The sequence below is a fragment of the Pseudomonas sp. S9 genome, assembly GCF_000222125.1.
Taxonomy (GTDB): domain Bacteria; phylum Pseudomonadota; class Gammaproteobacteria; order Pseudomonadales; family Pseudomonadaceae; genus Aquipseudomonas; species Aquipseudomonas segetis.
Genome location: NZ_AFFX01000006.1, coordinates 57,672 through 173,014, shown reverse-complemented (window position 1 = coordinate 173,014; position 115,343 = coordinate 57,672). Strand labels below are relative to the sequence as shown.

The following is a 115,343-nucleotide window of genomic DNA, read 5'->3' as shown; positions in this document are numbered from 1 at the left end:
AGGCTTGGGTCATGCGCCGCCGCAGCCAGGCGGAAATGGACCAACTGGTGGCTGCTGCAGGGTTTCGCAAAGTCAGCCAGCGTATCGATGAGTGGGGCATTTTTACCGTATCCATCGCTCAGCGTATTGACTGATGGGCGCCGCGCCAGCAAAGCAGGGTGGCATACTCTGGAAGCGCGGGGTGATGTGGCTACTGCTTTTGGCACCGCCGTTTTTTATCAGCTACAACTTCGCCAATAACTACACTGCGCAGCGTGACGACATCGGCACCATGGTCTTTGCCTGGGAGAAACATATCCCGCTCTGGCCTTGGAGCATTGTGCCCTACTGGTCGATCGACCTGCTGTATGGCTTATCGTTTCTGTTGCCCCGTGACCGTGCAGAGATGGATCGGCATGGCCTGCGCCTGCTCAGCGCGCAGTTCATTTGTATCCTTGGCTTTCTGGTCTGGCCGTTGCAATTCACCGTCACCCGCCCCGAGTTGTCTGGTGCTTTCGGCACCCTGTTCGACATACTGATGGGCTTCGACAAACCCTACAACCAGGCTCCATCCCTGCACATCACCTTGCTGATCGTGCTCTGGGTATGCTTCGCCAGGCATACGACTGGCGCTTGGCGCTGGTTGCTGCATGGCTGGTTTGCATTGATCGGCTTATCGGTTTTGACCACTTGGCAACATCACTTTATCGACCTGCCTACTGGCGTCCTGGCGGGTTGGCTGTGTGTCTGCTTGTGGCCTGAAAACGGGCCTGGCCCCTTGCGGCTATAGCGCCTTACAACAGAGCCCAAGCGCTGGAACCTGGCACTCAAATACTTGCTCGCCAGCCTTATGCTGCTGGCGCTTGCAACCAAGCTCGATGGCGCCTGGTTGTGGCTACTCTGGCCGGCATTATCACTGGCATTGGTCGCACTCAACTATGCGGCTTTCGGCGCGCAGGGTTTTCAAAAGCAGGCTAACGGGCAACTGAGCTGGGCAGTATCCTGGCTGTACGGGCCTTATCTGTTGGGCGCCTGGCTAAACTCGCGGGCCTGGACCCGCAAGCACCCACAAGCCGATGAGGTGATTGACGGGGTTTACCTCGGGCGAATCCCAAGCCAGCAACAGCAGGCTGGCTTCAGCGCAATTGTTGATTTATGTGCCGAGCTGCCCATAAGCGTCAAGACACCAGGGTATCGTGCGCTACCGGTACTGGATTTAACCGCTCCCGATGCCAGCACTTGTCTGCAAGCGGCCAAAGCAATCGAGTCACTGCGAAAGACTTACCCAGATAAGGTTCTGGTTTGCTGCGCATTGGGTTATTCACGCAGTGCCACAGCACTAGCGGCTTGGTTGCTCTACAGCAAGCGCTGCAGCAGCACAGATGCGGCATTGGCCATGATCCGCCAGGCACGCCCTCAAGTTGTGCTGCAACAACCGCAATTGCTTGCCATTGAAATGATGCTGCAACTGCCTGAAACAGCCGGCAACCGAGGTCTCGACAATGCCTACTAGCGGCTCTCTTTACCTGTGCGCAGTACTGTTGCGCCGAGGCCGCCTGCTTGACCGCTTATCCACAGCATTGAGCCTGGTTGCATTGCTGCTGGGCCTGGCGCCTCTACTCGGATTTCCAACCAGTGTTGCTCAAGCGATGCTCTGTGCCGCGCTCATTACGCTGGGACTGCTTGAAAAATACTGTGCTGCGCGAGTCGAAGTCGACGCCGAACTGTTTAGCCACATGAGCCAACAGATTGGGCAGTTAACCGAACGCACTGCTGAGCTAGATCAAGCACTTGAAGAGTTGGGCTTGCAACAATCCACCACTATTCCACGCACTTGGACGGACCGCAGCAAAGGTGCGTTGCGGCTGTTACGCAACCAGGGGCTTTGCCTAATCGGGCAATGCGCACTAGCGTTACTGACTATCGTCAGCTTGCCCTGGCTGCTCACGCATTGATCATCTCGGCTGAAAAGGACTTCTAATGCTTGCCCGCGCACTCGCCTTTTGCATCACCTCCGCAGCCCGAATTCTCACCGGGGCACGTGCCCTATGGCTGGGTACAACAGCCCAGCCTGTGCAGCGCCTGTACTTTGCCAACCACAGCAGCCACGGTGACTTTGTATTGTTGTGGGCATCCCTGCCAGCGCACCTGCGCAAGCGCACGCGACCGGTTGCAGGCGCCGACTATTGGCTCAGCAGCAAAGTGCGTCGCTATGTAATTAAAAATATATTCAATGGAGTATTGGTGGATCGGCAAGCGGGCCGAAAGGACGACCCACTACAGGCCATCGACCAGGCCTTGGCGCAAGGTGACTCGCTAATCTTCTTTCCAGAAGGTACACGCAACCTGGAAGAGGGCCTGCTGCCTTTCAAAAGCGGCCTGTTTCATCTGCACAAAGCCCATCCAGAGATCGAGTTGGTTCCGGTCTGGATTAGCAATCTCAACCGGGTGATGCCCAAAGGCAGGGTATTGCCACTACCACTGCTCTGTACCTTGAGTTTTGGCGCACCACTCGAAGTCATGGAGGCTGAGACGAAACAACATTTCCTGCAACGCTCAAGTGATGCCTTGCTCGCCCTCGCGCCAAAGGAGGCTTGAGATGGATAACAACACCTATTTGGTCTTTGCAGGTATCGGCATTGTTCTACTGGTTGCCAGTTGCATAGGCTGGTTGCTCAAGTGGCGCTTTGGCAACCAGCCGAGCCCTGTAATCGACAACCTAAATGCACGTATCAATGCCTGGTGGGTAATGGTCGTGGTGATAGGTATTGCCTTTATGTTTGGCAATATCGGGGTCATCGTTCTGTTCTATTTGGTCTCATTCTGCGCCTTGCGGGAGTTCATCACCCTCACGCCAACCCGGCGGAGTGACTACCCGGCATTGGTGGCAGCCTTCTATTTCGCACTGCCCATGCAATACCTGTTGATCGCGATTGGCTGGTACGAGCTGTTCAGTATTTTCATCCCGGTTTACCTATTTTTGCTGCTGCCCATCCTGTCGTCCCTGGGCGGCGATAGCACTCGCTTTCTCGAACGCACAACCAAGGTGCAATGGGGCCTGACCCTGGCGGTTTATTGCATCTCCAGCGTACCCGCGCTACTGACCCTGGACATTCCCGGGTACGCAGGACGCAACTTGTTGCTTATCGCCTGGCTGGTCATCGTGGTGCAAATGTCGGATGTTCTGCAGTACGTTTGCGGCAAGTTGTTTGGTAAACACAAGATCGCGCCAAACCTGTCACCATCGAAAACAATCGAAGGCTTTGTTGGCGGCGTGGCGTTGGCAACGCTTGTCGGTACTTGCTTGAGCTGGATCACGCCGTTTCTCTACTGGCAGGCTGCCTTGATGGCGTTACTTGTCTGCCTGCTCGGCTTTGCTGGTGGCGTGGTGATGTCCGCGATCAAGCGAGATCGCGGGATAAAAGACTGGGGCCACATGATCGAGGGGCACGGCGGCATGCTGCACCGGCTTGACTCGGTCTTGTGTTCCGCTCCGGTATTCTTTCACTTTGTACGTTATTGGTGGGCATGAAGCTGGCCTTCTCATGGCAGAAGCACGCCCTTCGATTTAAAGCCCTTCCCTGAGTATGCAAGTGTTGTGGTCTATTTTCCCGGACACCTCGATAGGAGGAAATGCATCTATCGAGGTGTCCGTAATTAGTTGACCACTACACTTTGGCCAAATCGCTTAACGTTAAGCGAAAGGGAAATAACTTTCCCACCTACAACAGGGTGGGTAGTAGGCACATCGGCATGCACTATGTTTTAAAAAAGCCGCAAGCGAGTCCAATCGTCCTGCGATGGACGATGCTATCTTGATCGGTGTGAATTGCATTGCTCTGTCCAACTCTCAGAATCCCCCAGATCCAGACACAGCCTAAACGAGATTATTTCGGCTTTCGTCTGTAGCTTCACTACATACCAACCCTGTATTGGGCTTCTTCCGCTAGCTAATAGCCTGATATACAAAGAAAAACCCCGGCACTAGGCCGGGGTTTTTATTAGATAACGACTAATCGCTCCCTTGCGTCAACCATCAAACGTCCAGGTTAGACACCGCCAAAGCGTTTGTTTCGATGAAGTCACGGCGCGGTTCTACTTCGTCACCCATCAGGGTGTTGAAGATCTGATCGGCGGCGATGGCGTCTTCGATACGCACTTTAAGCATGCGGCGTACTTCAGGGTCCATGGTGGTTTCCCAGAGTTGGTCCGGGTTCATTTCACCGAGACCTTTGTAGCGCTGGACGCTATGGCGCTTGGTGCTTTCGGTCATCAACCAGTTAAGCGCTTCCTTGAAAGTCGCTACCGGTTTCTTACGCTCACCACGCTGTACGTAGGCACCTTCTTCCAGCAGGCTGTTGAGTTGATCGCCCAGGCTGGTAACGGTCTTGTAATCGTTACTGCCGAAGAAGTCGCGGTTGAAGATGATATAGCTCGAATTACCGTGCGAGATCAATTCAACTTCTGGCACCCACAAATGACGCTCGGTGTCTTCGTGCAAGCGTGTTTTGTAGACCAGGCCGGATTTTTCGGTGACCTTCAAACGCGCCTCGAACAGGGCCAGCCAGTTTTCCATCAAGGCTTTGTTTGCCAGCTGCTCAAGGCTGACGCCCGGCAGGTAGACAAAGTGCTCAGTCAGCTCCTGAGGGTACAGGCGCGACAAACGCTTCAGGGTCTTCATCACCAGGCGGTAATCGTTGACCAAGCGCTCCAGCGACTCTCCAGAGAGGCCTGGGGCGTTCTCGTTAACGTGCAGACTGGCGTCTTCAAGGGCCGACTGGGTCATGTACTCTTCCATGGCCTCGTCGTCCTTGATGTACTGCTCTTGCTTGCCTTTCTTGACCTTGTACAGCGGCGGCTGGGCAATGTAGATGTAGCCGCGTTCGACCAGTTCCGGCAGTTGGCGGAAGAAGAAGGTCAGGAGCAGGGTGCGGATGTGCGAACCGTCGACGTCAGCATCGGTCATGATGATGATGTTGTGGTAGCGCAGCTTGTCGATGTTGTATTCCTCACGACCAATACCACAGCCGAGGGCGGTGATCAGCGTGCCGACTTCCTGGGAGGAAATCATCTTGTCGAAACGTGCTTTTTCGACGTTGAGGATCTTACCTTTGAGCGGCAGGATCGCCTGGGTCTTGCGGTTACGGCCCTGCTTAGCAGAACCGCCCGCGGAGTCCCCTTCCACTATGTACAGTTCGGAAAGTGCTGGATCTTTCTCTTGGCAGTCGGCCAGTTTTTCAGGCAAGCCTGCAATGTCCAGGGCACCTTTGCGACGCGTCATTTCACGGGCTTTGCGTGCGGCTTCACGGGCACGTGCGGCATCGATCATCTTGCCGACTACAGCCTTGGCTTCATTCGGGTTTTCCAGCAGGAAGTCAGAGAAGTATTTACCCATCTCTTGCTCAACTGCGGTCTTGACCTCAGAAGAAACCAATTTGTCTTTGGTCTGCGAACTGAATTTAGGATCAGGCACCTTGACCGAAATAATCGCCGTCAGGCCTTCACGGGCATCATCGCCAGTGGTTGAGATCTTGTGCTTCTTGGCCAGGCCTTCCTGCTCAATATAGGCATTGAGGTTGCGGGTCAGGGCAGAGCGGAAGCCCGCGAGGTGAGTACCACCGTCGCGCTGTGGAATATTGTTGGTGAAGCACAGCAGGTTCTCGTTGAAGCTATCGTTCCACTGCAGGGCAACTTCAACGCCTACACCGTCATCACGCTGTACGGTGAAGTGGAACACCTGGTTGACCGCAGTTTTATTGTGGTTCAGGTATTCAACGAAGGCACGCAAGCCACCTTCATACTTGAACAGTTCTTCCTTGGCGGGGCGTTTGTCCTTGAGCATGATGCCCACGCCCGAGTTCAGAAATGACAGCTCACGAAGACGCTTGGCCAGGATGTCCCAGCTAAAGTGAATATTGGCAAAGGTCTCTTCAGAGGGCTTGAAGTGAATCTGGGTACCGCTTGTATCGGTATCACCTACAGCCGCAATCGGGGCCTGCGGCACACCATGAACATAGGTTTGTTCCCATACCTTGCCCGCACGGCGAATGGTCATGACCAATTCTTTGGACAACGCGTTCACAACCGAAACACCTACACCGTGCAGACCACCGGAAACCTTGTAGCTGTTGTCGTCGAACTTACCACCGGCGTGCAACACGGTCATGATGACTTCAGCAGCCGAAACACCTTCTTCCTTGTGAATATCGACCGGGATACCACGGCCGTTGTCACGCACGGTGATGGATTCATCAGGGTGAATAATGATGGTGATTTCGCTGCAATGACCTGCCAATGCTTCGTCGATCGATTTATCGACCACTTCGAACACCTTGTGGTGAAAGCCGCTGCCATCGTCGGTATCACCGATGTACATACCAGGTCGTTTGCGCACGGCATCCAGGCCTTTCAAGACCTTGATGTTATTGGAGTCGTACGTTTGGTTTTCGCTCATGCCTTCACTCCTGGTGGTCGTGGGTCTGGGTGATACTGCCATGTTCCACGTGGAACATGGCAACTGGCGTATCCGTGCGCCAGCCTTCCCGCAACAATTCATGGTCTACACAGGTAATAAACACCTGGCAGTTCAAATCATCTAATAACTTACAAAGTGCACGTCGGTGATGCTCATCCAGTTCTGACGGTAAGTCATCCACCAGATAGATACACTGACCACGCTTTGCTTGATCAACCAAATGGCCCTGCGCAATACGCAAAGCACAAACAACTAGTTTCTGCTGCCCCCGTGAAAGAATATCGGCAGCATTGTGTCCATTTAATCGCAAGCGCAAATCAGCACGTTGCGGCCCTGCTTGTGTGTGACCGATTTGTTGATCACGGAGCAGGGTAGATGCCAGTACATCTACCAGCGGCCGGTCTTTATCCCATCCGCGGTAATAACTGAGCGCTAAACCTTCAAGCTCAACCAATTCACTCAGTGTCTGTTCAAACACAGGTTTGAGCGCCTGTATGTAGGCACGTCTGTAGCCATCAATTTCATCACTCGCCAGGCACAGTTCACGGTCCCAGGCCGCTTGTGACGCGGCGTCAAGTGTACCATGTCGCAGCCATGAGTTCCGCTGCCTTAACGCCTTCTGCAGGCGCTGCCAAGCAGGCAGAAAACGAGGTTCCACGTGGAACACTCCCCAATCCAGAAACTGCCGGCGTATTTTTGGAGCACCTTCAAGCAAACGAAAACTATCTGGATTAATCAACTGCAAGGGCAGTGCATCTGCAAGTTGAGCGGCGCTGCGCGCATTCTCTCCATCGATACGAATCTTGAAGTCACCCTGGCGCTGACGTGAAACCCCCAGGTTTGTCTGGCGGCCATCGGCCAACTGAACCTGTCCGAAAACAGTGCAGGTGGGTTGATCGTATTGAATGACAGGAAGTAAACGTGTGCTACGAAAAGATCGAGCCAGGCCCAGCAGATGAATAGCTTCGAGCAGGCTGGTTTTACCGCTGCCATTGGCGCCGTGGAGAATATTGATACGCGGGGAGGGGGAAAGTGTCACCGGGTGCAGATTGCGCACCGCGGTGACATTGACGCGGCTTAGGGACATTAATGAATTACAAGCGCATCGGCATAACGACGTAGGCAGAGTCGTCGTTGTCGGCCTCTTGGACCAGTGCGCTGCTGTTGGAATCAGACAGGATCAGGCGTACCTGATCAGTTGTCATCACGCCCAACACATCGAGCAGGTAACTGACGTTAAAGCCAATTTCCAATGCACTGCCGTCGTAATCAACTGCGGTTTCTTCTTCAGCTTCTTCCTGCTCAGGGTTGTTTGCCTGGATTTTCAGCAAACCAGCAGCCAGTTGCAGGCGAATGCCACGGTACTTCTCATTGGACAAAATAGCGGTGCGGCTGAAGGCTTCGCGCAGACCCTGACGATCAGCAACAACAACCTTGTCGCCCCCACGAGGCAATACGCGCTCGTAGTCAGGGAACTTGCCGTCAACCAGCTTCGAGGTAAAGGTGAACTCACCAGTGGTCGCACGAATATGGTGTTGACCCAGAACGATGGCAACAGTGCCGTCCTGCTCAGTCAGTAGTCGTGCCAGCTCGAGAATACCTTTGCGCGGAACAATCACCTGGTGACGTTCAACGTTGTCGATTTGAGCCTGCATCGAGCACATGGCCAGACGGTGACCATCAGTTGCGACAGCGCGCAAAATGCCGGTTTGCACCTCAAGCAACATGCCATTGAGGTAGTAACGAACGTCCTGCTGCGCCATGGCAAAGCTGGTGCGCTCGATCAGGCGGCGCAGCTTGCTTTGAACCAGGTCGAAAGTAAGGGAGCCTGGACCTTCTTCGACGGTAGGGAAATCGTTTGCTGGCAATGTAGACAGGCTGAAACGGCTGCGCCCGGCCTTGACCAGAAGCTTTTGCTCATCAACACGAATGTCGATCAAGGCATCGCTCGGTAAGCTTTTGCAAATATCCATCAACTTACGCGCTGGCACGGTGATTTCACCGGGCTCGGCAGCATCTTCAAGTGTTACCCGGCCAACCAGCTCAACTTCGAGATCAGTACCGGTCAGCGACAGCTGTTGGCCTTCAACTACTAACAGCACGTTCGACAGAACCGGCAAGGTCTGGCGTCGTTCCACGACGCCTGCGACCAGTTGCAGAGGTTTCAACAGGGCTTCGCGTTGAATTGTGAAATGCATGGTCTAGTCCCTTGCCTTGTGGAGTTGCGTATTAAGTTGTCAGTGTGCGCAACAGGTTTTTGTAGTCCTCGCGGATATCCGCGTCGGATTCCCTAAGTTCAGCAATCTTACGGCATGCGTGCAACACCGTGGTGTGATCGCGACCGCCAAAGGCGTCACCGATTTCCGGCAGGCTGTGGTTGGTCAGCTCCTTCGACAAAGCCATGGCCACTTGCCTTGGTCGCGCAATCGAGCGTGAACGACGCTTGGACAACAGATCAGAAATTTTGATCTTGTAGTACTCGGCAGCCGTACGCTGAATATTATCAATACTGACCAGCTTGTCTTGCAGGGCAAGCAGGTCTTTCAAAGACTCACGAATAAGCTCAATCGTAATGTCACGGCCCATAAAGTGCGAGTGGGCTATGACACGCTTGAGCGCACCCTCAAGCTCGCGCACGTTGGAGCGAATACGCTGGGCAATAAAGAAGGCCGCATCGTGGGGCAAATCTACTTTGGCCTGATCGGCCTTTTTCATCAAGATCGCAACACGGGTTTCCAGCTCCGGCGGCTCGACAGCCACAGTCAGGCCCCAGCCGAAGCGTGATTTCAAACGCTCTTCCAGACCCTCGATTTCTTTCGGATAGCGGTCACTGGTTAGGATGACCTGCTGGCCACCTTCCAGTAAGGCATTGAAAGTATGGAAGAATTCTTCTTGAGAGCGTTCTTTCTTGGCAAAAAACTGAATGTCGTCGATCAACAACGCATCAACCGAACGGTAGAAACGCTTGAATTCGTTGATTGCATTGAGCTGCAGGGCCTTGACCATGTCAGCGACAAAACGCTCGGAATGCAGGTACACAACCTTGGCATTGGGATTCTTTTGCAACAGGTGGTTACCCACAGCATGCATAAGGTGGGTTTTACCCAGGCCAACCCCGCCATAAAAAAACAGCGGGTTATAGCCATGCTTGGGGTTATCGGCCACTTGCCAAGCGGCAGCGCGCGCAAGCTGGTTGGATTTACCTTCAACGAAATTATCGAAGGTGAATGTGCGGTTCAGGTAACTGGTGTGCTTGAGCGCGCCCTCGACCTGTACAGCACGCTCGGTGCGGGGCGGTTGTGCGGCCGGCGCTGTATTGGCTGAACCATCGAAACGCGAGCGCTCAGGATTAACCTGCGGCGCCGGCTGCGGTTCTTCCACCACCTGGACAGGAGTCTCGGCCGCCACCGGAGCCACGGAGGCAGGCGAAGGTGGGCACGGTGACCGCCCGCGGCTTGGAGCTGCGCTTGCTGCCTATTAATAAGGAAAGCGCAGGCACCAGCCCCTCGGAACGCTCAGAAAGCAATTCAAGCAGGCGAGTCACGTATTTGTCGTTGACCCAGTCGAGTACAAAACGGTTAGGCGCGTACACACGAAGTTCGTCGCCTTCGGCTTCGACCTGCAATGGACGAATCCAGGTGTTGAATTGCTGAGCAGGCAGTTCATCACGTAGAAGTTCTACGCACTGCTGCCAAAGTTCCACAGACACTGACATCCCCTAAGATCGAAAGGCGGTGAGGCAAAATCAGCCGCTATTGTAGCCTTGAGGCGCTGAGTTATCCACACGTAAAAATGCCAGTGGCTATATAAAATCAATGCCTTAATGAAAAAAATGGGCTTCAGACGAGAAAGGAAAAACCCTGTGGATAACCTAGATCCAGCTCTTGGGATAAGCCTGGGCAGAAACTATCGATAACCCGTCCTGTGGATAAAACCCGCTTTCATCCTCAGCTTATTCGCGGCATCCACACAGTTGCAGCACGGCTTGTGGACAAAGTTGTGATCCGCTGAAAGAATCGCCAGCAAAGGCCCCCAGCCACTTATACACAGCGATTAGGGGACATAGTTGTTACAAACACATCTAAAGATCTTTAAATAATCTCTTCTCTCTATTTATATTCAGGCAAATAGATGTGAAAGACATGCTGGTTGGAAATTGACCTATCCCTCGGGTTTCTCTACAATCGCCGGTCTCTTAAAACGGGGGCCATTCCGGCCCGTTGTCGATCAACCAGGTAACACACCATGAAACGCACTTTCCAACCAAGCACCATCAAACGCGCTCGCACCCATGGCTTCCGTGCTCGCATGGCTACCAAGAACGGCCGTGCTGTCCTGTCGCGTCGCCGCGCCAAGGGCCGTGCTCGTCTCGCCGTTTAATTTTTCTGTCTTGTGGTGAGTCGAGGCTTCAACCGGGATAAGCGTTTGCTAACCCCCCGGCAATTCAAGGCAGTCTTCGACTCCCCTAGCGGTAAAGTTCCGGGTAGAAATGTCCTGCTGCTTGCGCGCAACAACGACCTAGATCATCCCCGCTTGGGCCTGGTGATCGGCAAAAAGAGCGTAAAGCTCTCAGTTGAACGCAATCGCCTTAAACGCCAGATTCGCGAAACCTTCCGCCAGAGTCAGGACAACCTGACCGGTTGGGATATCGTGATTGTGGCGCGTAAAGGCCTGGGCGATTTAGAGAATGTTGAACTTGCCCAGCAATTCAACAAACTCTGGAAACGTCTTGCCCGCAGCAAAACCAGCCCTGAAGTAGCCGTCCCTTCTGGGGTGAGTGACAAACCGAATGCGTAAGCTGGCTCTAGCTCCAATCCAGTTTTACCGTTACGCCATCAGCCCACTGATGGCGAGTCATTGTCGCTTTTATCCAAGCTGCTCTTGCTACGCGTATGAAGCCATTGAAAGTCATGGCGTCATACGTGGCGGCTGGCTGACCCTGCGTCGGTTAGGTCGCTGCCACCCATGGAATCCCGGCGGCTACGATCCGGTTCCCCCTGCGAATAAATCCCGTACCTCTTCGATGGCCGAATAATCATGGATATCAAACGCTCGATCCTGATCGTCGCCCTGGCAGTCGTGTCCTATATGATGGTTCTTCAGTGGAACCAGGACTACGGCCAAGCTGACTACCCGACTCAGAATACGACAGTAACTTCCAACAGCTCCGCCGACCTGCCCGATACGCCAGCTGCTGAAAACAGCAGCGCCGGTGATATCCCGGCTGTCGCCAATACCGAGCAACTCAAGCCTGACACCACTCAGATTGCCAAGAGCAATGATCTGATTCGGGTCAAGACTGATGTGCTTAATCTGGCGATCGATCCTCGTGGCGGTGATGTTGTGCAACTGACCTTGCCTCAGTATCCACGTCGCCAGGATCGTCCAGACGTGCCTTTCCAGCTGTTCGACAATGGCAATGAGCGTACTTATCTTGCGCAAAGTGGCCTGATTGGCAGCAACGCCCCGGATAAATCCAGCGGTCGTGCATTGTGGAGCAGTGCGCAGAAGAGCTACGAACTGGCCGATGGCCAGGACCAGTTGGTGGTTGACCTGACCCTCAGCGAGGGCGGAGTCAATTACATCAAGCGCTACACCTTCAAGCGTGGCTTGAACCCTGAGTGTTCAGCCAAGGAGCAAATGCTCAAGAAGCCAGGTTGTATCGATCCGTCGTCCTATAAGGTCGATGTCAAATACCTGATCGACAACCAGAGCGGTGCAGCCTGGAGCGGCAACATGTTTGCCCAGCTCAAGCGCGACAACAGCGACGACCCATCGAAGACCACTGCGACCAGCACTGCCACCTATCTGGGTGCGGCAATGTCCACGCCTGATTCGACTTATCAGAAAGTGTCGATGAAGGACATCGACAAGAAGCCCGTCAAGGAAACCGTCAACGGTGGCTGGATTGCCTGGCTGCAGCACTATTTCGTAACTGCATGGGTGCCTGATCAGAACGAAAACAACGTTATTCAGACGCGCAAGGACAGCCAAGGCAACTACATCATCGGTTACACCAGCCCAGCTGTTAGCGTTGCTGCCGGCAGCACAGGTGAAATCGGTGCCACCCTGTATGCGGGTCCGAAAATCCAGAAGTACCTCGGCAGCCTCTCGCCAGGTCTGGAACTGACTGTCGACTACGGCATTCTGTGGTTTATCGCTCAACCCATCTTCTGGTTGCTGCAACATATCCACAGCATCCTGGGCAACTGGGGCTGGTCGATTATTGTCCTGACCTGCATCATCAAGCTGATTTTCTTCCCTCTGTCGGCTGCCAGCTACAAGTCGATGGCACGCATGCGTGCAGTGGCACCGAAAATGGCCGCTCTGAAAGAACAGTTTGGTGACGATCGCCAGAAAATGTCTCAGGGCATGATGGAGCTGTACAAGAAAGAGAAGATCAACCCCTTGGGTGGTTGCTTGCCTATTCTGGTACAGATGCCGGTGTTCCTGGCGCTCTACTGGGTGCTTCTGGAAAGCGTGGAAATGCGCCAGGCCCCTTGGATGTTCTGGATCACTGACCTGTCGATTAAAGACCCGTTCTTTATTCTGCCGATCATCATGGGCGCTTCGATGTTCATCCAGCAGCAGCTGAACCCGACACCGCCAGACCCGATGCAAGCCAAGGTAATGAAAATGATGCCAATCATCTTCACCTTCTTCTTCTTGTGGTTCCCTGCTGGTCTGGTCATGTACTGGGTTGTGAACAACTGCTTGTCGATCGCACAGCAGTGGTACATTACACGCAAGATTGAAGCCGCAACCAAAGCAGCTGAAGCCAAATAGCCACGCGCAATTGGCTAAGCTGTAAACAAAACGCCCCTCTTTAGGGGCGTTTTGCTATGTCGCCTGTGGATAAGATTTCGGAGAGAAGCATGCAAGTAGCGGGTGAAACCATCGCAGCAGTCGCCACCGCCCAGGGTCGCGGCGGCGTCGGCATTGTTCGGGTGTCCGGCCCCCTGGCAAGAGCGATGGCGCATGCATTTTGCCAGCGTGAATTGAAACCCCGATACGCGCACTACGGGCCTTTCTACAGCGAAGCCGATACCGTGCTCGATGAAGGCCTGGCCTTGTATTTCCCCGGGCCCAATTCCTTCACCGGGGAAGATGTGCTGGAACTACAAGGGCATGGCGGTCCGGTGGTTCTCGATCTGTTGCTGCGTCGCTGTGTACAACTTGGGGCGCGCCTGGCGCGACCGGGTGAGTTCAGCGAGCGTGCGTTCCTCAATGACAAACTCGACCTGGCCCAGGCCGAAGCCATCGCCGACTTGATTGAAGCCAGTTCCGAACAAGCTGCGCGCAATGCATTGCGCTCGCTGCAGGGCGAGTTCTCACGGCGCGTACACGGTTTGACCGAACGCCTGATCAGCCTGCGTATCTACGTTGAAGCAGCTATCGACTTTCCGGAAGAGGAAATCGATTTCCTTGCCGACGGCCATGTATTGAGCCTGCTTGAGGAGGTGCGCGCAGAATTACTCAACGTGCTGCGTGAAGCGGGTCAGGGCGCACTGCTGCGCGATGGCATGACGGTTGTGATTGCCGGACGGCCCAATGCGGGCAAATCCAGTTTGCTCAATGCCCTGGCCGGGCGTGAGGCGGCAATTGTCACCGAGATTGCCGGCACCACGCGTGACGTGCTGCGTGAACATATCCACATCGACGGCATGCCACTGCACGTGGTGGATACCGCCGGCCTGCGTGATACCGAAGACCATGTGGAAAAGATCGGCGTTGAACGAGCGTTAAAAGCTATTTCTGAAGCCGACCGCATATTGCTGGTGGTTGATTCGACTGGGCCAGAAGCCGCAGATCCCTTCATGCTGTGGCCGGAGTTTCTCGATCTGCGTCCGGATCCCGCAAAAGTGACCCTGATTCGTAACAAGGCGGACCTCAGCAAGGATTCGGTATCCCTTGAGGTCAGTGACGACGGCCATGTGACGATAAGCTTTTCGGCAAAATCCACAGAGGGTCTGGATTTACTGCGCGAGCACCTGAAAGCCTGCATGGGTTATCAACAGACCTCCGAAAGCAGCTTCAGCGCCCGGCGCAGGCACCTGGACGCTCTTCATCAGGCCCAGGTCCATCTCGATCATGGTTATGCACAACTGACGCTCGCAGGTGCAGGTGAGCTGCTTGCAGAAGATTTGCGCCATGCCCAACAGGCCCTGGGGGAAATTACCGGAGCGTTTAGTTCCGATGACCTGCTCGGGCGGATCTTTTCAAGCTTTTGCATCGGTAAGTGACCTTTGCAGATTAGTTATCCACAGCAAGCGGGGCTTTCTGCAGATGAGCGATAAATGCCTGGGCCAAGGCATTGCTCTCATGCAGTGGTTGGGTGATCAATGAGAAGCGCCGACGCAGTTCTAGCGGGGTTTGCAGGATAACCAAGTCGCCGGCCGCCACTTGCTCGGCAATCGACAAACCCGACAAACAGCCAATACCCAGCCCGGCCTTGACCGATTGCTTGATCGCCTCCTGACGATTCAACGCCAGGGCCAGCTTTACCTGGCCGGAGACCTGCTGGACCGCAGCATCGAATACCGCGCGGGTGCCTGAACCCGGCTCGCGTAACACCCAGCGTTGCTCGCAAATCTGTTCCGCCGTCAACTTACCCACAGCCGCCAATGGGTGGTCCGGACGGCAAAACACCTGCAATTGGTCTTCGCACCATGGTGTTATACACAGCTGGCTGTGCAGTGCCGGACCTTCGATCAAGCCCAAATGTACCTGGCCTTTTTCAACAGCGCTTATCACCTCCTCGGTATTACTGATGCGTACATCAGGATCAACCTGCTCGTGCTTGTGGATAAAGCTGCTGAGCAGCTTGGGCAGCAGATAACTGGCGATGGTCAGGCTGGCGGCGATACGCAAGGTGCCACTGACTGCATCGCCAGGGCTGTGAATAAGATTATCCAGGGTCTGCAATATCAAGCCGACTTTAGGCAATGCCGCACGACCGGCATCGGTTATCAACAGTTCACGGCCCACGCGGTGAAACAGCGGGTAACCAAGCCCGGACTCAAGCTCGCGCAGGGCTTGGCTGGCAGCCGACTGGCTAATGGCTTGATCATCGGCGGCAGCCGTCAATCGCCCCAGGCGGGCAGTGGCTTCAAAGATCTTAAGTTGTCTCAGGCTGACGCTCATTGTTCGGTTTTACTTATGCACAGGATAAGAATAATGCGTTTTTATTAACATTACCCATGCCTGAGTATGTCGTCCATAGCAATTGTTATGGATAAATGTGAATCCCATGCGCACTCTGATCGCACTGCCAGTTATCGCAATAAGCGCACTGCTGCTCGCGCAAATCCCCGCAATCAGCCAATTGGGCTTGAGCGCATTGCCGCTGGCGATCGTGCTCGGCGCCATTTATGGGCATTTCAACCTGGCTGAACCGAGCGCGCGTGAAAAGTTATTCACAAGGTTCTGCCAACAACGTTTGCTGCGCACTGGCATCATCCTGTTTGGCTTCAGCCTGAGTTTTCAACAGATAGTGCAGGTTGGCTGGCAAGCAGTGGTACTGGATATCACCGTTACCAGCAGCATCTTGATCCTCGGTACCTGGTTGGGGATAAGGCTTTTTGGCTTGCCCCGGGACCTGGCTGTGCTGATTTCGGCAGGCAGTGCCATATGTGGCGCCGCAGCCGTGCTGGCCAGTGAGCCGGTACTCAAGGCCAAACAGCAATACGTGACCATTGCAGTGGCGACCGTGGTGCTGTTCGGCACCCTGGCCATGTTTATTTATCCACTGGTCTTTCATATCAGCGGCATGACCGAGCACAACTTCGGTATCTACATCGGCAGCACCATACATGAAGTCGCTCAAGCCGTTGCAGCAGGGGATTCTGTGGGCGGTGAGGCGTTGCAATCGGCGGTTGTGGTCAAGCTGATCAGGGTGATGCTGCTGGCTCCTTTCATTCTGATCCTGAGCACATTGGTATTTAGGGATGAGGCAAATCCCGGCCAGAGCAAAGCAAAAATTACCGTCCCCTGGTTTGTCCTGGGTTTTATCGCTGCAGCCTGCATCAATAGCTGGGCGGCATTACCCGTCCAAGTTATTCACAGCTTGCAACTGCTTAGCCAGTTGACCCTGGCAATGGCGATGGCAGCGCTGGGTAGTCAAACCCAGTGGCGCGTCATCAAGCAAGCAGGGTTCAAGCCCATGTTGTTGGCAGCCTGCTTGTTTGTGTTGTTGATCTGCGGCGGTTTTTACCTCAACAGTTGGCTTATTCCGCAGTAGAAATCTTGCCTGGCGCGGCTTTCGGGCTTCGATCCACAGAAAAATACGCTGTGCATAAACCCTGTGGAAAACCCCGCCTGAGCCCAGTCCATAACCCGGTGATAAAAGTGAGGATAAACCAGACTGTGGATAACCACCTGTTTAATCCACAGCTTGATGACGGCTATCTGACAGTTTCAGTGCAGGCTCCACACAGAACCATACATCGCTGTACAGTAGGTATTTATTGGGCTGTATCAATCTATCCACAGAAAGCAGCGTGCTACTTTATAAACATAAAAATAAAGATCTTTAAAAATTCTTTCTTTTTAATTTTTATTGACCGCTCGACTTGTACAGCCCTGGACTTCACGCAAAAGCACTGACCAATTGGCTGTTTTTTGTGCAAAAGGCTTCTTTAGCCACAGCTAACTGCCTATACTTATCGGCTAGCAGCCACAGCTAACTGCCTATACTTATCGGCTAAATAGCTTTTCTGTGCCTGACGCAGTGTCAGTGCTCGTATCAAAAGCCCCCCATTTCAGAACAAACACGAGGTGCGTGGTGGATTTCCCTTCCCGTTTTCAGGTGATCGTTATCGGCGGCGGTCATGCCGGAACCGAAGCTGCGTTGGCAGCTGCACGCATGGGTGTCAAAACCCTGCTGCTGACCCATAACGTGGAAACCCTCGGTCAAATGAGCTGCAACCCAGCAATTGGTGGGATTGGTAAAAGCCATTTGGTCAAGGAAATCGACGCACTCGGCGGCGCCATGGCGACCGCCACTGACAAGGCAGGTATCCAGTTTCGTGTTCTGAACAGCCGTAAAGGCCCTGCAGTACGCGCCACCCGTGCAAAAGCCGATCGCGTGCTGTACAAGGCAGCTATACGCGAAACCCTGGAAAACCAGGACAATCTATGGATATTCCAGCAAGCTGCGGATGACCTGATCGTCGAGAATGATGAAGTCAAAGGGGTTGTTACCCAGATGGGTTTGCGCTTTCTCGCAGACTCGGTGGTACTGACCACCGGAACCTTCCTGGGCGGACTTATCCACATAGGTCTGCAAAATTACTCGGGTGGCCGTGCCGGTGATCCACCTTCGATTGCCCTGGCTCATCGTCTGCGTGAGTTACCTTTGCGCGTGGGACGCTTGAAAACTGGCACACCGCCACGAATTGACGGTCGCTCGGTAGATTTTTCGATGATGACCGAGCAACCGGGCGATACACCGATTCCAGTGATGTCGTTCCTCGGTTCAAAAGAGCAGCATCCGCAGCAAGTGAGCTGCTGGATTACCCATACCAATGCTCGAACTCACGAAATCATTGCCGCCAACCTTGATCGCTCGCCGATGTATTCCGGGGTGATCGAAGGGGTTGGTCCGCGCTATTGCCCGTCTATCGAAGACAAGATTCACCGCTTTGCCGACAAGCAAAGCCACCAGGTGTTTATCGAGCCCGAAGGCCTGAACACCCATGAGCTCTATCCCAACGGTATATCCACCTCTTTGCCGTTCGACGTGCAAATCCAGATCGTTCGCTCGATTGTCGGCATGGAAAACGCGCACATCGTGCGTCCTGGCTATGCCATCGAGTACGATTATTTCGACCCGCGTGATTTGAAGTACAGCCTGGAAACCAAGGTGATTGGTGGTTTGTTCTTTGCCGGCCAGATCAATGGCACCACCGGTTATGAAGAAGCCGGCGCCCAGGGCCTGCTCGCCGGTGCCAATGCTGCGCTGCGTGCCCAGGGCAAAGACGCCTGGTGTCCGCGTCGTGATGAAGCCTATATCGGCGTATTGGGCGATGGCCTGATCCCCCTTGGTCCCCAAGAGCCTTACCGCATTTTCACTTCAGGGGCAGAGTACCGCCTGATCCTGCGTGAAGACAACGCCGACCTGCGCCTGACTGAAAAAGGCCGCGAACTGGGGCTGGTCGATGACCAGCGCTTGGCGGCATTTTAAACCAAGCGCGAGGCCATCGCCCAGGAAGAACAGCGCTTGAAAAGCACCTGGGTTCGACCAAACACTGCTGATGGCGATGCCATTTCCCAGCGTTTCGGCACGCCGCTGGCCCATGAATACAACCTGCTCAACCTGTTATCGCGGCCTGAAATCGATTACCTCGGGTTGATCGAGGCCACGGGCGGCGCTGTGCTGGACCCACAAGTAGCGGAGCAGGTCGAAATCAAGACCAAGTACGCCGGCTACATCGACCGCCAGCAAGATGAAATCGCCCGCCTGCGTGCCAGCGAAGACGTCAAGCTGCCTGTGGATATCGACTATTCGACCATTTCGGGCCTGTCAAAAGAGATTCAGCACAAGCTGGGCGACTCGCGGCCTGAAACCCTTGGCCAGGCGTCGCGCATTCCTGGGGTTACGCCAGCTGCGATTTCGCTGTTGATGATTCATCTCAAAAAACGTGGAGCGGGTAAGCAGTTGGAGCAGAGCGCTTGATGGGAACCTCCTTGGTGACTGAAAGTCACGCCGCAGAGTTGGCTCAAGGTGCCATTGAGCTAGGTGTAGAGATATCCCCCGAGCAGCAAGCGCAGCTCATGGCGTACATGGCGTTGCTGGTAAAGTGGAATAAAGCCTACAACCTGACCGCTGTGCGCAATCCTGATGAAATGGTTTCGCGCCACCTGCTTGATAGCCTGAGCGTTGCGCCCTACGTCAACGATGCTGGGGATAACTGGCTGGATGTTGGCAGTGGCGGCGGCATGCCCGGTATACCACTGGCTATCCTGTTTCCCGGCAAGCAATTTACCCTGCTGGACTCCAACGGCAAGAAAACCCGCTTTTTGACCCAGGTAAAGCTGGAGCTCAAGCTGGCCAACCTGCAAGTTATCCACAGTCGGGTAGAAGGGTTTACCTCCGATCAACCGTTCAGTGGAATCAGTTCGCGGGCATTTAGCTCGCTCAAGGACTTTTCCAACTGGACCCGTCACCTCGGCGATGGCGACACCCAATGGCTGGCCATGAAAGGCGTGCATCCAGATGATGAGCTGCAGGAATTGCCGGACGATTTTACGCTGGTCAAAACGCAGGTTCTCAAGGTTCCCGGTTGCCAAGGCCAGCGACATCTGTTGATACTGCGTCGCTCGGTCTAAGGGGAACGCAGCATGGCAAAAGTATTCGCAATAGCTAACCAGAAAGGCGGCGTGGGCAAGACCACCACCTGCGTCAACCTGGCTGCCTCACTGGTCGCAACCAAGCGCCGTGTGCTGTTGATCGACCTGGACCCGCAGGGCAACGCAACCATGGGTAGCGGCGTCGACAAGCATGCGCTGGAACACTCGATCTACGATGTATTGATCGGCGAAAGCGATCTGGGCCAGGCCATGCAGTTCTCGGAGCATGGCGGTTATCAACTGCTGCCGGCCAACCGTGACCTGACGGCGGCTGAAGTTGGCTTGCTGGAAATGCAAATGAAGGAAAGTCGCCTGCTCAACGCATTGGCGCCGATCCGCGAAAATTACGATTACATCCTGATTGATTGCCCGCCGTCGCTGTCGATGCTTACGGTCAACGCTTTGGTCGCCTCCGATGGCGTGATCATTCCGATGCAGTGCGAGTACTATGCGCTCGAGGGCCTGAGTGATCTGGTTAACAGCATTCAGCGCATCGCCAAGCTACTCAACCCTTCACTGAAAATAGAAGGCCTGCTGCGCACCATGTATGACCCGCGCATCAGCCTGACCAACGATGTTTCCGCGCAACTCAAGGAACATTTTGGCGACCTGCTTTACCAAACTGTAATCCCGCGCAATGTGCGTTTAGCCGAAGCACCTAGCTACGGCATGCCTGCGTTGGTCTATGACAAGCAATCGCGGGGTGCCATCGCTTATTTGGCACTGGCGGGTGAATTGGTTCGCCGCCAGCGCTCACGCGCCCGAACTGTTACTGCATAAGGAATTTCTGCATGGCCGCCAAGAAACGAGGGCTAGGACGAGGCTTGGATGCGTTGCTGGGTGGCACCAGCGTCGACGCATTGCAGGAAGAAGCAGCAAAGGTTGATAGCAGCGAACTGCAATACCTGCCGCTTGACCTGGTCCAGCGTGGCAAATACCAGCCACGGCGCGATATGGATCCTGCGGCCCTTGAAGAACTTGCTCAATCGATCAAGTCGCACGGGGTCATGCAACCTATCGTGGTGCGTCCGGTCGACCAGGGGCGTTTTGAAATCGTTGCAGGTGAGCGTCGCTGGCGGGCCAGCCAGCAAGCAGGTCTCGATACCATTCCGGCAATGGTCCGTGAACTGGCCGATGAAGCTGCCATCGCCATGGCGTTGATCGAGAACATCCAGCGTGAAGACCTCAATCCGATTGAGGAGGCCATGGCCCTGCAGCGCTTGCAGCAAGAGTTTCAGCTGACCCAGCAACAAGTGGCCGAGGCTGTGGGTAAATCACGGGTGACCATTACCAACTTGCTGCGCTTGATTGCCTTGCCTGAAGAGATCAAGACATTGCTTTCCCATGGCGACCTGGAGATGGGCCATGCCCGTGCATTGCTGGGTTTACCGGCCGAGCAACAGGTTGAAGGGGCGCGACATGTTGTCGCACGTGGCCTGACCGTACGTCAGACCGAAGCCCTGGTTCGCCAGTGGTTAAGCCACAAAGAAGAGCCTAAAGCGGTAGCCAAGGTTGATCCCGATATCAGTCGCCTTGAACAGCGCCTCGCTGAGCGTCTAGGCTCTCCGGTGCAAATCAAGCATGGCCAGAAGGGCAAAGGCCAATTGGTGATCCGTTACAGCTCGCTCGATGAGCTGCAAGGTGTGCTCGCTCACATTCGCTGAAACAATTGAACATGTAGCACTAGTCGGAAATCACTACCTGACAGTTGAATGGGGGCGCATGCGCCCCTATACTCTGCGCGCATTTCGACGGCACAAACTATGCCAAGTTCTATTGGATTGGCGGTTGACGAAAAACGTCAGATTTCAGGAAAGCAATGATGGAAGTTCGCACGCCGAATCGCCTGCCATTCCATCGCCTACCGGTATTCCCGGTGCTTGTAGTCCAACTGATCGTTGTATTGATCGCGGCTGCGGTTCTTTGGCAGTGGCGGGGTAGCGTCTCCGGGTATTCCGGATTGTGCGGCGGCCTGATTGCATGGCTGCCGAATGTGTATTTTGCCCATAAGGCGTTCCGGTTTTCCGGTGCCAGGTCTGCTAAAGCCATAGTCCGGTCTTTTTATGCCGGTGAAGCGGGCAAATTAATTCTAACGGCAGTGCTGTTTGCACTGACGTTTGCAGGTGTGAAGCCATTGGATGCGCTGGCGGTCTTCGGCGTTTTCCTTCTGACCCAACTGGTCAACTGGTTTGCACCCCTGCTTACGAGAACAAGATTTTTGAGACCTTAGGGCGTTTGAGGCAAACATGGCAGAACAAACCGCTTCGGGCTATATCCAGCACCACTTGCAGAACCTGACTTTCGGGAAACTGCCTTCTGGTGACTGGGGTTTCGCTCACACAGCAGAACAAGCTAAAGAAATGGGCTTCTGGGCATTCCACGTGGATACCCTGGGTTGGTCCGTGGTTCTTGGTCTGGTTTTCATTCTAATTTTCCGCATGGCAGCAAAGCGTGCTACCAGCGGCCAGCCTAGCGGCTTGCAGAACTTCGTTGAAGTACTGATCGAGTTCGTCGACAGCAGTGTCAAAGACACCTTCCATGGCCGCAACATGCTGATCGCACCTTTGGCCTTGACCATCTTCGTCTGGATCTTCCTGATGAACCTGATGGACTTGGTTCCTGTGGATTTCCTGCCTGTTCTGGCGCAGAAAATCGCGGGTGACGAGCACATGTTCTTCCGTGTGGTACCTACCACCGATCCAAACGCGACACTGGGCATGGCCCTGTCGGTGTTTGCATTGATCATTTTCTACAGCATCAAGGTCAAGGGTATCGGCGGCTTCATTGGCGAACTGACCTTGCACCCATTCGGCAGCAAGAACATCCTGGTTCAGGCGCTGTTGATTCCGGTGAACTTCCTGCTTGAGTTCGTGACCCTTGTCGCAAAGCCAATCTCTCTGGCACTGCGTCTGTTCGGTAACATGTATGCCGGCGAACTGATCTTTATCCTGATTGCCGTGATGTTCGGCAGTGGCATGTTCTTGCTTAGCACCCTGGGCGTTGCCCTGAGCTGGGCGTGGGCCGTGTTCCACATTCTGATCATCACGTTGCAAGCGTTCATCTTCATGATGCTGACCATCGTCTACCTGTCGATGGCTCACGAAGACAACCACTAATAGCTATGCGCTCCGTATGAAAGCGGGGCGCAACGCTGTCGGTGGACGCCCGTGAGGGCATGCTGGACAAACGATTTAGCTTTACCGCTTAACCTTAGAAACACTTAACCAATACGACATAAAAGTCGGGAGGAAAAATGGAAACTGTAGTTGGTTTAACTGCGATCGCTGTTGCTCTGCTAATCGGCCTGGGCGCCCTTGGTACTGCCATTGGTTTCGGCCTGCTGGGCGGCAAGTTCCTGGAAGGCGCTGCGCGTCAACCAGAAATGGTTCCTATGCTGCAAGTGAAAATGTTCATCGTCGCCGGTCTTCTCGACGCCGTGACCATGATCGGTGTTGGTATCGCACTGTTCTTCACCTTCGCGAACCCTTTCGTTGGTCAAATCGCAGGCTAATCACTCGTTTATTCGAGTGATACGGTGTGATAGACAACGAACGAGCGAGGTGTTGGCGTGAACATTAATGCAACCCTGATTGGCCAGGCCGTTGCCTTCTTCATCTTCGTGATGTTCTGCATGAAGTACGTATGGCCTCCGGTCATCACTGCTCTGCAAGAACGTCAAAAGAAGATCGCAGAAGGTCTGGACGCTGCCAACCGTGCAGCTCGTGATTTGGAGTTGGCCCAAGAAAAAGCGGGTCAGCAACTGCGCGAAGCTAAAACACAGGCAGCAGAAATTATTGAGCAAGCCAAGAAACGCGGTACCCAGATTGTCGACGAGGCCCGTGAACAGGCTCGCGTTGAAGCTGACCGTGTGAAGGCTCAGGCTCAGGCTGAGATCGAACAAGAAATCAACAGTGTCAAAGACGCGCTGCGTGCCCAAGTGGGTGCTCTGGCTGTCGGCGGTGCCGAGAAGATCTTGGGCGTTTCAATCGACCAAAACGCGCACGCGGAGCTGGTTTCTAAACTGGCAGCGGAAATTTAAGCGAGGGCGCGATCATGGCAGAATTGACCACGTTGGCCCGACCTTACGCTAAGGCTGCCTTCGAGTACGCCCAGGCTCATCAGCAACTGGCCAATTGGTCAGCCATGCTCGGCCTGGCTGCTGCGGTATCTGAAGACGATACCATCCAGCGCGTGCTCAAGGCCCCGCGTTTGACGAGTAAAGACAAGGCCACCACTTTTATTGAAGTGTGTGGTGACAAGTTTGACGCCCAAGTAGGCAATTTCATCCACGTATTGGCTGAAAACGATCGCCTGGCTTTGTTGCCGGAAATCGTTGCCCTGTTCGAGCTGTATAAAGCAGAGCAGGAAAAGTCGATTGACGTTGATGTCACCAGTGCTTTTGCGTTGAACGATGAACAGCAAGACAAACTCGCCAAGGTTCTCAGTGCACGGCTCGGTCGAGAAGTGCGTCTGCACGCCGCGGAGGATGCCAACCTTATAGGTGGTGTCATCATTCGCGCCGGCGACCTGGTTATCGATGGCTCAGTTCGCGGCAAAATCGCGAAGCTGGCCGAAGCATTGAAATCTTGAGTTTGAAGGGGCAGCAGAGCTATGCAGCAACTCAATCCTTCCGAAATAAGTGAAATCATCAAGGGACGTATCGAGAAACTCGACGTCTCTTCCCAAGCCCGTAACGAAGGCACTATCGTCAGCGTATCCGACGGTATCGTGCGTATTCACGGTCTCGCCGATGCTATGTACGGCGAAATGATCGAGTTCCCGGGTGGCGTCTACGGTATGGCACTGAACCTGGAGCAAGACTCCGTAGGTGCAGTCGTACTGGGTGCATACACCACGCTCGCAGAAGGCATGAGCGCGAAGTGCACCGGCCGTATCCTCGAAGTTCCGGTTGGTCCGGAGCTGCTGGGTCGTGTTGTTGACGCATTGGGTAATCCAATCGACGGTAAAGGCCCGCTGAACAACGTCGCTACCGACGCTGTTGAAAAGGTTGCACCGGGCGTGATCTGGCGTAAGTCGGTTTATCAGCCGGTACAGACTGGCTACAAGTCAGTCGATGCCATGATCCCGGTAGGCCGTGGCCAGCGTGAGCTGATCATTGGTGACCGTCAGATCGGTAAGACTGCTTTGGCAGTCGACGCCATCATCAACCAGAAAGACAGCGGCATTAAGTGTGTATACGTGGCAATCGGTCAGAAGCAATCGACCATCGCCAACGTGGTGCGCAAGCTGGAAGAAAACGGCGCCCTGGCCAACACCATCGTGGTGGCGGCTTCGGCTTCTGAATCCCCAGCGCTGCAGTACATTTCTGCCTACTCCGGTTGCACCATGGGTGAATACTTCCGTGACCGTGGTGAAGACGCGCTGATCGTTTATGACGATCTGTCCAAGCAAGCAGTGGCTTATCGTCAGATTTCCCTGTTGCTGCGCCGTCCACCAGGCCGTGAAGCATACCCGGGCGAGGTGTTCTATCTCCACAGCCGTCTGCTGGAGCGTGCATCGCGCGTATCTGAAGAGTACGTCGAGAAGTTCACCAATGGTGCTGTGACTGGCAAAACCGGTTCCTTGACCGCGCTGCCAATCATTGAAACCCAGGCTGGCGACGTTTCTGCGTTCGTACCAACCAACGTGATTTCGATCACTGACGGTCAGATCTTCCTTGAGACCTCGATGTTCAACTCCGGTATCCGTCCAGCGGTCAACGCTGGTATCTCGGTATCCCGTGTAGGTGGCGCGGCTCAAACCAAGATCATCAAGAAGCTTTCCGGTGGTATCCGTACCGCTCTGGCTCAGTACCGTGAGTTGGCGGCATTCGCCCAGTTCGCATCTGACCTGGACGAGGCTACTCGTAAGCAACTCGAGCATGGTGAACGCGTTACTGAGCTGATGAAGCAGAAGCAATATGCACCAATGTCTATCGCAGACATGGCGCTGTCGCTGTACGCAGCTGAGCGTGGTTTCCTGCGGGATGTCGAAGTGGCCAAGATTGGCGCATTCGAGCAAGCCCTGATTGCTTACTTCAACCGTGATCACGCTGACTTGTTGGCGAAGATTAACGTGAAGGGTGACTTCAACGACGAAATCGACGCTGGCTTCAAAGCCGGTATCGAGAAGTTCAAAGCCACCCAAACCTGGTAAGCCGCAGCGAGGGCTTTACGGCCCTCGCTTGCTAACCTGATAGGTGTCAAATGGCAGGCGCAAAAGAGATTCGCAGCAAGATTGCGAGCATCAAAAGCACGCAGAAGATCACCAGCGCCATGGAGAAGGTGGCGGTAAGCAAAATGCGCAGAGCACAAATGCGCATGGCGTCTAGCCGTCCCTACGCGGAGCGTATCCGCCAGGTAATTGGTCATCTGGCCAACGCCAACCCGGAATACCGCCACCCGTTCATGATCGAGCGCGAAACAAAGCGTGTAGGTTATGTAGTGGTAAGCAGTGACCGTGGTCTGTGTGGTGGTCTGAACACCAACCTGTTCAAGGCTCTGGTCAAAGACATGGCGAGCAATCGCGAGCAAGGCGTAGAGATTGATCTTTGCGTCATTGGTAGCAAAGGTGCGGCGTTTTTCCGTAACTTTGGTGGCAATGTTGTTGCTGCGATCAGCCACCTGGGCGAAGAACCATCGATCAATGATCTGATTGGTAGCGTCAAGGTAATGCTCGATGCGTACCTCGAAGGTCGTATCGATCGTTTGTCCGTGGTCTCGAACAAGTTCATCAACACCATGACGCAACAGCCGACAGTGGAGCAGTTGATTCCATTGGTGGCGACTCCGGATCAAGAGCTCAAGCATCACTGGGACTACCTGTACGAACCCGACGCCAAAGAGCTTCTCGAAGGCTTGATGGTGCGTTACGTGGAGTCGCAGGTGTACCAGGCAGTGGTTGAGAACAACGCGGCTGAACAAGCTGCACGGATGATTGCAATGAAGAACGCCACCGACAACGCCGGTGATTTGATTGGCGATCTACAGCTGATCTATAACAAGGCGCGTCAGGCAGCAATTACCCAAGAGATTTCGGAAATCGTCGGCGGCGCTGCCGCGGTTTAAGAAAGGTTCAAATATTTAGAGGAAACAAAGATGAGTAGCGGACGTATCCTTCAAATCATCGGCGCCGTTATCGACGTGGAATTCCCGCGTGATCATGTGCCGAGTGTTTATGAAGCGTTGAAAGTAGTCGGCGCTGAAACCACCCTCGAAGTTCAGCAGCAGCTGGGCGACGGCGTGGTTCGTACAATTGCAATGGGTTCGACCGAAGGCCTGAAACGTGGCCTGGACGTCGACAGCACAGGCACCAACATCCAGGTACCGGTTGGGGTTAAGACCCTTGGCCGTATCATGGACGTATTGGGCAACCCAATCGACGAAGCTGGCCCGATTGGCGAAGAAGAGCGTTGGGGCATTCACCGTCCTGCGCCAACTTACGCTGAACAAGCGGGCAGCAACGAACTGCTGGAAACAGGCATCAAGGTTATCGACCTGATCTGCCCGTTTGCCAAAGGCGGTAAGGTTGGTCTGTTCGGTGGTGCCGGTGTAGGTAAAACCGTAAACATGATGGAACTGATCCGTAACATCGCCATCGAGCACAGCGGTTATTCCGTGTTCGCCGGTGTGGGTGAGCGTACTCGTGAGGGTAACGACTTCTACCACGAGATGAAGGATTCCAACGTTCTCGACAAGGTAGCCCTGGTCTACGGTCAGATGAACGAGCCACCAGGCAACCGTCTGCGCGTAGCGTTGACCGGTCTGACCATGGCTGAGAAGTTCCGTGATGAAGGCCGCGATGTTCTGTTCTTCGTGGACAACATCTACCGTTACACCCTGGCCGGTACTGAAGTATCCGCACTGCTCGGCCGTATGCCGTCGGCAGTAGGTTATCAGCCGACCCTGGCCGAAGAGATGGGCGTTCTGCAAGAGCGTATTACTTCGACCAAGACCGGTTCGATTACTTCGATCCAGGCCGTATACGTACCTGCGGATGACTTGACTGACCCGTCCCCGGCGACCACCTTCGCCCACTTGGACGCAACCGTCGTATTGTCCCGTGACATCGCTTCCCTGGGTATCTACCCAGCTGTGGATCCGTTGGACTCCACCTCTCGCCAGCTCGATCCGCAGGTGATTGGTCAGGAGCACTACGACACCGCGCGTGGCGTTCAGTACGTACTGCAGCGTTACAAAGAGCTGAAGGACATTATTGCCATTCTGGGTATGGACGAATTGTCCGAAGCCGATAAGCAGTTGGTATCCCGTGCTCGTAAGATTCAGCGTTTCCTGTCTCAGCCATTCTTCGTGGCCGAGGTCTTCACCGGTTCTCCAGGCAAATACGTTTCCCTGAAAGACACCATTGCAGGCTTTGGCGGCATCCTCAAGGGCGACTACGATCACTTGCCAGAGCAAGCGTTCTACATGGTCGGCAGCATTGAAGAAGCGGTCGAGAAAGCGAAGAAACTGTAATCACCCTATGCGCCTGGCAACAGGCGCATCAGGTTGTGGATAATACTTATCCACAGCTTGTGATCTGAGGCAAGGTTATGGCTATGACAGTCCATTGCGATATCGTCAGCGCAGAAGCGGAGATGTTTTCCGGACTGGTCGAGATGGTAATTGCGCACGGTAACTTGGGTGATATCGGTATCACTCCAGGCCACGCGCCTTTGCTGACTGACCTGAAGCCGGGTCCAATCCGTTTGATCAAGCAAGGCGGCGAAACCGAGGTGTTCTACATCTCTGGTGGCTTCCTTGAAGTGCAGCCAAACATGGTGAAGGTCCTGGCCGACACCGTGCAACGTGCTGCCGATCTTGACGAAGCGTCTGCTCAGGAAGCCGTCAAGGCTGCTGAGAAAGCGTTGAACGAGCAAGGCGCCGAGTTCGATTACGGCTCTGCTGCTGCTCGACTGGCCGAGGCTGCAGCTCAGCTGCGTACCGTCCAGCAATTGCGTAAGAAGTTCGGCGGCTAATCACGGCAGTCAGACTTTTTTGCAGCTAAGTAAAAGGGTAGCCTAGGCTACCCTTTTTCTTTGCTGCGCCAAAAAACTGCGCAATGCAGTGTATGGAAAGGAATTCCGTCTTTAACCAATGGTAGCTTTCGTTATGTCACTTGATATCGTCATTCTTGCAGCAGGTCAGGGCACACGCATGCGTTCCGCCTTGCCCAAGGTGCTGCACCCGGTTGCCGGCAAGTCGATGCTCGGTCATGTCATCGACATCGCTCGCGAACTCAAGCCACAAGGCATCCATGGGGTGATTGGTCATGGTGCCGATGCCGTGCGCGAACGCCTGGCTGCCGATGATCTGAATTTCGTGATGCAAGCCGAGCAACTGGGCACAGGTCACGCAGTTGCCCAGGCATTGCCTGCGCTGACCAGCGATCGGGTGTTGATTCTATATGGCGATGTCCCGCTGATCGAAAAAAGCACACTTGAACGCCTGCTGCAAAAGGTTAACGACCAGCAGCTCGGTTTGCTGACTGTCACCCTGGATGACCCGACCGGCTATGGCCGTATCGTGCGTAACGCCGCAGGCCAGGTCGAAGCCATAGTCGAGCATAAGGATGCCAGCGAAGCGCAGCGCCTGATCAACGAAGGCAACACCGGCATTCTTGCGGTGCCAGCGACCAAGCTCGGTGACTGGCTGGGGCGCCTGTCGAACAGCAACGCGCAGGGCGAATATTACCTGACTGACGTGATAGCCATGGCTGTAGCGGACGGTCTGGTGGTTGCGACCGAGCAGCCGTTGGATGCCATGGAAGTGCAGGGCGCCAATGACCGCCGACAGCTTGCCGAACTTGAGCGTCACTACCAACTGCGTGCGGCGCGTGCGTTGATGGCGCAAGGCGTGACCCTGCGTGACCCGGCCCGCTTTGACCAGCGCGGTGAAGTCACTGTTGGTCGTGATGTGATGATCGACATCAACGTCATACTCGAAGGCAAAGTGCTGATTGAAGACAATGTCGAGATTGGTGCCAATTGCATCATCAAGAACAGCACGCTGCGCAAAGGCGCAATAGTCAAAGCCAACAGCCATCTTGAAGGCGCTGAAGTGGGTGAGGGCGCCGATTGCGGACCGTTCGCACGTTTGCGTCCAGGTGCTGTACTGGGCGCCAAGGCGCATGTGGGTAACTTTGTAGAGCTGAAGAATGCTGTGCTCGGCGAAGGCGCCAAGGCCGGCCATTTGAGCTACCTGGGCGACGCTGAAATCGGTGCGCGGACTAACATTGGTGCTGGCACCATCACTTGCAACTATGACGGCGTGAACAAACATCGCACTGTCATGGGTGAAGATGTATTTGTCGGCTCGAACACCTCACGGGTTGCGCCACTGACCCGGGGCGACCGGGTTACCACAGGAGCCGGCTCGGTTGTCACTAGCGACGTGCCTGTGGATAACCTGGCTGTGGGACGTGGTAAACAGCGCAACATCGAAGGCTGGAAGCGTCCGACCAAGAAATAGTGCTGTTAACGGCTTATCTTTCGTTTGAGCTGTTGATAACTTTGAAAAGGCTGCCATTTGGCGGCCTTTTTACTGTTTTACTTGACCTTAAAGCTTCGTTAGGTTTTGATTTGCGCAATTAACTTTCGAATCGAAACTTAAAGCATGTCGAAACGCAACACCCCCCAACGTCGCCATTCAATACTTGCCTTGCTTACCGAGCAGGGCGAAGTCAGTGTGGACGAGCTGGCGAAGCGCTTTTCGACCTCTGAAGTCACCATCCGCAAGGACCTGGCCGCGCTTGAGAAAAACGGCCTGCTGCTGCGGCGCTATGGCGGAGCGGTGCAATTGCCGCAAGAGCTGATGGTCGACGTCAGCCAACCCATATCGAGCTATAAGCTGGCCATTGCTCGTGCTGGGGTCAGCTGCATTCGCGAGCATGCGCGGATCATCATCGACAGCGGCACCACAACTGCGGCGATGATCCCTGAACTGGGGCGCAAGCCCGGCCTGGTGGTCATGACCAATTCACTCAACGTTGCCAATGCCCTGCGCGAGTTGGAAGACGAACCTGTGCTGTTGATGACGGGCGGCACCTGGGACCCGCATTCGGAGTCTTTCCAGGGCCAGGTTGCCGAACAGGTGCTGCGTTCATACGATTTCGACCAGCTGTTTATTGGCGCGGACGGTATCGATTTGGCGCGAGGCACGACAACATTCAATGAATTGCTGGGCTTGAGCCAAGTCATGGCCGAAGTTGCCCGTGAAGTGATTGTGATGGTTGAGAGCGACAAGATCGGTCGCAAGATCCCCAATCTCGAATTGCCTTGGGCACGTGTACATACCCTGATAACCGATGAGCGCCTGGACCAAGACGCTCGAACCCAATTGCAGTCGTGCGGTGTCAAGTTGATCTGCGCAAGCATAGAGTCTTAAGGAGCCAATTATGTGTGGAATCGTCGGAGCGGTAGCTGAACGCAATATCACCGCTGTACTGGTCGAGGGCCTCAAGCGCCTTGAATATCGCGGGTACGACAGCGCCGGTGTCGCCCTGCTCAACGAGGCGGGCGAGCTGGATCGCCGTCGCCGGGTTGGCAAGGTCAGCGAACTCGAAGCCGCGCTCAAGGCCGAGCCGCTTCCAGGACGGGTGGGTATCGCTCACACGCGCTGGGCAACCCATGGTGCACCGAGTGAGCGCAATGCGCACCCTCACTTCTCCGGGCATCAACTGGCGGTTGTGCACAACGGCATCATTGAAAACCACGATGCGCTGCGTGATCAGCTCAAGGGTTTGGGCTACAGCTTCAGCTCCGACACCGATACAGAAGTGATAGTCCACCTGCTCGACCACACCCTGAAGAGTGAACCTGACGGAAGAGTGACCCTGCCCCCCCCGCCGCGCTGAAAGTGGCGGTCAAGCAACTGCACGGTGCTTATGGCCTGGCGGTCATCAGCGCCAAGCAGCCTGACCGTATTGTCGCGGCCCGTAGTGGCAGCCCGCTGGTGATTGGCCTGGGACTTGGCGAGAACTTCCTGGCATCCGACCAACTGGCCCTGCGTCAGGTGACTGACCGTTTCATGTACCTGGAAGAAGGTGATATTGCGCAGATTTGCCGTGATGAAGTGCAGATCTGGGATATTGACGGCAAGGCGGTGAAGCGCGAACAGGGGCAATACCACGAAGGTGCGGAAGCGGCTGACAAAGGCGAATACCGCCACTTTATGCTCAAGGAAATCCACGAACAGCCATCCGTGGTTCAACGCACCCTGGAAGGCCGCTTGGCCGATGATCACGTCCTGGTGCAGGCGTTTGGCCCACAAGCAGCGGATATTTTCGCCAAGGTTAAAAATATCCAGATTGTTGCCTGTGGCACCAGCTATCACGCGGGTATGGTTGCACGTTACTGGCTCGAAGAACTGGCCGGCATTCCGTGCCAGATCGAAGTGGCCAGCGAGTTCCGCTACCGCAAGGTTGTGGTCCAGCCAGACACCTTGTTTGTCAGTATTTCGCAGTCTGGTGAAACCGCCGACACCCTGGCGGCGCTGCGCAATGCCAAGGATCTCACTCCGGAGCAAGGCGGCTACCTGGCCAGCCTGGCGATTTGTAACGTCGGTATCAGCTCGCTGGTTCGTGAGTCCGACCTGACCTTGTTGACCCTGGCCGGCCCGGAAATTGGCGTGGCTTCAACCAAGGCCTTCACCACGCAGTTGGTCGCGCTGATGCTACTGACCCTGGCCATGGGCCGTGTGCGAGGCACGCTTGATCCACAGCTCGAGGCAGAATTGGTTGCCGAGCTGCGTCGCCTGCCAACCCGCCTGGGTGAGGCATTGGCAATGGACGCCGTGGTTGAAAAGGTTTCCGAGCACTTTTCCGAGAAGCACCACACCTTGTTCCTGGGCCGCGGCGCCCAGTATCCGGTCGCGATGGAAGGCGCCTTGAAACTCAAGGAGATTTCATACATCCACGCCGAAGCCTACCCTGCAGGCGAGCTCAAGCACGGTCCATTGGCCTTGGTTGACGCGGATATGCCTGTGGTCACGGTCGCACCGAATAACGAGCTGTTGGAAAAGCTAAAGTCCAACCTGCAGGAAGTGCGCGCGCGCGGTGGCGAGTTGATTGTATTTGCCGATGAAAAAGCCGGTATGAGCAATGGCGAAGGCACCCACGTGGTCAACATGCCGCATATCCACGACGCACTTGCGCCGATTCTCTACACCATCCCGCTGCAACTGCTGTCGTACTACGTCGCCGTGCTCAAGGGCACAGATGTAGACCAGCCCCGCAACCTGGCCAAGTCCGTCACTGTCGAGTGACGGCTGTGGTTGGAAAAGATTGAAGCTCTAAGAGCTTTTCCATCTTAACTAGGGATTTGGATAACTTGAGTTGTCCACAATCCCTGGCTTGTTCGCTCCAGGGCTTAGCCAATAGATAAACTCGCCTTCATGTGTTGCCAATTGCTGCGCTGTGCCATGGCCAGCTGTTGTTTGTGGGCTACGCTGGCTAAATATCTCGTTTTTGTTGATAGGCAGGCCAAATGATGCCTTTCATCAGGCCATGGCGCTCTGGTACGCGCTCCACCGCACTTATTCGTGGCGTGGGGCGAGGTTTTGAGTACTGAATCCTTGTGAAGTGACTGGAGATTGCAATGCCTCTCAGTGAAACGGCAGCAATTGATCCTCAAGCATTTGTTCATGTACGCATAGTGGTCGGCGTTGTCACGGGGTTGAGCGTCACCCGTTTGTTAAGCGGGTTGTCTCGTTTCGTCCAACATCCTGAGCTCAATAAAATTTATCTGCCTCACCTTGTGTGGACAGCTTTTCTTCTACTGTTCGTCATTCATTTCTGGTGGTTCGAGTTCGCGCTGTTTCGGGTCCAGCACTGGGAGTTCGAGGAATACTTCTTCGTTTTAAGCTACGCCGCCCTGATATTTTTCATCTCTGCATTGCTATTCCCTGACCACATGGGCGAGTACGCGGGCTTTGCAGATTACTTCCATTCCCGCCAGCGATGGTTTTATGCGCTGCTTGGCGCCATCTTCATCATGGATATGCTGGATTCTCTGATGAAGGGAATGGAGCACTTCCGGGCGCTTGGGGTGATTTACCCGTTTCGTCAGATCACGCTTTGTGGACTATGCCTTGTCGCTGCGTGTGTAAAGCGCAGAGTATTCCACCTGTGCTTTGCAATCTTGGCGCTGATCATCGAGGTATGGTGGATATTTTCGGCGTTCAGGTTTCTGGAATGAACAGCACCAGACGTTCGCCATAGCCTTGGATTAAATAGATATTTTTATATCTCGCGGGCCAGACTGTGACGGCTATTGGGTATTGAAACCTTCTTCCTTAAATAACGGTTTGCCAGCCTTATGCGAGGCGTCGGGTGGAGAGGGTATTTCGGAACTGCGTCACAAAAAACGCAGTTATTTCGCCCGGTTAATCTCCAGATCCGCTTGTTTTGAACGGCTAGTTATTTAGCGTTAGCGCCTTAGTGTGAATTGTTCCAAGTCGTTATCTAAAGTATTGCTAGGGTAACTGTAATCGCGCCTAAGCCTTTGATTAAAAACGTTAATTATTTGGCGCCAAGGAAAGGTATGCTTAATGATACGAGTACATTGCGGCGCCTCCTGGTAGTAGACCCATGTGATGATTGTCGCTCGCTGTTACCGGGTCTGCGAGAAGCAGGATGGACCGTGGAAGGCTGCATGCTTGAGCATGCGGAGGAGCGCGACTGCGATGTCGGTTTGATCCGTCTCAATGAAATGCACTTGCGTCGCCCAGCCGCAATCAAGCAGTTGCTAAGCCGTAGCGGCACCGAGTGGATTGCTGTGCTCAGTCCTGATTTGTTGTCGTCGGCTAATGCGTTGGGTGAGTTTGTCGGCGAGTGGTTTTTTGACTACCACACCCTGCCGTTTGATGTGTCTCGGGTGCATGTGACCTTGGGTCGGGCCTACGGCATGGCAAGGTTGCGTGGTCGCAAAAGCGGCGTTATTGACGATCATGAAAATGAGTTGCTTGGGCAGAGTGCGCCCATCCGTGATTTGCGCAAGCTATTGGCCAAGTTGGCGCCGACGCATTCTCCGGTGCTGATTCGTGGTGAAAGCGGCACAGGTAAAGAGCTCGTCGCAAGAACCCTGCATCGGCGCTCGATTCGAGCAGGTAAGCCGTTTATAGCGATCAATTGCGGGGCAATTCCCGAACACCTTATCCAGTCGGAGCTGTTTGGCCACGAGAAAGGGGCATTCACCGGTGCGCACCAGCGCAAAATCGGCCGGATCGAGTCGGCAGACGGTGGCACCTTGTTCCTTGATGAGATTGGCGATCTACCCCTTGAGCTGCAAGCAAACCTGCTGCGTTTCTTGCAAGAGAAACAGATAGAACGTGTGGGCGGGAGCCAGCCGATATCGGTTGATGTGCGAGTCCTGGCCGCCACCCATTTTGATCTGGAGGCCGCGATCAAGAATGGCAGCCTCCGTGAAGACCTGTATTACCGCCTCAATGTGCTGCAGGTGCATACCGCCGCCCTGCATGAACGGGTGGCGGACATACCGATGTTGGCGAATTATTTCGCCAGTTTGTACAGCGCCGAAACAGGTCGACGGGCAAAGCGCTTCAGTGAAGATGCCTTGAGGCAGTTAACCGAGCATAAATGGCCCGGTAATGTGCGTGAGCTGGCGAACCGCGTGAGGCGAGGTTTGGTATTGGCAGAGGGACGCCAGATTGAAGCCAAGGATCTTGGCCTTGAACAAAGCAGCGTGCTGATTGAGCGGCTTGGGACCCTGGAAGACTACAAGCGCAGAGCCGAGATCCAGGCGCTCAGCGATGCAATGGCAAAGTACCCGGAAAATTGCAGCCAGGCGGCACGTGGCTTGGGTATTTCGCGGCCGACATTTTACCGCTTGCTGCATAAGCATCAGATTCGCTGATGCTCAACCCCTGAAAAAATAGGGCGTGACCATAAGTACGCAGCCCGTTGCAATCAGCAGCAAGGTGTTGCTGACGAAGTAGGGAAAGATCATTAATCCCAGCCCGCAAACGAAAGGTATCGTCCTGTTGTGTTTGCGCCCGTAGATAAAAAAGCCCAGGCCGATCGATCCAAATAGTAAGCTCCAGAGTATTGCCTGAATATCCACAACCACCTCGATCCAGCCTGTTTGACCGAATGGTAGGCGCACGCAGACCTGAGCGAAATAAATTCCGCTCAGGTCTGCGACAGGGGTTTAGAAGTAGTAGGGAAACCTGATGCTGAAGGTGAAGTCCGGGGCATCGGGTGTCAGGCCAATTGACAGGTTGGGTACGATGCTCAGGTTTTCATCGACCGCATAGGTCATGCCGATGTTGTAGTACGCCGCATTGGCGTCACTGCTTGGTACTGAAGTAAAGCTCTGACCCTCAGCCTTGACTTTGCTTTTTTGCGAAAGCAGTTGCGAATAGGACATCGACAGGCTCATGCGCTCGTTAAGCGCAAAGGCCATGCCAAGGCCGAATTGGAACCAGTTACCCAGCTGCACCGTTCCGGGTTGTTTGACCCCACGGGTGGAGCTGATGTCGCTGTAGTCTTCCTCCAGGTTGTAGGTGTAGGACAGGTTGCCGAAAAGCACGGCTGGGTCAACGGTTTTGACCAGGGATATACCTGGGGTGATTGACCACACGCCATTACCGGTCGGCAGTTCTTCAGGAACGGTCAGGTTGTCGTTGCCTGGCACCTGTTGCAGCTTGATGCCGTACGGGTCTTTACCTGTAGGCGCCTTGACCCGCAGGCTCACCACCGCATCGGGGCGGCTTTCAGTCTCCGTCATGAACTTGTAGGCGATACCGGCACTGATATCACCTATTTCAGGGTTACGGGTGACGGTTTCTTCAGAAATCGATGTGCTCGCGCCTCCTGCACCAGCCGACTCAAATGTAGTCTCGCGATACACCACGGGCACGTTGAGGTCGAACTGCCAACGGTCACGCCAGTTATAGCGTCCTGTCAGGTCGAGGGTTAAGGTGTCAGAGTTGATTTGGTCGACGCCGATGTTGCCGAGAAAGATGGTGTCGAGGGCCAGAAAGCCGTTAAGAAACAGTTGCCTACTGTCGCAGTGACTGTAGGTCAGGCCCGTTTCGAAGCTGAAGTTACCCGTGCCGAAAAAGCCGCTGGCCTCGTTGTAGATATTCTCAACGCTGCGTGCTGGCGCGGCATCGTCTTGCAGGCTGGTGCCGTAACCGGCTTCCCCCGATTTGGCCACCGTCTCACTACGCCCGGTTGGAGGAATCGGGCGTAGCAATGGTTTTTGAACCGGTTGCGACTCAACTTGTTTGAGCCTTTGCTCAAGCACCATCAGGGCTTTCTGTTGCGCATCGTAGTGTTGTTTGAGTTGTTCTAGTTGTTGTTTTAATGCGTCTACTTCGGCATCAGTTGCAGCCATCAAGCTGGGGGCTGCAGCAGCGCTAGCCGCACACATAACCAAGCAGAGAGACAGGTGCTTCGGCATTGTAAGACTTCCGTTTCAGATCAGTAAAAAATCCAGCCTAGACGATATTTACAGCCCTGTTGGACGCAAATTGTTAAGTTGGTTCCAATTACAATTCAAACCGTTCGCCGTCGGCATGTTTTCTTTGAGCAATACGTTGAGCGCAGCGAAATTGGTGACTGTGTTGCGTGAGCCGTATATGTCGGTACGTTGCACGCCCCCGCCAGCACCAAGTTGTTGCAGGCTGGCGCCCTGGCCATTGGCATCAATTGCCAGTTGCAAGCCGCCGCCCATTGGACTGACCCTGACCGTACCGGCATCGCTGTTTTGCACGCGGTTGACAATCTGCGAGCCGGACATGACCGCAGGCGCTTTATTACCGTGGCTTACATCAATGTTAAGGTTGTTGTAGCTGGTGTTCAAATCACCCGCTGAGCGCGTGGTTTGCACCACGCCCTGAACATTGTTCAGGCTGTTGCCACCGCTTAGCTGGCCCGTTCCAGGTGTTGGCGCCGTCGTTGGTGTAGCAGGTGAGTTGGCCACGCCGGCGGCAATGGTTGCCGCCGCCGCATTACTGTTGTCCTCATTGAAAGTGGTGATATTGAACACAGGCTTTGGCATGTTCTGCTGGATTTGCATGTTGACCTTGGCACCGAGCACCTGGCCACTTGCGTTTTGCCAAGTGCTGGCCATGGTCACACCAAAATTAACAATTCTTCCAGGCAGCACATAGCGGCCCCGTAGTTGCGATAATTCCTGATCACTCAGCTCAGCAGGTACAAAGAGCCCTGTGGCGTGGAGTGGCAGGCTGGCAGCCAGGCAGATGGTTGCCACACACAATTGAGTCTTCATGTCGTGCTCCATTAAAAGAAGTCACTTTGTATAAAGCCGAACTCCATCAACTCGGCATCATTTACCGGCCTGAAGCGATCCAGGCGGTTGCGTGCCGTAAGGGGTTGTGGCGGTTCAGTGAGTGGGTTGTTGCGGTCATAGCCGGCGCCAATCACTGCGAAAACAATACCGTTCCAGCCCTCTTTAAACTCGTCGAGCTTGTAGCGCTTGTGACCCAATACCGGGTCGCCGATATAGGCCCAATTGCCTTCGGTTTTCTGCAGCACCACGAAATGTTTGTAGCCGCGTACATCCAGCAGCACCACCACCGGTACTTTGACTTGTTCAAGTTGCTCGGCAGGAATGCGGTAACCGCGGGCACGCAAGCCAATGGCTTCGACATAACGCTTCATGTCGAGCATGGAGAAACCCTGGCTGCGGACCAGGTCGAGGTCTGCTTGCTGCAGCATGCCTTCAATGACAGTCTGCTCGTCGATATCGAAGCGATAACCCTGATACAGGATGGTAGCCAGGGAAGCAGCACCGCAGCTGAAATCGGTCTTTTGTTCGATCAGATTGCTGAAACGCCGCTCGCGAAAGCTTTCGACTTTCTTGAATGCCAAGGCACCACCCGGTAGCACCGGAAAGCCCAGTTGGGCGGAGTAGGATGCAGGGCAAATCAGCATCATCAGGACAACGAGAAGGGCGCGCATAAGTCAGTCCTTGTAAAAGAAAGGGACTCCGAAACCTCCGGAGTCCCCAGGACTAGCTTAGTAGCGAAGCGATTCGCCGCCGCCGGTACCACCAGCTGGGCACGAGGTGCAGCCAGCAGCAATCGACAGGGAGTTGCTTTGCTGGTTACCAGCACCCGCCGCCACGTTGACACCGACGTTACCCGAGACGTAGTTCAGTGAGCCGCTGAGCACTGCAGTGTTGACCACTGGAGCGTTGAAGCCAGCAACAACTGGGATATTGCCAGTCACTACACCGAGCAGGCCGATCACACCTTCTTCGTTGAAGGCCAGTGCGCCGCCGTCATCGTTGAGGTCTTGAGCGCCTTGTGCATCGCTATCCAGGTCTACGTGGCCAGTGTTGGAGCCACCTGGGTGACCTTCGCCTTCCCACGAGTCGAGATAGACATCGCCGATCTGGTCAGACTTGCCTTTGTAGCCACCAACAGCGGCCATGCCCAGGGTGACTTTTGCAGAGCCATACTCAAGGGTGGCTTTATTGTTGGTGGTGTTGCCAGAAATAGACTGAGTGGCTGTGCTGCTGGCGGTTGAGAACGCGCCGGCAGACACGGCAGCAGCCATGTCGTTTTTCTGTTGGTTATAAGTACCAGCTGCAACGTTGGCACCGACGTTACCACTGGCGCCGTTAAGCGAGTTGGTAAGCGCTGCAGTGCTTGGGTTGGAATAGTTCATCACGCCGTTGTTGGTCAACTTCTGGTTCACAGTGGTTGACGCTTCGGCGGTACCGAACACAAAGCTTGCATCGGCACTGGCAAGTGCTGCGGCGTTGGCTTGTTGGTTATTGGTACCTGCAACAACGTTGATACCGACGTTACCCGAGGCGTTCGCCCCAACGTCGTCAACGCCCGCTGCGTTTTCAGTGCCTTCGTTCAGTACGCCGTTACCTTTGATGATCTGGGTATCGTCGACAGTTGCAGATGCGCCTGTTTCAGGAATCCAGGATTTTCTCTGGTCGGCTTGTACTGTTGTCGCTGCCATGGCGACTGCCAAAGCGAGTGCCAGCGGCGTCATTACTACCATTTTAGTTTTCATGGTGTATCTCCTTGCCTTGCTGTGTTGGACTTAGGACTTACTCACTTGTGTTGCGCTCAGGGTTAATCACTAACCCTGATACTGAGGTTGTTCCCCATGCGGTTCCCGACCCCAGCGCTCTGGTTCAATTGCACGACTCCACGGCTCCCGACAAACGCAGTGTCATCGGTTGCTACGCGTCGCTCCCCTGTGGAAGGTGCAACTGTTCCCGAGATTTGGGTAATGGCCACGCTTTGTGACAGCACCGAGTCATCCAGGCTGGTTGGCCCCGAACTCACGCTGATGCTCATTGCATTGGCCTGTTGTGTGCCTGCCCCCGCGGATTGGTTGATTCCGAGGACACCGTTACCAGAGCTGAATGCGCCCGCTTCAATGGCCACGCCTGCGGCTTGGGAGCTGTCGACGTTATTAATATTCAGCTGTTGGATTTGTTGGGTCGAAGCGCTGGCGCCGTTGCCAATTGCCAGGGCTCTTGCATTACTTTGCTGTTGCGACTTTCCCGCCGCTTGGTTGACCGAAACAACGCCTTGGTAGTGACTGGCGCTGTTGGCGATATTGGCCTGGTTGGGCGTTTCGGCCAGCGTCATGCCGGAAAGTGCAGCGCTGGAAACAGCGAGTGTGATTAACAAGGGCAGGTTCTTCATCTCACTTGCCCCCGGTCAGCATATTCAGTGGGGCCAGCCCGCGTTGAACGGTGCTGTTGATGGTGCCGCCCAAGCCACTGCCGGCATTGCCACCTGAATGCCCGGCTGAGCCTGTGTTGGTGGCTCCTTGATGGTTGACCTGGTCTGTACCGAGTGCGTTGAAACCAGGAAGGCTGCCGTTGGGCATGATCATGGAATTGATGCTGGCGCCGGTGGTGATGTTGGCGAAGTCTGAGTCTGCCAGTTCGCCACCCATGCCCATTTGGGTGCTGTTCAGGCTGCCATTGACCGTGGTGACGACTTGCCGAGAAATATTGGTATTGACCACCGTTGGATTGGGGTCGGGAATATCAGTGGGGTGCGTTGCAAGGCGCGGCTGAACCTGGCGACCCAATACGATAATGCCGTCTTGGGCGAACGTAGGTGCAACATAGACGCTTGAAAGCATCACTAGCGTGATGGCCAGTAGTGAGGATTGGAATGACCTTGAACTAGGTTCCATGACATCAATTCCTTATACAGCTCTTGGCAGTGACAACTCTTCGGTTGGTTGTGCCGAACTGTTCGCAGGAGTCGTGCCGGAATTGATTTGTGTTGAAATATCAGTGAGTTGGATTTGTTTGTGGCAGGCAGGGCGGAGCCGGGTGTTTCATTAATGAGACAGCATCGGCCAGCGTTATTGGGGTTATCCGTGCCTAGCCAAGCCTGGCTCAGGCTTCGCCCGGTGTTGCACGGATGAAACAGGTAGACGGTGAAAACCGTAAAGCAGCGTAAACAGTGGGCGCCATCTATTTGGTGTGTTTCATTCTTGATACAGATCTGTTCAGCAACGCGCTGAACCTGTTATGTAGAACTCAGTTAGCCGATTAAGTTCGGCGCGGCCTTGTCCTGGCGCAAGGGTTGAATCGGGAGACCGCAAGGCTGCTGGCCCAAAGCTGTAACGGGTCAGATGATTCCTAACTTAAGGTGGGAATGGTTTTTGCCACGTTTTTTTAAATGACGTTGTAACGAATATGGTCTATCTCTCTCTAGTGATACGTCGCGTCTAACAAATGTTGTGCGACTGGCGTATTACACATAATCCGAGGATGTGCACATGACTAACAAAACCACACTTGCTGCTACCGGTGCTGCTATCGCGTTCACTGCTGCAACCATGTTTGCAACCATGGCCAGCACTGTAGCTGTCGCAGAAGATTCGCCTGTTCAATGCTTTGGCGTTAACGCCTGCAAAGGCCAGAATGACTGCAAAACCGCTGAAAACGCCTGTAAAGGCCAGGGCATCTGCAAAGGTCATGGCTTCAAAGCCATGTCGTTGGCTGATTGCAATGCTGCCAAAGGCCGCGTTGGCGAGGAATAAGCACCTTGCAATTGAATGTCGCCATCGGTTGATGGCGACTTCAATTTTATTGCACAGGTTCAATTACACCAGATCTAACCAAGGAGCTTGGCATGTCAGCTAAGTCAGCCTGTCTTGGCTACGGCCTGGGATTGCGAGTTCCCTATTATCAAGAAATTCTCGAGCAACGACCTGATGTCGATTGGTTCGAGGTGATTTCTGAGAATTTCATGGTCGAGGGCGGCAAAGCCCTTTATCACCTGGACGCGGTCGCCGAGCACTATCCAATAGTGATGCATGGTGTCTCGCTGTCTATTGGCGGTCCACACGAACTGGATCGCGATTATCTCGTGCGTCTCAAGCAACTGGCACAGCGGGTCAAGCCGCAGTGGATTTCCGACCACCTGTGCTGGAGCCGCGGTAACGCCCATCACCTGCACGATTTGCTGCCACTACCTTTCACCGATGAAAGCCTGCAGTACGTAGCGGCGCGAGTCCAACAGGTGCAGGATGTAATCGAGCGCCCGCTGGTGCTTGAGAATGCCTCGACTTATATCCGCAGCGCCGGAGATCAATACACTGAGTGGGCGTTTCTCTCGGCCCTGACAGAGATCACCGGCTGCGATCTACTGCTGGATGTGAACAATGTTTACGTCAGTGCGCGCAACCATGGGTTTGACCCATGGACCTACATCAGCAGCCTGCCTGTGGATAAAGTTCGTCAGTTGCATTTGGCCGGACATACTGATTACGGCAACTACGTGATCGACACCCACGACCACCCGGTGTGTGATCCGGTTTGGCAACTGTACGAGCGCACCATCGGGCACCTGGGGCCGGTTGCGACAATGATTGAGCGTGATGACCACTATCCGCCATTTTCCGAATTGATGGCCGAGCTGCAAAAAGCTCGCGAATTAGGCGCCAGAGCCCTCCAGACGGAGCCTTTATGCGGCTGAACCAGTGGCAGCAAGAAACTGAAGCCTATTTGCTGGGCGCCGACTCGCTCGCCAATGACGAATTGCGAGCCAGCCTGGTGGGCAGCCCGAACCTTGATGTCGACCTGGGCTTGGCGATTTATCACAATGCCTATCGCGCACGGCTGATCGAGACCCTGCGAGGCGATTACCAGGCGGTGCACGGCTGGATGGGCGATGAAGAGTTCGATGCGCTGGCGCTGGCCTATATCAATGCCTATCCGCCCGATCACTTCAGCCTGCGCTGGCTAGGTGCCCGGTTTGCCGAGTTTATCGAGGCTCACCTTATACCTGAGCAGGCTGAGCCGCTGGCTGAGCTTGCGCGTTTTGAATGGGCTTTCACCCTGTCATTCGATGCGCCAGATGGCGAACCGTTGACCGAGGCTGTGTTGGCCAGCTTGCAGGCTGATGAGTGGCCAAATCTGCAAGCGCGGTTTTTGCCAAGCGTGCAATGGCAAACCCTGCGCTACAACACCATGGCCTTGTGGCGCGCGATCAAGAAAGACACCGAGTTTCCCGGCAGCCATAGGCTGGAGCAGGAGTCTGTCTGTTTGATCTGGCGCGCTGGGCTGATCAGCCGCTACCGCACCCTAGGGCCTGATGAAGCCAGCGCGCTTTACAAAATGGCAGTGCAAGGCGGTAGTTTTGCTGAGCTCTGTACCGACCTGGTACCCCTGGGTGATAACGCCATGGCCCAGGCCATCACCTGGATTCGCCAATGGCTGGGTGATGGCACTTTGCAGCGTCACATGGGCGAGCCGGTTATCTATCAGGTCGATAGCATCACTTCGCAATAAGCTGAGCTACGCTTTTTGTTGTCAGCAAAAAGCGGAGGTTCATATGATTCAGTCCATACCGCCAGTATTACGTAGCCTGCAATTGCCGCTGCGCTTGAAGTTGTGGGACGGCAAAGAGCTTGATCTTGGCCCTCAGCCACGGGTTACGCTGGTGATCAAAGACCCAAGCCTGATTACTCAATTGTCTGAGCCGCGACTGGACATTCTGGGCGGGGCCTATGTTGAAGGCCGCGTCGAGCTGGAAGGCCAGATGAGCGATATCATCAAGGTCGGGGTCGGGCTCAGTGAAGCGCTGATACCTGACGACAGCTCGGCAGCGGTTGAGCATGAACTGCATGATAAGGCGACCGATGCTGCTGCGATAAGCTATCACTACGACCTGTCCAATGAGTTCTACGCGCTATGGCTAGATCCGGAGATGGTCTATTCCTGTGGATATTTTCCAACTGGCGATGAGTCCCTGGAGCAGGCGCAATTGGCCAAGCTACGCCTGTTGTGCCGCAAGCTGCGCCTAGAACCAGGCGACAAGCTGCTTGATGTCGGCTGTGGCTGGGGTGGCCTTGCACGGCTGGCGGCTCGCGAGTTTGGTGCCCAGGTCTACGGCATCACCCTGAGTGCGGAGCAACTGAAGCTGGCCCGTGAGCGCGTTGCCGAGCAAGGCTTGGCGCAACAGGTTGAGCTGCAGTTGATGGATTACCGGGATCTGCCGCAGGATGGCCGGTTCGACAAAGTAGTCAGTGTCGGTATGTTTGAACATGTTGGCTACGCCAACCTGGCGCAGTACTGTCAATGCTGATTCGGGGCTGTTAAACCGGGCGGCCTGGTGATTAACCATTGTATTACCGCGCGCCACACCGATGGCCGTGCGGTTGGCTATGGCGCTGGCGATTCTATCGGCAAGTATGTTTTCCCCCATGGCGAGCTGCCCCATCTCTCTACCATGACTGGCGTACTGAGCGATGCCGGGCTGGAAGTGGTTGATGTTGAAAGCCTGCGCCTGCATTACGCGCGTACCTTGACCTTCTGGAGTGAAAGACTTGAGTCGCAGTTGGACAAGGCGGCGTCAATGGTTCCGGAGCAAGCGCTGCGTATCTGGCGCCTATACCTGGCCGGCTGCGCCTATGGTTTTGCCCAGGGCTGGATGAACCTGCACCAGATACTCGCCGTTAAGCCTCTGCCTGATGGCGGCCATAATCTGCCCTGGTCGCGCACTGACATCTACGCTTGAATATCTTCTCATTGCGGTAATTGCTGCTGGCGCTAATACAGCGTCAGCAGCGAGGTTGTCTTAACATGTGGCAACCTTGCTGAGATGATCGCTGCATGCCTGCTCTTTTTCTTCGATACCGTGTGGGGTTTACCTTCCTGCTGATTGTCATCGGCCTGCTTGCAAGCATGTGGCTGGGGGGGCGTTATGCACAGCAACGTGTCTGGCAGGAGCGTAGCGTTGAAGCGCGCGGGCAACTGCAGTTGTATGCCCAATCCATACACACCTTGGTCGAGCGATTCAGTTCGGTGCCCGAGGTGCTTTCACTCGACAGCGATATCAAGGCGGTGCTCAGCTCACCGGATGACCTGCTGTTGCGCGCAGGACTCAATCATCGCTTGGAGCAACTTAATCGGGCCGCCGGTTCCAATGTGCTCTATTTGCTAAACGCGCAGGGCGACACGCTGGCGGCCAGCAACTGGCGGGAGTGGAGCAGTTTTGTCGGCAACAACTATGCATTCCGCCCTTATTTTCGCGATGCCTTGAAGCAATCGTCCGGGCGTTATTTTGCGGTAGGGGTCACCACTGGAATCCCCGGTTATTTTCTCTCCCATGTGGTGCTCGATGACCATGATCAAGTGCTGGGTGTTTTGGTGGTCAAGCTTGAGCTTGAGGAACTGCAACGCGAATGGGTCGAGCAATCGGGCATCTTGCTGGTGGCTGACACCTATAACGTGGTGATTTTGAGCAATCGCCCGGCATGGCGGTTCAGGACATTGAGCGAGTTGAGTGATAAGGCGCGAAATGAGCTGATCGAGGTGCGAAAATATGCCGAAAAAGCGCTAAAGCCACTGCCAAGCAAGTTGCGACTGCAAATTAACCCGGAGTCGCAGTGGCGCACTGTGGATGGCCCGGACGGTACACAGGATTATCTCTGGCAAAGCCAACAGCTGCCGGATGAAGGTTGGAACCTGTTTCTGCTGATCGAGCCGCAAAGCGTGGTCGACAGTGTGCGCAGCTATCGCTTGGCTGGCGCTGGTGTATGGATGACCCTGGCGTTCTTATTGCTGTTTTTGCTGCAGCGGCGCAAGAAACATCGCTTGCAAGCCAATATTCGCGAGCGCCTTGAGCAGGAAGTGAGTTTGCGCACCGCAGAATTACGTGAGGCTCAGGATGGTTTGGTGCATGCGGCGAAGATGGCAGCCCTGGGCCAAATGTCAGCGGCCATGGCCCATGAAGTCAACCAGCCGCTGACCGCGATGCGCATGCAGCTGGGGAGTTTGCGCCTGCTGTTGGATAGCGGTCGCCAGGCCGATGCCTACGCGGGATTGCAGCGTATTGATGGCCTGTTTGAGCTTATGGCATCACTGACCAGCCATTTGAAAACCTTTGCCCGTAAAAGCCCGGCCGGGCTCAGTGAACGTTTGTCGCTGGGCGAGGTTCTGGACCAGGCGCTACAGCTGCTAGCGCCGAGAATGCGTGGCGAAAATGTGCAACTGTGTAGCCAAGTTGATTATAACGTGCATGTTTTAGGGGATGCGATTCGCCTTGAGCAAGTGCTCCTCAACTTGCTCAATAACGCTTTGGACGCCATGACGGGAGCCGGAACGCCGCAGCTGGATGTGGTTATCCAATCTTGTGCGGGCCAATGCGTGCTCAAAATTGCCGACAATGGGGGAGGGATTGACGCAGCTAACTTAAAGCATGTGTTCGATCCGTTCTTCACCACCAAGCCTGTCGGCCAGGGCCTGGGGTTGGGGCTGGCGGTGTCATACGGCATAGTGCGCGAACTGGGCGGTACGCTAGAGGCGGCTAACAGTTCGATTGGCGCGGTGTTTACCATGAAATTGCCAATTGCACCTGAGCCTCAAGGCTAGGGAGTGGGGAGGACGCTGCTCACAGTTTTGCCGCAATGTTCAAATCGAGACTACCAAGTCAGGCTCATGGCGATACACTGCGCGCGTTCTAGTTGGAGGTCGTATGAGCAGTCAGGTGTTGGTTGTTGATGATGAAGTGGCTATTCGTGAAGCCGTGCAGCAGTGGCTGGAGCTTTCCGGTTTCAGTGTGCAAACCTGCTCAAGTGCTGCCCAGGCGCTGGCTTTGGTCGACCGGGATTTTCCCGGTGTCATCATCAGCGATGTGCGTATGCCCGGCACTGACGGCCTGCAGCTACTGGAAAAGTTGATCGAGCTTGATCGCGATCTGCCGGTGATCATGGTGACCGGCCATGGCGATGTCCCCATGGCGGTACAGGCCCTGCATCGGGGCGCCTATGACTTCATAGAGAAACCCTTCACTCCTGAGCGCTTGCTCGACAGCGTGCGCCGGGCATTGGAAAAACGCCGTCTGGTCTGTGAAAACCGCGAATTGCGCCAACAGTTTGCCAACAAGGACCGGATAGAAAGCCAATTGCTGGGTGTCTCGCGGCCGATGGAAAACCTGCGTCGGCAGATTCTCGAACTGGCGGGTACTTTGGTGAATATCCTGATTCGTGGTGAGACTGGCAGTGGCAAAGAGGGGGTTGCGCGTTGCCTGCATGATTTCAGCGCCAGGGCGGGCAAGCCCTTTGTGGCGCTCAACTGTGCTGCCATTCCAGAAAATCTGTTCGAGAGCGAGCTGTTCGGCCATGAAAGCGGTGCATTCACAGGTGCGCAGGGTAAGCGTATTGGCCGTATCGAGCATGCTGACGGCGGCACTCTGTTCCTTGATGAAATCGAGAGCCTGCCGTTGGCGCAGCAAGTCAAGTTGTTGCGCGTGTTGCAGGAGAAAACGCTTGAACGCCTGGGTTCAAACCGCAGCATTCAAGTGGATTTGCGGGTGATCAGTGCGGTTAAGCCGGATTTGCTGGATGAGGTTCGCAAAGGTCGCTTCCGCGAGGATTTGTATTACCGGCTCAATGTTGCAACCCTGCAGATACCGGCTTTGTGTGATCGCCGCGAGGATATTCCTCTGCTGTTTGAACACTTTGCCCAGGAGGCAGCACAGCGCCATGGTCGCGAGGTGTCACCCTTGCCTGCGACCGAGTTGGCGCGCTTGCTCGGGCATGACTGGCCAGGCAATGTGCGTGAGCTGATCAACGCCGCGGAGCGTCATGCACTGGGCTTGAGCGCGCGGTTCGAGGCTTTTGCCAGCCAGTCACTGGCACAGCAGATGGAAAGCTTCGAAGCACAATGCTTGCATAACGCCTTGTTGCACTGTCAGGGCAATATTGCCCAGGTGATGGAGTTGCTGCAGTTACCACGGCGCACCCTCAACGAAAAAATGCAGCGTCATGGTTTGCAGCGAGGCAGTTATCGTCCGGCGGGCAGTCAGGGTGACGAATAGGCGGAATGCCGCCTATTGCTGTTTATATCTAGGCGGTTTTTTGCCGATAATCGACTTTTAGTTTATCTAAACCCTTCTGGCACGGCGCTTTCACGCATTGGCACGGCATCTGCTACGGTTGTTGTTAAACCGTTTACTTACGGGTAATCCAATAAGAAAGACTAGAGGTATGCCATGAGCCATCTTGCCCTGATCGCGAGTCAGTCGCGCACTCCCTCCAGTACACCGGGCTATACGTCTTGTGTAAGCGAAAGCTTCTTTCACGCCCCGATAAAATCCGACGAATGCTAGCCGCTCCCCGGCGGGCATCGTCTACAGTGAAAAACTCTGCATAAAGCCATAACAACGACGGAGATTCATCCATGCGATTGACCAAGCGTTTAAGCCTGTTCGCAGCTGCCGCAACCCTGACTGCAAGCACTGCGGTTCTGGCGGCCCCAACCTTTATCAACATCCTCACGGGCGGCACCAGCGGTGTGTACTACCCGATTGGTGTTGGCCTGTCGCAGATCTACAGCAACGGCATTGAAGGCTCGAAAACCTCAGTTCAGGCGACCAAGGCGTCGGTTGAGAACCTCAACCTGCTGCAAGCCGGTCGCGGTGAATTGGCGCTGGCCCTGGGTGACTCTGTTGCCGATGCCTGGAACGGCGTTGAAGAAGCTGGCTTTAAAGCACCGCTGAAAAAGCTGCGGGCGATTGCCGGCACTTACCCGAACTACATCCAGATCGTTGCCAACAAAGAGTCGGGCATCAAAACCCTGGCTGACCTGAAAGGCAAAAGCATCTCGGTTGGCGCGCCAAAGTCGGGTACCGAGTTGAACGCTCGGGCAATCCTCAAGGCTGCTGGCCTGAGCTACGAAGACATGGGCAAAGTTGAATTCCTGCCTTATGCCGAGTCGGTTGAGCTGATCAAGAACCGCCAGTTGGACGCCACCTTGCAGTCCTCGGGCCTGGGCATGGCGGCTATTCGTGACCTGGCGGCCACGTTGCCAATCAACTTTGTATCGGTCCCGGCTGATGTGGTTGCCAAAATCGGTAACGATGCCTACCAGCCAGCCAATATCCCGGCCGGTACCTACGATGGCCAGGACGCTGACGTTCCAACGGTTGCCATCACCAACATTTTGGTGAGCCATGAAGGTGTTTCTGAAGAAACCGCCTATCAAATGACCAAGTTGATGTTCGAGAACCTCAAGCGCTTGGGCAATGCCCACTCTGCGGCCAAGGACATCAAGTTGGAAACCGCTGCCAAGAACCTGCCAATTCCGCTGCATCCAGGCGCGGAGCGCTACTACAAAGAAGTCGGCGCGCTGTAATCCTCGTGAATCGGGGCGCACAAGCTTGCGCCCCGATCAATATTGGTTCTGATATTCGCGCACCAGAGGTGCTAATAAAACCAGTGTTCCGAGGGAACGGTAGGTTTTGTTAGCGGTTCTGCGCAACCGTTTCGTAATGAGGGCGCAATCGCCATGAGTGAGAACAACCAAGGCCTTTCAGCAAATCCTGGTGAGTGGCCAAAAGCGCTGTTTTTTGTTGCGCTGCTGTTTTCCATTTTTCAAATCACCACGGCGGCCTTTCACCCCGTGTCGAGCCAGGTGCTGCGTGCTGTTCACGTCGGCTTCCTGCTGCTTACCGTATTTCTGAGCTTCTCCATCAATGGCAAAGGTCGTCCATGGCAACCTGCTGCCTGGATTCTGGGTCTGGCCGGCATGGGCACGGCGATTTACCAGTGGGTGTTTGAAGCTGACCTGATCTATCGCTCCGGCGACCTGACGCAAATGGACATGGTGGTCGGGCTGGTCCTGATTGCCCTGGTATTCGAGGCTGCCCGCCGCGTCATGGGCATTGCCTTGCCGATTATCTGTGCGCTGTTTCTGGCTTATGGCCTGCTGGGCCAGTACTTGCCGGGCGACCTGATGCACCGCGGCTACGACCTGGATCAACTGGTCAACCAACTGGCGTATGGGACCGAAGGCCTGTACGGCACGCCGACCTATGTCTCGGCGACCTATATTTTCCTGTTCATCCTGTTTGGTGCCTTCCTTGAGCAAGCAGGGATGATCAAGCTGTTCACCGATTTCGCCATGGGCCTGTTTGGCCACAAGGTTGGCGGCCCGGCAAAATTATCCGTGGTGTCGTCTGCGCTGATGGGCACCATTACCGGCTCGGGTGTGGCCAACGTGGTAACCACGGGCCAGTTCACCATTCCGCTGATGAAGCGTTTCGGTTACCGCTCGGCATTTGCTGGCGGCGTCGAGGCGACGTCGAGCATGGGCAGCCAGATCATGCCGCCGGTGATGGGTGCGGTTGCATTCATCATGGCCGAGACCATCAACGTACCTTTCTTTGAGGTGGCCAAAGCCGCGTTGATTCCGGCAATCCTGTATTTCGGCTCGGTGTTCTGGATGGTTCACCTCGAGGCTCGTCGTGCCAACCTGCATGGTTTGCCGAAAGACCAATGCCCAAACCCCTGGGCTGCGGTTAAAGAGCGTTGGTACTTGCTGATTCCGCTGTTCATCCTGGTCTACCTGCTGTTCTCCGGACGCACACCGCTGTATTCGGGCATGGTTGGCCTGGCACTGACGGCGATTGTGATTCTCGGTTCGGCGATCATCATGCGGGTGTCATCAACCGGCATGCGTATCGCTTTCTGGGTGGCGTTGGGCCTGCTTTGCGCCGGCTTCTTCCAGATGGGTATTGCCGTGGTATTTGGCGTTGTCGCACTGCTCGTTGCGACGTGCTGGTTTATCAAGGGTGGTCGCGAAACCTTGACCGTGTGCTTGCATGCACTGGTTGAAGGTGCGCGTCATGCAGTGCCGGTGGGTATTGCCTGTGCATTGGTTGGGGTGATCATTGGTGTGGTTTCCCTGACCGGTGTGGCTTCGACATTCGCCGGCTAAATCCCGGGGATCTGTCAGGACAAACTGTTCCTGTCGCTGCTGTTGACCATGCTGACCTGCCTGGTGCTGGGCATGGGGATTCCGACCATTCCCAACTACATCATCACCAGCTCGATTGCCGCGCCTGCACTGCTCGAACTGGGCGTGCCGCTGGTGGTTTCGCACATGTTCGTTTTCTACTTCGGGATCATGGCGGACCTGACGCCACCAGTTGCCTTGGCCTGCTTTGCCGCTGCGCCAATTGCAAAAGAGAAGGGCCTGAAGATCAGCCTGTGGGCGATCCGCATTGCCATCGCCGGTTTCATCGTGCCGTTTATGGCGGTCTATGACCCAGCCCTGATGATGCAGAGCGATAACTGGCTGGCGATTATTTATGCCTTGTTCAAGGCGGCTGTGGCCATTGGTTTGTGGGGCGTGGTGTTTACCGGCTTCCTCAACTTCAAGCTGTCCTGGTGGGAGCGCCTACTGGGTTTTGCCGCTGGTGCGAGCCTGATCCTGGCGACCCCTGCCAGCGATGAGATTGGTTTTGCACTGGCCGCAGTCTTCCTTGGCCAACACCTGTGGCGTGCGCGCAACAAGCCGGTGGCTGCGCTTTGATTGGTCTGTGCATGGGCCTGGCTGGAGCGGTGTGGGCGCAGTTGCCTGTCAGCGACTTCACCCTGGCCTGGAAACACACCATCGAGCACATCCGCTGGGAAGAGGATTATCGTGTCACTGCCGAGGGCCTGGTCCTTGGTGAGGCGCGTGTAAAGGGTACTGGCGCCGGTATGGAAATACCGGATGACGCCGTACTGCGTGAGGGCAGCTGGCACTACCATCGCCAGCTAGCGCCCCTGCAACCTCTGCGCTTGGGGCGAACCCCCGAGGCTGGGGATTACCAACTGTGTTTCAACCAGCGTTGCCACTCTGCGAGTGAATGGCTCGGCCCGCCAAAAGCGTCCCAGCCCGCGTTGGAACTTTGGAGTTGTGAGCTCGACTCCCCCGCCTCGAAAGGTGCGGGCAAGGGTTAATCAGTTAACCTGCTCCCAGTGCCACAAGCACTGGTTGTATGATGGAGAGAACCCCCATTTGGTTTTGCCAGTGGGGGTTTTTTTCGTCTGCACCCTTATTAATCCAGTCTGTAGAGAGTTTGATTGTGAGTGGCCTGACCTACACCACTTATTACCTGCAGATGCTCAGCCCTGGGCAATTGCGTGCCAAGCCATTGCCTGCTGAGTTAAGTGTCATCGAGTGCCAGCACAAGCAGTTTCAGCTCAACCGCTTTCTCTACCAGTTGGTGGGCGAACCCTGGTTGTGGACAGATAAACTGGTCTGGACCGATGAGCAATGGCAGGCATTGATCAACAGCGATCAGCACCGCACCTGGGTGGCATACTCCAAAGGTGCAATCGCCGGTTACTACGAGCTGCAAATGAGTGCCGAAGGTGATGTGGAAATCCTGTATTTTGGTTTGGCTCAGGACTTTTTCGGCCAAGGTTTTGGTGGCCCCTTGCCCAGCCACGCATTAGCGTCTGCCTGGTCCTGGCCAGGTGTTAAGCGGGTGTGGGTGCATACCTGTACCCTCGATCACCCCAGTGCGCTGAGCAACTATAAAGCGCGTGGGCTTGAGGTTTATCGAGAGCAGGTTACAACTGAGTCGGCTAATTGATCGACTCCGGCTAGACTGGTTGAGTCACTATCGACTGATTTCTGGAGCAGACTATGTGCATGCGATTGATCAAAACCCTGGTACTTGGCCTTGGCGTCGCCCCGATGCTGGCCAGTGCTGCACCTATTTTGCCGGGTCTGTGGGAAATCAGTACCAGCAACATGGCGTTTGATGGCCAACAGATGCCCGCGATGGACGTGATGATCGAAAAACTCAAAACCCTGCCGCCCGAGCAACGCCAGATGATGGAGCAAATGCTGGCCAAACAAGGCGTGCAACTGGGCGATAGCGGTGTCCAGGTCTGCCTGAGCGAGGCATTGGTCAACTCTGATGAGTTGCCGCTGCAAGAGCAGTCGGGCTGTAAGCAGACAGTTACCGATCGCTCCGACAAGCTCTGGGCGTTCACCTTTGACTGCCCGCAGGCTAAAGGGCAGGGCGAGACGCGCTTCATCAACGACAGGCAGTTTACCAGCACGGTCACCAGCACCTTTAACCATCAGGGCAAGCAACAGCACGGCACCATGCAAACCAATGCACGTTGGGTCGGTGCTGATTGCGGTGGTCTGAAACCACAGCAAGCCAACTAGGTCACTTCAAGTTGTAGTATTCAGGCTCGCCTCTGGCGGGCCTTTTATTTAGTGAAGCGCCAACAACGACTGTAGAGGCTTCAGTGCTCGCCGAATTAATTCATTTTTGTCGATAAAGCAGTCCATGAGCCCAAACCCAAGACGCCGAGTAAGCCTTATGAGTCTTTCCCTCTGTGCTTCACTGCTCGCCGGTTGTGGCGCCTTGCCCTCGCTTGAGGGGCGAAGCCTGTCCAGTGCATTGCCCCTTGGTGAAGCGAAAGAGACGCGCTTGGGCAGGGCGATAACGCCGATGACGCAGTCAAATCCGGGCATATCCGGTATTTACCCACTGGCCAGCCCGAGAGATGCCTTTGCCGCACGGGCGCTGCTCGCCCAGGCGGCGCAACAGACCCTGGATGTGCAATATTATATTTGGCGTGGCGACACCACCGGGACCTTGCTTTTGCAGGCCCTGTTGGAGGCTGCTGACCGTGGTGTCAGGGTGCGCTTGCTGCTTGATGACAACGGCACATCGGGCATCGACCCACAGATTGCTGCGCTAGACAGCCACCCAAAGATTGAAGTACGCCTGTTCAATCCGTTCCCTTCGCGTAGCGCTAAGTGGCTGGGGTTTCTGACCGACTTCTCCCGCGCCAATCGCCGGATGCACAACAAGTCGTTCACCGCCGACAACATGGCCAGTATTGTTGGCGGGGGGAACATCGGTGATGAATACTTTGCTGCCACGGATGGCGTGCTGTTTGCCGACCTGGATGTGCTTTCAGTGGGGCCTGTGGTCAGGCAGGTCTCCGATGATTTCGATCGTTACTGGGACAGCGGTTCGGCCTACCCGGTTAATCGCTTGATGCCTGCTGCCAGCGTCTCTGAACGCGCAGAGGTTGCGGCGACGGCGAACAGGCTAAGGCAAAGCCCCAAGGCGACTGAATATGTCGCAGCGCTCAAGAAATTGCAGTTTATCAATCAGTTGCTCCATGGGCAGCTCGAGTTGATTTGGGCCAATACCCGGATGGTCAGTGATGATCCGGCAAAAGGCCTGGGCAAGGTCGCTCCCGAACAGCTTTTGACCTATCAGGTCGGGGCAATCATTGCTCGCCCGAACAGCCATGTTGAATTGGTATCGCCGTACTTCGTGCCGACGCCCGCCGGGGTTGAGGCATTTAGCGAAATGAGCAGGCGCGGGGTCAAGGTACGCATCCTGACCAATGCACTTGAGTCCACAGATGTCGTCGCCGTGCATGCAGGCTATGCCAAGGCACGCAAGGACCTGCTCCAGGCAGGTATTGAGCTGTACGAAATGCGCCGCCAGTCCGCTGTAAGCGATAAGGCGGACAAACACAAAGTATTCGGCAGCAGTGGCTCCAGCCTGCATGCCAAGACCTTTGCCGTGGATGGTCAGCGCGTATTTGTCGGTTCGTTCAACTTTGATCCGCGCTCGGCCAAGCTCAATACCGAGCTGGGGTTTGTAATCGACAGCCCATTGCTGGCGAAGAGGATTGAGTTGGCGTTCGATCAGGACCTGGCACTGAGTGCTTATCGGGTCATGCTGGCTGAAAACGGCGATCTGAAGTGGGTCGAGCAAAGTGCTTCCGGGCACATCAGCTACGACACTGAGCCGGGAAGCAGCATCTGGGTGCGCATGGCCGTTGGCTTTTTGTCGTTTTTACCGATCGACTGGATGCTTTGAGTTTGAGTGCTACAGGATCGGTGACAGCAGGCGTGCGATACGCATGCGGATTTTCCGCAGCCGATGCACGCGCCTGCGGTCTGCGTTGTGTATCTCGATGCTCTGGCTGAAGTCTTCGAGCAGCATTTTCTCGACTTCTGCTGCAAAGGCTTTATCGATTGTCAGCAGGGTGATTTCAAAATTAAGGCGGAACGAGCGGTTATCCAGGTTGGCACTGCCCACTGCGCTGGCAAAATCGTCAATCAGCATGACTTTTTGATGAATAAACCCGGGCTGATAGCGAAACACCCGGACGCCAGCGCGAACCGCGTCGAAGGCATAGAGGTTGCTGGCGGCGAACACGGTGCGATGATCCGGTCGCGAGGGAATCAGGATGCGTACATCAACGCCACGAATAACGGCCAGGCGCAGCGCAGCAACCAGTGATTCGTCGGGCACAAAGTAGGGCGAGGTGATCCAGATGCGTTCATTTGCCGCTTGCACCGCCTCGACAAACATCAGCGAGCAGGTTTCTTGGGCGTCAGCCGGGCCGCTGGTAATCAGCTTGCACGTCACGCCGTCACTGCTGAATACGTCGGCGAGCAGCAATCGTGGCAATTGCCGGGTTGACCAGAACCAGTCCTCGGCAAAGGACTCCTGCAGGCAGGCGACTAACGGTCCGCTGATCTCTATATGGCTATCGCGCCAGGGCGAAAGCGGTGGTCGTTTGCCAAGGTATTCGTCGCCGACATTGTGCCCGCCAATAAAGCCATGCTCGCCATCGATCACTACAATCTTGCGGTGATTGCGAAAGTTGAGCTGGAAGCGGTTGAGAATGCCGCCACCGGTTGGGAATGCATGCATCTGCACGCCGCCGTCGCGCAAACTTTCGACGTAGCGGCGTGGCAAGCTATGGCTGCCGATACCGTCGTACAAAAAGTAAACACTGACGCCTGCGGCTGCGCGCTCAAGCAATATATCGCGCAGGCGTCGGCCAAGATCATCGTCTTTGACGATAAAGAACTGGATCAAGATAACCTGCTTGGCCGAGGCCAAAGCCTTGAAGATCGCTGCAAAAGTTGCTTCGCCATTGATCAGAAGCGCAACGTGGTTATTGGCCAGGCATGGCATATCACCCAGTCGGGGCAAGGCTCTGAGCTGCTGATAAACCGGTAGTTCACTGGCTGAAACAGCCTCCTCGACCCAGGGTCTCCAGTTCAGCTTGGACATGGCCGCGTGCATCTCTGCATCGGCTTCGCGCCTGGCCTCTACATAGGCATCGAAACCGCTGCGACCAAAAATCAGATAGGGAAGCAGGGTCAAATAAGGCATGAAAAACAATGAGATGGCCCATGCAAGCGCGCCTTGGGATGTCCTTACCGTGAATATCGCATGCAACGCCGCGATCAAGCCGCAAACATGGACAGCGGCGAGTCTATAGGTGGCGAATGCCGGGATAACGATGTCCATGTCCATATTTATTCCTGTCTAAATACCCCGGCATTGAAAAAGCACGACTAGAGTAGTTATGGAGGCTACCTAGCTTATTGCGTGGTTAACGTTAGCGCCTTTGTACGGCTGGCGTCAGCAGGAAACGCCCAGACCTGTTACCCTTTTGGCTGTTCCGGGCCGTCAAATGCCTTTGAGAGTATTGACTCGAGCAAGTTCGAGACTTGTTTTTGCATGAAGTTACAGGCGGAGTGTTATACCGGGAAAGAGGGCGTTGGCGCCTTATGAATAGTCAGCGAAATGCAATAAAAAGGAGTATTTCAATATGGGGAAAGACCCTTCGCATGACACCAATCCGCAGGAGGAGCGTTTAGACAGCATTCCTGCTCCTTCCGGTAAGTCCACGCTAATCGATACCGATTATGTGATTGGCCAAGACAATATTACCGGCAAATATTTTTTCTCATTGGATATCCACGGTAAGGTTTTCAGCATCTCTGCCCTTGCCGTAGTGCTGTTCGTGGTTATCACCCTGGCCCTGCAAGATCAGGTCGCTCCGCTGTTCAGCGCGCTGCGCGACTGGCTGACACATAACCTGGCGTGGTTCTTCCTCAGCGCCGCCAATATCTTCGTGGTGCTTTGCCTGGTGTTGATTGTCTCGCCTCTGGGCAAGGTGCGCCTGGGTGGGATGGATGCCAAGCCGGACTACACCTACATCGGCTGGTTTTCCATGCTGTTTGCTGCGGGCATGGGCATCGGCTTTATTTTCTATGGTGTTGCCGAACCCATGACGCACTTTGACACGTCCATGGCTGGCGTTACCGTCGGTGCTGATGGTGTGCGCACAGACTGGGCCCCGTTGGGCGGCGCAGTAGGTGATGCACAAGCGGCTGCGAAACTGGGCATGGCGGCAACCATCTTCCACTGGGGCCTGCACCCGTGGGCGATCTACGCGATTGTGGCTCTGGCGCTCGCGTTGTTCTCGTTCAACAAGGGCTTGCCGCTGAGCATCCGCTCGATCTTCTACCCGCTGCTGGGTGAGCGCGTGTGGGGGTGGCCGGGTCACCTGGTTGATATTCTCGCGGTATTTGCCACCTTGTTTGGCTTGGCTACATCGCTGGGTGTGGGTGCCGAGCAGGCGCTGGCGGGGCTTAACCATCTGTTCGGAATGCCGCTTACCGACACTAGCAAAGTGTTGTTGATCGTCGGCATTACCGGTATTGCCCTGCTGTCTGTGTTGGCGGGTCTTGGTAAAGGCGTCAAGGTCCTGTCCGAGATCAACATGGGCCTGGCGCTGCTGCTGCTTGGCTTTATCATTGTGGTCGGGCCGACGCTGGCGATCTTCACCGGCTTCTTCAGCAACCTGGCGGCATACGCCACCTACCTGCCTGAGCTGTCGAACCCCTTTGGCCGTGCGGATGCCAACTTCACCCAGGGCTGGACTGCGTTCTACTGGGCGTGGTGGATTAGCTGGTCGCCATTCGTGGGTATGTTTATCGCCCGTGTGAGCCGTGGCCGTACGGTGCGGGAGTTCCTGATCTCGGTACTGTTGGTGCCGTCGCTGGTATCGGTTTTGTGGATGACTGCATTTGGCGGCACTGCAATCGGCCAGTTTGTGACCGAGGGCTTTGCCGGGGTCAAGGATGCTGCCCTTGAGCTTAAGCTGTTTGCCATGCTGGCTCATTTGCCGTTGTCTGAGATCACCTCGTTCATCGGTATCGTCCTGGTCATCGTGTTCTTCGTGACTTCCTCTGACTCAGGTTCGTTGGTGATCGATACCATCACCGCTGGCGGCAAGGTCAATGCTCCGGTTCCTCAGCGCGTATTCTGGGTGATTACCGAGGGCGTGGTGGCGATTGCCCTGTTACTTGGCGGAGGCTTGGGTGCATTGCAGGCCATGGCGGTGTCCACAGGATTGCCGTTCACCGTTGTGTTGTTGGTGGGCTGTATTGCCATTGTCAAAGGCTTGATGGCTGAACCGCGGCGCTAAGGTGCTCAGGCTTCAAGCAAAGGCGCCCCGGTAACGGAGGCGCCTTTTTAATGGAACCAGTCCGGTTTAGTTCCACAGGTCACCAATGACCGTTTCCGGCGAGTAGTGTGTCGCGATCTGCGCCTGCAACAGCTCTGCTGTGGCCAGTGCGTCGGTCAGGGCATGATGCGCCTGGTAGAGGGGCAAGTTGTAGCGCAGGCGGCTGTCGGCAAGGCGAATCGAGGTGGGCTGCCTTCCGCGCAAACGATCCCACCAGCTGGGCTTGCGCTGACTGCCATGAATCCTGGCCTCAAGCTCCATGGTGTCAATGACTGGAAAGTGCAAGCGTTCGCCAACGGCTTGTTGCAGCGCGGGATCAAGGAATGACCGCTCGATATTGCGGTAGTGCACGACCATCACGCAGCCCGTCATGGCCTCCAGCAATTCCCCCAGGACCTGTTCAACACGCGGTGCATAGCGGATGTCCGAATGGGTAATGTGGTGAAAGGTGATCGATTCACTGCTCAGTTCAGACTTTGGCTTTACCACCCAGTAGCGGGCCTGGCTGCAGTGAATGCGCTGGAGGTTGAATGGAATCAGGCCGAGGCTGACGATGCAGTGATTTTGCGCATCTAACCCTGTGGTCTCGACATCCAGCGCAAGCAATGGCACCTGGTCGAGCGGGGTATCAGCGCTGACCATGGGGGCTCGATAAAATCGTGCCAGGCGTTGATCGCGAGCGTGTTCAGCCAGTATTTGATACTGCTCTTGCCACTGCACGGTGAGCGGGCGCGGTACGAACACGCTCATCGTTGAGATACCGAAGGCCGAGGTTTTTGCGGCGCATTGTAGGGATAACGGAACCGCATGAAATTCTGCGCCTGGCTCAGTACCTGAAACGCTTCCTTGAGATTGTGCCGTTCAGTCGAGGTGAATTTTTCGGGCTCAATGTAGTTGTTTGCATCTCCACCTTCGGTCAGGGCCAATGCTTGGTGGCGGATACGCACCAGGGACAAGAACTCTAGTGCATAGCGCAGATGACTGATTGCCTCTGGCGTCATCAGCTTGGTTGCGGCGATTGCGTCCAGGCGATCCAGCGAGTTCTGGGCTTTCGAGCCACAAGCCAGGGCATGAACACGTATCAGGTCGGTCAAGGGTGCGGTCCCGCGTCCCTTGAGATTGATGATGTGCTTCTGTTGGCCGTCGGTTTCCATCACGAACTGGCGGAAGAAGCCCAGCGGTGGCGTACGATTCAAGGCATTGCGGGCCAAGGCCGCCAGGAACCTCGGGCTGTCACTGGCACGTTCGGCCAGCAGGTCCTTTAGTGTTTCAACCAGCTCGGCTTCGCCGTAGATGCTGTCCAGATCAAAGAAAATGCTGCTGTTTAGCAGCTTTTCAGGGTTTGGGTTGTCGATCCAGTCGTTGAAGTATTGCTTCCATACATGCAGCGGTTGGCGCCATTTACTGTTGGTGGCCATGATGCCACCCTTGCAATAGATGTAGCCACATGCCGCCAGGCCATCGCTGACAAAGGTCGCCAGCTTGAGGAAGTAATCATCATGCAGCTTGGCGTCGAAGCTGTCGTCTAGCACCAGGGCATTGTCCTGGTCGGTTACGATCAACTGTTCATCGCGGGCCATCGAGCCCAGGGCCATGAAGCTGTATGGAACCGGTGCCGGGCCTAATTCTTGCTCGGCCAACTCCAGCAAGCGCTGGCTGATGCTGCGTCCAACCCCTGACATCGCGCTGCCAATCATGTGTGCGCTGGCATCCTCGTTGGCCATGCGGATGAAGGTGGCGCGAATATCGGGTAGCAGTTTTTCCAGCTCATCAACGGACTGTTTGTTGAATACGTTATTGACCAGGTACAAGCTGCTTTGCGATTCGTACTTGATGATGTCGGCCAGTGTCACCACGCCAACAGGACGGCGCCGATGCACCAGCGGCAAGTGATGAATGTTATTGCGCAGCATGCACAAGATGGCTTCAAACACTGAGTCATCCGACTGCAAAGTGATTGGGTTGTTGGTCATCACCTCGGTAATCGGGGTGTCGGCCGACAAGCCTTGGGCGACAACGCGGGTGCGGAAATCGCGATCGGTGATTATACCGACCATGACGTGCATTGCTTGATTGGCAACCGATGTAAGGCGCGAGTTTGGCCACTCAACACTTGGGTCAACGATCAGCACCGAGGAAACGTTGTGCGCATCCATAACCTGGGCAGCCTCGCGCACCGTGGCACTGATATCTACGGTCACGGCAGGGCGATCGATCAGCTTGCGCACTTTGATCTTCATCAGGTCGTTGGTTTTGCCTTGCGAACTGACGGCGGCCTTTAATCGAGACTGTCCCTCTGCCTCGACAAAGTCGGCAAAGCTGTCGTTGTTTTCACACAGCTTTTCGAACACCTGGCCCGATATGAAATAAATCAGGCTGTCTTCAATCGCCCGGGCGGGAAAACGCACCTTGTGGTTACGCAGCAGACCAAACTGGCCAAAAATATCCCCTTCGGTCAGTCGGTTATACAGCTCCCCGGTGCGCCGATAGACCTCAACCGCGCCACTGCGAACGTAATGCAAGTCTTTGATTTCAGAGCCAAAAGTAAATATGTCGGTTCCAGCTTTGTAATAACCGACCTCAGTATTTTGCGCCAGCTCATCAAGGCTTTCATCGGGCAAGCCTTCAAAGGGAGGGAAGCGGCTCAGGTGATCGCGTATTTCCAATAGTTCAATTTGCATGCAAACCTCGGCATTGTCCTTCTTGCTTCGGGTGGCTTGGGTGCAGGAGCCAAATCGGCTGCCTGTACTTGGCATCTAGACATTCTAGAGCAAGCGCCTGTTCAACCTGTAATTAACTTGCGACCAGGCTAGCAGCTGCATGCCCTAACAGCAGGCTAGCCTGCTGGAGTTCCACGTGGAACCCCTATATAGCCAGGGTTTGAACGTCTTGGACCTGTCTTGGCTAGTGGCAGCCGGCCGTTTATTCATGGGCCGTACTGATAAAGACTTTGGTTGATGTTATGTTATAACCTATATTGTGTTGTCGAAATATGCACATCCTGGATGGTGTCGGCCCAAGCCGCAGTGCCCAGGGCTCGAGATGCACCTGAAAACAGCGCCGCCAAGTGCGCCTGGCTAGCCCGAACAATGAGGACTCGTACCATGCCCAATCGTCTACCCGTCACCGTGTTATCCGGATTCTTAGGTGCAGGCAAAAGCACCTTGCTGAACTATGTGTTGAAGAACCGCGAAAAGCTGCGGGTCGCGGTGATCGTCAATGACATGAGTGAAATCAATATTGATGGCGGTGAAGTCCAGCGCGACGTCAGCCTTAATCGAGCCGATGAAAAACTGGTCGAAATGAGCAACGGCTGTATCTGCTGCACGCTGCGCGAGGATCTCCTGGAAGAAGTGGCGCGCCTGGCCCGTGATGGTCGTTTTGATTACCTGCTGATTGAGTCCACCGGCATTTCCGAGCCACTGCCGATTGCTGAAACCTTCACCTTCCGTGATGAGCAAGGCCAAAGCCTGGCTGACCTGGCGCGCCTGGATACCTTGGTCACCGTGGTCGACGGGGTTAACTTCCTGCGTGATTTCCATCAGGCTGAAAGCCTTGCCAGTCGTGGCGAGTCGTTGGGCGAGGGTGATGAGCGAGCGATCACCGACTTGCTGGTGGAGCAGGTTGAGTTCGCCGATGTGATTCTGATCAGCAAGACCGATTTGATCAGCCAGGCCGAGCGTGAAGAGCTCATGGCGGTCTTGCGCGGCCTTAATACCCAGGCCGAGATTCTGCCAATGAGCATGGGTGAAATTGCTCTACACAAGATACTGCATACAGATCGTTTTGACTTTGAGCGTGCAGCCCAGGCTCCGGGCTGGCTGAAAGAATTGCGCGGTGAACACAAGCCTGAAACCGAGGAATACGGTATCGCATCGACGGTATATCGAGCACGCCGGCCATTTCATCCACAGCGTTTTTTTGAGTTTGTCAGCCGCGAATGGAGCAATGGTCGCCTGCTGCGTTCCAAAGGCTACTTCTGGCTGGCAAGCAAGTTTCAGGAAGCGGGGAGTTGGTCGCAAGCAGGTGGTCTGCTGCGCCATGGTTTCGCTGGGCGTTGGTGGCGCTTTGTACCGCAAGATCAATGGCCCGATGATGATGAATCAACCCAGGCTATCCTCAAGAACTGGGACAGCACATGCGGTGATTGTCGTCAGGAGCTGGTCTTTATCGGGCAGGATATGGACCTGCAAAGGCTCAGTGCCGAACTCGACGCCTGTTTGCTGACTGATGCAGAAATGGCGTTGGGCAGCGAGGCCTGGTTACAGCTGCCAGATCCATTTGGCCCCTGGTTTGCTGAGGTGGCTTGAAGCTTTCCGGCCAGGCTGCGGTAGCGCGCAGCCTCCCGCAGCGGTGGAAACAGCCATCGCTGTTGCGCGGTAAATTACAGGCAAAAAAATAGGCTGCTTTATGAGCAGCCTCAAGCACCTTAAAAAGTGTCAGTGCGTGATCTGACACCTGGAGTTTTGGTACCTGAGATTATTTAATACTGATTAGATGACAAACTGATTACAGCCCCGCAACTCAGCGCGCCATCCATACGCCTTTGCTTTGCTTTTCGCAAAACGGCTTGAGGAATGCACTGTCGCTGGCGACGCCGTAATAATGAATGTCCTGCTGGTAAGGCGTTCCGCCAACGGTTGCGTTGCGGCATACGCCATAGGCGCCAGCCGGGCATTGCTCGACAAAAGCGACAGCGACTTTCTGGCCCTTGAGCTCTGGCTTGCAGAAGCCAGTGCGAAACATGTTGGTTGGGATGCTACGGTTTTGCTGGCAAACTTTGACATCCAGTCGCTGTGCCTGGCTATGCACCACGCAGGCTTCTCCCCAGGCCAGGCTGGATGTTACGCACAACAAGACGGCTGCTAGGCAACGCATTGGATACCCCCCGATCAATATCCCGGCGACTTTATCACGCCGTTCGGCATGGCGTTAGGGGGCTCTGAAAAGCTGGCAAGCGACGGGCGTGCAGCCCGAAGGGCGAGCGCCAGCAACTAAGGATGTGAGGAGGCGACTCAGCTTTTCAACGCCGCATCGGTTATATCTGGCGCAGTAGTTTGTCAGCGGTTCCTGAGCCTTGATACCAGGCATATGTGCAAAGGTTGGATGCCAGAAGATTATGCTTAAAAACATCCCGACGCATCTGATCGCCGGCCCCCTGGGTGCGGGCAAGACCAGCTTGATCCGACAGTTGCTGGGGCAAAGGCCTGCGGGCGAGCGTTGGGCCGTGCTGATCAATGAGTTTGGCCAGATAGGGCTGGATGCTGCATTGCTAAGTACTGACAGCGATGACGTAGCGCTCGGTGAAGTGGCGGGCGGCTGCTTGTGTTGCGTCAACGGCGTGCCGTTCCAGGTGGGTTTGGGCCGTTTGCTGCGCAAGGCCAAGCCCCACCGGTTATTCATCGAGCCTTCCGGCCTTGGCCACCCCTTGCAGCTACTCGAGCAGTTACAAGCTGCGCCCTGGCACGATGTGTTGGCCGTGCAACCACCGGTGTTGGTGCTTGATGCCCAGGCCTTGGCCCAAGGTGTCGCCTTGCCTGAAAGCCAGCAGGCAACCCTGGGCAGTGCCGGGTTGATATTGCTCAACAAGTCGCAATCTTTGGGCTCCGCAGATAAGTCGCGGGTACTCAGTCAACTGCCAGAAAGGCCGATAATCTGGACTGAACAAGCCCAACTGCAGTTGCAGCAACTACCAGGCTCGCTCGCCCACGCCGCCACTGCAAGCAGCACGGCCGTATTGCCGCAAGGCGTGGCGCCACTGACAGAAATATGGCGTGACCCCGACCAACCTATTCGCCTGGTTCATCATCAAGCAGAAGGCTGGACCATTGGCTGGCGCTGGCACCCGAGCCAGCAGTTTGAACTGGCGCGCCTGGAGCAATGGCTGTTGGCGCAGCCCTGGCGGCGGGCCAAGCTGATTGTGCAGAGCAGCGCCGGTTGCTTGTCTGCCAATGCGTTGGACAATCAGCCCGTGCATTGGCAGCAATCCGAATGGCGCAAGGATTCACGTATCGAGTTGATTTTCAAACAGGCACAAGACATTGACACGCTTGATCAGGGCCTGCGCGCCTGCCTGATTGCGGTTCACCCCATACAGACGAATCGTTAAACTGCGTGACCGAATCCACAAGGCAGTAATCCATGCAGTTGTTTCCCTGGTCCCACGCAAACTCCGCCGGCTTCACCTCGCGTGGTTGGCACACAAAGCCTTCGGGTAAGCCTGTGCTGCACTTTCTGCATGGCAATGGCTATTTTGGGCGAGTCTATGAGCCGATTCTGGGGTCTCTGGCTGAAGAGTTCGACCTTTGGCTGTGCGATGCCCAGGGGCACGGCGAAACCGATCATGGTGGTCGTTTCCATGGTTGGAATCTTAATGCCGAGTTGGCGGTCGAGGCGTGGCATGCTGCTGGTCGCGAGCGCTTCGCCGATGCACCGCTGTATGCCGTCGGGCACAGTTTTGGCGGCGTGTTGACCAGCCTGATCCTGGCTCGGCATCCGGAGTTGTTCAAGCGTGCTGTCTTGCTTGATCCGGTGCTGTTTTCGGCGCCAATGATCGGGGTCATGGCATTGTCGGATGTGGTCGGACTCAGTCGTCGCACCGGAATGGCTGCCAAAGCCGTCAAGCGACGCAAAGTCTGGCCAGATCGCGCCACGGCCCATGGCTTGTTGCAAGGACGCGGCATGTTTCGGGGCTGGACCGACCAAGCATTCAGTGCCTACATCGAACATGCCCTGAAGGACACGGATGCGGGGGTCGAACTCAAATGCCGACTTAGCCGCGAAGCCGATATTTTCAGTTCTTACCCGCGTAGGCTATGGGCATCGCTGGAAAAAATAGTGACCCCGACAGAGATTATCTACGGCAAGCGCAGTTATCCATTCGTGGCCAAGTCAGTGGTGCATTTGTGTGCCAGCAACGCCCATGTGCGTGGGCAAGTTGTCGAAGGCGGCCACTGTTTCATGCAGGAGTTTCCGCAAGCCAGTGCCGAGCGCGTCAGCCAGTTCTTGCTCGCGCCAGGGGCTTGAGCAGCTTTGAGTCAGTGTGGGGGCGTGCGCCGCTCACGGCGCCATTGATCGAGTTCGATCACCTGTGGCGGTTGGCGTACAACCTGTGGACTTTCGCCTTGTGGCTCGCGAAACGGATGCGGCGCAAGCTCAATGCTGCCTAGATTGGGTCCGAACATAATGACTTGGCCCGCGTGTCGTTGTTCGCCGGTCACGGTGAATTCAAAGGCATAAATGCGGGCTATACGTTTGCGCCCCTTGGCATCTCTGAGCAAGGCGATCTTGCGGAATGCGACGTTTTCATCCAGCAGGTCAATGTCGGCTTTGTCGCAGTATTGCTTGACCAGAATCAGGGTGCGCTCGCGTAACCCGTGGGCATGCCAAAGCCAGGCGCCGGCAGTGGCGAGCAGCATGAGCACGAAAATATTGCCAAGGGTCAGCATGGTGAGGCTCCGGTTGAGCAGCGCAGGGCATACAGACATGCATCTTGCCAGCCGAGCCCGATGTTGTCTGCTGTTGGCTGGCTGGGTCTAGCCTTGTTCCTTGAGCTGCTTGTAGCGATGCTCCATCTCCTGGCGGATTGCACGGCGTTGCTGGCCCTTGGTGAAGCGGCGCTGTTCTTCGGGGGTTTCTGGCTGGCGCGGCGGTACTTTTATCGAGCGGCCCTGCTCATCGACCGCAACCATGGTGAAAAAGCAACTATTGGTGTGGCGTACCGAGCGTTCGCGAATGTTCTCGGTAACCACCTTGATGCCAACCTCCATCGAAGTGGTGCCGGTAAAGTTGACCGAAGCCAGAAAGGTTACCAGCTCCCCGACGTGGATTGGCTCGCGAAAGGTCACCTGTTCGACCGACAGCGTGACCACATAGCAGCCCGCGTAGCGACTGGCGCAGGCATAGGCCACTTCATCCAGGTATTTAAGCAGGGTGCCGCCATGGACTTTGCCTGAAAAATTAGCCATGTCTGGGGTCATCAGCACGGTCATCGACAGTTGCGCGTTTCCGGGAGCCATTGGCTGAGAGTCCGTATAGGTCGGGAGAGGTGATTCAAGCATATTGCAGCCCTGAATCAATAGTCAGTAGGTATTGGCGCGCAGGGCTGTGCAGCGGGCTCGTCCAGCCCGGGCGAAACACGCGCCACAGTCGTGGCGCGCTTTGGCAACGCTTACTTGCCGGCGGATAAACCAAAGTCGATGGCCATGTCGGCGCCGGTAATGGCTTCTGCTTCCGGCTGGCAGAGAAACCAGACCATCTCGGCGACTTCTTCCGGACGCAGGAAGCGCGCCTCGCGGCCTTGTGGGTATTGGCTGAGCAGCTCGCGCTTGTAGGCATTCGGGCTGCCGTTGCCGTATCGCTCGGCCTGATAGTCGAGCATTGGCGTGGCGATATCCCCTGGCGACACGGCATTGACCCGTACCCCGAACTCAGCGAGCTCAAGGGCCATGGTCTTGCTGAGCATCACCAGGCCGGCCTTGCTTGCACAGTAGGCGGCTGAACCACGATATGCCTGGCGTCCGGCGTCACTGGCAATATTGACGATACAACCGCGACTTTCTTTCAGGAACGGAGTCGCTGCCTGGCTCAGGTAGAAGGCAGCCTTGAGGTTGACGCCCATCACCAGGTCGAAATCTTCCTCGCTGAATTTTTCCACCGGGCCTTCGCGCCAGACACCCGCCGCGTTGATCACCGCATCAATACGACCCGTGCTGGCGAGTACAGCGGCAATCAGGTCATGACAATTCTTGGCGCTACGCAGGTCCGAGGTTGCGCTGTAATCGAGTGGTACCAAGGTATTGAGTGAATGTAAGCCACTTTTGTCGACATCAGTGGCAGTCACTCGCCAGCGACTTTGCGAAAAGCGCTTGGCGATGGCCCGGCCGAGTCCGCCAGCGGCGCCAGTGATAAGGACGACAGGTGTGCTCATAGTGACTTTCCTCCAAGTTGGGGTCGTTCCATGTTGTTGCAGTCAGGCAACATGATGCGTGCCATAGGCTATGTTGAGCAAATCTTGTGCATGAATGATCTTGAGCATATAGGTTGCTGGGAGGTTTGAGTGGCTGAAACGATTTAAATTCCAGCAAGCTGACCCAGATCAAAGGCGCGGGTTTCACTCAGTAAGGTCTGCATGTTTTACCGGCGCTGCCTGCCGCTGGGTTGCGGCTATCTTGAGGGCTGGCGTCGCTGCGCATTGGACTCAGGCGTGGGTCAGATACCAACGCCAGTCCTGCTCGCCGACTTCACCCATGAACTGGCTGAACTCTTGCCACTTGATGGCCAGATAAACCTTGAGAAATTCCTCGCCCAGGGCTGTCTTCGCCCAGTCTGAAGCCTCAAGTGAGCGCAGCGCTGTCAACCAGTCGGTTGCAAGGGCTTCATGGTTTTTTTCGTAACCGTTACCGACCACCGCTGGACCCGGATCGATTTGCTCCTGGATGCCTTTGTGGATACTGCCGAGGATTGCCGCAGCGGCCAGATACGGGTTGGCATCGGCGCCACAGATACGATGTTCGATATGCCGGCTATTGGCTGGTCCACTCGGTACGCGGAAGGAGACGGTGCGGTTATTGACGCCCCAACTCTTTGCCAGTGGCGCGTAGCTGTTGGTTGCAAAGCGGCGGTACGAGTTGGCATTCGGGCAGAATAGCGCGAGCGTGTCGTTGAGCGTTGCCATCATGCCGCCTATCGAGTGCTTGAGCAGATCAGTGCCGTGCTGATCGTCGCTGGCGTAGAGATTGTTACCCTGCTCGTCGGCGAGGCTGACATGCAGGTGCAGGCCACTGCCCGACAGGTCGGCAAAAGGCTTGGCCATGAAGCACGCCTGCAAACCATGACGGTTGGCAACGCCCTTGACCAGGCGCTTGTAGCGCACCCCTTCGTCAATCGCCTGCAAGGCATCGAAGCGGTGCTCCAGGGTCAGCTCAAGCTGGCCCGGCGCGAACTCCGAGATCGCGGTGCGCACCGGCAAGCCTTGTGCCTCGCAAGCGGCGTACAGGTCATCGAGGAAGGGTTGCAACTGTTCAAGTTCATACACGCCATAAACCTGTGGCACTTGCGGACGTACGCCGTTGCTCTGCAGTGCAGCTTGCGGCCGACCACTGGCGTCGCGCTGCTTATCCAGCAGGTAGAACTCCAGTTCAACTGCCATGACCGGGTGATAACCCTCGGCCTTGAGCCGGTCTATTGCCCGGATCAGCACATGGCGCGGGTCTGCCGGTGCTGCCGGTAAGCCGCGTTCGGGATGCATGCTCACCTGTAGTTGAGCGGTTGGTACGTTGCGCCATGTCTGCAAGCACAGGCTGCCCGGCAGCGGACAGGCCCAGCAGTCAGCGTCGGCGACTTCCCAGACCAGCCCGCTGGATTCGACATCTTCACCATTGATGGTCAGCGCCAGAATCGAGCTCGGCAAGGCGCGGCCGTTTTGATAAATCGCCAGTAGCTCATCACGGTGTAACAGCTTGCCGCGAGGAATGCCGTTGGCGTCGAACAGCATCAATTCGATGCTGCGCACCTGTGGATTTTTTTCGAGGAAGTCTTGGGCTTCATCAATCTGGGCAAATTGCATGGTTTTCTCACAGAAGGTGCAGGGCAGCATTGATTAGTTAGGTGATGCGGGCTTATTCGCGGGCACCGGGAATTGCCAGCAGTTCAGTCAGTGCTTCATTCAAGGTGCTGATGAGCCGGTCCACGTCGTCGACGCTGGTGTCCGGGCAGCACAGCGTCATGTTGTGGAACGGGGTGATCAGAATGCCCCGGTTGATCAGATACAGATGCAGGGCCATTTGCAGTTCATCGTGGAATGCCGCTTCGGCCTCGGCACCGGTTTTCGGCGAAACCGCACAGAACTGGAACTCGCTGCGTGCACCCAGCTCGGTCACCGACCACTGCAGCTTGTGCTTGTTGATCAGCTCGCGGAAGCCATCCGCCAGGCGCTTGGCCAGTGGCAGCATGTGGGCGTAGGCGGCTGGCGTCATCACTTGCTCGGGGTTGGCGCGAATGAAATGCATCGCCAGTGCGTTGGCCGAAAGGGTGGTGCCCATGCCGCTGTGGCCATGGCCCGGGTTGTCTTCGCTACCGCCTTGCTGTACCTGTTGCATCGCCTCGGCCATCGGTGCGCTGCAGCCGAAAATCCCGCAGGGCATGCCGCCTGCAATCGGTTTGCCGACCACGAAGAAGTCCGGGTCGAGCTGCCACAACTGGGTGCAGCCACCTATGTCGGTAGAGATGGTGTGCGTCTCGTCTATGATCAGCAGGCTGTTGTATTTACGCGTCAGTTCGCGGCACTTGTGCATAAAACCCGGCTCGGGCAAGACCATGCCGATGTTGGTCATTGCCGGCTCACACAGCAGTGCGCAGACATCACCCTGGGCCAGCGCGGCTTCCAGGGCTGCGACGTCATTGAAGGGTATCGAGCGGCTGTATTGCGTGAGGTCGTAGGCCTGGCCAACCAGTCCCGGGCGATGCACTGTGTCACCGTTGCGGCTGCGCAACATTAAGTCATCCACGGTGCCGTGATACCAGCCATCAAACACCAGCAATACCTTGCGTTTTGTTATAGCCCGCGCCCAGCGCAGCACGTAGCGGTTGGAGTCGGTTGCGGTGGCTGTAACTTGCCAATACGGCAGGCCGAAGCGCTCGGCCAGTAACTCACCACACACCACGGCATCTTCGCGCGGCAGCATGGTGGTCAGGCCGCGCTCGGCTTGTTCGGCCATGGGGCGGGCTAATGGCGTAGGCGAATGGCCAAACATGCTGCCGGTGTCGCCGAGGCAGAAGTCGGTGTATTCATGACCATCAACGTCATAGAAGCGAGCGCCTTTGGCACACTCGACAAACAGTGGCACGGGGGTCGACCAATCGGCCATCCAATGCATCGGCACGCCGCCATACAGTGAATGGCGTGCGCGCTCAGCCAGTGCGACAGACTTGGGGTTACGAGCTAGAAATCGCTCGCGCTCACGCTGGCTGAATGCTTCTACGGCGGATGGGCTGATGCCGCTGGCTGTCATGATTGAACACCTCGTTCTAATTTTTAAACACCTTATATTTGTGATCACAATTATGTCAATCTATGTTTAATTGACTGCACAATTGTGGTTCTATTGCCCATATTCCATTAAATATGTGATCACAAAGGTGTGAGATGACCGATTCGGCATGGCAAGGACAGGTGGCGCTTATCAGTGGCGCAGGCAGCCCGGACGGAATTGGTATTGCCATCGCCAGGCGCCTGGGGCGTGAAGGCGTCAAGTTGATCATCACCGCCAGCAGTGCTCGAATTGCCGAGCGTGTGGCTGAACTGCGTCTGGAGGGGTTCAGTGTAGAAGGCCGGCCGGCCGACCTCACCGATCAGCTCCAGGTCGAGCAACTGGTTGGCTGGGCCGAGCGTGTCTGGGGACGTATCGATATTCTGGTCAATAATGCTGGCATGGCGATGCAGGGCAGCCCTGAACCCTTCTCGGAGCTGGCGAGTACTGACCTGGCTACCTGGAACTTGTCGATCGCACGTAACCTGACCACAGCATTCCTGTTGATTCGTGGTGTTTTACCCGGCATGCAGGCGCGGGGTTACGGGCGCATCGTCAACATCAGTTCGACCACCGGTACCCGGGGGAGTAATCCGGGTGAGTCCGCATACAGCGCGGCCAAAGCCGGGATGATCGGCATGAACATGGGGCTGGCGTTGGAGGTCGCCAAGCAGGGAATTACAGTCAATAGCGTTGCGCCCGGCTGGATTGCAACCGGCTCAACCACCCAGGAAGAAGTCGAGGCTGCCAGATACACACCAATCGGTCGCGCCGGTAAGCCCCAGGAGGTGGCCAGCGCCGTGGTATTTTTAGCCTCCCCGGAAGCCAGCTACATCACTGGAGAAGTGCTGGTGGTCGATGGCGGTAATTGCATCATCGAAAACAAGGCTCCCTAACCATCAATAACTGCTTGTTGACATTCAGCAAGTTGCCCGCGCCGCCCGTTATCGAGGTGGTGATGAGTGACAACCTGCAGGAAACGCTTTACCAGAACATCCGCCAGGCGTTGCTGAGTGGGCAGTTCATGCCGGGCGAGCGCTTGAAGATTCGCGACTTGGCCGCGCAGTGGGGTTCCAGCCCGATGCCGGTGCGCACCGCACTGCAACGCCTGGTGGCCGAGGGCGCGCTGGAGGGCGCGCAGCAGCGCTCGGTACGGGTGCCACTAATGACCGGCGAGCGTTTCCAGCACATCTTGCAGGTTCGGCTTAACCTCGAAGGCCAGGCCGCCGAGCTGGCCGCCGAGCGTATCGGCGCCGAGCAGATCGCCTGTTTTCGCAGCTGTATCGAGCAAATGGACCTGGCGCTGCAGACCCGCGACCTGGGCCAGTACTTGCACGAGAACAGTCAGTTTCACCTGATGCTGTACCGCGAGTGTGGCAACCCGATTCTGTTGCGCATGATCGAGTCGCTTTGGCTGCAAGTCGGGCCCTTCTTCAACCGGCTGTTCACCGAGGCCGACCTGGCACCACGCCTGAATGATTTTCACCGCCATGCCCTGGAGGCACTGGAGGCCGGTGATAGCCAGGGCGTGCGTCACGCAGTCGAGCAGGACTTGAGTTACTTCGGGCGCTTCCTGCTTAACCTGTTGACGCTGGAACCCGCTGAGTAATTAGTCAGCGTCCAAAACAAAAGGCCCTTGAAGCGAATCGCTCAAGGGCCTTTGCCTGCTGCGTGGTCGCATGCCAATCAGCTTTCCAGCCAGACGTCGCGAACCCAGTGCCAGACCGACTCCCAGTTTTCTTCACCGAGTTCTTCGGTGTCCTGTTCCCAGAGCACTACGGTGCCGTCTTCTTCCACGCAGTAGTAATTGCCACGATCCTCGCAGATGGGTACCAGTTCACGAGGAACACCCAGCGACCAGGCTACCGAGGCGACTTCGGGTAGATAGGTGTGTGATTGCGGGTCAGTTGCAGTAACAGGTTCAAGGCGGCCGTAGACCACATCGCTGACCTTGAGCAGGAACTCACGCAGCTCATAAGGCAGGTGGATCAGGATTTGTTCCTGGATCTCTACCAGTAATTCTTCATCAGGTAGCTCAAGCGGTACTGGAACCGGTTCGTTCAGTTCGCGTAGTTGATCAATAACTTCTTCCACGGGCGGGCTCCTGGACGGTTGATGGCTGGCAGTAGGATTGCAGAGCTGGGATCGCATCGGCAATGGGCGCTTTATACAGTAGCCAAGCGCAGGCAAACAGCCTAATTGTGCATGCAATTTTGCCGAGTGAAAGTATGTGCCTGATTGTTGTCTGCGAGGTCGCTGCGCTTAAGCTCTGATCGGCTCAGCGCCAGCTTGATCCAGCCCGGGCTTGCGCTGCAACCGCTGGCAGCCTTGCGCCACTTCAGTCGGTTGCAACGCCCAGGGCTGGGTTTATGCGTTCTGGCGGATGCCTGCAACAACCCACGGCTGGTTTTCGCCAGTGACTCGCTCAAGACGCCAGCTTTCGCTAAAGGCTTCACCTTGATCGAAGCGCGAGGTTTTGGCGATACCGCTGAATGTCAGGGTGGCGATGGTTTTGTCGCTCTGGTCATCGACCCCATCCAGTTGCACCACGAGATCGTCGATATAGGTGGCCTGGAAGCCATCACCCAGGTCGGCCCGCTCACGCTTGAGGAACTCAAGCAACTGCGGCGTCACGAACTCACTGATCTGCTCCATTTCATTGGCATCCCAATGCTGTTGCAGGTTCATGAAGTGCTCACGGCCAGCGGCGATAAAGCTTTGCTCGTTGAACCATGCGGGCGCATTGATTACGGGTTTGGCAGCCTTGTTGCCGAAGATCGACGCTACAGGCTCATTATTCCCTGCCATTTCGCGCTGCATTGGCGCGCCATTAGCCGTTTGTGGCTGGCTGGCCTGGCGCCGTGCTGCGAGAAAGCGAAAGATCAGAAAGGCAATCAGGCCGATGATCAGAAAATCAAAGATCTGCAAGCCCTGGAAACCATCGCCCATAAACATGGAGGCTAACAAACCGCCCGCAGCCAAGCCGGCCAAGGGGCCCAGCCAGCGCGAAGCACCACTTGCTGCAGCGGGACGACCGGCAGTGGCGGCACTGGCATTGGGTTGCGATTGTGGTGCAGCCTGGCGGGTTTGATGGCTTGGCGCCGAGCCGAACGATTTGCCACCGCCAAAACGCTTGGCGTCGGCGTGAAGGCTGAAAGTCATGGCCATGCAAAGCACCATGGCGAGGCTGATGAAACGTTGCATGTGGATGTGTCTCTTGGTGGTAAACAGGTAGTGAGGCTATGCGCGGGATACTGCGCCACCAGCCATTGGATGACTAGCGCGAGAATGTTTCGGGTTTTTTCTGCGCTGGGCGGCCAATAGAGGGGTTGGGCGATGATGCCCTCGACACATGGCGTGAAGAGAGCATCGGCTCAATAAAGGTAGGTCTCAGCGCCAGTTGTACAGCTCTTTTTCAGAGACTTCGTGCATGGGCGTGACCTGTTCCTGGAAGGCTTTCATTGAGTTCCAGATCCGTGTGTTGAGCTCGCTTTGACCGGCCAGTTCATCCAGTACCGCGCTGGATTGCTGCTTCATTGCGGCGAGAACTTCATCGGGGAAACGCTTGAGTTCTGTGCCTTGTTTCTTCAGCTCAACCAGGGCTGTGGCGTTGTGATAGACATAGTCGTCCATCATGTCCTGATTTGCAGCCAGCGTGGCTTCGGTGAGGATCGCACGCAGGTCTTGCGGCAAGCTGTCGAGGGCTTTCTGGTTTACCAGCAACTCAAGCACTGCCTGCGGCTCTTGCCAGCCTGGGAAATAGTAATATTTAGCTGACTTGTTCAGGCCAAATGCCAGGTCGTTGTACGGGCTGACCCAGTCGGTTGCATCAATCGCACCGGTTTCCAGCGCGGTGAAGACTTCGCCGCCCGGCAGGTTGACCGTGGTGGCACCCAGGCGGCTGAGCACTTCACCGCCAAGACCCGGCATGCGGATCTTCAGACCCTTGAGGTCGTCCAGCGAATTGATTTCCTTGTTGTACCAGCCGCCCATCTGCATGCCGGTATTGCCCACCACCATGGGTTTTACGCCATAGGGTGCATAGGCTTCATCCCAGAGCTTTTGACCATCGCCCTTGCTCAGCCAGGCATTCATCTCGCTGGCGGACAGGCCAAAAGGGACGGCAGTGAAGAACTGCGCCGCGGGGACCTTTTCTTTCCAGTAATACGCCGCCCCGTGACCGAGTTCTGCCGTACCGCGCGAGACCGCATCAAACACCTCAAGCGCCGGTACCAGCTCGCCTGCGGCATAGACCTTGATGCTCAGGCGGCCATTGCTCATGGTCGACACGCGCTCTGCCAGGCGCTCGGCCGCAGTACCCAGGCCTGGGTAGTTCTTGGGCCAGGCTGTGACCATCTTCCAATGGACGCTTTGGGCCGGCTTGCTGGTTTCGGCGGTGGTGGCCTTGGCTTCTTCTTTGCAGCCGGCCAGACCCATGGTGGCCAATAGTGCGACGGCAGCGCCGAGCAAATTGCGGAGATTCATTGTTTCTTTCCCCTGTGTACGGCTGTTTTTATAACGCGTCTAATTTGGCATAGCTAAGCATCAGCCACTTACTGCCTTCATCTTCAAAATTCACTTGTACCCGTGCCTGCGCGCCAGAGCCCTCGAAGTTGAGGATGGTGCCTTCGCCGAATAACGCATGGCGTACACGTTGGCCCAGGCTGAATGCCGTTTGTGGGATTTCACTGCCGGCGAACATCGAGCTGCTGGTGCCCTGGCTGCTGCCACCGAATGGCCGGCTGACGCTGTTGGACAGCCGTACTTCCTGGATCAGGGCGGATGGGATTTCACGTACGAAGCGCGAGACCTTGTTGTAGGTCTCGCTACCGTACAGGCGCCGCGTTTCGGCGTAGCTGATCACCAGTTTTTGCATGGCGCGGGTGATGCCAACGTAGGCCAGGCGGCGTTCCTCTTCGAGGCGTCCGGGCTCTTCGAGGCTCATCTTGTGCGGAAACAGGCCTTCCTCGACGCCGACCAGAAACACTTGCGGGAACTCAAGGCCCTTGGCGCTGTGCAGGGTCATCAGTTGGATGCTGTCTTCGTGCTCGGCTGCCTGGGTATCACCGGCCCCAAGCGAGGCATGGCCGAGAAAGGCTTGCAGCGGCGTTTGCTCGTCATCTTCGTCATTCTCGAAGCTGCGCGCGGCGCTGACCAGTTCCTCGAGGTTCTCGATGCGGGCCTGGGCCTTCTCGCCTTTTTCAGCCTGATGGTAAGCAATCAGGCCACTTTGCTCGATGACGGTCTGGGCCATCAGGTGCAGCGGCATTTCCCGCACTTTGGCCGCGAGGTTTTCGATCAGCTCGATAAAGCCTGCCAGTGCGCCAGATGCCCGCCCTGGAAGCAATTTGCCGGCAACCATCAACTGGATGGCTTCCCACATCGACACATGGTTGCTGCGGGCGAATTCGCGAATGGTTTCGACGGTTTTTTCGCCGATACCCCGTGCAGGCACGTTGATGATCCGTTCCAGCGCCGCGTCGTTGCCACGGCCATCAAGCATGCGCATGTAAGCCATGGCGTTCTTGATTTCCGCGCGCTCGAAGAAGCGTTGGCCGCCATAAATGCGGTAGGGGATTTTCTCGCGCAGCAGCGCTTCCTCAAGCACCCGTGACTGGGCGTTGGAGCGATACAAAATGGCGATTTCACTGCGTTTGAGGCCATCTTTGCGCAGTGCATCTTCAATCGACTCGACCACATAGCGGGCCTCGTCGTGTTCGTTGAAGGCGGCATAGAGGCTGATGGGTTCTCCATCGGCATCCTCGGTCCACAGCCCCTTGCCCAGACGGCCCTGGTTATTGTCGATCAGCGCATTGGCAGCCTTGAGGATGCCAGCGGTAGAGCGATAGTTTTGCTCCAGGCGGATAATTTCTGCGTCGGCAAAGTCGCTGGAGAATTGCTGGATGTTCTCGATCTTGGCGCCGCGCCAGCCATAGATCGACTGGTCGTCATCGCCCACCACCATCAAGCTGTCGCCACCTTTGGCAAGGATGCGCAGCCAGGCGTATTGCACGGCGTTGGTGTCCTGGAATTCGTCCACCAGGATATGCCGGAAGCGGCGTTGGTAATGTTCCAGCAGGCCCGGTTTGTCGCGCCATAGATCCAGTGCGCGCAGCAGCAGCTCGGAGAAATCGATAACCCCTGCCCGTGCGCAAGCCGTTTCATAGGCTTCGTAGATTTTCAGCATGGTTGCGAGGAACAAGTCGCCACCGGGCTGAGTATGTTGCGGGCGCAGGCCTTCGTCTTTCTGGCCATTGATAAACCACTGCGCCTGGCGTGGCGGCCAGCGCTGCTCGTCCAGGCCAAGTTCGCGAATCACCCGCTTGACCAGGCGTTGCTGGTCGTCGGAATCGAGAATCTGGAAGTTTTCGCTCAGGCCCGCTTCTTGCCAGTGGGCACGCAATAAGCGATGGGCCAGGCCGTGAAAGGTGCCGACCCACATACCGGCCGGGCTGGCGCCGAGCATCTGCTCGATACGCGCGCGCATTTCGGCGGCGGCCTTGTTGGTAAAGGTGACCGACAAAATGCTGTGGGGCGAAGCGTTTTCAACCTGGATCAACCAGGCGATACGGTGCACCAACACGCGCGTTTTACCGGAGCCGGCACCGGCCAGGACCAATTGACGGCCAAGGCTGGCCGCTACGGCCTGGCGTTGTGCGTCATTCAGGGAGTTGAGGAGAAGCGAGAGATCATCATGCATCGCAGCATTCTAGGGGGCCGGCGCACGTAGGGCAAACCACTGTTGAAGCAATCAGCCCGGGGGCTGGGCGAATAACTTGGAAATGAGTCTGTCATTAGCCGTTGCAAGCCGTTTTCAGGGGCTTTGATAGGCGTTAAACAGGATCATTCATTTGCTATCGATTGGTCGGTTACAGCAGGCACAAAGTTGTGATGTTAATTGGCAACTCCCTGAGTTGAGTGCGACGCCTGGCGTGCTGGCTGAGCTGCTTCAGGCGTGACAATGAACTGATTAACTTGAGTTGGCTTTAAGGAAGATGCCATGCCCGATTCTGCGCAGATCAGCGTTGCTGTACGTTTATTGATGGCCTGTAGAGGCAGGATTCCACTTCCATTCAAGCGAGCAATACTTGGACGAATCCGGCCCAAGCAGGCTGCTGAGTTCGTTACCCAGTTATCGACCGAGCAATTCTCTCGCCTCACCCAGAGCATGCCCATGCCCTTGATTGCCCAGGTGGTCAGGTACCTGCAGCCGCAGGCCATACGTGAGGACTACATGATCCTGCCGGAGGAGTTCCATATCGAGCTGACCCAGGAACTGTGCAAAATTTCTGCATTTTCGACAGCGGCGGACTTCGCCAACTTTCTTTCTGCTGCGCAATTGAAGCTGCTGTTCTTCGCGCTTAATAACGAAGCCTACGTGGTGTCGATTCTCGAGCACATGGACAACCTGCCGGTTGCCGGGCAAGGGTTGCGGGGCTGTTCCACAGACTTTTTGGCGCGTCTGGTCGAAGAGGCCGCACAACGCCGCAACATGGAGGCCGTGGCTCGGGTGATCGGCATGCTGTCCATGCAGCGCCAGGCCAGTGTTTGCGCCAGGCTAAGCCCATTGGCATTGATACAACTGCTGCCAAAACTATTGCCCCTGAGCAACAATCAGTTGAGCCGCTATTTGCCGCCGAAATTAGTGGAGGTTATCGAGGCCCGGCCTCACTGAGTCGGCCCCTGCATCCATTTTCGGCCGTGGCGCTCAAGCAGGTGCTGCACCTGCTCAGGTCCGTTGCTGCCCGCCGGGTAGGGCCGCGGCTGCTGGTAGTGTTGCTGCCAGCCCTTGATGATCGGGTCGATCCAGCGCCAGGCAGCCTCGACCTCATCGCGGCGCATAAACAGTGTCGAGTCACCTTCGATCACATCGAGCAGCAAGCGCTCATAAGCGTCCCAGCGCCGCTGTTGCTTGAATGCGGTCGCCAGGTTCAGGTCAAGGGCCACAGGCTCAAGCTTCATGCCTTTGCCTGGATTCTTGGCCATCATGTGCAGGCTGATGCGTTCCTCGGGTTGCAGGCGAATCAGTAGCTGGTTGGCATCCCCCCCGCCAAAGAGCGCATGGGGCACGGGCTTGAATTGAATCAGGATTTCCGATGTCTTTTCGGCCAGGCGCTTGCCCGTGCGCAGGTAAAAAGGCACCCCGGCCCAACGCCAGTTTTCGACTTGGGTCTCAATCGCGACGAAGGTTTCGGTATCGCTGTCGTTATCGACATTTTTCTCGAAGTAATACGCCGCAACCTGCTGGTTGCCAATTTGGCCGGCGCTGTATTGCCCGCGCACGGTCTTGTCGCGAACATCCTGGCCGGTTATGGGCTTCAAGGCTTCGAGCACCTTGACCTTTTCGTTACGCACCGACTCGGCGTCAAAGCGAACCGGAGGCTCCATGGCAACCAGGCAAAGCAGTTGCAGCAAATGGTTCTGGACCATGTCGCGCATTGCCCCGGCGTGCTCGTAATAATCGCCGCGGTTTTCGATGCCTAGGGTCTCGCAGACGCTGATCTGCACGTGGTCGATATGAGCGGCTCGCCAGATGGGCTCCAGGAGCATATTGGCAAAGCGCAGCGCCATCAGGTTTTGCACGGTTTCCTTGCCCAGGTAATGGTCAATGCGGAACACCTGGGACTCGTCGAATACGCAACCCAAGGATGCATTGATTGCCTGTGCCGACTGCAGAGAGTGGCCGATGGGTTTTTCCAGCACGATGCGCGAGTAGGGATCGGCCAGGCCTGCGGTTTTCAAGTAGGTGGCGATGGTTTCAAACAATTTGGGTGCAGTGGCCAGGTAGTAAACGCGCACGCGTGCATTGGTGTCGCCCAGATAGCGCTTCAAGCGAGTGAAGTCCGCGCTTTGCGAGGCATCCATGGCGAAGTAGTCGAGGCGGGCGCTGAAGGCTTGCCAGCATTGCGGGTCAAAGTCCGCCTTGGCGATTTGCACGCGGCAGGGACGTTCCGCGAGCGCTTTGTAGTCATCCCTGCCGTGCTTGCTGCGCGCCAAGGCAATGATTCGCATATCGGCGTGCAGGCGACCGTCGCGATGCAGATGGTAGAGCGCTGGAAGCAGTTTATGCAGGGCTAGGTCGCCGGTGCCGCCAAAAACCAACATGTCAAAAGCAATACTCAAAATCGCAACTCCAGCTCGGTTAAACAGTGCGGGACAAGCATTCATGTAGTATAACTACAAAGTCACTACACCAATGAATACATCGCCGTGTCGTTAGGCCTGCATCCTGTGCGGTTTCCCCTTGGCCAGGTTACTGACGACTCACAGCCTGTTAAATACCGAGTCTACTCTTGTGAATTTGTTGCAGCACATCACTCAATCGCGCCATTTGCTGCGTAAATCCGAGCTTAAAGTGGCTGATCACGTGCTACTTGACCCCGCCGCTGTCATGCATAGTTCCATGGCCGAGCTTGCGCACAGCGTAGGTATCAGCGAGCCCACAATCGTACGGTTTTGCCGGGCGATCGGCTGCACCGGGTTTCAGGACCTCAAGCTGAAGCTGGCGCAAAGCCTTGCCGCCGGCGCCAGTTTTGGCCAGTTTGCGATTCATGAAGATGACTCGGTCTCGGATTTCAGCCTGAAGATCTTCGACACCACGTTGCACACCCTGATGGAAGTGCGCGAAAAACTCGATCCGCAAGCGTTGCAGCAGGCAATTGCGGCCTGTTCCAATGCCCAGCGCGTGGAGTTCTACGGCTTTGGCGCATCAGGTGCGGTGGCGGCTTATTCCCAGCACAAGTTTTTCCGTTTGCTGCTCACGGCAGCCCCCCATTCCGATCCGCATATGCAGGCGATGTCGGCGGTCACGCTCAAGCCCAACGACGTGGCGATCTGTATTTCCCAGTCGGGACGCTCCAAGGATCTGCTGGTAACGGCCAACCTGGTGCGTGAAGCCGGCGCAACGCTGATCACCTTGTGCCCGAGCCAGACTCCTCTGGCTGACCTGGCCAGCGTCAACTTGGCGGTGGATGTCCATGAAGACACCGAAATCTATACCCCGTTGACTTCGCGTATCGCTCACCTGGTCGTCATTGACGTACTCGCCATGGGCGTTGCCATGGCCCGTGGCCCAGGCCTGGTCAACCACCTCAAGAGCGTCAAGCGCAGCTTGCGTAGCCTGCGCTTGTCGCCCAAGTCGGTGCGCGCCTCCGAAGAAATCTGAGTCATTCTCGCTCAGGACGGCAAATCCCACTGTAGGGCTGCAGCGCCTCTATCTCGGGGCTGGAATCGCGTGGTATCGGCTGCTGGATGCTTTGTTCTAGGGAGTGTTGCGCGGGGGGCTTCGTCTCTGTTCACCGCAGCTTCACTGTTTTGCCGCGAAGTTGTCATCTTTGATGGCGATGCTGAGGCCCCTGATATTCAGTCTGGAGTCTGATCATGTCGCGCTATATGGATGAATCGCAGTCGTACGTTAACAGCGAAGCCAAAGCTCGTCGTAAGTTGGTTGACCAGCGCCGTATGCAATACCGTCGTGCCATTGAGAGCTATTCCGAGCAGCGTCTGCTGCAGCAGGAGCTATCTGATTATCCTGAGCTGATCGCCGCCAACTATATTGCTGCTTCGCGTGAGGTAAGCCGTGTAGCTGCGACCCCAGCACATTAACCGTTCGGGTAAATGCCAGGAGCAACTGCTTCTGGCTTTGCATGCGGCAGGTTGAAGCGCTCAGCCAACAAGGTGATTTGGCTGCGTTGGTTGCGCACAAAGCTGAAGAACTCCTGGGCCACGGGGGACAGGTATTTGCCGCGCGGATGCACTACGCACCAGCTGCGGAGCAGAGGCAGCTCCCGAACTGGCAGCTCTCGTAGCAACCCGCAGTCGAGCTCTCGGCGTACGGCATGTCTTGGCAGTAGGGCGATGCCCAAACCCGCGATGACCCCCTCTATTTGTCCTTCAAAAGATCCAAACTCCAAGGTATTGGCGAAGTGCGCACGTTTCTGGTGGCAGTACTCTTCGCAGGCCTTGCGGGTGCCCGAGCCTAGCTCGCGGGTCAGTAGCGGGTAAGTCGTCAGGGCTTGCAAGTCCAGCGCTTGCGCTGCGCACAGCGGATGATCGGCTGGCGCCACCGCGATAATCGGGTTGTTCAGGAAGGGTAAGAACTCCAGTGCCATATCGGTCGGCACCTGGGACAGAATCAACAGGTCATCGCGGTTTGCGCTGAGTCGCTTGAGCGCCTGGGCGTGATTAACCACTGTGAGTTGAAGGCTGATCTCCGGGTATTGGCGGCGAAATGCAGCGAAAAGGTGGGGAATGAAGTATTTCGCGCTGGACTCAATCGCCAAGCTCAGTTGACCTTGCAACGAGCCCTGCAGGTTGCTCAGTTGCATGTCCAGGCTCTCCAGTCGGCCAAAGATGTCTTCGCTGGCACGCAGCAAGGCTTCGGCTGCTTCGGTGCGGTGCAGTTTTTTGGCGACGTAATCAAAAAGTGGCTGGCCGATAAGCTCTTCCAGCTGGCGAATTTGCAAACTAACGGCTGGTTGTGTCAGCGACATTTCCTCGGCGGCGCGGCTGTAGGACTGTTGTTCGCAGACTGAGCGAAACACCTGCAATTGGCGAAGTGTCATTCGCATCAATGATTTACGCATGGCTTTCTGTCTCGCTCGAGTGGTTTTATGGTCTCGGCCAAAGCAAAAAAGCCAGGCCTGAAACTTATATATAAGTTTTTACTTATGAGTAATCAAATAATTATTGATTTTAGGTAATTGATTAAGCGGCGTAGGGTTAAGACACAACCGCTTACAGAAAGTCGATGGAGCGGCATTTGTAATAAGCCAATGCTCGAGGGCAACACTTGTGATCAAGAAAATCCTGATTGCTAACCGTGGCGAGATTGCCGTGCGTATCGTGCGTGCATGCGCCGAGATGGGCATTCGCTCGGTGGCGGTCTATTCCGACGCTGACCGCATGGCGCTGCATGTCAAGCGTGCCGATGAGGCGCACAGCCTTGGTGATGACCCACTGGCGGGATACCTGAACCCGCGCAAGCTGGTCAACCTGGCGGTCGAAACCGGTTGTGATGCGCTGCATCCCGGCTATGGATTTCTTTCGGAAAACGCTGAGCTGGCGGACATTTGTGCCGAGCGCGGGATCAAGTTCATCGGCCCAAGCGCCGAAGTGATCCGGCGCATGGGTGACAAGACTGAAGCCCGGCGCAGCATGATCAAGGCCGGTGTGCCGGTGACGCCGGGTACCGAAGGCAATGTCGCCGATATTACCGAGGCACTGACTGAAGCCGAGCGCATCGGTTATCCGGTGATGCTCAAGGCCACCTCCGGCGGTGGCGGTCGCGGTATTCGCCGTTGCAACAGCAAAGCCGAGCTTGAGCAGGCTTATCCGCGAGTCATTTCGGAGGCGACCAAGGCATTTGGCAGCGCCGAGGTATTCCTCGAAAAATGCATCGTCAACCCCAAGCACATCGAAGCGCAGGTCCTGGCCGATAGCCATGGCAATGTCGTGCACCTGTTCGAGCGCGACTGTTCGATTCAACGGCGCAACCAGAAGCTGATCGAAATCGCGCCCAGCCCTCAGCTAACCCCCGAGCAGCGCGCCTACATTGGCGACTTGTCGGTGCGTGCGGCGAAGGCTGTGGGTTATGAAAATGCTGGCACCGTGGAGTTCCTGCTCGCCGAAGGCGAGGTGTACTTCATGGAGATGAATACACGGGTGCAGGTGGAGCACACCATCACCGAGGAAATCACCGGCATCGACATCGTCCGCGAGCAGATTCGTATCGCCTCGGGCTTGCCCCTGTCGGTCAAGCAGGAAGACATTATCCACCGTGGTTTTGCCCTGCAGTTTCGGATTAACGCCGAAGACCCGAAGAACAACTTCCTGCCTTCGTTCGGCAAGATCACCCGCTACTACGCTCCAGGCGGCTCAGGCGTGCGCACTGACACGGCGATCTATACCGGCTACACCATTCCGCCGTACTACGACTCTATGTGCCTGAAGCTGATTGTCTGGGCGCTGACCTGGGAAGAGGCCATGGATCGCGGCTTGCGCGCCCTGGATGACATGCGCGTGCAGGGGGTCAAGACCACCGCCGCCTATTACCAAGAGATTCTGCGCAATCCGGAATTCCGCAGTGGCCAGTTCAATACCAGCTTTGTAGAGAGCCACCCGGAACTGACTGAATACTCGATCAAACGTAACCCGTCGCACCTGGCCATCGCCATCGCCACTGCAATTGCTGCCCACGCTGGCCTGTGAGGAATTGAGAAATGGTTAAGAAAATTACTGTTACCGACACCATCCTGCGCGACGCTCACCAGTCGTTGCTGGCCACGCGTATGCGCCTCGACGACATGCTGCCGATCTGCGCCAAGCTCGATCAGGTCGGCTATTGGTCGCTGGAGGTTTGGGGCGGCGCCACATTCGATGCCTGCGTGCGTTTTCTCAAGGAAGACCCGTGGGAGCGCCTGCGCCAACTCAAGGCCGCGTTGCCTAATACGCGCCTGCAAATGCTACTGCGTGGCCAGAACCTGCTCGGTTACCGGCACTACAGCGATGATGTGGTCAGGGCATTCGTTGCCAAGGCGGCGGTAAACGGCATCGATGTGTTCCGTATTTTTGATGCGATGAACGACGTGCGTAACCTGCGCGTGTCCATTGAGGCCGTCAAAGCGGCTGGCAAGCACGCCCCGGGCACACTCAGCTATACAGTGAGCCCGGTGCACACCACCCAGGCCTATGTCGATCAGGCCAAGGCCATGCAGGCCATGGGCATCGACTCCATCGCAATCAAGGACATGGCCGGCCTTTTGACCCCATACGCCACGGCTGACTTGGTCAAGGCGCTGAAAGATGAAATCGATCTGCCGGTCTTTATCCACAGCCACGACACCGCAGGCATGGGCTCCATGTGCCAGCTCAAGGCGATTGAAGCCGGTGCTGATCATATCGACACCGCCATCTCCAGCTTCGCCTGGGGTACCAGCCATCCGGGTACCGAGTCGATGGTCGCAGCGCTGCGTGGCAGCCAGTACGACACCGGCCTCGACCTGGCGCTGATTCAGGAAATCGGTTTGTACTTCCATGCGGTGCGCAAGAAGTATCACCAGTTCGAAAGCGAGTTCACCGCAGTCGATACCCGTGTGCAGGTAAACCAGGTACCAGGCGGGATGATGTCCAACCTCGCCAACCAGCTCAAGGAGCAGGGCGCGCTGAATCGCATCAACGAAGTATTTGCCGAGATTCCAAAGGTTCGTGAAGACCTGGGTTTCCCACCGCTGGTGACGCCAACTTCGCAAATCGTCGGCACCCAGGCGGTGTTCAACGTATTGGCCGGAGAGCGCTACAAGACCATCACCAACGAGGTCAAGCTCTACCTGCAAGGCCGTTACGGCAAGGCACCGGGCAAGGTCAACGAGAAGCTGCGCAAGCAGGCAATCGGCAGTGAAGAGGTGATCGACATCCGTCCGGCCGACCTGATCAAGCCAGAGCTGGCCAAGCTGCGCAGTGAAATCGGCGCCTTGGCCAAGTCGGAAGAAGACGTGCTGACCTACGCCATGTTCCCGGACATTGGTCGCAAGTACCTGGAAGAGCGCGAAGCCGGAACCCTGGTGCCTGAAGTTTTGCTGCCAATTCCTGACGGCACGGGTGTTGCGACGGCTGGTGGTGAAGGCGTGCCGACTGAATTCGTGGTCGATGTGCACGGTGAAAGCTATCGCGTTGATATCACTGGTGTCGGGGTCAAGGGCGACGGCAAGCGTCACTTCTATCTCTCCATCGATGGCATGCCCGAAGAGGTGGTGTTCGAGCCGCTTAACGATTTCGTTGCAGGTAGCTCCGACAAGCGCAAACAAGCCGCCGGACCTGGCGATGTCAGCACCAGCATGCCGGGCAACATTGTTGATGTCCTGGTTAAAGAGGGCGACAGCGTCAAGGCTGGCCAGTCACTGCTGATTACTGAAGCGATGAAGATGGAGACCGAGGTGCAGGCGCCGATCGATGGCACGGTCAAAGCGGTTCACGTCGCCAAAGGCGATCGGGTCAACCCGGGTGAAGTGCTGGTCGAGATCGAATAGCCCCGACCGGGCTGCGCGCCGCGCTTTGCGCGGCGCAGAACAAGTTTCTCTGTGGGAGCCTTAGGGCTCCCTTTTTTTGTTCGGATATCGCCGCCGGGTGTGATTGCGTCTAGCCGGGATGCGTCTAGCAACTGTAGGCTGGACGCCGTTCAGAATTATCACGAGTGAGCTGATGCAAGCGCTGTTAGACGAGATCATTGAGCAAACCCGGCCGTTGATTGGTCAGGGTAAGGTCGCAAACTATATTCCGGCATTGGGTGGGGTTGAGCCGAACCAGTTGGGGATTGCCGTCTACAGTAACGATGGCGAGCTATTCACCGCTGGCGATGCGCAGACGCCATTCTCGATCCAGAGTATTTCCAAGGTCTTCAGTCTGGTCCAGGCTGTCAGCCACTCGGGTGAAGCCATCTGGGAGCGGCTTGGTTACGAGCCTTCCGGGCAGCCGTTCAACTCGCTGGTGCAGCTTGAGTTGGAGCGCGGGATTCCGCGCAATCCCTTTATCAACACCGGCGCCCTGGTGATTTGCGACATCAACCAGTCGTGCTATGCCGCGCCTTCGCTGGCGATGCGGGACATGACGCGACGCCTGTCCGGCAACCCCGGCGTGGTGATCGACAGTGTGGTGGCGGCCTCGGAATACGAACACCGGGCACGCAACGCAGCAGCGGCTTACCTGATGCAGTCGTTTGGCAATTTCCATAACGATGTCGATTCGGTGCTGCGCAGCTACTTTAATCACTGCGCATTGCGCATGAGCTGCGTGGACCTGGCGCATGCCTTTAGCTTTCTGGCCAATCAAGGCGTCAGCCGCCTCAGCGGCGAGCGGGTGATGAGCCCACGCCAGGTTACCCAGATCAATGCGATCATGGCCACCAGCGGCCTGTATAACGAGGCGGGCACCTTTGCCTACCGCGTTGGCTTGCCCGGCAAAAGTGGGGTTGGCGGCGGCATAATTGCTGTGGTTCCGGACCGTTATTCGATTTGCGTCTGGTCGCCGGAGTTGAACCCTGCCGGTAATTCACTGGTTGGCCTGCAAGCGCTGGAGATGCTTAGCGACAGGATCGGCTGGTCGGTCTACTGACGCATCCTGGCGATACATTTCAGGCCATCAATCATACAAAGGAGAATTCATGGTTACCTGTTACCTGTTACCTGCGTTACATCATTGATGCCTACAAGCAGGCTGAGTTCGAGCACTATGCGCGACTCTGGATTCCACTGGTCGAGAAATTTGGTGGCCAGCATCACGGTTATTTCCTGCCGGGAGAGGGCGCCAATAATGTTGCCCTGGCCTTGTTCAGCTTTCCCAGCCTCGGTGAATACGAGCAGTACCGCATCCAGTCTTTGAATGACGCAGATTGCCAGGCCGCATTTCGCTACGCAGAAGAAACCCAGTGCATTGTGAGCTACGAGCGCAGCTTTTTCAGGCCTGTGCTCAAATAGATCGGTCAGTCAGGCTTAGCGATCAGCTTTTTTATTCCTGACATAAAGCGCTTCGCCGCCAGTTGCGCTGGTGCCGCGTAACTGCAACTCGAAGCGCTTGGTTTGGCTGCGAATCAAGTCGCTCAGTTTTTTGTAGCCATATAGGCGTGAGTCAAACGCCGGGCGCAGTTTGCTGATGTTCTGGCCAAGCGCGCCCAAGCCTACACAACCATTTTCATCATCAATGTCGTCGATGACATTGGCTAATAAATTGACAGGGGCTTTTTGCACCTTGGTTTTTGCATCTGGCTTTTGGGACTCGGAGGTCGTGACATCCTGGCTGCTGGTTTGGTTTTTATCGCCGCTCTCAACGGCTTCAGATGCACCTGCGCGAAGAATCTCGGTATAGATGAACTTGTCGCATGCCGAGACAAATGGCGAAGGTGTTTTTTCCTCACCAAAGCCGTACACCATCAATCCTTCTTCACGCAGCCGTGCCGCCAGGCGTGTGAAATCGCTGTCGCTTGAAACCAGGCAAAACCCGTCGAAGCGCCTCGTATAGAGCAAGTCCATTGCATCGATGATCAACGAACTGTCAGTGGCGTTCTTGCCCTTGGTGTAGGCGAACTGCTGGATAGGTTGAATGGAGTGGTCGAGCAGGACCTTTTTCCAGCCACCCAGTTGTGGGCCGGTCCAGTCACCGTAGATACGTTTGACACTGGCAATACCGTATTTGGCAATTTCCTCGAAAAGGCCTTCGACGATTGCAGGCGGTGCATTGTCGGCATCGATCAACACTGCCAGATGTGTTTGCTGGCGCGGAGTTGGAGTTCTATTGGCCACTGTTGATCTCACTTTCAAGGTAGGGAAAACATAGGTCGAATGCACGCAAGGCGCCACAATTGTATTCATGCGCGGGCAACGGCGGCTCTAGTCTGGCGCTTTATGAGGACAGGCCGGTGATTTATCGCTATGGTTTAGAGATGTCCAACTGTCCAAAACCAGGATCAGCAATGTCGATGAAAATGCGAGCCGCAGGCGGGTTATTGACCATGACTGTGGGCCTTTTGATCAGTGGTTGCGCGCAAACCGCCAGCACTGAAAACGACGTTAATGCGTCGTCGAAGCCCGAGAAGCATAAATATATTGGCCGTGCTAAAGATTTGTACGTTTTGCCGCCACTCTACCAGCCCGGTACCTATCGCAATATGGACAAGCTGTATTTCACCCGCGATGTCTCGCGCGGTGAGCATGTCTATCCGTTGCCGCAGCAACCCAATATCGACGTCACTTACCAGGCCGACGGTGCCGAGCAAACCACGGACGACTTTATGCGCCGTAACCGGGTTGGCGGTCTGTTGATCATCAAGGATGGCAAGGGGGGGCTGGAAAAATATGGCCTTGGCAACGATGCCGATACCCGCTGGACCTCGTTCAGCGTGGTCAAGTCGATCTCGTCCACATTGGTTGGCGCCGCAGTGCAGCAAGGACGAATCAACGTCAAAGCACCCATTACCCAATACCTGCCAGCGCTCAAGGGCGGGGCATATGATGGCGTGACCGTCGAGCAGGTGCTGCGCATGAGCTCTGGCGCGGACTGGAACGAAACCTACCGCGACCCGACTTCGGATCGTCGCAAGATGTTCGAGTTGCAGCTATCGAATACGCCGGGTTCGCTGGTCAAGCAGTTGAGCCAGCTCAAGCGCAAGTCCAAGCCGGGCACTGTTTTCAAATACAGCACTGGCGAGTCGCACCTGCAGAGCGAGTTGGTCCACGCGGCCACGGGCATGACCACCAGCGATTACCTGTCTGATCGGATCTGGGCGCGCATGGGCATGGAAAAGCCTGCCTACTGGCAGCTGGATGCGCAGGCGGGCCAGGAGATCGGCAGCAGGGGGTTTTCCCCCACGCTTAAAGATTACGGCCGCTTCGGCCAATTCATACTCAATGATGGCGTTATCGATGGCGAGCGTATCCTGCCCAAGGGCTGGCTGGATAAAGCCACCGAAGTCGATCCGGCGTCCTACCTGGCTCCGGGCAAACTGTACGGCGGGGATTACATCCTGGGTTACGGTTACCAGTGGTGGCTGTTCCCAACGGGCAAAGCGGCGCGACCGCAGCACGATGGTGCCTTCGAGGCACAGGGTATCTTTGGCCAGTTTGTGTATATAAACCGCAAGGAAAACCTGGTTGCAGTGGTCTGGAGTGCCTGGCCAGAGCCTGAAATGGACAAGCAGGAAATGGAAACCTATGACTTTATTGCAGCGGCAATCAAGGCGCTGAAATAACGCGAGGCTTGAACCAAAAGGGGCAGAACCTTGGTCTGCCCCTTTGTTATGTACAACTGATATTTGCTATTAAAAACCCAGTTGCCACTGCACCATCAAGGCATGGTTGCGCGAGTCATTGCCGAGTTGGCCAGTGTAGGCCAGGCCGAGGTTTTGCCTGGCGCTGATGCCGACGTCGAAGCCTGCCTCCACGAGCATGCTATTGCGGTCCAGGGCGCTGCCTTCAACGCTGAAAGCCGTGCCGCCACTGAGGAATGACTGGCGCGTGTTGCTGTCGACATCCCCATAAACATGGCGCCAGCCCACGCCCAGGCGTGGGGTGAAGCTCATGCCGTTGTCCAGGGTGTCGAAGCGGGCAATGCGCAGGCCAAGGGTGCTGGTCATGTTGTCCTGGTCCTGTGACTCAACATGCAATGCGGCCGGGCCACCTTTTTCGTTGTAGCTGTCGCGTTCATAGCGTTGATAGCCGAGGTTGGCGTAAGGCTCTGCCTGCAGTTTGCCGCTGTTGATGGCGTAGCCGAGTTCAGCGAAGGCTTGCAGGCTGTCGGCGTCGTAATCACCGCGAACGCTGTCGTTAAAACCATTGAAATTGACTTCGCGCTCGCTGTCGCCATCATGGCTGCTGTACGCCGCACCGAGGCGCAAGCTATAGGCACCGCTTTGACGTAAGGCATAGGTGCCAATGTGGTAGCTGTCGACGTTGCCATCCGCATCTGAGCCTGCGTCGATATCGGTGTTTGAGTAACCGGCCAGTACCCCTAAACGCCATTGACCATTCAGGGCCCAGTCGGTGCCGATCACCGCGCCGCCGGTATTCTGGTCGATATCATGGCTGCCATTGTTGCCGTCGAGCGTACCGTTACTGCCCAATGCCTGGACCCAAAGCCGGCCTTGAGCATTTGGATCATTAAGGTTGCGTGCTTCATTGGGCAGGCCATTGGCGGCTAGCAGCGGGCCGTCTTGCAGGTTGATCGCGCTTTGCAGGTTGCCACTCATGCCGCCACCGAGTTGCTGCATGGCGCCGAGCATGGCGCTGCCGATCTGGCTGCTGCCCGCCAGCGTGGCATTGGCCAGGCTGGCGTTGCTGGCGCCAGCCAGTTGTTCCAGACCTGCGCTGGCGCTACTTGCATCACTGCTTAGCAATGCGTTGTAGAGCACAGGGTTGCTGCTGGCGGTGATGCGCTGCGCGGCATTTGCAGCATTTGCGCCGCTGGCCAGGTCACTGAAGGCGACATCGTTGCGCTGCAGTTCAAGCTCAACACTATTGGCCGTGTAGGACAGCGTTGGCGTGAGAAAGGCAAAATTGCTGCTGACGCTGGCAAACTCGCCCGTTACACCTTCAGTTGCGTTAATTACGCTGTAGCTACTTTGTTTTGGATAGTCGCCACTGCCCGCGCGAACATCCAGTTTGGCGCCATTGACCTGCGCGCTGCCATTGACCTGCACGGGCGTGTGGCTGCCATCCGCTGCGACGGCGAAAGCAAGTGTTGAGCCCGCCTCAAGATTGAGGTTCTGCAACTGGCCTGCGCCGCTGTAGGTGGCGCCTGGCTTAACGTTCAAGGTGCCGCCGATGTGACCTTGGTTGATCAGCCCGGCGCTGCTCTGAACCTCACCGCCTTCGTTGAAATCATCGCTGGTGATGGTCCACGTGCCCTGTTTGACGGCCAGCCATTCAAAATTCTGGCTGTTGCCGAAGCTGCCGCCAGCAGTATCATCCAGGGTCAGGCTGTCACGGCCTTCGCCGCCATCGACCAAGCCGACAAACTGGCTGTGCGTGCCCAGTGTCAGGTTGTCATCACCGCCGCCGAGGTCCAGTGCCAAGCCGCTGGCGCCGCTGATCAGCCCATTATTGATCACGTTGTCGGCTTGGTCGCCGATAATGCGCACGCCGTCGCCATCAAGGCCGAGGATGCTGCCGTGGTTTTCGAGGAAGGTGGCAAACGGGGCGCCGCCCGTTGCGCTGTCGTCAATCAGGATGGCATTGGCGGCGCCGCTGATGGTTGCGCCTTCGCGGTTGATAATGGTGCCGCCGCCCATGGCGATCCCTTCGCCGGTATTGGCAGCGCCGTCTTTCTCGCCGCCTGCGCCCGTGCCTTCGATGATGCCATGGTTGTCGATGTAGCCTTGGCCGTCGATATCCACGCCATCGCCGTCGCCATTGGGTGCAATGCCGTTGTAGCTGCCGGTGATGCGCCCGTAGTTGGTGCCCTTGCCGTCGCCGTCAGAGCCGAAACCCGAGCCGTTGCGGCCGATTATCACGCCATCTTGGTAGTTGATCAGTTCGGCGCCCAAATCTGTGGTGATGCCGTGGCGACCACCGCTGATCAAACCGTGGTTTTCCACCTTGCCACCGCTTGATTCGTCGAAGTCGATACCGTCGAACTTGGCTTCATCGTCGGTCATGTCGCCGCTGCTGATCTCGCCATAGTTGATCACCGTAGCGTTGGCACCGAGACGCATCCCGTCTTCAACCACGCCATGGATGATGCCTGTCTCGCGGTTGAGGATGTCGATTTTTACATCGGTTTGCAGCGCCTTGAGCATTATCGCCCGGTCGTCTTGGGAGGTGATGGTGCCCGCGTTGTCGATCCTTACCCTGCTGCCGGCGAAGTCGCCGTCGATGCGAATGCCTTGCTTGGCGGCATCTATGGTTGCACCTGCGCGGTTGATGATTTGATAGTTGCGCGCCGGGCCGTCGCCGTCATCGCTATCGATGCCGCGATCCTTGCTTGATTGCAGGATGCCGCTGTTTTCGATAGTCACACCTGAGCCGCTGGTGTCGCCCTTGAGTAACACGGCGGGGTCCTTTTTAGTGATGACGCTGCCGCTGTCGCTGATGGTCAGGCTGCTTTCACCGCCCAGTTCCTGGCTGTCGCTGACCGCGTCACTGATAGTCAGGTCGACTGCGAGCGCCTGGGTAGTCACGCCAGCGAACAGGCTAAGGGCAATACAGCGGGCAAGGTGGGTCGGTCGCAAATGCATGGCAGCGTGCTGTCCTTGTTATTAGGGATAGCCGCTTTTTATAACGAGCTTGTCTTACAGTTTTGTAACAGCTGTCTAATTGGAATAAATATTTCCATGGGCTCTACTAGTCTTTCCTATCCATAGACTGGGAGCCTGGATATGTCCGAGCCAAAAATCGAAGGTGGGTGCCAGTGCGGTGCAGTGCGATATTCGCTGGAAGGCGAACCGCTGATGATCGCGATCTGTCACTGCACAATGTGTCGTCGGGCGCATGCGGCACCGGCTGTAGCCTGGGCGATGTATCAACAGGGGCAAGTCCGTTTCACCCAGGCGCAGCCCAGGCTGTATGCATCTTCGGCAGATGCGCAGCGTGGCTTTTGCGAGCACTGCGGTACCCAGGTTTCGTTTATCGCGAGCTTTCTGCCCGGCTTGATCGATATCAGCATCGGCAGCCTCGACAACCCCCAGGCGCTGACCCCGACATTGCACTATTGGCATTCGGAACATCTGTCCTGGGCCAAGTTTGCCGATGACTTGCCGCGCTATCCCGGGCTACCGCCAGTCGAATGATCAGCAGTGCTTTGTGCTTGCCTGAGCCTTACTTGAACTGCTTGCGGTACTGGATAAAGCCCGAGCGCTCGGCTATGCGCTCATAGAGCAACATGGCTTTGCTGTTACTCTCGTGGGTCAGCCAGTAGGCGCGTGAGCAGTTGGCCTGTTGCGCTTGGGCGTAAACAAACTCGATCAGTTGGCGCCCGACACCATTGCTGCGCACATTTTTGTCGATGAACAAGTCCTGCAGGTAGCAGTAGTCACCCACGGTCCAGGTTGAGCGGTGGTAGACCCAGTGGACCAGGCCGATCGCTTGGCCATCATGCCAGGCCAGTGCTGCATGGATGGGCTCGTCAGGATCGAGAAAGCGTTGCCAGTTAACCTCGCTGGCCTCGGCCGGAATCTCGGTCATGTAGAAACGTTGATAGCCTTGCCACAACGGTAGCCAGGCAGCGTGGTCGTCGGCGCTGACTGGGCGAACTTCGACTTCGATACGGGCGGCCATTTGCTGTCCTCCTGTGAATTATTATTGTTGTTTGAGTGCGAGCTGGCGCGCTGATCAGTCAGCGCGTTCACCGCACAGGTCAAGGTTGAACCAATGCTCGACCTCTTTTGGCTCGAGGCCAGCACCGAGCAAGGAGAATAACTTGCCCAGGGCCGCTTCGCGAGTCATGCCTCCGGCAGAGACCAGTCCGGCAGCTTGCAACTGGCTGCCGGCGGCATAGACGCCAAATTCAACATGACCTTGCGGGCATTGGCTGATTGCCGCGAGCACAACACCACTGGCATGCGCGGTTTTTAGTGCAGTCAGCAGCGCCGCGTTGTCCGAGGGGCCAGTGCCGCTGCCGTAGCATTCAAGCAGCAAGGCTTGGACGCCGCTGCCAAGCAGGGCGCTGATGTGCTCTGCCTGAATGCCAGGGTAGAAAGGCAGTACGGCAATGTTTACCGGATGACGTGCCTGGCGATAGCCAATGGCCTGCGGTATCTGCCCGGCACGCGGACTGATCCGCTGACGCGGTAATACGGTGAATGCATCAAAGGCGTCACTTTGCAGTTTGCTGACGCGTGCGCCATGCATCAATGCACCATTGAAATATACCTGCACGCCACTGGCCTGGCCTTGATGCAGCGCGCGCATGGCGCCGAACAAATTGCCCCAGGCATCGCTACCTTCGGTGCCCGCGGGCAGCATGGCGCCGGTCAATACCACTGGCACTGGCAAGCCCAGCAACAGGAAGCTCAATGCTGCAGCACTGTAGGCCAGGGTGTCTGTGCCTTGCAGCACCAGCACGCCATCGCAGCTGTGTTTTTCGATGCCCTCAACAATTGCATCAACCATTGCCAGCCAGTTGGCCTGGCTCATGTTGGCGCTGTCGATTGGTGGCAGCAATTCGCTGAAAACCCAATCGGGCAGCTGGTCCTGGCCTTCCTCGGATTGTTGTGCACGAACACGGGCTTCGAATCCTGACGCCGGGGCCAGGCCATCGGCACTTTGCTGCATGCCAATGGTGCCGCCGGTGTAGAGCACAAGGAGTTTTTCGCAAGCGGCCATGGTCGCTCCTCAATAACTGCGGGATAACAAAAGGGGGCTATCAAGCCCCCTTTTGTGGTTACAAATAATGTTGTAACAGGCCGTTCCCTGAGCCTGTCCGGGCGCTCCAGCCTTAAGCTGACTTGGTAGCAGTGTCCTTCAGTTGCGCCCAAACAGCTGGGTCGAGGTCAAGGTCACTGAACTCCTTGGGGTCGAATACGGGAGACTTGACCCCTGCTTTCATCTGCCTGTCGTAGTCACGCATCAAGCGCATGCCAACCTTGAACAGCAGCGCCAAAGCGATCAGGTTGCAGATGGCCAGCAAGCCCATGGTCACGTCAGCGAAGGCGAATACAGTGCCGAGGTCCTGTACCGAGCCCCAGAACACCAACACTGCAACCATAACCCGGTAAACCATGACTGGCATACGTTTTTGGGTGAAAAAGCCCAGCGCGTTTTCACCCAGGTAGTAGTTGTAGATCAGAGTGGTGAACACGAACAGGAGCAAGGCCACGCTGATAAATACACGGCCCCATTCACCGACCACGCTGGCGACAGCAGTTTGTGTCAGCAGAACCCCGGCCATTTCACTGCCTGGCTGATACACGCCCGAGAGCAGAATGATCAGCGCAGTGCAGCTGCACAGGATGATGGTGTCGATAAATACACTGAGCGACTGCACGATGCCTTGTGCGACCGGGTGTGGAACCTCGGCAACGGCGGCGACGTTCGGTGCGCTGCCCAAACCTGCTTCGTTGGAGAACAGGCCGCGCTTGACGCCCATGATGATGGCGGCGCCGATACCGCCAGCAAAGGCGGGCTCAAGGCCAAATGCACTGCGGAAAATCAGGGTGAAGACTTCCGGGATGCGATCAGCGTTGCTGCCGATAACGAACAGAGCCATGGCGATGTATGAGAACGCCATTACCGGGACCAGGACATCAGCAAACTTGGCGATACGCTTGATGCCGCCAAAGATGATCATGCCGATCACGGCCATCAGCACCACGCCGCTGATATAGGTCGGCACGCCGAAGGTGTCGTGCAGCGAACTGGCAACTGTGTAGGATTGCACCGCGTTAAAGCCGAAGCCGAAGGTCATCAGCAGCAGGATCGAAACCAGAATACCCAGCCAGCGCTGGCCCAAGCCATGCTCGATATAGAATGCCGGACCGCCACGATAGCCGCCATCGGGCTCGCGACGCTTGTATAGCTGGGCGATCGAACACTCGAAGTAGCTGGTTGCCATGCCGACCAGTGCCACGACCCACATCCAGAAAATGGCGCCAGGGCCGCCAAGGATAATCGCCACCGATACACCGGCAATGTTGCCTGCGCCGACGCGTCCGGCAACGGACAGCATCAGGGCCTGGAACGAGCTGAGTTGACCAGGCTGACGCTTGAATGCCTCGGCAAAGATGCTGAACATGCTGCCGAAATAGCGGAATTGAACGAAGCGCGAAGCGATGGTGAAGAACAGGCCAAGGCCGATCAGCATCACGATCAGCAGCTTGCTCCAGATGAGGTCATTGAGTAAATCGAGCATAAGGGCAGTCACTCTTTGTTGTTCTGATTGAAGTTGGCCTCTGCGGACCTTTTTCAATGATTGTAGATGCGAATGTTTCAAACAATTTCGCAGGTTGCAGTGATGTGATGCTATTTGATGCTACTATCGCGTCACTTACTTCGACTGGAACAGCCGCATGTCGGATTCGTTTGGCGCCAACCTCAAGCTGCTGTGCAGTCACTACCGCTCAATTGCCGAGGTGTGTCGCAAACTCGCAATCAATCGGGCGCAATTAAATCGCTATCTCGCGAGCCAGAGCAGGCCAACAGCCCATAACCTGAAGCGAATCTGCGATTTTTTTGGGGTCGAGGACTATGAGTTGGTCCTGCCGCAGGAGCAGTTCGCCCGGTTGATCGGGGCCCGTGACAACAGTGCGGCAAGCGCATCGGCAGGCGCACCACTGCTTGAGCTGTTCGAGTCGCTCAGCGAGCACTCAAATGACCTGTCGCGCTATTGCGGCTACTACTTTGAATATTCCAATTGCATGTCGGTGCCGGGGCAGATCTTGTTGTCGCTGGTGCATTTGCGTGAAGAGCGTGGCAGCTTTGTATTTGAACGTCAGGAGCGCCAGGAAAGGGCGCGTGGCGGTGGAGCCGAGGATTTGGTGCGCTGCCGTTATCTGGGCGCGGCGTTCTACTTGCAGGACCGGGTGTTTCTGATCGATTACGAAAGCCTGACCGGCAATGAAATGAGCCAGACCATACTGATTCCCAGCTTCAAAAGTCGCATCACCCGTTTGAATGGCCTGAAGACTGGCGTCTCCAGTGGTGATCAGCGCACGCCTGCCTGTACGCGGGTGGTCTGGGAGTTTCTTGGTACCGACATCAACCGGGTAAACACCTATCGCCAGGTGATGCTCTATGCGCCCGATGATCCGCGCATTGATGATGACGTGCGCCAACGCCTGGCTGGCGCACGCATCCGCCAGGGTTTATTCGAAATCGAATAAACCCATTTGCGCCTGTCGTTACTGGGTGCCGTCGTGATTGGGGCTGTTGTAGATCTCGACATCCAGTTCTTTTTCGCTGCGGCCAACCAGGGTTGTGGTCATCAAGTCGCCTGCGACGTTGACTGTGGTGCGCGCCATATCGAGGATGCGGTCGATACCGGCAATCAAGGCAACACCCTCAAGCGGCAGGCCCGCAGCGGTCAGCACCAGGCCAAGCATAATCAAGCCTGCGCCAGGTACACCGGCTGTACCGATGGACGCCAGCGTGGCGGTGAGGATGATCATCATGTACTGGCCCGCGCCCAGGTCAACGCCGAAGGCCTGGGCAATAAACAGCGCCAGCACACCTTGATAGATCGCCGTGCCATCCATGTTGATGGTGGCGCCAACCGGTAGAACGAAGCCCGCCACGCCCTGTGACACGCCGAGGTTCTTGCGCGCGCACTCAATCGAGATTGGCAGGGTGCCCGAACTGCTTGAGGTACTGAATGCAACCGCCAGTGCAGGCGCAATACCACGCAGGAAGCGCATTGGGCTCAAGCGCGCGAGCAAACCAATCAGTCCGCCGTAGACCAACACCACATGGGCGATACTGGCGAGATAGATCACCCCTATTACTTCGGCCAGTGGCAGCAGCACTTCGGCGCCGTGGCTACCCACTACGCCGGCGATCAAGGCAAACACGCCATAGGGTGCAAGGCCCATGATCAGGTCGGTCAGCTTGTAGAAGGTCTCGGCCAGGCTATCGAACAGCTTGATGGCCGGGGTGGCCTTCTCACCGACCAGGTTCATGCTCACGCCAATCGCGATGGCGAACACGATGATCTGCAGTACGTTGCCCTCGGCAAAAGCGGTCACCGGGTTGCTTGGCACCAGGCCAACCAGGATGGAGACCAGCGATGGCGCCTCTTTGGCAGTCTCCTGGCCACTGGCAATCATATTGAGGCCGTCACCCGGAGTGAATACCGCACCAAACAGCAGGCCGATGCTGACTGCGAATGCGGTGGTGACCATGTAGATCGAGATGGTTTTGATGCTGATCCGCCCAAGCTTTGCGGAGTCCTGCATGGAGGTGATGCCCGATACCAGCGAAACAAACACCAGTGGCACGATCAGCATCTTGATGGCATTGAGAAACAGGGTGCCGATGGGTGCCAATACCAGCGCGTCTTCCTTGAAGATTGCGCCGGTGGCAACACCAAGCACCAGGCCGATGAGGATCTTGTGCCACAGTTGTAGACGTTTCCAGCGGCCCAGCGGTGTCGCGGTTTTAGAACTCTGAGTCATGCGTTTCACCATTTCAGTAACTGTTGTTGAGCAGACCGTCTGTGCGATCTTGAAGGATGCTCGTAACCTGCATAGTCAGGCCAACGGGGTCATGGTCATGATTGATCCGTCGGCTGTTCGCCTGCTGGCCACGCGCGAATGTTCAACCTGCATCTGATCACTGGACGTTCAGCCCCATGGGCTGAATCCAGATGTGCAGGGAAATACAGTGAGCGGTGACGGCAGGGGAATACAAAGGGCGCGCAGTTTACCGAGCGTTCGCTGCGTTTTCTCCCTATGTTTTCCCCTGGTTGGGTGTTTTCGTCGGAAAGTTAGGGTTAGGCCTTAAGCGGTACCAGGCGCGGGGCAATCATGTTTTCCGGGCGCAGGATGTCGTCAAGGGTGCCGTCATCCAGGAGTTTTTCTTCGCGCACCAACTCCAGCACGCCGCGGCCGCTTTCCAGGGCGAGCTTGGCGATACGGGTGGCATTTTCGTAACCGATATACGGATTCAGCGCGGTAATCAGGCCGATGGAGTTTTCCATCAGTTGACGGCAATGTGCTTCGTTGGCGCTGATGCCGACGATGCAATGCTCGCGCAGCATGTCCATGGCGCGCTGCAGGAGGCGGATCGAGTCGAAGATCTTATAGGCGATCAGCGGTTCCATGACGTTGAGCTGCAGCTGACCCCCTTCAGCCGCCAAGGTCAGTGCAAGGTCGTTACCTATTACTTCGAATGCCACTTGGTTGACCGCTTCCGGGATGACCGGGTTGACCTTGCCCGGCATGATCGAGCTGCCCGGCTGACGCGGCGGCAGGTTGATTTCATTGATGCCGGTACGAGGGCCGCTGGACAGCAGGCGCAGGTCGTTACAGATCTTCGACAGCTTCACCGCGGTGCGCTTGAGCATGCCCGAGAACAAGACGAAGGCGCCCATGTCGGAGGTAGCTTCGATCAAGTCAGCCGCCGGAACCAGAGGCTGTCCGCTGATCGCCGCCAAGCGCTCGACCGCGAGCAATTGGTAGCCAGGGTCAGCATTGATGCCGGTGCCGATTGCCGTGCCGCCGAGGTTGATTTCAGTCAACAGTTCCGGCGCCAGGCTGCGCAGGCGTGCAAGGTCTTCACCCAGGGTGTTGGCGAAAGCGCGGAATTCCTGGCCCAAGGTCATGGGCACGGCGTCTTGCAACTGGGTACGGCCCATCTTCAAGACATGGGCGAACTCTTCACCTTTGGCGGCGAATGCATGAATCAGGCTGTCGAGGCTGGCCAGCAAGGTGTCGTGGCCGAGCAGCAAGCCCAGGCGAATCGCGGTTGGATAGGCGTCGTTGGTTGATTGCGCCATGTTTACATCGTTGTTTGGATGCAAGAACCCATACTCGCCTTTTTGCTTGCCCATGGCTTCGAGCGCAATGTTGGCAATCACTTCGTTGGCGTTCATGTTGGTCGATGTACCGGCGCCGCCCTGGATCATGTCGACCACGAACTCATCATGGAAATCGCCGCGGATAATCCGGGCGCAGGCTTCGCTAATGGCCGCGTGCTTTTCGTCGCTGAGGTGGCCCAGCTGGTTGTTGGCATCGGCTGCTGCTTGCTTGACCATCGCCAAAGCAGTGACCAACTTCGGATAGTGGGCCAGTGGTACGCCAGAAAGACGGAAGTTGTTTACGGCACGCAGGGTTTGGATGCCGTAATAGGCCTCGCTTGGGACTTCAAGGGTGCCTAGCAGGTCTTTTTCAACGCGGAATGATGCAGCAGCGGACATGATTGAGGAAATCTCTGATTTCGGCGAGAGGTATCGCCATGCCTTATAGGGTAAGGACTTCACCGATATTCAAGCCAATGCTGTTAAACGCTATGCTATGCGTAATCGGCATAATGTCGATGTGACTTGCAAGGGCTGGCAGACGTTGAGCGAAGGCCTGCCCGAGTAATGCTTGCCGTTTCTCGGGAGCTTTAAGCCGGCCTGTGGATAACTTTTGAAGCGCTAAACCTGATGCTGAGGGATTGATGAATCTGGAAACCAAGTGGCTGGAAGACTTTGTCGCGCTGGCGACCACGCGCAGTTTCTCGCGTGCGGCGGAGAAGCGATTCGTCACCCAGCCAGCGTTCAGCCGGCGGATTCGCAGCCTTGAGTCAATGCTCGGGCTGACCCTGATCAACCGTTCCTGTACTCCGATCGAGTTGACTGAGGCCGGGCAGCTGTTTCTGGTCACGGCGCGCAGCATGGTTGAGCAGTTGGGCGAGGTCGTTCGACATCTGCATAACCTTGAGGGCAAGCAGGGCGAGGTGTTGCAAATTGCAGCTGCGCACTCGCTGACCCTTGGATTCTTCCCTGAATGGATCGCCCGCTTGCGCCGTGAGGGTTTGCCGCTCAACACTCGCCTGGTGGCGACCAACGTGGGTGAAGCGGTGCATTCGCTGCGTGAAGGCAGTTGCGACTTGATCCTTGCCTATTACGATCCCGACGCCGCTCTGCAAATGGACCCGGAAATATTCCCGTCCCTGTATATGGGCAGTACCGAGATGTTGCCAGTCTGCGCCGTGGATGAGCAGGGCCAGCCGTTGTTTGATCTCGACAGTGGCCAAACGGTGCCATTGCTGGCGTACACCGCCGGTGCGTTTCTCGGGCGCTCGGTCAATCTGTTGTTACGCCAACGCGCGCTGCGCTCGACCACAGTGTATGAAACCGCAATGGCGGACAGCCTCAAAAGCATGGCGCTGCAAGGCATGGGCGTAGCCTGGGTGCCGCGCTTGAGCGTGAATGCCGAGTTGCAGCGCGGGGAACTTGCGGTGTGTGGGGCGCAGGCATGGCGGGCGCCGCTGGAGATTCGCTTATATCGCTGCGCCCTGGTGCGCAAAGCCGCGGTGCGTCTGCTCTGGCGGAAATTGGAAAGTGGCGAAGTAGGGCAGCCGAAGTAGGGTGAGCGCCGTGGTGGTTGTGGATATCTAGGCGAATGGCCAGGCCTTGGTGGACAAGCTTCGCATTGTCGCACCCTACGCGAGATCAGAAAGTAGGGTGGACGACGCCTTTTCGTCCACCGTCGCGGCTGTGGATATCTAGGCGAATGGACTAGGCGTTGCTGGGCAAGCATTGCGTTGTCGCACCCTACTTGGAAGGTGCGACAACCGCGTTTGAGCCTTAGGTTCCTGACTTGATCTTGGTCCAGGCGCGGGTACGCATCCGCTCGGCTTTTTGCGGCAGCGGTTGCAGCACGTACAGGGTTTTCTGCGCTTCAGCGGTAGGCGTCAGCCCTGCATTATCGCGGATTTCAGCTTTCATCAGCGGCAATGCGGCCTTGTTTGGGTTTGGGTAGCCGAGGAAGTTGCTGGTCGATGCGATCACCTGTGGATCGAGCAAGGTGTTGAGGAACTCATGGGCTTCCTCGACGTTTTGCGCGCTGGCCGGAATGGCGAACGAGTCAAACCACAGGGGGGCGCCCTCTTTCGGCAGGCGCCAAACGACTACGACACCGTTACCCACTTCCTTGGCGCGGTTGGCGGACTTAAAAAAACTGCCGGAGTAACCGACGGCTACGCAGATATTGCCATTGGCAATGTCGGTCATGTATTTGGCCGAGTGGAAGTAGGCAATATTCGGGCGGATTTTCATCATCAGGTCGGTGGCTTTAGCGTAATCCGCCTTCTTGGTGCTGTTAGGGTTGAGCCCCAGGTAATGCAGGGCGATTGGCATGATATCGCCGGGTGAGTCGAGCATCGCCACGCCACATTGCTTGAGCTTGGAGATGTTTTCTTCTTTAAAGATCAAATCCCAGCTATCGACCGGAGCATTGGCGCCGAGCGCCTCTTTCACCTTGGCCGGGTTGAAGCCAATGATTACCGTACCGTACATGTAAGGCACGGCATGCTCGTTGCCCGGGTCGTTGGTTGCCATTAGCTTTAACAGCTCTGGGTCGAGGTTCTTCCAGTTGGGCAACTTGCTCTTGTCGAGCTTCTGGAACACGCCTGCCTTGATTTGAGTATCAAGAAAGGTGTTCGAGGGCACCACCAGGTCGTAGCCCGAGTTGCCGGTGAGCAGCTTGGCTTCCAGTGATTCATTGGTGTCGAACACATCCCAGGTCAGCTTGATCCCGGTACTTTTGGCGAAGTCTTTTGGCACCGACGGCAAAATATAAACGGCCCAGTTATAAACCCGTAACTCACGCTCGCCTGCGTGTGCTGCGCTGGCCAGCATGGCTGTGCCGCAGAGTGCGGCGCCAATCAGGGTGCGGATTTTTTTCATGATCATGCGTCCTTCTTCGAATTATTAGGTCGGCAGACATTTTCAAAACCTTCCAACACATTGACTGCGTTGACGCCGATGGCTTCGACGGCATAGCCGCCCTCCATGACAAACAGCGTCGGTAAGCCCATTGCGGCAATGCGCTCGCCCATGCTCAGGTAATCCGGGCTGTCGAGCTTGAATTGCGAGATTGGGTCTTCTTTGTAGGTGTCGACACCGAGCGAGACAATGACCACCTCGGCGTCGAATGTGTTTATCCGCGTGCAGGCGTCATCCAGGGCGGCGCCCCAGCTGTCCCAGGCACTGCCGGCAGGCAATGGATAATTGATGTTGAAGCCTTCACCCGCGCCTTCGCCATGTTCATCGGCATGGCCGAGGAAGAAGGGAAACTCAGCCAGTGGGTCACCATGGATCGAGGTGAACAACACATCGCTGCGAGAGTAGAAAATTGATTGGGTGCCGTTGCCGTGGTGATAGTCGACATCGAGAATCGCCACTCGCTTGTAGCCTTGGTCGATAAAGGCCTGTGCGGCAATGGCGGCATTATTGAGGTAGCAATAGCCGCCCATTACATCGCTTGCGGCGTGATGGCCTGGTGGTCGGCACAGGGCAAAGGCGCAGTGCGCGCCGTCGGCAATTTCGCGTTGGGCGGTGAGCGCCACCTGGGCGGCGCTATAAGCCGCTTGCCAAGTGCCTGCGGTAATGGGGGCGCCAGCATCGAAGCTGTAGTAGCCAAGTTGCCCGTGCAGGCTGGGTTGCAAGCGCTGGCTCAGGGTACGCGCGGGCCAGGTGTAGGGCAGCAGATCCCCGTTGCCGTCCTGTTCTTGCCAGCGTGCCCAGGCTCCTTCGAAAAAGTTCAGGTAGTCGGCGGTGTGAATGCGTTCTATGGGCGTGCGGCCGAAATCCTGGGGTTCGCGAATCTCACCGATATTGCGGTCCTTAACGCGCTGCAGAATATGGTCGGCACGTTTGGGCATCTCAAAACAGGGCATCAATTTGCCGTCGATCAACTCGCAGCTGCCGTGATGGAGGTGATGGTCGTCGCTATAGATTGTGAGCATGATGGGAAGCCCTGCAGTTATTTGTTATGGCTCCATTTTTTTCCTAAAGCGAAGTGCGCGAGAACGCTACAGATGGCCAAAAGGGGATATATCTGGCCAAATTTAACGGCCATGCATGTCTCGGCTATTCGGCTTACAAGCGAAAGTGGCTTTGGGCAACCCCGCTCCAGCGTTGGAATGCATGGCGAAAACTGGCGCTTTCACTGAACCCCAGTTCTTCCGCAACACGCCCCACCGGCCAGCCTTCTTGGCAGAGCAATGCTTTGGCGCGCTCAAAACGCAGGTCATCGAGCAACTCCTGGTAATGGGTGCCCAATGCGCGCAAGTGGCGGCGCAAGGTTCTGGGCGAGCAGTGCATCTGCTGCGCCAGTTGTTCCAGGCCGGGGGAGCTGGCCAATTGTTCGGAAAGTAATTGGCGAATACGTGCCAGCCACAGTTGCCGGGCAGAGAACTCGCTATTGAGCTTTCGGCAGCGCATCAACATTTCTTGGTGGGTGATTGCATCTGCCAGCGGTAAGCGTCGGCTAAGCCAACTGGCGGGAAAGGCAAAGGCATTGCTTTGGGCATTGAAGTGCAGTGGACAGTCAAAGCTTTTGGCATACAGGAACGAGTAGGCCGGTTGTGAGTACTGGAATTGTGCTGCGCTCAAGGGCAATGGCTGGCCGAGCAGGTCGGTGCAGATGGTGTTCAGGGAGGCCAGGCACATCTCGGTGTTGAAGACTTCAAGCTCCGGGCGCTGTTGGTAATCGCTGGCGCTGACCCAGGCCAGTTCGCCTTCAATGCGTAGGTCCAGCTTGAAGTAGGTGCCCAGTAGTGCCGGATACTCCAGTAGCAATTGCCAGGCGTCACCAAAGGTGGCACTCGACAATGCGGCGTAACCGAGTATGCCGTAGGCGGAAATGTGCATGCGCTGGCCGAGTTCGAGCCCCAGGTCTTCTCGCGCGGCCAAGCCGTTTGCGCACACCTGCAGTTCTTGGTGAGGCGTGATGCGGCTGTCATTGCCGCCGAGGTCTTCCGGGCGGATGCCGCTGGCATCAAGCAGTCGTGTGACTGGAACTGATGTGTCGGCGAAATAGGCAAGGATCATGGAAACCACATGCAAGGTGGTCAATTGAGCGTGCATCGCAGGCTGAGTCCAATGGTTGCAATGAACCCTTGTACAGCAAGATGTATGCCGCTGGCCCTGGGTTGTGGCCAGCGGTCTGTGTTTGGCTACCTTTAGAAGGTCAGAACCGTACGCCCTTCAATTTTCCCTGCACGCATTTGGTCGAGAATGCTGTTGATGTTCTCCAGTTTATCCGTGCTGCAGGTTGCGTTGACCAGGCCTTCGCCCGCGAAGTCCATCGCTTCCTGCAAGTCCGCGCGGGTGCCAACGATTGAGCCGGTAATGCTGATGGCCTTGAGTACCACATCAAAAATCGGTGCGGGAAAATCACCCGGTGGCAGCCCCACCAATGCGACTGTACCGCCACGACGTGCGGCACCAATGGCCTGGCCAAATGCGCTGTTGGACACCGCCGTCACCAGTACGCCGTGAGCGCCGCCAATGTCGCGCTGGATCACTGTGGCCGGATCTTCCTTGAGTGCATTGACCGTCAGTTGTGCACCGAGTTTGCGGGCCAGCTCCAGCTTAGTGTCATCGAAATCAATTGCAGCCACATGCAGGCCCATGGCGCGCGCATACTGGATGGCAATGTGGCCAAGGCCGCCGATACCGGAAATAGCGACCCACTGGCCGGGGCGGGCGCCAGTAACCTTGAGCCCCTTGTATACGGTGACGCCTGCGCAAAGGATGGGGGCCATTTCAACAAAACCGATGTTCTTCGGCAGAATTCCAACGAAATTCGGGTCGGGGGGGGGGGGGGGTGTGGGTTGAAAGGTGGCAAAGCCCGCCGATACCGGAAATAGCGACCCACTGGCCGGGGGGGGGGCCATTCAACTTGAGCCCCCTGTATACGGTGACGCCTGCGCAAAGGATTGGGGCCATTTCAACAAAACCGATGTTCTTCGGCAGAATTCCAACGAAATTCGGGTCGGCAAGTACTTATTCGGCATAGCCACCGTTGACCGAGTAGCCGGTGTTTTGTTGGCCTTCGCACAGGGTTTCCCAGCCCGTCAGGCAGTGTTCGCAACAGCCGCAGGCGGTATAGAGCCAAGGCACGCCGACACGGTCGCCTTCCTTGACCCGGGTGACGCCACTACCGACCGCTGCGACATAACCAACGCCTTCATGGCCGGGGATAAACGGCAGGCTGGGCTTGACTGGCCAATCACCTTCGGCAGCGTGCAAATCGGTGTGGCAGACGCCGCTGGCTTCAATCTTGACCAGAATCTGCCCCGGGCCTGGCAAGGGGACTTTTACTTCTTCAATACGCAGGGGGGCGCCAAAGCTATGAACGACGGCGGCTCTCATGGTTTGTGACATGATATTTTTCCCATGGTCGTGTGAGTCTGTAGTGTGCGCTAACCTAGGCGGGTGAACTTGACATAGAGCAAAATGTAGCAACTCTGCAGGTATGGTCCTGAGCTCTGGACAAACGGTCGCCAGCATTGCTCACTGTCCATGTCTTTGCGGTATACTGCGCGGCCTTCGGCCGGCGGCACCCGGCCATATATCGCAAACAAGCCACGCTGGTTAAACCGCGTGGCTTGTTAGTTTTTGACGCGCCAACCGGCGCCCAATATAGAGGCACAACGATGAGCGCACTGGTAGGCGTGATCATGGGCTCCAAGTCCGACTGGAGCACCCTTAGCCACACCACCGAGATGCTGGACAAGCTGGGTATCGGTTACGAGGTGAAGGTTGTTTCCGCTCACCGTACCCCGGACTTGCTCTTCCAGTATGCCGAGCAGGCGGAGTCTCGAGGGATCCAGGTGATTATTGCTGGCGCCGGCGGCGCTGCACATCTACCGGGCATGTGCGCGGCCAAAACGCACCTTCCGGTACTGGGCGTCCCTGTGCAGTCGTCGATGCTTTCAGGTGTTGATTCGCTGTTGTCCATCGTACAGATGCCTGCTGGCGTGCCGGTTGCTACCCTGGCGATTGGCAAGGCGGGTGCGGTCAACGCCGCATTGCTGGCGGCGAGCATTCTGGGCCATCAACACCCGCAGTTTCACGAGGCGCTGAAGAAATTCCGTACCGAGCAGACTGAAACTGTTTTGGACAATCCAGACCCGCGCCAAGCTTGAGTCGATCTAAAAGGGCTGTGTTATGAAAATCGGTGTAATCGGTGGCGGCCAGTTGGGTCGCATGTTGGCCCTGGCGGGAACTCCGCTGGGCATGAACTTCGCATTTCTCGACCCGGCGCCAGACGCCTGTGCACAGGCATTGGGTGAGCATATTCGCGCCGATTACGGTGATCAGGACCATTTGCGCCAGTTGGCTGATGAAGTTGATCTGGTGACCTTTGAGTTTGAAAGCGTCCCGGCTGAAACCGTTGCCTTCCTGTCGCAGTTCGTGCCGGTTTATCCGGGGGCAGAGGCCTTGCGCATCGCCCGCGATCGTTGGTTTGAGAAGTCGATGTTCAAGGATCTTGGCATCCCAACGCCGGATTTTGCCGACATTCAATCGCAGGCCGATCTTGATGCCGCAGTCGCCAGCATCGGCCTGCCTGCCGTGGTGAAAACCCGCACCCTGGGTTACGACGGCAAGGGGCAAAAGGTGTTGCGCAGCGCCGAAGATGTCGCGGGCGCCTTTGCCGAGCTTGGCAGCGTGCCATGTTTGCTCGAAGGTTTTGTGCCCTTCACTGGCGAAGTTTCGCTGGTGGCTGTGCGTTGCCCGGGCGGCGGTTCCCCGGTTTTATCCGTTGGTGCAAAACACGCAAAACAGCGGCATCCTCGGCTTGTCGATCGCCAGCACCGATCACCCGTTGCAGGCGCTGGCTGAAGATTACGCCAGCCGCGTACTGGACAAGCTCGGCTATGTCGGTGTGCTGGCCTTTGAGTTCTTCGAAGTAGACGGTGGCCTCAAGGCCAACGAGATCGCGCCGCGTGTGAATAACTCCGGCCACTGGACGATCGAAGGCGCCGAATGCAGCCAGTTTGAAAACCATCTGCGCGCCATCGCGGGCTTGCCACTGGGTTCGACCGCCAAGGTCGGCGAAAGCGCCATGCTCAACTTCATTGGCGAAGTGCCGCCTGTGGATAAAGTCATCGCCATCGCCGACTGCCACCTGCATCACTACGGCAAAGCCTTCAAGGCAGGGCGTAAGGTTGGCCATGCCACAGTGCGCAGTAAGGACCGTGCCACGCTGGACCTGCAAGTGGCAGCCGTGCAGGCCCTGATCGACGCCTGATGATTTGACCTGGCGCTGTGCAACGCAGCGCCAGGGGAACCTCCATTGGGATTGGCCGTCAGATGGCTGAGCGCCATAGTTGTTCTAGACTGTGGTTTGAGCGCCAGTATCGTCCCCTGATGATACCCACTGCTTGAACCCGAGGCGCAATCACTTGAAATGGAGAACAAGCCATGGGAATTATCGGCACTATTTTTATCGGCCTGATTGTAGGTCTGATTGCACGCTTCCTTAAGCCAGGCGATGACAGCATGGGTTGGATCATGACCATCCTGCTGGGTATTGGTGGGTCGCTGGCAGCTACCTACGGTGGCCAGGCATTGGGTATTTATCAGGCTGGCCAGGGCGCTGGTTTTATCGGCGCAATCGTCGGTGCGGTGATTCTGCTGTTTATCTACGCCATGATCAAAAAGAACTGATCCACGCTTGGCTGCTCTGCAAGAAGCCGTCTTATGACGGCTTCTTTATTTGTGGTGCTGCAACAGTGCGCACTTGCATGTGCCTGCCAGCTCTAAGAGACTGCAAGCCAGCACCCTGCCCGAGAGTTTGTCGATGTCCCGTTTTTTATTACTGCCGCTGTTGCTGGTCAGCAGACTGGCCTTTGCCGAGTTACCCGAAACCGACTGGCTTGAGCTGATGCCTGCCGAGGATCAGCAAGCCTTGGCAGACATGCCGGAAATCACTCATGACAGCCCTGAAGGCGATAGTAGCTTCTATCAATCGGGTGGTCTCAAGCAGAAGGATGCAAAGCTTCCCGCCGTGATGTACTCGGCTAAAACCGTCGCGGCGTTCAACGGCAAGCAGATTCGGCTGGGTGGCTATCCCGTGCCGCTCGAAAGCGATGCCCAGGGACGCAGCACCCTGTTCTTCCTGGTGCCATACCCAGGTGCCTGCATTCATGTGCCGCCGCCTCCGCCGAACCAACTGGTGCTGGTGCGCTATGCAAAAGGTATAGCGCTGGAGGATATCTATGCGCCGCTGTGGGTTAGCGGTGAGATCAAGGTTGAGAGCGTCAGCAACGATCTGGCCGATGCAGCCTACGCGCTGGATGCCAGCGAAGTGAGACTCGTGGAAGAAGCAGACCTCTAATCCGGTGCGCGGCTTATTGGCCTGTGGATAAGTTAATTTGCGCTTTGATTTTTCGCCGCAATCCATTGCGACATGTATTGCGTGCTCTTGAGCGTGTGATGGCGAAGCATGCCACCGATGAAGTTGTCACGCCGATGGCTGTCCAGATTTTCGCTTAGCTGAGCAAGCCGGTTAATCAATTCGCTGCCCAGGCGCTGACGGTCAAAGCGCTGCTGTAAGATCGCAGTGCCTTGTTCCTGGGCCTGAAGCCAGCGGTTTTCATCTTCATAAAGCGCCACGGCGGCATCGACAAATTTTGCCGCGCAATCCACAACAGCCCCGCCCCAAGGTAAGTCGCCGTGCACCCCTTCCCTGCCGATAACGGTGGTAATACTCGGTGTGCCGCATGCCATTGCATCCGCGAGCTTGCCTTTGATGCCCGCGCCAAAGCGCAGTGGCGCCAGGCAGATACGCGCCTGGCCCATGACTTGATGTGCATCCTCCGCCCAGCCCAACACATGAAACCCTTGCTTGGGGTTGTCCAGCGCAGTGGCTTTGGGCGGGGGATAAGCGCCATATACATGCAACTGCGCGTGCGGCAGGCGCTGACGTACCAGCGGCCACAGTGCGTGTTTAAGCCACAGCACAGAATCCCAGTTGGGCGCATGGCGGAAATTGCCAATGCTGATGAAGTGTGCACGCTCGGCAAAAGGCGCAGGCTTGCTCGCGCTGGGAATCAACATCAGGGCGCAGTCGTGCAGCAGTGTTGCCGGTACCGAGAACGCCTGCTGCAGTAATTGCATCTCGAATCCAGAGATCATCAGGCTCAGGTCACTGCGAAAGATTGCGGCGACTTCACGCTTGGCCGTATCTGAATTGGCCATGACCTCAAACAGTTGGTCAGCACCTGCCGTAACTGCGTCCACGCTCTGTTTATCGGCTTCGTTAGAGCAGGCCTGCTGCGCAACTTTTAGCAGGTGATGACGGGCTTCACGCAAACTGTGCAAGTCGCATGTGTCCAGAACTCTCATGGCTTCAGGGCAAGCACGCTCGACTCGCCAGGCGAACTGCTCCTCAGTGAAGAAGCGGTCGAACAGCACCATGTCGGGCTGCAACTCAGCCAGCCATTGGTCAAAGCTGTCGCAGTTAAGCGCAATTTGTACCTCAGCAATGCCCAGCGCCGATAAGTTCGCGCGGTGCTCGGACAGCGCGGCGGCACTGGCGAAGGTCACATGCCAACCCTGTGCGCGAAACAACTCCAGCAGCTCCATCATCCGGCTGCCCGCGGCGGATGAACGTGGTTCTGGCCAGACATAGCCGATAACAAGGATATTTTGCATGTGCAGAGAAAGGGACGGTTGCTCAAAACACGGATTGTAGCGGAGTTAAGGTGCGGGGCCGTCATCCCTTGATTGGTGATCAACCAGTATTTAGTTGTGGATAGCGGTATGTGTAAATTTTATACGCTCCAGACTAGTAAACTCGGCTTTTTTGACTATGTTTTACCCTAAAATGCACGTAGTCAGCGGATTCTGGCTGGCTGGAATACTCAGGTCGATCCAAGGCTCCACGGTCAGTTGAGCAGCGTTAAATTCCGCAAGTGGATTAAATCAAATGGTTAAGGATCCTCTGAAAAAGGTAGCGAGCGACGAGAGTACAAGGCGCAACGACCAGCGGGAGTAACAGCCGAAGGCTGGCCCGCAGGGCGAGCGCAGCGAGTCAAAAACTGCGAAAAAGTGACCGGGGTCGCGCTCGACTTTACGTGCTGTAAATGAGCATTTGATTCGCTTTGCTCACCCCTTCGGGGCCGCACTGAAGTGCGTTCAGCCTAAAGGCTGTGAGCCGTTTTTTAACGCAGTAATATCGAGCGCAGTAGTTTTTCAGAGGGTTCTTAAGTGGTTATAAACATACAAGGATATCTGGCCATGTTGCGCAAAGTTTTATCGTCTATTTTGCTTTTAGGCGTTGCAGGAAACGTATCGGCAGGAGGAAACTTTGTCTATGAGGTCGGCCAAGAAGGCGCAGGGTTAGCCAATGCGGGCGCGGCAGTACTGGTTACGGATCCCAGTATCCTGATGAACAACCCGGCAGGCCTGACCGCCTTGAAAGGCACTCAGGTCAATGCGAACGGCCAGTTGATGTTGGGCCACATCAATTTTTCGCGTGATGACGATAATTCCTTCGACGGTAACGAGGGCGGTAATGCCCTGAAGTATTTTCCCGGAGGCAGTGTTTTTGCCAGTCACCAGATAAATGATCGCGCCACGATCGGCATCGGCATGGTGGGCAACTTTGGTCTAGCGGTTAATTATGACGATGACTGGGCAGGGCGCTATTTCACCCAGAAGTCATCGATTATTGGCATTGCGTTCCAGCCTACGCTCTCCTACAAACTCACCGATGATCTTTCTGTTGGTTTTGGGCCGCGGTTTGTATTTGGCCGGTTCCTCACGGAGGTAGCGGTTAACAATAACCCCCTTGGCATCGGTAATGCGAAAGATGGCCAGCTTAAATACCAGGACACGGACTGGGGAATGGGGGTTACGGCAGGGCTTATGTACGACTTGAGCGATCGCACTCGCTTGGGCCTGTCCTACGTCAGCAAGGTCAAGTTCAAGTTTGATGACCAGCCGGATTTTGATGACATCAGCAACCCACTGCTCAATGTTGCCCTGGGCCGGATCAATGCGGATCAATTAAACGCCGACATAACCATTCCGCAATATGCCTTGGCGAGCATCTCGCACCAACTAAATGATCATTGGACAGTGCTAGGCAGTGCAGGCTGGCAAGATTGGAGCGAGTTCGGCAAGATCGGTGTCGAGGTTGACGGTAATCCTGATGGATCATCCGTATCACGCCAGATAAACCGTAAATACAAAGATACCTGGCACCTTTCGGTTGGCGCGCAAAATCAAATGACCAACAAGCTGCGTATCAATATGGGTGTTGGTTACGACACCTCATCTGTCGACGATGATGATCGCACTGTCGATGTCCCAGTCGGCGCTGCCTGGCGCTTTGCAACTGGCCTCAACTACAAGATCGATGAAAGCATGTCATTCAACCTCAACTACACCCTGATATGGATGGATGACCTGAGCGTCGAGCAGAGCAAGAGAAATGGTCAAACCATCTCCGGCGAATACAAGAAAGCGGCGATTCATGTTCTTGGCGGCGGCGCTACCTGGCGCTTCTAGCCCACCAGTCACAACGCCGAGCGGTCAATGAACGAACGCTCGGCGCTGGATCAGGGGCGCTGAACAATGGCTGCAATAGCCGTTACAGCCCCAGCGGATTACTCGCCCAAGGTCAACTTCATGCTTTTGGTCAGGGCTTTCAGGCTGGGCATAAGTACTTCAGGCGGTGGTGTCAGGCCTGTTAAATCGTCGGTGCCTTGCTTAAAGGTCTTGGCTTGTATCGCGATCAGGGGTTTAGTCAGGCCGCCGATATGGGCTAGGCCAAACCATGCACGTTCCTTCTCTGCCGAGCCCGGCTTTGGATCAAGTCGCCAGCCGTCCATACCCACCAGTCGCCTGTCGAAGTACAGCGACTCAATAAACGATGTTTTCTGCCAGTTTTCTCTGTCGTAGCCGGGGTTGTAATCGGTGTTGTAGGTGCCGGAGGTGGCCTTCATGTACGGGTCACCAGCAGAAGCATTGAGAATGGTGAATATCACGTTGGGTTCACGGGTAAAGCGCAGGCTGTTCTTGATGCTGTACTTGGTTTTTCCATCATCGTGGATAAAACCATATGGGAAGCAAAAGCCCGGGCCTTTTGGCACTTCATACAAATCGCGTGGTTGAAAGCGTGCGATAAGGTCTTTAATACGCTGTGATTTATTTTTATCGTTGCCTTTAAGCGAGAAATAATAAATACGATTCTTACGCCAGAGTAAGACATCATAGACGGTGTCCTCACTGCCAAGAAAGTAGGCGTCCGGGATGCCGAGGTCGTGCTCATAGGCATGGGCGAGGGGGATATCGTGTTCTGTTTTAGCAATGCTTTCCTCCCAGCCTTTAATAGAATCTTTGATGCCTTCAGTGCTTTTCATGTTTTTTAATTCTAGAAGTATTTCTTTTTTTCTCGCTAATTCTTTGATCAAACTTTTTTGGTATAGGCTGCGAGTTCCCTTTGCATATCTGGCAGCACCATCAAGCTTTGATCGCTCAACGATATCACTTACATAAATAACTGCATCATCATAGTCATAGCTAGCATTTTCTCGATCGCCAAAAACATGTTGAGAAAAGATGTGCCCACCGCCATCGGTTATTCTTGCAACATAATCTGCATGGAACGTTGCCCATTGCATATCTTCTGGTACATCAAAGGTTAATCGGCCTATACATTCTTGACGAACCGTGTCTGCTTGTACCAGATGAATTGGCAGCAACCAGCACAAGCCTAGGCTCAAAAGTAACTTATTCATGTGCGTTGGCCTTTGTCATTCTTGCTATTGGTTGTCATTGCAAGCGAGGCGTCATGCTCAAGCCCTTGCTGTTTCTGGTTTTTTGCAAGCACCGTCAGGTTGATACCTGAGTCGTTGTTCTCGCCGCGTGTCCAGTTGGTGGGCAGCGCGCAAATAAAGCCTTGTACACCAATTGGAGGAGAGAAGTTTTTGACCGGTGTAAGGGAGGTTGAGCGCCAAAAAGCTTCTTCATAAGGCATAGGCTCGTATAACTCGCCTCTACCATCCGGTGATTTGTAAATCCAAGTCGGCCAAACGGGTGTAGGGAAACCATTTTCATAGCCCTTCATTAACGGTGATACAAGTGGTTGAAGCTGGCTAGTATTTTGTGGAATAAACGTAAATGATTGGTTATAAATAGCAGTATTTTTGCTTGAGCGCGCTTGAATAGCTCGCCATGTGTCTTCTACTGCCGGCTGCTCTAAATATTTTTTTAATTCATCGGCAGGCTTAATAGAACATTTCTTGGTGAGGCTTGGTCCAAAATGTTTTTTCCAGAGATCAATTCGCAATTGTTGAACCGCCTTACTGACGGGCACTGCATTTTTACCGTCTAGTTTGGCTTGACCCGGGGCGCTGTCGCGCACTATTACGGCCAACTCTGAATCGCGATTACCTTGTAGGCTGCGATCGTTAATATTGGCGCTGCCCAGAATGGCAACTCGGTCGTCTGCTATCAATAATTTACTGTGAATATAGATTTGCTCGGTGACGACCCGGCCGTTCAATGTATCCCAGTTGCGTAAGTTGAGCAGGGTCAGGTATTGGCTCCGATCTTGTTGCTCATAAACGGGGCGGTCCTTTGTGTTTTTGACCTCAATACCTTCAAGCGCTTCGGCTTTTGTGCGACCTCGCTGCATTTGTTCATGTAGCGCCATGCGCCGCTGAATACCTTTGACTAGGCTGTGCTCACCAAATACCAGGCTCTGCATGGTCAGGCTGACTTGGTGCATGATATTTAGGGTGTTCAGTGTACCTTCCGGGTGAACGGGTAACACCAGATAAACGTGAAAAGGAAGCTCTTCATCAATGGCGCGCCCGATACGATTGACAAGGGACTGACCTATGTCATTAAGCAATCCACTTTGCTGCTCGCCCAGTTTTTGGGTTACCCAGCCCGTGGCATTGCTATTGAATATTGCCCACATGTCAGTTAAAAACTGCTTTGCTTCTGCGCTTGGGTCTTGGGCTATAGAGCTAATTTCTTGCCAGTTTAGCTGCCAGATATCCTCGGCTTCTAGGGCTTCGCGCAGCCGCACACGCGCGACTAAATTTTGCGGCAAAGTCATTGGGTCACGCAGGCTTGCCATCGGACCAGATAGTTTTATACCTGGAAAGAGTTCTTGTTCCGTTCCATAGGCGCTTTGAAAGAACTGGTTTTCAATATAGATAAACTGTTGAGCGCTGGAGATGGCTTGCTCCATGGCGCTTTTGCAGTTGGCTTGCATGCCGCCAGTATCAATACCGGGCGGCAAGGGCAAGTTAACCCCGGCTATACTGCGACCATGTTGTTCTTGCTGAGTCATACGTGCTGATGCACTGCGCAGTACCTGCACACTTACGCCAGCAGGTTTGGCTACCGGTGGTTGTGGCAGTTGATCTTGGGCTTTGATGTACACAGGCTCAGGCTTGCTAAATTTAATATTCTGTAAATCATCAGCGTTAAGGTAGTGTTCGAGGTTTACGCCTTTAATAAGGCGGTTTAGCCAGACCATGATTGCCTTTAATGCCTTGTTGACAACTTCCGTGTTCTGGATGGGTGGCGTGTCGGCAATGTAAGCTTGTTGGCCATTCCAGCGATCAATAAAGTTGCGGGAAAGGTCGTAGACTGATGGCCCTTCAATTCGGCTGTGTACATCTTGCCAGGGCATGCGTGGCTGGTCTGCATCCAAGGTTGTATTGTTTGGGGAGGCCAATGGCTGAGCATTGTAATTGAGATAATAATACGGCTGCTTATTTCCCCATGCCTGGTTCTGCAACATTCCATATATAGACCAAAGCACCGAACTGGCCAGTTCATTGACGTTGCTCATGACATCCCCAGGCAGATCCTCAAAGGTGCCCTTGCTGATGATTTTCACCACATGGCCTAGCTCTGTAGTGCTCATCCATTCGTTGATGAGCACAGTGCTTTTAATTCGTAATGACTCGGTCATGTTGTTGCCTGCAAGTTGCAGTTCATCAAGCCAGCTTACCAATCGCGCCTTGAAGGACTGGTCTAGCGCTTGT

General features: G+C 55.9%; 96 protein-coding genes and 9 pseudogenes (2 of these 105 cut by a window edge). 64 read left to right on the top strand and 41 right to left on the bottom strand.

Annotation, left to right across the window (positions count from 1 at the left end; all coding sequences use genetic code 11):
• The 5 genes and pseudogenes from PSES9_RS0114155 to PSES9_RS0114135 all read left to right on the top strand — a co-directional run.
• Nucleotides 1-134, top strand: the 3' end of a protein-coding gene (locus PSES9_RS0114155; RefSeq protein ID WP_010487915.1) for a bifunctional alpha/beta hydrolase/class I SAM-dependent methyltransferase. 1,624 nt of this gene lie to the left of the window's left edge; only the last 134 of its 1,758 coding nucleotides appear in the window; the start codon falls outside the window, past its left edge; the stop codon is at nt 132-134.
• A pseudogene (locus tag PSES9_RS23630) lies at nt 134-1,492 on the top strand (phosphatase PAP2/dual specificity phosphatase family protein). Before PSES9_RS0114155 ends, PSES9_RS23630 begins: the two are co-directional and overlap by 1 nt.
• Nucleotides 1,482-1,934: a hypothetical protein gene (locus PSES9_RS0114145; protein ID WP_010487914.1), complete on the top strand. Its 453-nt coding sequence runs from the start codon at nt 1,482-1,484 to the stop codon at nt 1,932-1,934. The pseudogene PSES9_RS23630 and the gene PSES9_RS0114145 overlap by 11 nt, the downstream one beginning before the upstream one ends.
• 25 nt (nt 1,935-1,959) lie before the next feature.
• The gene (locus PSES9_RS0114140; RefSeq protein ID WP_010487913.1) at nt 1,960-2,577 is read left to right on the top strand and encodes a lysophospholipid acyltransferase family protein; all 618 of its coding nucleotides are present in this window, start codon (nt 1,960-1,962) and stop codon (nt 2,575-2,577) included.
• 1 nt (nt 2,578) lies between these two features.
• Nucleotides 2,579-3,511 (top strand): phosphatidate cytidylyltransferase, encoded by a 933-nt coding sequence (locus PSES9_RS0114135; protein ID WP_010487911.1) that lies wholly within the window; start codon nt 2,579-2,581, stop codon nt 3,509-3,511.
• A gap of 504 nt (nt 3,512-4,015) precedes the next feature.
• Here PSES9_RS0114135 and gyrB read toward each other — a convergent pair.
• From gyrB to dnaA, 4 genes and pseudogenes are all read right to left on the bottom strand, one after another.
• Nucleotides 4,016-6,433, bottom strand: a complete 2,418-nt coding sequence (gene gyrB, locus PSES9_RS0114130) for a DNA topoisomerase (ATP-hydrolyzing) subunit B (protein ID WP_010487909.1) — start codon at nt 6,431-6,433, stop codon at nt 4,016-4,018.
• A gap of 4 nt (nt 6,434-6,437) precedes the next feature.
• On the bottom strand, nt 6,438-7,541 hold the full coding sequence (recF, locus tag PSES9_RS0114125) for a DNA replication/repair protein RecF (protein ID WP_010487906.1): 1,104 nt from the start codon (nt 7,539-7,541) through the stop codon (nt 6,438-6,440).
• A gap of 7 nt (nt 7,542-7,548) precedes the next feature.
• Nucleotides 7,549-8,652 (bottom strand): DNA polymerase III subunit beta, encoded by a 1,104-nt coding sequence (dnaN, locus tag PSES9_RS0114120; RefSeq protein ID WP_010487904.1) that lies wholly within the window; start codon nt 8,650-8,652, stop codon nt 7,549-7,551.
• Between the two features lie 31 nt (nt 8,653-8,683).
• Nucleotides 8,684-10,163 (bottom strand): annotated as a pseudogene (dnaA, locus tag PSES9_RS23625) (chromosomal replication initiator protein DnaA).
• Nucleotides 10,164-10,699: 536 nt separating this feature from the next.
• Between dnaA and rpmH the strand changes: the two are divergent.
• The 5 genes from rpmH to mnmE all read left to right on the top strand — a co-directional run bounded on the left by rpmH (nt 10,700) and on the right by mnmE (nt 14,697).
• On the top strand, nt 10,700-10,834 hold the full coding sequence (gene rpmH / locus PSES9_RS24630; protein ID WP_003213577.1) for a 50S ribosomal protein L34: 135 nt from the start codon (nt 10,700-10,702) through the stop codon (nt 10,832-10,834).
• 15 nt (nt 10,835-10,849) lie between these two features.
• A complete protein-coding gene (gene rnpA / locus PSES9_RS0114105; protein WP_029529565.1) occupies nt 10,850-11,251 on the top strand; it encodes a ribonuclease P protein component in 402 nt (133 codons plus the stop codon).
• Nucleotides 11,244-11,489, top strand: coding sequence for a membrane protein insertion efficiency factor YidD (gene yidD, locus PSES9_RS24625; RefSeq protein ID WP_010487901.1), 246 nt, complete (start codon nt 11,244-11,246; stop codon nt 11,487-11,489). The genes rnpA and yidD overlap by 8 nt, the downstream gene beginning before the upstream one ends.
• A gap of 2 nt (nt 11,490-11,491) precedes the next feature.
• Entirely contained in the window at nt 11,492-13,240 is a 1,749-nt protein-coding gene (yidC, locus tag PSES9_RS0114100; protein ID WP_010487898.1) for a membrane protein insertase YidC, read from the top strand.
• Between the two features lie 89 nt (nt 13,241-13,329).
• Complete coding sequence (gene mnmE, locus PSES9_RS0114095) at nt 13,330-14,697, top strand: tRNA uridine-5-carboxymethylaminomethyl(34) synthesis GTPase MnmE (protein ID WP_010487896.1); 1,368 nt, start codon at nt 13,330-13,332, stop codon at nt 14,695-14,697.
• A gap of 10 nt (nt 14,698-14,707) precedes the next feature.
• Here the strand turns inward: mnmE and PSES9_RS0114090 are convergent, their stop codons facing one another.
• Nucleotides 14,708-15,598: a LysR family transcriptional regulator gene (locus PSES9_RS0114090; RefSeq protein ID WP_010487894.1), complete on the bottom strand. Its 891-nt coding sequence runs from the start codon at nt 15,596-15,598 to the stop codon at nt 14,708-14,710.
• 106 nt (nt 15,599-15,704) lie between these two features.
• Between PSES9_RS0114090 and PSES9_RS0114085 the strand changes: the two genes are divergently transcribed.
• The 19 genes and pseudogenes from PSES9_RS0114085 to PSES9_RS0113995 all read left to right on the top strand — a co-directional run bounded on the left by PSES9_RS0114085 (nt 15,705) and on the right by PSES9_RS0113995 (nt 35,675).
• On the top strand, nt 15,705-16,694 hold the full coding sequence (locus PSES9_RS0114085; RefSeq protein WP_010487892.1) for a YeiH family protein: 990 nt from the start codon (nt 15,705-15,707) through the stop codon (nt 16,692-16,694).
• Between the two features lie 543 nt (nt 16,695-17,237).
• A pseudogene (gene mnmG / locus PSES9_RS23620) lies at nt 17,238-19,130 on the top strand (tRNA uridine-5-carboxymethylaminomethyl(34) synthesis enzyme MnmG).
• Nucleotides 19,130-19,783, top strand: a complete 654-nt coding sequence (rsmG, locus tag PSES9_RS0114075; protein WP_010487886.1) for a 16S rRNA (guanine(527)-N(7))-methyltransferase RsmG — start codon at nt 19,130-19,132, stop codon at nt 19,781-19,783. Before mnmG ends, rsmG begins: the two are co-directional and overlap by 1 nt.
• Nucleotides 19,784-19,795: 12 nt before the next feature.
• Entirely contained in the window at nt 19,796-20,584 is a 789-nt protein-coding gene (locus PSES9_RS0114070; protein ID WP_010487884.1) for a ParA family protein, read from the top strand.
• An 11-nt stretch (nt 20,585-20,595) separates the two neighbouring features.
• Nucleotides 20,596-21,468, top strand: a complete 873-nt coding sequence (locus PSES9_RS0114065) for a ParB/RepB/Spo0J family partition protein (protein ID WP_010487881.1) — start codon at nt 20,596-20,598, stop codon at nt 21,466-21,468.
• 158 nt (nt 21,469-21,626) lie between these two features.
• Nucleotides 21,627-22,034 (top strand): F0F1 ATP synthase subunit I, encoded by a 408-nt coding sequence (locus PSES9_RS0114060; protein ID WP_010487879.1) that lies wholly within the window; start codon nt 21,627-21,629, stop codon nt 22,032-22,034.
• 16 nt (nt 22,035-22,050) lie between these two features.
• On the top strand, nt 22,051-22,920 hold the full coding sequence (gene atpB, locus PSES9_RS0114055) for a F0F1 ATP synthase subunit A (RefSeq protein ID WP_010487878.1): 870 nt from the start codon (nt 22,051-22,053) through the stop codon (nt 22,918-22,920).
• A 137-nt stretch (nt 22,921-23,057) separates the two neighbouring features.
• The gene (gene atpE / locus PSES9_RS0114050; RefSeq protein WP_003097235.1) at nt 23,058-23,315 is read left to right on the top strand and encodes a F0F1 ATP synthase subunit C; all 258 of its coding nucleotides are present in this window, start codon (nt 23,058-23,060) and stop codon (nt 23,313-23,315) included.
• A gap of 57 nt (nt 23,316-23,372) precedes the next feature.
• Complete coding sequence (locus PSES9_RS0114045; protein WP_010487844.1) at nt 23,373-23,843, top strand: F0F1 ATP synthase subunit B; 471 nt, start codon at nt 23,373-23,375, stop codon at nt 23,841-23,843.
• Nucleotides 23,844-23,857: 14 nt separating this feature from the next.
• Complete coding sequence (locus PSES9_RS0114040; protein WP_010487843.1) at nt 23,858-24,394, top strand: F0F1 ATP synthase subunit delta; 537 nt, start codon at nt 23,858-23,860, stop codon at nt 24,392-24,394.
• A 21-nt stretch (nt 24,395-24,415) separates the two neighbouring features.
• The gene (gene atpA, locus PSES9_RS0114035) at nt 24,416-25,960 is read left to right on the top strand and encodes a F0F1 ATP synthase subunit alpha (protein WP_010487842.1); all 1,545 of its coding nucleotides are present in this window, start codon (nt 24,416-24,418) and stop codon (nt 25,958-25,960) included.
• A 50-nt stretch (nt 25,961-26,010) separates the two neighbouring features.
• A complete protein-coding gene (atpG, locus tag PSES9_RS0114030) occupies nt 26,011-26,871 on the top strand; it encodes a F0F1 ATP synthase subunit gamma (protein ID WP_010487840.1) in 861 nt (286 codons plus the stop codon).
• Between the two features lie 30 nt (nt 26,872-26,901).
• Nucleotides 26,902-28,278: a F0F1 ATP synthase subunit beta gene (gene atpD / locus PSES9_RS0114025; protein WP_010487837.1), complete on the top strand. Its 1,377-nt coding sequence runs from the start codon at nt 26,902-26,904 to the stop codon at nt 28,276-28,278.
• A 77-nt stretch (nt 28,279-28,355) separates the two neighbouring features.
• Complete coding sequence (locus PSES9_RS0114020) at nt 28,356-28,781, top strand: F0F1 ATP synthase subunit epsilon (RefSeq protein ID WP_010487835.1); 426 nt, start codon at nt 28,356-28,358, stop codon at nt 28,779-28,781.
• A gap of 133 nt (nt 28,782-28,914) precedes the next feature.
• Complete coding sequence (glmU, locus tag PSES9_RS0114015) at nt 28,915-30,273, top strand: bifunctional UDP-N-acetylglucosamine diphosphorylase/glucosamine-1-phosphate N-acetyltransferase GlmU (protein ID WP_010487833.1); 1,359 nt, start codon at nt 28,915-28,917, stop codon at nt 30,271-30,273.
• Nucleotides 30,274-30,417: 144 nt separating this feature from the next.
• A complete protein-coding gene (locus PSES9_RS0114010) occupies nt 30,418-31,188 on the top strand; it encodes a DeoR/GlpR family DNA-binding transcription regulator (protein ID WP_010487831.1) in 771 nt (256 codons plus the stop codon).
• Between the two features lie 10 nt (nt 31,189-31,198).
• Nucleotides 31,199-33,066, top strand: a pseudogene (gene glmS / locus PSES9_RS23615) (glutamine--fructose-6-phosphate transaminase (isomerizing)).
• A gap of 332 nt (nt 33,067-33,398) precedes the next feature.
• The gene (locus PSES9_RS0114000; RefSeq protein ID WP_010487829.1) at nt 33,399-33,998 is read left to right on the top strand and encodes a hypothetical protein; all 600 of its coding nucleotides are present in this window, start codon (nt 33,399-33,401) and stop codon (nt 33,996-33,998) included.
• Nucleotides 33,999-34,343: 345 nt separating this feature from the next.
• Entirely contained in the window at nt 34,344-35,675 is a 1,332-nt protein-coding gene (locus PSES9_RS0113995; RefSeq protein WP_029529563.1) for a sigma-54 dependent transcriptional regulator, read from the top strand.
• 294 nt (nt 35,676-35,969) lie between these two features.
• On the opposite strand, the gene PSES9_RS0113985 is transcribed toward PSES9_RS0113995, so the two are convergent.
• The 6 genes from PSES9_RS0113985 to PSES9_RS0113960 all read right to left on the bottom strand — a co-directional run bounded on the left by PSES9_RS0113985 (nt 35,970) and on the right by PSES9_RS0113960 (nt 40,966).
• Entirely contained in the window at nt 35,970-37,226 is a 1,257-nt protein-coding gene (locus tag PSES9_RS0113985; protein WP_010487821.1) for a transporter, read from the bottom strand.
• Nucleotides 37,227-37,274: 48 nt separating this feature from the next.
• A complete protein-coding gene (locus PSES9_RS0113980) occupies nt 37,275-38,057 on the bottom strand; it encodes a hypothetical protein (protein WP_010487819.1) in 783 nt (260 codons plus the stop codon).
• Between the two features lie 11 nt (nt 38,058-38,068).
• Nucleotides 38,069-38,749, bottom strand: coding sequence for a C39 family peptidase (locus tag PSES9_RS0113975; protein ID WP_010487817.1), 681 nt, complete (start codon nt 38,747-38,749; stop codon nt 38,069-38,071).
• A 57-nt stretch (nt 38,750-38,806) separates the two neighbouring features.
• On the bottom strand, nt 38,807-39,820 hold the full coding sequence (locus PSES9_RS0113970) for a hypothetical protein (RefSeq protein ID WP_010487814.1): 1,014 nt from the start codon (nt 39,818-39,820) through the stop codon (nt 38,807-38,809).
• A 62-nt stretch (nt 39,821-39,882) separates the two neighbouring features.
• Nucleotides 39,883-40,464 (bottom strand): hypothetical protein, encoded by a 582-nt coding sequence (locus PSES9_RS0113965; protein ID WP_010487812.1) that lies wholly within the window; start codon nt 40,462-40,464, stop codon nt 39,883-39,885.
• Nucleotide 40,465: 1 nt separating this feature from the next.
• Complete coding sequence (locus tag PSES9_RS0113960; RefSeq protein ID WP_010487811.1) at nt 40,466-40,966, bottom strand: hypothetical protein; 501 nt, start codon at nt 40,964-40,966, stop codon at nt 40,466-40,468.
• A gap of 594 nt (nt 40,967-41,560) precedes the next feature.
• On the opposite strand from PSES9_RS0113960, the gene bufA2 reads away from it, so the two are divergent.
• From bufA2 to PSES9_RS0113900, 12 genes and pseudogenes are all read left to right on the top strand, one after another.
• The gene (bufA2, locus tag PSES9_RS0113955) at nt 41,561-41,824 is read left to right on the top strand and encodes a BufA2 family periplasmic bufferin-type metallophore (RefSeq protein ID WP_010487809.1); all 264 of its coding nucleotides are present in this window, start codon (nt 41,561-41,563) and stop codon (nt 41,822-41,824) included.
• 92 nt (nt 41,825-41,916) lie between these two features.
• Nucleotides 41,917-42,762 (top strand): MNIO family bufferin maturase, encoded by an 846-nt coding sequence (gene bufB / locus PSES9_RS0113950; RefSeq protein WP_010487807.1) that lies wholly within the window; start codon nt 41,917-41,919, stop codon nt 42,760-42,762.
• Nucleotides 42,753-43,577 carry an HvfC/BufC N-terminal domain-containing protein gene (locus PSES9_RS0113945; RefSeq protein ID WP_010487805.1) on the top strand — a complete coding sequence of 275 codons (825 nt, stop codon included), beginning with the start codon at nt 42,753-42,755 and terminating at the stop codon, nt 43,575-43,577. Before bufB ends, PSES9_RS0113945 begins: the two co-directional genes overlap by 10 nt.
• Nucleotides 43,578-43,620: 43 nt before the next feature.
• Nucleotides 43,621-44,805: pseudogene (gene cfaB, locus PSES9_RS23610) on the top strand (C17 cyclopropane fatty acid synthase CfaB).
• 95 nt (nt 44,806-44,900) lie between these two features.
• The gene (locus tag PSES9_RS0113935; protein WP_010487803.1) at nt 44,901-46,661 is read left to right on the top strand and encodes a sensor histidine kinase; all 1,761 of its coding nucleotides are present in this window, start codon (nt 44,901-44,903) and stop codon (nt 46,659-46,661) included.
• 103 nt (nt 46,662-46,764) lie between these two features.
• Complete coding sequence (locus PSES9_RS0113930) at nt 46,765-48,108, top strand: sigma-54-dependent transcriptional regulator (protein WP_010487802.1); 1,344 nt, start codon at nt 46,765-46,767, stop codon at nt 48,106-48,108.
• Between the two features lie 362 nt (nt 48,109-48,470).
• Nucleotides 48,471-49,424 carry a TAXI family TRAP transporter solute-binding subunit gene (locus tag PSES9_RS0113925; protein ID WP_010487801.1) on the top strand — a complete coding sequence of 318 codons (954 nt, stop codon included), beginning with the start codon at nt 48,471-48,473 and terminating at the stop codon, nt 49,422-49,424.
• A 153-nt stretch (nt 49,425-49,577) separates the two neighbouring features.
• Nucleotides 49,578-51,605: pseudogene (locus PSES9_RS23605) on the top strand (TRAP transporter permease).
• Nucleotides 51,602-52,018, top strand: a complete 417-nt coding sequence (locus PSES9_RS0113915) for a DUF1850 domain-containing protein (RefSeq protein ID WP_029529562.1) — start codon at nt 51,602-51,604, stop codon at nt 52,016-52,018. The pseudogene PSES9_RS23605 and the gene PSES9_RS0113915 overlap by 4 nt, the downstream one beginning before the upstream one ends.
• Nucleotides 52,019-52,143: 125 nt before the next feature.
• Complete coding sequence (locus PSES9_RS0113910) at nt 52,144-52,656, top strand: GNAT family N-acetyltransferase (RefSeq protein WP_010487799.1); 513 nt, start codon at nt 52,144-52,146, stop codon at nt 52,654-52,656.
• A 53-nt stretch (nt 52,657-52,709) separates the two neighbouring features.
• Nucleotides 52,710-53,243: a DUF3617 domain-containing protein gene (locus PSES9_RS0113905; RefSeq protein ID WP_010487798.1), complete on the top strand. Its 534-nt coding sequence runs from the start codon at nt 52,710-52,712 to the stop codon at nt 53,241-53,243.
• 124 nt (nt 53,244-53,367) lie between these two features.
• On the top strand, nt 53,368-54,927 hold the full coding sequence (locus PSES9_RS0113900; protein WP_051120976.1) for a phospholipase D family protein: 1,560 nt from the start codon (nt 53,368-53,370) through the stop codon (nt 54,925-54,927).
• 9 nt (nt 54,928-54,936) lie between these two features.
• Here the strand turns inward: PSES9_RS0113900 and cls are convergent, their stop codons facing one another.
• Nucleotides 54,937-56,376, bottom strand: a complete 1,440-nt coding sequence (gene cls / locus PSES9_RS0113895; protein ID WP_010487796.1) for a cardiolipin synthase — start codon at nt 56,374-56,376, stop codon at nt 54,937-54,939.
• Nucleotides 56,377-56,680: 304 nt separating this feature from the next.
• On the opposite strand from cls, the gene PSES9_RS0113890 reads away from it, so the two are divergent.
• Nucleotides 56,681-58,345, top strand: a complete 1,665-nt coding sequence (locus tag PSES9_RS0113890; RefSeq protein WP_010487795.1) for a BCCT family transporter — start codon at nt 56,681-56,683, stop codon at nt 58,343-58,345.
• A gap of 66 nt (nt 58,346-58,411) precedes the next feature.
• Here PSES9_RS0113890 and PSES9_RS0113885 read toward each other — a convergent pair whose 3' ends face one another.
• Nucleotides 58,412-59,134 (bottom strand): 3'-5' exonuclease, encoded by a 723-nt coding sequence (locus tag PSES9_RS0113885; protein WP_010487794.1) that lies wholly within the window; start codon nt 59,132-59,134, stop codon nt 58,412-58,414.
• Nucleotides 59,131-61,065, bottom strand: coding sequence for a DUF294 nucleotidyltransferase-like domain-containing protein (locus tag PSES9_RS23600; RefSeq protein WP_036988254.1), 1,935 nt, complete (start codon nt 61,063-61,065; stop codon nt 59,131-59,133). The genes PSES9_RS0113885 and PSES9_RS23600 overlap by 4 nt, the downstream gene beginning before the upstream one ends.
• Before the next feature lie 423 nt (nt 61,066-61,488).
• Between PSES9_RS23600 and zigA the strand changes: the two genes are divergently transcribed.
• Nucleotides 61,489-62,694, top strand: a complete 1,206-nt coding sequence (gene zigA, locus PSES9_RS0113875; RefSeq protein WP_010487791.1) for a zinc metallochaperone GTPase ZigA — start codon at nt 61,489-61,491, stop codon at nt 62,692-62,694.
• Between the two features lie 214 nt (nt 62,695-62,908).
• Here the strand turns inward: zigA and PSES9_RS0113870 are convergent, their stop codons facing one another.
• Nucleotides 62,909-63,262 carry a hypothetical protein gene (locus PSES9_RS0113870; protein WP_029529558.1) on the bottom strand — a complete coding sequence of 118 codons (354 nt, stop codon included), beginning with the start codon at nt 63,260-63,262 and terminating at the stop codon, nt 62,909-62,911.
• A gap of 241 nt (nt 63,263-63,503) precedes the next feature.
• Here PSES9_RS0113870 and PSES9_RS0113865 point away from each other — a divergent pair, with 241 nt between their 5' ends.
• Together PSES9_RS0113865 and PSES9_RS0113860 are read left to right on the top strand one after the other, a co-directional pair.
• A complete protein-coding gene (locus tag PSES9_RS0113865; RefSeq protein WP_010487787.1) occupies nt 63,504-64,493 on the top strand; it encodes a CobW family GTP-binding protein in 990 nt (329 codons plus the stop codon).
• 32 nt (nt 64,494-64,525) lie between these two features.
• Nucleotides 64,526-65,410 carry an alpha/beta fold hydrolase gene (locus PSES9_RS0113860; RefSeq protein ID WP_010487784.1) on the top strand — a complete coding sequence of 295 codons (885 nt, stop codon included), beginning with the start codon at nt 64,526-64,528 and terminating at the stop codon, nt 65,408-65,410.
• Between the two features lie 11 nt (nt 65,411-65,421).
• On the opposite strand, the gene PSES9_RS0113855 is transcribed toward PSES9_RS0113860, so the two are convergent.
• The 5 genes from PSES9_RS0113855 to PSES9_RS0113835 all read right to left on the bottom strand — a co-directional run bounded on the left by PSES9_RS0113855 (nt 65,422) and on the right by PSES9_RS0113835 (nt 70,395).
• Nucleotides 65,422-65,832: a DUF3301 domain-containing protein gene (locus PSES9_RS0113855; RefSeq protein ID WP_010487782.1), complete on the bottom strand. Its 411-nt coding sequence runs from the start codon at nt 65,830-65,832 to the stop codon at nt 65,422-65,424.
• Nucleotides 65,833-65,919: 87 nt separating this feature from the next.
• On the bottom strand, nt 65,920-66,402 hold the full coding sequence (locus PSES9_RS0113850) for an acyl-CoA thioesterase (protein ID WP_010487781.1): 483 nt from the start codon (nt 66,400-66,402) through the stop codon (nt 65,920-65,922).
• 152 nt (nt 66,403-66,554) lie between these two features.
• Nucleotides 66,555-67,313 (bottom strand): SDR family NAD(P)-dependent oxidoreductase, encoded by a 759-nt coding sequence (locus PSES9_RS0113845; RefSeq protein ID WP_010487779.1) that lies wholly within the window; start codon nt 67,311-67,313, stop codon nt 66,555-66,557.
• Nucleotides 67,314-67,583: 270 nt separating this feature from the next.
• On the bottom strand, nt 67,584-68,951 hold the full coding sequence (locus PSES9_RS0113840) for a glutamine synthetase family protein (protein ID WP_010487777.1): 1,368 nt from the start codon (nt 68,949-68,951) through the stop codon (nt 67,584-67,586).
• A gap of 52 nt (nt 68,952-69,003) precedes the next feature.
• Nucleotides 69,004-70,395, bottom strand: coding sequence for an aspartate aminotransferase family protein (locus PSES9_RS0113835; protein WP_010487775.1), 1,392 nt, complete (start codon nt 70,393-70,395; stop codon nt 69,004-69,006).
• A 134-nt stretch (nt 70,396-70,529) separates the two neighbouring features.
• Here PSES9_RS0113835 and PSES9_RS0113830 point away from each other — a divergent pair, with 134 nt between their 5' ends.
• Together PSES9_RS0113830 and PSES9_RS0113825 are read left to right on the top strand one after the other, a co-directional pair.
• Nucleotides 70,530-71,309 (top strand): SDR family NAD(P)-dependent oxidoreductase, encoded by a 780-nt coding sequence (locus PSES9_RS0113830; protein WP_010487773.1) that lies wholly within the window; start codon nt 70,530-70,532, stop codon nt 71,307-71,309.
• 62 nt (nt 71,310-71,371) lie between these two features.
• The gene (locus PSES9_RS0113825) at nt 71,372-72,022 is read left to right on the top strand and encodes a GntR family transcriptional regulator (protein ID WP_029529557.1); all 651 of its coding nucleotides are present in this window, start codon (nt 71,372-71,374) and stop codon (nt 72,020-72,022) included.
• 77 nt (nt 72,023-72,099) lie between these two features.
• Here PSES9_RS0113825 and PSES9_RS0113820 read toward each other — a convergent pair whose 3' ends face one another.
• The 4 genes from PSES9_RS0113820 to uvrD form a co-directional block, all read right to left on the bottom strand.
• On the bottom strand, nt 72,100-72,507 hold the full coding sequence (locus PSES9_RS0113820) for an SMI1/KNR4 family protein (RefSeq protein ID WP_010487768.1): 408 nt from the start codon (nt 72,505-72,507) through the stop codon (nt 72,100-72,102).
• A 273-nt stretch (nt 72,508-72,780) separates the two neighbouring features.
• Nucleotides 72,781-73,617, bottom strand: coding sequence for a Tim44 domain-containing protein (locus tag PSES9_RS0113815; RefSeq protein ID WP_010487767.1), 837 nt, complete (start codon nt 73,615-73,617; stop codon nt 72,781-72,783).
• A 186-nt stretch (nt 73,618-73,803) separates the two neighbouring features.
• Nucleotides 73,804-74,898: a TRAP transporter substrate-binding protein gene (locus PSES9_RS0113810; protein WP_010487766.1), complete on the bottom strand. Its 1,095-nt coding sequence runs from the start codon at nt 74,896-74,898 to the stop codon at nt 73,804-73,806.
• Between the two features lie 28 nt (nt 74,899-74,926).
• Nucleotides 74,927-77,113, bottom strand: coding sequence for a DNA helicase II (gene uvrD, locus PSES9_RS0113805; protein WP_010487765.1), 2,187 nt, complete (start codon nt 77,111-77,113; stop codon nt 74,927-74,929).
• Between the two features lie 300 nt (nt 77,114-77,413).
• Here uvrD and PSES9_RS0113800 point away from each other — a divergent pair, with 300 nt between their 5' ends.
• Entirely contained in the window at nt 77,414-78,088 is a 675-nt protein-coding gene (locus tag PSES9_RS0113800; RefSeq protein ID WP_010487764.1) for a hypothetical protein, read from the top strand.
• On the opposite strand, the gene zwf is transcribed toward PSES9_RS0113800, so the two are convergent.
• Complete coding sequence (zwf, locus tag PSES9_RS0113795; RefSeq protein WP_177313047.1) at nt 78,082-79,581, bottom strand: glucose-6-phosphate dehydrogenase; 1,500 nt, start codon at nt 79,579-79,581, stop codon at nt 78,082-78,084. The two genes, PSES9_RS0113800 and zwf, sit on opposite strands and share 7 nt — an antisense overlap.
• Nucleotides 79,582-79,708: 127 nt before the next feature.
• On the opposite strand from zwf, the gene PSES9_RS0113790 reads away from it, so the two are divergent.
• Nucleotides 79,709-80,578 (top strand): SIS domain-containing protein, encoded by an 870-nt coding sequence (locus tag PSES9_RS0113790; RefSeq protein WP_010487762.1) that lies wholly within the window; start codon nt 79,709-79,711, stop codon nt 80,576-80,578.
• Between the two features lie 215 nt (nt 80,579-80,793).
• Nucleotides 80,794-81,018 (top strand): PA3496 family putative envelope integrity protein, encoded by a 225-nt coding sequence (locus PSES9_RS0113785; RefSeq protein ID WP_010487761.1) that lies wholly within the window; start codon nt 80,794-80,796, stop codon nt 81,016-81,018.
• Here the strand turns inward: PSES9_RS0113785 and PSES9_RS23595 are convergent.
• Nucleotides 81,015-81,998: a LysR family transcriptional regulator gene (locus PSES9_RS23595; protein WP_051120974.1), complete on the bottom strand. Its 984-nt coding sequence runs from the start codon at nt 81,996-81,998 to the stop codon at nt 81,015-81,017. The two genes, PSES9_RS0113785 and PSES9_RS23595, sit on opposite strands and share 4 nt — an antisense overlap.
• 208 nt (nt 81,999-82,206) lie before the next feature.
• On the opposite strand from PSES9_RS23595, the gene PSES9_RS0113775 reads away from it, so the two are divergent.
• The 4 genes from PSES9_RS0113775 (at nt 82,207) to PSES9_RS0113760 (ending at nt 86,882) form a co-directional block, all read left to right on the top strand.
• On the top strand, nt 82,207-83,622 hold the full coding sequence (locus PSES9_RS0113775) for an acetyl-CoA carboxylase biotin carboxylase subunit (RefSeq protein WP_010487759.1): 1,416 nt from the start codon (nt 82,207-82,209) through the stop codon (nt 83,620-83,622).
• An 11-nt stretch (nt 83,623-83,633) separates the two neighbouring features.
• The gene (gene oadA / locus PSES9_RS0113770) at nt 83,634-85,439 is read left to right on the top strand and encodes a sodium-extruding oxaloacetate decarboxylase subunit alpha (RefSeq protein ID WP_010487758.1); all 1,806 of its coding nucleotides are present in this window, start codon (nt 83,634-83,636) and stop codon (nt 85,437-85,439) included.
• Between the two features lie 172 nt (nt 85,440-85,611).
• A complete protein-coding gene (gene glsB, locus PSES9_RS0113765) occupies nt 85,612-86,520 on the top strand; it encodes a glutaminase B (protein ID WP_010487757.1) in 909 nt (302 codons plus the stop codon).
• 26 nt (nt 86,521-86,546) lie between these two features.
• A complete protein-coding gene (locus PSES9_RS0113760; RefSeq protein WP_029529556.1) occupies nt 86,547-86,882 on the top strand; it encodes an NIPSNAP family protein in 336 nt (111 codons plus the stop codon).
• Nucleotides 86,883-86,897: 15 nt separating this feature from the next.
• On the opposite strand, the gene PSES9_RS0113755 is transcribed toward PSES9_RS0113760, so the two are convergent.
• On the bottom strand, nt 86,898-87,704 hold the full coding sequence (locus PSES9_RS0113755; RefSeq protein WP_029529555.1) for an NYN domain-containing protein: 807 nt from the start codon (nt 87,702-87,704) through the stop codon (nt 86,898-86,900).
• Nucleotides 87,705-87,880: 176 nt separating this feature from the next.
• Between PSES9_RS0113755 and PSES9_RS0113750 the strand changes: the two genes are divergently transcribed.
• The gene (locus PSES9_RS0113750; RefSeq protein WP_010487754.1) at nt 87,881-89,149 is read left to right on the top strand and encodes a serine hydrolase domain-containing protein; all 1,269 of its coding nucleotides are present in this window, start codon (nt 87,881-87,883) and stop codon (nt 89,147-89,149) included.
• A 69-nt stretch (nt 89,150-89,218) separates the two neighbouring features.
• Here the strand turns inward: PSES9_RS0113750 and PSES9_RS0113745 are convergent, their stop codons facing one another.
• Nucleotides 89,219-92,131, bottom strand: a complete 2,913-nt coding sequence (locus PSES9_RS0113745) for an autotransporter family protein (RefSeq protein ID WP_010487753.1) — start codon at nt 92,129-92,131, stop codon at nt 89,219-89,221.
• Nucleotides 92,132-92,272: 141 nt separating this feature from the next.
• Here PSES9_RS0113745 and PSES9_RS0113740 point away from each other — a divergent pair, with 141 nt between their 5' ends.
• Nucleotides 92,273-92,683, top strand: a complete 411-nt coding sequence (locus PSES9_RS0113740; RefSeq protein ID WP_010487752.1) for a GFA family protein — start codon at nt 92,273-92,275, stop codon at nt 92,681-92,683.
• Between the two features lie 28 nt (nt 92,684-92,711).
• On the opposite strand, the gene PSES9_RS0113735 is transcribed toward PSES9_RS0113740, so the two are convergent.
• From PSES9_RS0113735 to PSES9_RS0113725, 3 genes are all read right to left on the bottom strand, one after another.
• The gene (locus PSES9_RS0113735; protein ID WP_010487751.1) at nt 92,712-93,170 is read right to left on the bottom strand and encodes a GNAT family N-acetyltransferase; all 459 of its coding nucleotides are present in this window, start codon (nt 93,168-93,170) and stop codon (nt 92,712-92,714) included.
• 54 nt (nt 93,171-93,224) lie between these two features.
• Nucleotides 93,225-94,217 (bottom strand): asparaginase, encoded by a 993-nt coding sequence (locus PSES9_RS0113730; RefSeq protein WP_010487750.1) that lies wholly within the window; start codon nt 94,215-94,217, stop codon nt 93,225-93,227.
• A 112-nt stretch (nt 94,218-94,329) separates the two neighbouring features.
• The gene (locus tag PSES9_RS0113725; RefSeq protein ID WP_010487749.1) at nt 94,330-95,742 is read right to left on the bottom strand and encodes an alanine/glycine:cation symporter family protein; all 1,413 of its coding nucleotides are present in this window, start codon (nt 95,740-95,742) and stop codon (nt 94,330-94,332) included.
• 157 nt (nt 95,743-95,899) lie between these two features.
• Between PSES9_RS0113725 and PSES9_RS0113720 the strand changes: the two genes are divergently transcribed.
• Entirely contained in the window at nt 95,900-96,712 is an 813-nt protein-coding gene (locus tag PSES9_RS0113720; protein ID WP_010487748.1) for a helix-turn-helix domain-containing protein, read from the top strand.
• An 18-nt stretch (nt 96,713-96,730) separates the two neighbouring features.
• Here PSES9_RS0113720 and PSES9_RS0113715 read toward each other — a convergent pair whose 3' ends face one another.
• The gene (locus tag PSES9_RS0113715) at nt 96,731-97,999 is read right to left on the bottom strand and encodes a dicarboxylate/amino acid:cation symporter (protein WP_010487747.1); all 1,269 of its coding nucleotides are present in this window, start codon (nt 97,997-97,999) and stop codon (nt 96,731-96,733) included.
• On the opposite strand from PSES9_RS0113715, the gene PSES9_RS25075 reads away from it, so the two are divergent.
• Nucleotides 97,998-98,156 carry a hypothetical protein gene (locus PSES9_RS25075; RefSeq protein WP_157998247.1) on the top strand — a complete coding sequence of 53 codons (159 nt, stop codon included), beginning with the start codon at nt 97,998-98,000 and terminating at the stop codon, nt 98,154-98,156. The two genes, PSES9_RS0113715 and PSES9_RS25075, sit on opposite strands and share 2 nt — an antisense overlap.
• Before the next feature lie 160 nt (nt 98,157-98,316).
• Here PSES9_RS25075 and PSES9_RS0113705 read toward each other — a convergent pair whose 3' ends face one another.
• The gene (locus tag PSES9_RS0113705; protein ID WP_010487746.1) at nt 98,317-99,741 is read right to left on the bottom strand and encodes an aspartate ammonia-lyase; all 1,425 of its coding nucleotides are present in this window, start codon (nt 99,739-99,741) and stop codon (nt 98,317-98,319) included.
• 245 nt (nt 99,742-99,986) lie between these two features.
• Here PSES9_RS0113705 and PSES9_RS0113700 point away from each other — a divergent pair, with 245 nt between their 5' ends.
• Nucleotides 99,987-100,898 (top strand): LysR substrate-binding domain-containing protein, encoded by a 912-nt coding sequence (locus PSES9_RS0113700; RefSeq protein ID WP_010487745.1) that lies wholly within the window; start codon nt 99,987-99,989, stop codon nt 100,896-100,898.
• Nucleotides 100,899-101,118: 220 nt separating this feature from the next.
• Here PSES9_RS0113700 and PSES9_RS0113695 read toward each other — a convergent pair whose 3' ends face one another.
• The 5 genes and pseudogenes from PSES9_RS0113695 to PSES9_RS23585 all read right to left on the bottom strand — a co-directional run.
• Nucleotides 101,119-102,219: a polyamine ABC transporter substrate-binding protein gene (locus tag PSES9_RS0113695; protein ID WP_010487744.1), complete on the bottom strand. Its 1,101-nt coding sequence runs from the start codon at nt 102,217-102,219 to the stop codon at nt 101,119-101,121.
• Nucleotides 102,220-102,221: 2 nt separating this feature from the next.
• Nucleotides 102,222-103,280 carry a histone deacetylase family protein gene (locus PSES9_RS0113690; RefSeq protein WP_010487743.1) on the bottom strand — a complete coding sequence of 353 codons (1,059 nt, stop codon included), beginning with the start codon at nt 103,278-103,280 and terminating at the stop codon, nt 102,222-102,224.
• Between the two features lie 133 nt (nt 103,281-103,413).
• A complete protein-coding gene (locus tag PSES9_RS0113685; RefSeq protein WP_010487742.1) occupies nt 103,414-104,403 on the bottom strand; it encodes an AraC family transcriptional regulator in 990 nt (329 codons plus the stop codon).
• A gap of 95 nt (nt 104,404-104,498) precedes the next feature.
• Nucleotides 104,499-105,131: pseudogene (locus PSES9_RS23590) on the bottom strand (zinc-binding dehydrogenase); the annotation flags it as partial.
• A 196-nt stretch (nt 105,132-105,327) separates the two neighbouring features.
• Nucleotides 105,328-105,705, bottom strand: a pseudogene (locus tag PSES9_RS23585) (alcohol dehydrogenase catalytic domain-containing protein); the annotation flags it as partial.
• Between the two features lie 272 nt (nt 105,706-105,977).
• On the opposite strand from PSES9_RS23585, the gene purE reads away from it, so the two are divergent.
• From purE to PSES9_RS0113660, 4 genes and pseudogenes are all read left to right on the top strand, one after another.
• A complete protein-coding gene (purE, locus tag PSES9_RS0113675) occupies nt 105,978-106,469 on the top strand; it encodes a 5-(carboxyamino)imidazole ribonucleotide mutase (protein WP_010487741.1) in 492 nt (163 codons plus the stop codon).
• 22 nt (nt 106,470-106,491) lie between these two features.
• Nucleotides 106,492-107,575 (top strand): annotated as a pseudogene (locus PSES9_RS25535) (5-(carboxyamino)imidazole ribonucleotide synthase).
• Between the two features lie 173 nt (nt 107,576-107,748).
• The gene (locus PSES9_RS0113665) at nt 107,749-107,994 is read left to right on the top strand and encodes a GlsB/YeaQ/YmgE family stress response membrane protein (protein WP_010487740.1); all 246 of its coding nucleotides are present in this window, start codon (nt 107,749-107,751) and stop codon (nt 107,992-107,994) included.
• Between the two features lie 133 nt (nt 107,995-108,127).
• Nucleotides 108,128-108,664, top strand: coding sequence for a DUF3299 domain-containing protein (locus PSES9_RS0113660; RefSeq protein ID WP_010487739.1), 537 nt, complete (start codon nt 108,128-108,130; stop codon nt 108,662-108,664).
• A 32-nt stretch (nt 108,665-108,696) separates the two neighbouring features.
• On the opposite strand, the gene PSES9_RS0113655 is transcribed toward PSES9_RS0113660, so the two are convergent.
• Nucleotides 108,697-109,983, bottom strand: a complete 1,287-nt coding sequence (locus PSES9_RS0113655) for a glycosyltransferase (protein WP_010487738.1) — start codon at nt 109,981-109,983, stop codon at nt 108,697-108,699.
• A gap of 585 nt (nt 109,984-110,568) precedes the next feature.
• On the opposite strand from PSES9_RS0113655, the gene PSES9_RS0113650 reads away from it, so the two are divergent.
• Nucleotides 110,569-111,843 (top strand): OmpP1/FadL family transporter, encoded by a 1,275-nt coding sequence (locus tag PSES9_RS0113650; RefSeq protein ID WP_010487737.1) that lies wholly within the window; start codon nt 110,569-110,571, stop codon nt 111,841-111,843.
• Nucleotides 111,844-111,941: 98 nt separating this feature from the next.
• On the opposite strand, the gene PSES9_RS0113645 is transcribed toward PSES9_RS0113650, so the two are convergent.
• A complete protein-coding gene (locus PSES9_RS0113645; protein ID WP_238530393.1) occupies nt 111,942-113,075 on the bottom strand; it encodes a T6SS immunity protein Tli4 family protein in 1,134 nt (377 codons plus the stop codon).
• Nucleotides 113,072-115,343, bottom strand: partial view of a phospholipase D-like domain-containing protein gene (locus PSES9_RS0113635; RefSeq protein WP_010487735.1) — the 3' portion only. 926 nt of this gene lie beyond the right edge of the window; the window shows 2,272 of its 3,198 coding nt (coding positions 927-3,198); its start codon lies off the right edge, out of view — the gene reads right to left on this strand; the stop codon is at nt 113,072-113,074. The genes PSES9_RS0113645 and PSES9_RS0113635 overlap by 4 nt, the downstream gene beginning before the upstream one ends.

What these genes read in the sequence shown, in the direction of transcription:
- PSES9_RS25075 (WP_157998247.1), top strand. Translation starts at nt 97,998, where the DNA reads ATGCGTTTCACCATTTCAGTAACTGTTGTTGAGCAGACCGTCTGTGCG.
- PSES9_RS0113730 (WP_010487750.1), bottom strand. Translation starts at nt 94,217, where the DNA reads ATGGCCGCTTGCGAAAAACTCCTTGTGCTCTACACCGGCGGCACCATT.
- PSES9_RS0113810 (WP_010487766.1), bottom strand. Translation starts at nt 74,898, where the DNA reads ATGAATCTCCGCAATTTGCTCGGCGCTGCCGTCGCACTATTGGCCACC.
- PSES9_RS0113800 (WP_010487764.1), top strand. Translation starts at nt 77,414, where the DNA reads ATGCCCGATTCTGCGCAGATCAGCGTTGCTGTACGTTTATTGATGGCC.
- PSES9_RS0113740 (WP_010487752.1), top strand. Translation starts at nt 92,273, where the DNA reads ATGTCCGAGCCAAAAATCGAAGGTGGGTGCCAGTGCGGTGCAGTGCGA.
- oadA (WP_010487758.1), top strand. Translation starts at nt 83,634, where the DNA reads ATGGTTAAGAAAATTACTGTTACCGACACCATCCTGCGCGACGCTCAC.
- PSES9_RS0113745 (WP_010487753.1), bottom strand. Translation starts at nt 92,131, where the DNA reads ATGCATTTGCGACCGACCCACCTTGCCCGCTGTATTGCCCTTAGCCTG.
- PSES9_RS0113835 (WP_010487775.1), bottom strand. Translation starts at nt 70,395, where the DNA reads ATGACAGCCAGCGGCATCAGCCCATCCGCCGTAGAAGCATTCAGCCAG.
- PSES9_RS0114085 (WP_010487892.1), top strand. Translation starts at nt 15,705, where the DNA reads ATGCGCACTCTGATCGCACTGCCAGTTATCGCAATAAGCGCACTGCTG.
- yidC (WP_010487898.1), top strand. Translation starts at nt 11,492, where the DNA reads ATGGATATCAAACGCTCGATCCTGATCGTCGCCCTGGCAGTCGTGTCC.
- PSES9_RS0113995 (WP_029529563.1), top strand. Translation starts at nt 34,344, where the DNA reads ATGCTTAATGATACGAGTACATTGCGGCGCCTCCTGGTAGTAGACCCA.
- bufB (WP_010487807.1), top strand. Translation starts at nt 41,917, where the DNA reads ATGTCAGCTAAGTCAGCCTGTCTTGGCTACGGCCTGGGATTGCGAGTT.
- dnaN (WP_010487904.1), bottom strand. Translation starts at nt 8,652, where the DNA reads ATGCATTTCACAATTCAACGCGAAGCCCTGTTGAAACCTCTGCAACTG.
- PSES9_RS0113960 (WP_010487811.1), bottom strand. Translation starts at nt 40,966, where the DNA reads ATGGAACCTAGTTCAAGGTCATTCCAATCCTCACTACTGGCCATCACG.
- PSES9_RS0113945 (WP_010487805.1), top strand. Translation starts at nt 42,753, where the DNA reads ATGCGGCTGAACCAGTGGCAGCAAGAAACTGAAGCCTATTTGCTGGGC.
- atpG (WP_010487840.1), top strand. Translation starts at nt 26,011, where the DNA reads ATGGCAGGCGCAAAAGAGATTCGCAGCAAGATTGCGAGCATCAAAAGC.
- mnmE (WP_010487896.1), top strand. Translation starts at nt 13,330, where the DNA reads ATGCAAGTAGCGGGTGAAACCATCGCAGCAGTCGCCACCGCCCAGGGT.
- PSES9_RS0113720 (WP_010487748.1), top strand. Translation starts at nt 95,900, where the DNA reads ATGTCGGATTCGTTTGGCGCCAACCTCAAGCTGCTGTGCAGTCACTAC.
- PSES9_RS0113705 (WP_010487746.1), bottom strand. Translation starts at nt 99,741, where the DNA reads ATGTCCGCTGCTGCATCATTCCGCGTTGAAAAAGACCTGCTAGGCACC.
- rsmG (WP_010487886.1), top strand. Translation starts at nt 19,130, where the DNA reads ATGGGAACCTCCTTGGTGACTGAAAGTCACGCCGCAGAGTTGGCTCAA.
- recF (WP_010487906.1), bottom strand. Translation starts at nt 7,541, where the DNA reads ATGTCCCTAAGCCGCGTCAATGTCACCGCGGTGCGCAATCTGCACCCG.
- uvrD (WP_010487765.1), bottom strand. Translation starts at nt 77,113, where the DNA reads ATGCATGATGATCTCTCGCTTCTCCTCAACTCCCTGAATGACGCACAA.
- PSES9_RS0113645 (WP_238530393.1), bottom strand. Translation starts at nt 113,075, where the DNA reads ATGAATAAGTTACTTTTGAGCCTAGGCTTGTGCTGGTTGCTGCCAATT.
- PSES9_RS0113695 (WP_010487744.1), bottom strand. Translation starts at nt 102,219, where the DNA reads ATGAAAAAAATCCGCACCCTGATTGGCGCCGCACTCTGCGGCACAGCC.
- PSES9_RS0113925 (WP_010487801.1), top strand. Translation starts at nt 48,471, where the DNA reads ATGCGATTGACCAAGCGTTTAAGCCTGTTCGCAGCTGCCGCAACCCTG.
- PSES9_RS0113975 (WP_010487817.1), bottom strand. Translation starts at nt 38,749, where the DNA reads ATGCGCGCCCTTCTCGTTGTCCTGATGATGCTGATTTGCCCTGCATCC.
- PSES9_RS0113685 (WP_010487742.1), bottom strand. Translation starts at nt 104,403, where the DNA reads ATGCACGCTCAATTGACCACCTTGCATGTGGTTTCCATGATCCTTGCC.
- atpE (WP_003097235.1), top strand. Translation starts at nt 23,058, where the DNA reads ATGGAAACTGTAGTTGGTTTAACTGCGATCGCTGTTGCTCTGCTAATC.
- PSES9_RS0113750 (WP_010487754.1), top strand. Translation starts at nt 87,881, where the DNA reads ATGAAAATGCGAGCCGCAGGCGGGTTATTGACCATGACTGTGGGCCTT.
- yidD (WP_010487901.1), top strand. Translation starts at nt 11,244, where the DNA reads ATGCGTAAGCTGGCTCTAGCTCCAATCCAGTTTTACCGTTACGCCATC.
- PSES9_RS0114070 (WP_010487884.1), top strand. Translation starts at nt 19,796, where the DNA reads ATGGCAAAAGTATTCGCAATAGCTAACCAGAAAGGCGGCGTGGGCAAG.
- PSES9_RS0114065 (WP_010487881.1), top strand. Translation starts at nt 20,596, where the DNA reads ATGGCCGCCAAGAAACGAGGGCTAGGACGAGGCTTGGATGCGTTGCTG.
- PSES9_RS0113665 (WP_010487740.1), top strand. Translation starts at nt 107,749, where the DNA reads ATGGGAATTATCGGCACTATTTTTATCGGCCTGATTGTAGGTCTGATT.
- PSES9_RS0113885 (WP_010487794.1), bottom strand. Translation starts at nt 59,134, where the DNA reads ATGAGCGTGTTCGTACCGCGCCCGCTCACCGTGCAGTGGCAAGAGCAG.
- PSES9_RS0114020 (WP_010487835.1), top strand. Translation starts at nt 28,356, where the DNA reads ATGGCTATGACAGTCCATTGCGATATCGTCAGCGCAGAAGCGGAGATG.
- PSES9_RS0113845 (WP_010487779.1), bottom strand. Translation starts at nt 67,313, where the DNA reads ATGAGCACACCTGTCGTCCTTATCACTGGCGCCGCTGGCGGACTCGGC.
- PSES9_RS0113965 (WP_010487812.1), bottom strand. Translation starts at nt 40,464, where the DNA reads ATGAAGAACCTGCCCTTGTTAATCACACTCGCTGTTTCCAGCGCTGCA.
- PSES9_RS0113725 (WP_010487749.1), bottom strand. Translation starts at nt 95,742, where the DNA reads ATGCTCGATTTACTCAATGACCTCATCTGGAGCAAGCTGCTGATCGTG.
- PSES9_RS23600 (WP_036988254.1), bottom strand. Translation starts at nt 61,065, where the DNA reads ATGCAAATTGAACTATTGGAAATACGCGATCACCTGAGCCGCTTCCCT.
- glmU (WP_010487833.1), top strand. Translation starts at nt 28,915, where the DNA reads ATGTCACTTGATATCGTCATTCTTGCAGCAGGTCAGGGCACACGCATG.
- PSES9_RS0113700 (WP_010487745.1), top strand. Translation starts at nt 99,987, where the DNA reads ATGAATCTGGAAACCAAGTGGCTGGAAGACTTTGTCGCGCTGGCGACC.
- PSES9_RS0114090 (WP_010487894.1), bottom strand. Translation starts at nt 15,598, where the DNA reads ATGAGCGTCAGCCTGAGACAACTTAAGATCTTTGAAGCCACTGCCCGC.
- PSES9_RS0114060 (WP_010487879.1), top strand. Translation starts at nt 21,627, where the DNA reads ATGGAAGTTCGCACGCCGAATCGCCTGCCATTCCATCGCCTACCGGTA.
- PSES9_RS0114000 (WP_010487829.1), top strand. Translation starts at nt 33,399, where the DNA reads ATGCCTCTCAGTGAAACGGCAGCAATTGATCCTCAAGCATTTGTTCAT.
- atpA (WP_010487842.1), top strand. Translation starts at nt 24,416, where the DNA reads ATGCAGCAACTCAATCCTTCCGAAATAAGTGAAATCATCAAGGGACGT.
- PSES9_RS0113870 (WP_029529558.1), bottom strand. Translation starts at nt 63,262, where the DNA reads ATGCGTTGCCTAGCAGCCGTCTTGTTGTGCGTAACATCCAGCCTGGCC.
- zigA (WP_010487791.1), top strand. Translation starts at nt 61,489, where the DNA reads ATGCCCAATCGTCTACCCGTCACCGTGTTATCCGGATTCTTAGGTGCA.
- PSES9_RS0114010 (WP_010487831.1), top strand. Translation starts at nt 30,418, where the DNA reads ATGTCGAAACGCAACACCCCCCAACGTCGCCATTCAATACTTGCCTTG.
- bufA2 (WP_010487809.1), top strand. Translation starts at nt 41,561, where the DNA reads ATGACTAACAAAACCACACTTGCTGCTACCGGTGCTGCTATCGCGTTC.
- PSES9_RS0113830 (WP_010487773.1), top strand. Translation starts at nt 70,530, where the DNA reads ATGACCGATTCGGCATGGCAAGGACAGGTGGCGCTTATCAGTGGCGCA.
- PSES9_RS0113655 (WP_010487738.1), bottom strand. Translation starts at nt 109,983, where the DNA reads ATGCAAAATATCCTTGTTATCGGCTATGTCTGGCCAGAACCACGTTCA.
- PSES9_RS0114140 (WP_010487913.1), top strand. Translation starts at nt 1,960, where the DNA reads ATGCTTGCCCGCGCACTCGCCTTTTGCATCACCTCCGCAGCCCGAATT.
- gyrB (WP_010487909.1), bottom strand. Translation starts at nt 6,433, where the DNA reads ATGAGCGAAAACCAAACGTACGACTCCAATAACATCAAGGTCTTGAAA.
- PSES9_RS0113905 (WP_010487798.1), top strand. Translation starts at nt 52,710, where the DNA reads ATGTGCATGCGATTGATCAAAACCCTGGTACTTGGCCTTGGCGTCGCC.
- PSES9_RS0113935 (WP_010487803.1), top strand. Translation starts at nt 44,901, where the DNA reads ATGCCTGCTCTTTTTCTTCGATACCGTGTGGGGTTTACCTTCCTGCTG.
- cls (WP_010487796.1), bottom strand. Translation starts at nt 56,376, where the DNA reads ATGGACATCGTTATCCCGGCATTCGCCACCTATAGACTCGCCGCTGTC.
- PSES9_RS0113840 (WP_010487777.1), bottom strand. Translation starts at nt 68,951, where the DNA reads ATGCAATTTGCCCAGATTGATGAAGCCCAAGACTTCCTCGAAAAAAAT.
- PSES9_RS0113825 (WP_029529557.1), top strand. Translation starts at nt 71,372, where the DNA reads ATGAGTGACAACCTGCAGGAAACGCTTTACCAGAACATCCGCCAGGCG.
- PSES9_RS0114145 (WP_010487914.1), top strand. Translation starts at nt 1,482, where the DNA reads ATGCCTACTAGCGGCTCTCTTTACCTGTGCGCAGTACTGTTGCGCCGA.
- PSES9_RS0113985 (WP_010487821.1), bottom strand. Translation starts at nt 37,226, where the DNA reads ATGCCGAAGCACCTGTCTCTCTGCTTGGTTATGTGTGCGGCTAGCGCT.
- glsB (WP_010487757.1), top strand. Translation starts at nt 85,612, where the DNA reads ATGCAAGCGCTGTTAGACGAGATCATTGAGCAAACCCGGCCGTTGATT.
- PSES9_RS0113970 (WP_010487814.1), bottom strand. Translation starts at nt 39,820, where the DNA reads ATGAAAACTAAAATGGTAGTAATGACGCCGCTGGCACTCGCTTTGGCA.
- PSES9_RS0113860 (WP_010487784.1), top strand. Translation starts at nt 64,526, where the DNA reads ATGCAGTTGTTTCCCTGGTCCCACGCAAACTCCGCCGGCTTCACCTCG.
- atpB (WP_010487878.1), top strand. Translation starts at nt 22,051, where the DNA reads ATGGCAGAACAAACCGCTTCGGGCTATATCCAGCACCACTTGCAGAAC.
- rpmH (WP_003213577.1), top strand. Translation starts at nt 10,700, where the DNA reads ATGAAACGCACTTTCCAACCAAGCACCATCAAACGCGCTCGCACCCAT.
- PSES9_RS0113900 (WP_051120976.1), top strand. Translation starts at nt 53,368, where the DNA reads ATGAGCCCAAACCCAAGACGCCGAGTAAGCCTTATGAGTCTTTCCCTC.
- PSES9_RS0113930 (WP_010487802.1), top strand. Translation starts at nt 46,765, where the DNA reads ATGAGCAGTCAGGTGTTGGTTGTTGATGATGAAGTGGCTATTCGTGAA.
- PSES9_RS0113865 (WP_010487787.1), top strand. Translation starts at nt 63,504, where the DNA reads ATGCTTAAAAACATCCCGACGCATCTGATCGCCGGCCCCCTGGGTGCG.
- PSES9_RS0113785 (WP_010487761.1), top strand. Translation starts at nt 80,794, where the DNA reads ATGTCGCGCTATATGGATGAATCGCAGTCGTACGTTAACAGCGAAGCC.
- PSES9_RS0113715 (WP_010487747.1), bottom strand. Translation starts at nt 97,999, where the DNA reads ATGACTCAGAGTTCTAAAACCGCGACACCGCTGGGCCGCTGGAAACGT.
- PSES9_RS0113855 (WP_010487782.1), bottom strand. Translation starts at nt 65,832, where the DNA reads ATGCTGACCCTTGGCAATATTTTCGTGCTCATGCTGCTCGCCACTGCC.
- PSES9_RS0113815 (WP_010487767.1), bottom strand. Translation starts at nt 73,617, where the DNA reads ATGCAACGTTTCATCAGCCTCGCCATGGTGCTTTGCATGGCCATGACT.
- atpD (WP_010487837.1), top strand. Translation starts at nt 26,902, where the DNA reads ATGAGTAGCGGACGTATCCTTCAAATCATCGGCGCCGTTATCGACGTG.
- PSES9_RS0114135 (WP_010487911.1), top strand. Translation starts at nt 2,579, where the DNA reads ATGGATAACAACACCTATTTGGTCTTTGCAGGTATCGGCATTGTTCTA.
- PSES9_RS0113735 (WP_010487751.1), bottom strand. Translation starts at nt 93,170, where the DNA reads ATGGCCGCCCGTATCGAAGTCGAAGTTCGCCCAGTCAGCGCCGACGAC.
- PSES9_RS0113890 (WP_010487795.1), top strand. Translation starts at nt 56,681, where the DNA reads ATGGGGAAAGACCCTTCGCATGACACCAATCCGCAGGAGGAGCGTTTA.
- PSES9_RS23595 (WP_051120974.1), bottom strand. Translation starts at nt 81,998, where the DNA reads ATGCGTAAATCATTGATGCGAATGACACTTCGCCAATTGCAGGTGTTT.
- zwf (WP_177313047.1), bottom strand. Translation starts at nt 79,581, where the DNA reads ATGAATGCTTGTCCCGCACTGTTTAACCGAGCTGGAGTTGCGATTTTG.
- PSES9_RS0113650 (WP_010487737.1), top strand. Translation starts at nt 110,569, where the DNA reads ATGTTGCGCAAAGTTTTATCGTCTATTTTGCTTTTAGGCGTTGCAGGA.
- PSES9_RS0114040 (WP_010487843.1), top strand. Translation starts at nt 23,858, where the DNA reads ATGGCAGAATTGACCACGTTGGCCCGACCTTACGCTAAGGCTGCCTTC.
- PSES9_RS0113980 (WP_010487819.1), bottom strand. Translation starts at nt 38,057, where the DNA reads ATGAAGACTCAATTGTGTGTGGCAACCATCTGCCTGGCTGCCAGCCTG.
- PSES9_RS0113660 (WP_010487739.1), top strand. Translation starts at nt 108,128, where the DNA reads ATGTCCCGTTTTTTATTACTGCCGCTGTTGCTGGTCAGCAGACTGGCC.
- PSES9_RS0113850 (WP_010487781.1), bottom strand. Translation starts at nt 66,402, where the DNA reads ATGGCTCCCGGAAACGCGCAACTGTCGATGACCGTGCTGATGACCCCA.
- PSES9_RS0113690 (WP_010487743.1), bottom strand. Translation starts at nt 103,280, where the DNA reads ATGCTCACAATCTATAGCGACGACCATCACCTCCATCACGGCAGCTGC.
- purE (WP_010487741.1), top strand. Translation starts at nt 105,978, where the DNA reads ATGAGCGCACTGGTAGGCGTGATCATGGGCTCCAAGTCCGACTGGAGC.